119 protein-coding genes, 1 pseudogene and 1 riboswitch (1 of these 121 only partly in view) are annotated in these 108549 nt (G+C 73.1%); of the genes and pseudogenes, 48 read left to right on the top strand and 72 right to left on the bottom strand.

Annotated elements, in window-relative coordinates; translation table 11 throughout:
• Together ACH0A8_RS02355 and ACH0A8_RS02350 are read right to left on the bottom strand one after the other, a co-directional pair.
• Positions 1-145, bottom strand: partial view of a histidine phosphatase family protein gene (locus ACH0A8_RS02355; protein WP_066655287.1) — the start only. It extends 512 nt beyond the left edge of the window; 145 of the gene's 657 nt are visible here — the first part of the coding sequence; the start codon lies at positions 143-145; its stop codon lies off the left edge, out of view.
• A gap of 108 nt (positions 146-253) precedes the next feature.
• A complete protein-coding gene (locus ACH0A8_RS02350; protein WP_066655289.1) occupies positions 254-1744 on the bottom strand; it encodes a SulP family inorganic anion transporter in 1491 nt (496 codons plus the stop codon).
• Positions 1745-1880: 136 nt separating this feature from the next.
• Here ACH0A8_RS02350 and ACH0A8_RS02345 point away from each other — a divergent pair, with 136 nt between their 5' ends.
• Positions 1881-2255: a MerR family transcriptional regulator gene (locus ACH0A8_RS02345; protein ID WP_235426653.1), complete on the top strand. Its 375-nt coding sequence runs from the start codon at positions 1881-1883 to the stop codon at positions 2253-2255.
• Positions 2256-2294: 39 nt separating this feature from the next.
• Here the strand turns inward: ACH0A8_RS02345 and ACH0A8_RS02340 are convergent, their stop codons facing one another.
• Together ACH0A8_RS02340 and ACH0A8_RS02335 are read right to left on the bottom strand one after the other, a co-directional pair.
• Positions 2295-2507 carry a hypothetical protein gene (locus ACH0A8_RS02340; RefSeq protein WP_251154607.1) on the bottom strand — a complete coding sequence of 71 codons (213 nt, stop codon included), beginning with the start codon at positions 2505-2507 and terminating at the stop codon, positions 2295-2297.
• Complete coding sequence (locus ACH0A8_RS02335; RefSeq protein ID WP_271825239.1) at positions 2461-2841, bottom strand: hypothetical protein; 381 nt, start codon at positions 2839-2841, stop codon at positions 2461-2463. The genes ACH0A8_RS02340 and ACH0A8_RS02335 overlap by 47 nt, the downstream gene beginning before the upstream one ends.
• Positions 2842-2982: 141 nt before the next feature.
• Here ACH0A8_RS02335 and aspS point away from each other — a divergent pair, with 141 nt between their 5' ends.
• Positions 2983-4323, top strand: coding sequence for an aspartate--tRNA(Asn) ligase (aspS, locus tag ACH0A8_RS02330; protein WP_209685038.1), 1341 nt, complete (start codon positions 2983-2985; stop codon positions 4321-4323).
• Positions 4324-4395: 72 nt separating this feature from the next.
• On the opposite strand, the gene ACH0A8_RS02325 is transcribed toward aspS, so the two are convergent.
• From ACH0A8_RS02325 to ACH0A8_RS02305, 5 genes are all read right to left on the bottom strand, one after another.
• Entirely contained in the window at positions 4396-4689 is a 294-nt protein-coding gene (locus tag ACH0A8_RS02325) for a Dabb family protein (RefSeq protein WP_066655295.1), read from the bottom strand.
• The gene (locus tag ACH0A8_RS02320) at positions 4686-4949 is read right to left on the bottom strand and encodes a glutaredoxin family protein (protein WP_066655297.1); all 264 of its coding nucleotides are present in this window, start codon (positions 4947-4949) and stop codon (positions 4686-4688) included. Before ACH0A8_RS02320 ends, ACH0A8_RS02325 begins: the two co-directional genes overlap by 4 nt.
• Before the next feature lie 71 nt (positions 4950-5020).
• A complete protein-coding gene (locus tag ACH0A8_RS02315) occupies positions 5021-5119 on the bottom strand; it encodes a 30S ribosomal protein bS22 (protein ID WP_003792170.1) in 99 nt (32 codons plus the stop codon).
• 125 nt (positions 5120-5244) lie between these two features.
• Positions 5245-5439, bottom strand: coding sequence for a helix-turn-helix domain-containing protein (locus tag ACH0A8_RS02310; RefSeq protein WP_058729786.1), 195 nt, complete (start codon positions 5437-5439; stop codon positions 5245-5247).
• A 146-nt stretch (positions 5440-5585) separates the two neighbouring features.
• A complete protein-coding gene (locus tag ACH0A8_RS02305; protein ID WP_066655298.1) occupies positions 5586-6101 on the bottom strand; it encodes a helix-turn-helix transcriptional regulator in 516 nt (171 codons plus the stop codon).
• A gap of 71 nt (positions 6102-6172) precedes the next feature.
• On the opposite strand from ACH0A8_RS02305, the gene ACH0A8_RS02300 reads away from it, so the two are divergent.
• Complete coding sequence (locus ACH0A8_RS02300; RefSeq protein WP_066655299.1) at positions 6173-7612, top strand: TrkH family potassium uptake protein; 1440 nt, start codon at positions 6173-6175, stop codon at positions 7610-7612.
• A gap of 67 nt (positions 7613-7679) precedes the next feature.
• Positions 7680-8318 (top strand): TrkA family potassium uptake protein, encoded by a 639-nt coding sequence (locus ACH0A8_RS02295; protein WP_066655303.1) that lies wholly within the window; start codon positions 7680-7682, stop codon positions 8316-8318.
• A gap of 95 nt (positions 8319-8413) precedes the next feature.
• On the opposite strand, the gene proC is transcribed toward ACH0A8_RS02295, so the two are convergent.
• Entirely contained in the window at positions 8414-9244 is an 831-nt protein-coding gene (gene proC, locus ACH0A8_RS02290) for a pyrroline-5-carboxylate reductase (RefSeq protein ID WP_251159589.1), read from the bottom strand.
• 95 nt (positions 9245-9339) lie between these two features.
• Here proC and ACH0A8_RS02285 point away from each other — a divergent pair, with 95 nt between their 5' ends.
• Entirely contained in the window at positions 9340-10296 is a 957-nt protein-coding gene (locus tag ACH0A8_RS02285; protein WP_066655306.1) for a cation diffusion facilitator family transporter, read from the top strand.
• A gap of 53 nt (positions 10297-10349) precedes the next feature.
• Here the strand turns inward: ACH0A8_RS02285 and ACH0A8_RS02280 are convergent, their stop codons facing one another.
• Positions 10350-10781, bottom strand: coding sequence for a nucleoside deaminase (locus ACH0A8_RS02280; RefSeq protein ID WP_251159653.1), 432 nt, complete (start codon positions 10779-10781; stop codon positions 10350-10352).
• 75 nt (positions 10782-10856) lie between these two features.
• Here ACH0A8_RS02280 and upp point away from each other — a divergent pair, with 75 nt between their 5' ends.
• The 6 genes from upp (at position 10857) to ACH0A8_RS02250 (ending at position 17241) form a co-directional block, all read left to right on the top strand.
• Entirely contained in the window at positions 10857-11492 is a 636-nt protein-coding gene (gene upp / locus ACH0A8_RS02275) for a uracil phosphoribosyltransferase (protein ID WP_066655308.1), read from the top strand.
• A gap of 709 nt (positions 11493-12201) precedes the next feature.
• Positions 12202-12972: a winged helix-turn-helix domain-containing protein gene (locus ACH0A8_RS02270; RefSeq protein WP_144411342.1), complete on the top strand. Its 771-nt coding sequence runs from the start codon at positions 12202-12204 to the stop codon at positions 12970-12972.
• Positions 12973-13256: 284 nt separating this feature from the next.
• Positions 13257-13745, top strand: coding sequence for a MarR family winged helix-turn-helix transcriptional regulator (locus ACH0A8_RS02265; protein WP_066658477.1), 489 nt, complete (start codon positions 13257-13259; stop codon positions 13743-13745).
• Positions 13742-15091 (top strand): deoxyribodipyrimidine photo-lyase, encoded by a 1350-nt coding sequence (locus ACH0A8_RS02260; protein ID WP_066655310.1) that lies wholly within the window; start codon positions 13742-13744, stop codon positions 15089-15091. The genes ACH0A8_RS02265 and ACH0A8_RS02260 overlap by 4 nt, the downstream gene beginning before the upstream one ends.
• Positions 15088-16578: a serine hydrolase domain-containing protein gene (locus tag ACH0A8_RS02255; RefSeq protein WP_406906358.1), complete on the top strand. Its 1491-nt coding sequence runs from the start codon at positions 15088-15090 to the stop codon at positions 16576-16578. The genes ACH0A8_RS02260 and ACH0A8_RS02255 overlap by 4 nt, the downstream gene beginning before the upstream one ends.
• Before the next feature lie 90 nt (positions 16579-16668).
• Positions 16669-17241 (top strand): hypothetical protein, encoded by a 573-nt coding sequence (locus tag ACH0A8_RS02250; RefSeq protein WP_406906356.1) that lies wholly within the window; start codon positions 16669-16671, stop codon positions 17239-17241.
• Between the two features lie 203 nt (positions 17242-17444).
• Here the strand turns inward: ACH0A8_RS02250 and ACH0A8_RS02245 are convergent, their stop codons facing one another.
• From ACH0A8_RS02245 to ACH0A8_RS02225, 5 genes are all read right to left on the bottom strand, one after another.
• Positions 17445-18059: a superoxide dismutase gene (locus tag ACH0A8_RS02245; RefSeq protein WP_251154599.1), complete on the bottom strand. Its 615-nt coding sequence runs from the start codon at positions 18057-18059 to the stop codon at positions 17445-17447.
• A gap of 44 nt (positions 18060-18103) precedes the next feature.
• Positions 18104-18613, bottom strand: coding sequence for a flavin reductase family protein (locus tag ACH0A8_RS02240; protein ID WP_066655321.1), 510 nt, complete (start codon positions 18611-18613; stop codon positions 18104-18106).
• Positions 18614-18744: 131 nt separating this feature from the next.
• A complete protein-coding gene (locus ACH0A8_RS02235; protein WP_406906353.1) occupies positions 18745-20268 on the bottom strand; it encodes an MFS transporter in 1524 nt (507 codons plus the stop codon).
• 224 nt (positions 20269-20492) lie between these two features.
• On the bottom strand, positions 20493-21515 hold the full coding sequence (locus ACH0A8_RS02230; RefSeq protein ID WP_251159594.1) for a LacI family DNA-binding transcriptional regulator: 1023 nt from the start codon (positions 21513-21515) through the stop codon (positions 20493-20495).
• Positions 21494-23557 (bottom strand): aldo/keto reductase, encoded by a 2064-nt coding sequence (locus ACH0A8_RS02225; protein ID WP_406906351.1) that lies wholly within the window; start codon positions 23555-23557, stop codon positions 21494-21496. Before ACH0A8_RS02225 ends, ACH0A8_RS02230 begins: the two co-directional genes overlap by 22 nt.
• A 136-nt stretch (positions 23558-23693) precedes the next feature.
• On the opposite strand from ACH0A8_RS02225, the gene ACH0A8_RS02220 reads away from it, so the two are divergent.
• Both ACH0A8_RS02220 and ACH0A8_RS02215 read left to right on the top strand, forming a co-directional pair.
• The gene (locus tag ACH0A8_RS02220; RefSeq protein WP_066655324.1) at positions 23694-24248 is read left to right on the top strand and encodes a TetR/AcrR family transcriptional regulator; all 555 of its coding nucleotides are present in this window, start codon (positions 23694-23696) and stop codon (positions 24246-24248) included.
• Between the two features lie 91 nt (positions 24249-24339).
• Complete coding sequence (locus ACH0A8_RS02215; protein WP_153257430.1) at positions 24340-24510, top strand: hypothetical protein; 171 nt, start codon at positions 24340-24342, stop codon at positions 24508-24510.
• Positions 24511-24680: 170 nt separating this feature from the next.
• Here ACH0A8_RS02215 and ribH read toward each other — a convergent pair whose 3' ends face one another.
• From ribH to ACH0A8_RS02180, 7 genes and pseudogenes are all read right to left on the bottom strand, one after another.
• On the bottom strand, positions 24681-25160 hold the full coding sequence (gene ribH / locus ACH0A8_RS02210) for a 6,7-dimethyl-8-ribityllumazine synthase (protein ID WP_066655326.1): 480 nt from the start codon (positions 25158-25160) through the stop codon (positions 24681-24683).
• Positions 25161-25180: 20 nt separating this feature from the next.
• Positions 25181-25804 (bottom strand): annotated as a pseudogene (gene ribB, locus ACH0A8_RS02205) (3,4-dihydroxy-2-butanone-4-phosphate synthase); the annotation flags it as partial.
• Positions 25805-25848: 44 nt separating this feature from the next.
• Positions 25849-26490, bottom strand: a complete 642-nt coding sequence (locus tag ACH0A8_RS02200) for a riboflavin synthase (RefSeq protein ID WP_406906348.1) — start codon at positions 26488-26490, stop codon at positions 25849-25851.
• Positions 26491-26586: 96 nt separating this feature from the next.
• A riboswitch (FMN riboswitch) is annotated at positions 26587-26720 on the bottom strand.
• Between the two features lie 182 nt (positions 26721-26902).
• Entirely contained in the window at positions 26903-29347 is a 2445-nt protein-coding gene (locus ACH0A8_RS02195; RefSeq protein WP_406906346.1) for a bifunctional lysylphosphatidylglycerol flippase/synthetase MprF, read from the bottom strand.
• Positions 29344-30672 carry an alpha/beta hydrolase gene (locus ACH0A8_RS02190; RefSeq protein ID WP_406906344.1) on the bottom strand — a complete coding sequence of 443 codons (1329 nt, stop codon included), beginning with the start codon at positions 30670-30672 and terminating at the stop codon, positions 29344-29346. Before ACH0A8_RS02190 ends, ACH0A8_RS02195 begins: the two co-directional genes overlap by 4 nt.
• Before the next feature lie 171 nt (positions 30673-30843).
• The gene (locus ACH0A8_RS02185) at positions 30844-32619 is read right to left on the bottom strand and encodes a hypothetical protein (protein WP_406906343.1); all 1776 of its coding nucleotides are present in this window, start codon (positions 32617-32619) and stop codon (positions 30844-30846) included.
• Between the two features lie 29 nt (positions 32620-32648).
• Complete coding sequence (locus ACH0A8_RS02180) at positions 32649-34079, bottom strand: hypothetical protein (protein WP_406906341.1); 1431 nt, start codon at positions 34077-34079, stop codon at positions 32649-32651.
• A 111-nt stretch (positions 34080-34190) separates the two neighbouring features.
• Here ACH0A8_RS02180 and ACH0A8_RS02175 point away from each other — a divergent pair, with 111 nt between their 5' ends.
• The gene (locus ACH0A8_RS02175; RefSeq protein ID WP_126892230.1) at positions 34191-34622 is read left to right on the top strand and encodes a GNAT family N-acetyltransferase; all 432 of its coding nucleotides are present in this window, start codon (positions 34191-34193) and stop codon (positions 34620-34622) included.
• An 82-nt stretch (positions 34623-34704) separates the two neighbouring features.
• Here the strand turns inward: ACH0A8_RS02175 and ACH0A8_RS02170 are convergent, their stop codons facing one another.
• Genes ACH0A8_RS02170 through ACH0A8_RS02160 form a run of 3 tightly spaced genes read right to left on the bottom strand, consistent with a single transcriptional unit; the run spans position 34705 to position 36199 of the window.
• Entirely contained in the window at positions 34705-35232 is a 528-nt protein-coding gene (locus ACH0A8_RS02170) for an Lrp/AsnC family transcriptional regulator (RefSeq protein ID WP_066655337.1), read from the bottom strand.
• Between the two features lie 31 nt (positions 35233-35263).
• Positions 35264-35779: a hypothetical protein gene (locus tag ACH0A8_RS02165; RefSeq protein ID WP_406906338.1), complete on the bottom strand. Its 516-nt coding sequence runs from the start codon at positions 35777-35779 to the stop codon at positions 35264-35266.
• Between the two features lie 30 nt (positions 35780-35809).
• Positions 35810-36199, bottom strand: coding sequence for a DUF5997 family protein (locus ACH0A8_RS02160; RefSeq protein ID WP_066655342.1), 390 nt, complete (start codon positions 36197-36199; stop codon positions 35810-35812).
• Positions 36200-36232: 33 nt separating this feature from the next.
• On the opposite strand from ACH0A8_RS02160, the gene ACH0A8_RS02155 reads away from it, so the two are divergent.
• Together ACH0A8_RS02155 and ACH0A8_RS02150 are read left to right on the top strand one after the other, a co-directional pair.
• Complete coding sequence (locus ACH0A8_RS02155; RefSeq protein WP_209685023.1) at positions 36233-37015, top strand: LysR family transcriptional regulator substrate-binding protein; 783 nt, start codon at positions 36233-36235, stop codon at positions 37013-37015.
• The gene (locus tag ACH0A8_RS02150) at positions 37012-37482 is read left to right on the top strand and encodes an N-acetyltransferase (protein WP_066655347.1); all 471 of its coding nucleotides are present in this window, start codon (positions 37012-37014) and stop codon (positions 37480-37482) included. Before ACH0A8_RS02155 ends, ACH0A8_RS02150 begins: the two co-directional genes overlap by 4 nt.
• A gap of 10 nt (positions 37483-37492) precedes the next feature.
• Here ACH0A8_RS02150 and ACH0A8_RS02145 read toward each other — a convergent pair whose 3' ends face one another.
• The 4 genes from ACH0A8_RS02145 to ACH0A8_RS02130 all read right to left on the bottom strand — a co-directional run bounded on the left by ACH0A8_RS02145 (position 37493) and on the right by ACH0A8_RS02130 (position 40799).
• A complete protein-coding gene (locus tag ACH0A8_RS02145) occupies positions 37493-38089 on the bottom strand; it encodes a DNA-3-methyladenine glycosylase I (protein WP_406906516.1) in 597 nt (198 codons plus the stop codon).
• 55 nt (positions 38090-38144) lie between these two features.
• Entirely contained in the window at positions 38145-38552 is a 408-nt protein-coding gene (locus ACH0A8_RS02140) for a VOC family protein (protein WP_245172227.1), read from the bottom strand.
• A 225-nt stretch (positions 38553-38777) separates the two neighbouring features.
• Positions 38778-39104 carry a hypothetical protein gene (locus ACH0A8_RS02135; protein WP_194074877.1) on the bottom strand — a complete coding sequence of 109 codons (327 nt, stop codon included), beginning with the start codon at positions 39102-39104 and terminating at the stop codon, positions 38778-38780.
• Between the two features lie 24 nt (positions 39105-39128).
• Positions 39129-40799 carry a sodium:solute symporter family protein gene (locus ACH0A8_RS02130; protein ID WP_251159601.1) on the bottom strand — a complete coding sequence of 557 codons (1671 nt, stop codon included), beginning with the start codon at positions 40797-40799 and terminating at the stop codon, positions 39129-39131.
• A 136-nt stretch (positions 40800-40935) separates the two neighbouring features.
• Here ACH0A8_RS02130 and aroQ point away from each other — a divergent pair, with 136 nt between their 5' ends.
• Entirely contained in the window at positions 40936-41415 is a 480-nt protein-coding gene (aroQ, locus tag ACH0A8_RS02125) for a type II 3-dehydroquinate dehydratase (RefSeq protein ID WP_400430010.1), read from the top strand.
• A gap of 261 nt (positions 41416-41676) precedes the next feature.
• On the opposite strand, the gene ACH0A8_RS02120 is transcribed toward aroQ, so the two are convergent.
• Positions 41677-42273: an NAD(P)H-dependent oxidoreductase gene (locus tag ACH0A8_RS02120; RefSeq protein WP_209685020.1), complete on the bottom strand. Its 597-nt coding sequence runs from the start codon at positions 42271-42273 to the stop codon at positions 41677-41679.
• A gap of 87 nt (positions 42274-42360) precedes the next feature.
• Here ACH0A8_RS02120 and ACH0A8_RS02115 point away from each other — a divergent pair, with 87 nt between their 5' ends.
• Entirely contained in the window at positions 42361-42822 is a 462-nt protein-coding gene (locus ACH0A8_RS02115) for an MSMEG_6728 family protein (protein WP_209685019.1), read from the top strand.
• Positions 42823-43115: 293 nt separating this feature from the next.
• Here ACH0A8_RS02115 and ACH0A8_RS02110 read toward each other — a convergent pair whose 3' ends face one another.
• The 6 genes from ACH0A8_RS02110 to ACH0A8_RS02085 all read right to left on the bottom strand — a co-directional run bounded on the left by ACH0A8_RS02110 (position 43116) and on the right by ACH0A8_RS02085 (position 49324).
• Positions 43116-43382, bottom strand: coding sequence for a hypothetical protein (locus tag ACH0A8_RS02110; RefSeq protein WP_066655361.1), 267 nt, complete (start codon positions 43380-43382; stop codon positions 43116-43118).
• Positions 43383-43461: 79 nt separating this feature from the next.
• Positions 43462-44646 carry a cysteine desulfurase family protein gene (locus tag ACH0A8_RS02105; RefSeq protein WP_209685018.1) on the bottom strand — a complete coding sequence of 395 codons (1185 nt, stop codon included), beginning with the start codon at positions 44644-44646 and terminating at the stop codon, positions 43462-43464.
• 4 nt (positions 44647-44650) lie between these two features.
• Positions 44651-45538, bottom strand: coding sequence for a carboxylating nicotinate-nucleotide diphosphorylase (gene nadC / locus ACH0A8_RS02100; RefSeq protein WP_406906332.1), 888 nt, complete (start codon positions 45536-45538; stop codon positions 44651-44653).
• Positions 45535-47292: an L-aspartate oxidase gene (locus ACH0A8_RS02095; protein ID WP_406906330.1), complete on the bottom strand. Its 1758-nt coding sequence runs from the start codon at positions 47290-47292 to the stop codon at positions 45535-45537. Before ACH0A8_RS02095 ends, nadC begins: the two co-directional genes overlap by 4 nt.
• Positions 47293-47324: 32 nt before the next feature.
• On the bottom strand, positions 47325-48596 hold the full coding sequence (gene nadA, locus ACH0A8_RS02090; protein ID WP_066655365.1) for a quinolinate synthase NadA: 1272 nt from the start codon (positions 48594-48596) through the stop codon (positions 47325-47327).
• 8 nt (positions 48597-48604) lie between these two features.
• Complete coding sequence (locus tag ACH0A8_RS02085; protein ID WP_066655366.1) at positions 48605-49324, bottom strand: NrtR DNA-binding winged helix domain-containing protein; 720 nt, start codon at positions 49322-49324, stop codon at positions 48605-48607.
• Positions 49325-49426: 102 nt separating this feature from the next.
• Here ACH0A8_RS02085 and ACH0A8_RS02080 point away from each other — a divergent pair, with 102 nt between their 5' ends.
• The 3 genes from ACH0A8_RS02080 to ACH0A8_RS02070 all read left to right on the top strand — a co-directional run bounded on the left by ACH0A8_RS02080 (position 49427) and on the right by ACH0A8_RS02070 (position 52654).
• Positions 49427-49708: an acylphosphatase gene (locus ACH0A8_RS02080; RefSeq protein ID WP_066655367.1), complete on the top strand. Its 282-nt coding sequence runs from the start codon at positions 49427-49429 to the stop codon at positions 49706-49708.
• A gap of 142 nt (positions 49709-49850) precedes the next feature.
• Entirely contained in the window at positions 49851-51335 is a 1485-nt protein-coding gene (locus tag ACH0A8_RS02075; RefSeq protein WP_406906327.1) for an MDR family MFS transporter, read from the top strand.
• A 71-nt stretch (positions 51336-51406) separates the two neighbouring features.
• Positions 51407-52654, top strand: coding sequence for a D-arabinono-1,4-lactone oxidase (locus tag ACH0A8_RS02070; RefSeq protein ID WP_311206094.1), 1248 nt, complete (start codon positions 51407-51409; stop codon positions 52652-52654).
• 27 nt (positions 52655-52681) lie between these two features.
• On the opposite strand, the gene ACH0A8_RS02065 is transcribed toward ACH0A8_RS02070, so the two are convergent.
• On the bottom strand, positions 52682-53173 hold the full coding sequence (locus ACH0A8_RS02065; protein WP_251159606.1) for a 2'-5' RNA ligase family protein: 492 nt from the start codon (positions 53171-53173) through the stop codon (positions 52682-52684).
• A 237-nt stretch (positions 53174-53410) separates the two neighbouring features.
• Between ACH0A8_RS02065 and ACH0A8_RS02060 the strand changes: the two genes are divergently transcribed.
• From ACH0A8_RS02060 to ACH0A8_RS02050, 3 genes are read left to right on the top strand one after another with little or no spacing between them, the layout of a single operon-like run.
• Positions 53411-54361: a MetQ/NlpA family ABC transporter substrate-binding protein gene (locus tag ACH0A8_RS02060; protein WP_209685011.1), complete on the top strand. Its 951-nt coding sequence runs from the start codon at positions 53411-53413 to the stop codon at positions 54359-54361.
• Entirely contained in the window at positions 54361-55401 is a 1041-nt protein-coding gene (locus tag ACH0A8_RS02055) for a methionine ABC transporter ATP-binding protein (protein WP_209685010.1), read from the top strand. Before ACH0A8_RS02060 ends, ACH0A8_RS02055 begins: the two co-directional genes overlap by 1 nt.
• On the top strand, positions 55398-56072 hold the full coding sequence (locus tag ACH0A8_RS02050) for a methionine ABC transporter permease (RefSeq protein ID WP_406906323.1): 675 nt from the start codon (positions 55398-55400) through the stop codon (positions 56070-56072). The genes ACH0A8_RS02055 and ACH0A8_RS02050 overlap by 4 nt, the downstream gene beginning before the upstream one ends.
• A 249-nt stretch (positions 56073-56321) precedes the next feature.
• Here the strand turns inward: ACH0A8_RS02050 and ACH0A8_RS02045 are convergent, their stop codons facing one another.
• Both ACH0A8_RS02045 and ACH0A8_RS02040 read right to left on the bottom strand, forming a co-directional pair.
• Positions 56322-57101, bottom strand: a complete 780-nt coding sequence (locus ACH0A8_RS02045; RefSeq protein ID WP_209685009.1) for an endonuclease/exonuclease/phosphatase family protein — start codon at positions 57099-57101, stop codon at positions 56322-56324.
• Positions 57102-57322: 221 nt separating this feature from the next.
• A complete protein-coding gene (locus tag ACH0A8_RS02040) occupies positions 57323-58735 on the bottom strand; it encodes an MFS transporter (RefSeq protein ID WP_251154579.1) in 1413 nt (470 codons plus the stop codon).
• Positions 58736-58899: 164 nt separating this feature from the next.
• Between ACH0A8_RS02040 and ACH0A8_RS02035 the strand changes: the two genes are divergently transcribed.
• Genes ACH0A8_RS02035 through ACH0A8_RS02015 form a run of 5 tightly spaced genes read left to right on the top strand, consistent with a single transcriptional unit; the run spans position 58900 to position 64364 of the window.
• Complete coding sequence (locus tag ACH0A8_RS02035; RefSeq protein WP_406906321.1) at positions 58900-60135, top strand: alanine racemase; 1236 nt, start codon at positions 58900-58902, stop codon at positions 60133-60135.
• Positions 60135-60986, top strand: a complete 852-nt coding sequence (locus tag ACH0A8_RS02030; RefSeq protein ID WP_406906515.1) for an IclR family transcriptional regulator — start codon at positions 60135-60137, stop codon at positions 60984-60986. The genes ACH0A8_RS02035 and ACH0A8_RS02030 overlap by 1 nt, the downstream gene beginning before the upstream one ends.
• Entirely contained in the window at positions 60983-62029 is a 1047-nt protein-coding gene (locus ACH0A8_RS02025; protein WP_406906319.1) for a sugar kinase, read from the top strand. The genes ACH0A8_RS02030 and ACH0A8_RS02025 overlap by 4 nt, the downstream gene beginning before the upstream one ends.
• Positions 62030-62085: 56 nt before the next feature.
• The gene (locus ACH0A8_RS02020) at positions 62086-62754 is read left to right on the top strand and encodes a bifunctional 4-hydroxy-2-oxoglutarate aldolase/2-dehydro-3-deoxy-phosphogluconate aldolase (RefSeq protein ID WP_406906317.1); all 669 of its coding nucleotides are present in this window, start codon (positions 62086-62088) and stop codon (positions 62752-62754) included.
• Positions 62751-64364, top strand: coding sequence for an amidohydrolase family protein (locus tag ACH0A8_RS02015; protein WP_406906315.1), 1614 nt, complete (start codon positions 62751-62753; stop codon positions 64362-64364). Before ACH0A8_RS02020 ends, ACH0A8_RS02015 begins: the two co-directional genes overlap by 4 nt.
• A 34-nt stretch (positions 64365-64398) precedes the next feature.
• Here the strand turns inward: ACH0A8_RS02015 and ACH0A8_RS02010 are convergent, their stop codons facing one another.
• Positions 64399-64785, bottom strand: coding sequence for a RidA family protein (locus tag ACH0A8_RS02010; protein ID WP_066655379.1), 387 nt, complete (start codon positions 64783-64785; stop codon positions 64399-64401).
• A gap of 246 nt (positions 64786-65031) precedes the next feature.
• Here ACH0A8_RS02010 and ACH0A8_RS02005 point away from each other — a divergent pair, with 246 nt between their 5' ends.
• Entirely contained in the window at positions 65032-66285 is a 1254-nt protein-coding gene (locus ACH0A8_RS02005; RefSeq protein ID WP_406906313.1) for a hypothetical protein, read from the top strand.
• Between the two features lie 123 nt (positions 66286-66408).
• On the opposite strand, the gene ACH0A8_RS02000 is transcribed toward ACH0A8_RS02005, so the two are convergent.
• From ACH0A8_RS02000 to ACH0A8_RS01990, 3 genes are all read right to left on the bottom strand, one after another.
• Positions 66409-66900, bottom strand: coding sequence for a pyridoxamine 5'-phosphate oxidase family protein (locus ACH0A8_RS02000; protein WP_209685002.1), 492 nt, complete (start codon positions 66898-66900; stop codon positions 66409-66411).
• Positions 66901-67305: 405 nt separating this feature from the next.
• Positions 67306-67932, bottom strand: a complete 627-nt coding sequence (locus tag ACH0A8_RS01995; protein ID WP_406906311.1) for a hypothetical protein — start codon at positions 67930-67932, stop codon at positions 67306-67308.
• 273 nt (positions 67933-68205) lie between these two features.
• Positions 68206-69315, bottom strand: coding sequence for an LLM class flavin-dependent oxidoreductase (locus ACH0A8_RS01990; RefSeq protein WP_235426353.1), 1110 nt, complete (start codon positions 69313-69315; stop codon positions 68206-68208).
• 114 nt (positions 69316-69429) lie between these two features.
• Between ACH0A8_RS01990 and ACH0A8_RS01985 the strand changes: the two genes are divergently transcribed.
• Positions 69430-70359, top strand: coding sequence for an SDR family oxidoreductase (locus tag ACH0A8_RS01985; RefSeq protein WP_066655390.1), 930 nt, complete (start codon positions 69430-69432; stop codon positions 70357-70359).
• A 58-nt stretch (positions 70360-70417) separates the two neighbouring features.
• On the opposite strand, the gene ACH0A8_RS01980 is transcribed toward ACH0A8_RS01985, so the two are convergent.
• Positions 70418-71185, bottom strand: coding sequence for an SGNH/GDSL hydrolase family protein (locus ACH0A8_RS01980; RefSeq protein ID WP_209685000.1), 768 nt, complete (start codon positions 71183-71185; stop codon positions 70418-70420).
• Positions 71186-71272: 87 nt separating this feature from the next.
• The gene (locus ACH0A8_RS01975) at positions 71273-72061 is read right to left on the bottom strand and encodes an NRDE family protein (RefSeq protein WP_406906308.1); all 789 of its coding nucleotides are present in this window, start codon (positions 72059-72061) and stop codon (positions 71273-71275) included.
• A gap of 65 nt (positions 72062-72126) precedes the next feature.
• On the opposite strand from ACH0A8_RS01975, the gene ACH0A8_RS01970 reads away from it, so the two are divergent.
• From ACH0A8_RS01970 to ACH0A8_RS01940, 7 genes are all read left to right on the top strand, one after another.
• Entirely contained in the window at positions 72127-73413 is a 1287-nt protein-coding gene (locus tag ACH0A8_RS01970; RefSeq protein WP_406906513.1) for a bifunctional phosphopantothenoylcysteine decarboxylase/phosphopantothenate synthase, read from the top strand.
• 45 nt (positions 73414-73458) lie between these two features.
• Positions 73459-73857 (top strand): hypothetical protein, encoded by a 399-nt coding sequence (locus tag ACH0A8_RS01965; RefSeq protein WP_066655395.1) that lies wholly within the window; start codon positions 73459-73461, stop codon positions 73855-73857.
• Positions 73854-74651, top strand: a complete 798-nt coding sequence (locus tag ACH0A8_RS01960) for a YqjF family protein (RefSeq protein ID WP_406906306.1) — start codon at positions 73854-73856, stop codon at positions 74649-74651. Before ACH0A8_RS01965 ends, ACH0A8_RS01960 begins: the two co-directional genes overlap by 4 nt.
• Complete coding sequence (locus ACH0A8_RS01955; protein ID WP_066655400.1) at positions 74648-75079, top strand: DUF1810 domain-containing protein; 432 nt, start codon at positions 74648-74650, stop codon at positions 75077-75079. Before ACH0A8_RS01960 ends, ACH0A8_RS01955 begins: the two co-directional genes overlap by 4 nt.
• 107 nt (positions 75080-75186) lie before the next feature.
• Complete coding sequence (locus tag ACH0A8_RS01950) at positions 75187-75849, top strand: GntR family transcriptional regulator (RefSeq protein WP_406906304.1); 663 nt, start codon at positions 75187-75189, stop codon at positions 75847-75849.
• Positions 75850-76015: 166 nt separating this feature from the next.
• On the top strand, positions 76016-76477 hold the full coding sequence (locus ACH0A8_RS01945; protein WP_209684997.1) for a MarR family winged helix-turn-helix transcriptional regulator: 462 nt from the start codon (positions 76016-76018) through the stop codon (positions 76475-76477).
• 295 nt (positions 76478-76772) lie between these two features.
• The gene (locus tag ACH0A8_RS01940) at positions 76773-77654 is read left to right on the top strand and encodes a phospholipase (protein ID WP_406906302.1); all 882 of its coding nucleotides are present in this window, start codon (positions 76773-76775) and stop codon (positions 77652-77654) included.
• Between the two features lie 124 nt (positions 77655-77778).
• Here the strand turns inward: ACH0A8_RS01940 and ACH0A8_RS01935 are convergent, their stop codons facing one another.
• Genes ACH0A8_RS01935 through ACH0A8_RS01925 form a run of 3 tightly spaced genes read right to left on the bottom strand, consistent with a single transcriptional unit; the run spans position 77779 to position 79303 of the window.
• Positions 77779-78087, bottom strand: a complete 309-nt coding sequence (locus tag ACH0A8_RS01935) for a hypothetical protein (protein WP_251159616.1) — start codon at positions 78085-78087, stop codon at positions 77779-77781.
• Positions 78084-78758, bottom strand: a complete 675-nt coding sequence (locus tag ACH0A8_RS01930; protein WP_406906300.1) for a hypothetical protein — start codon at positions 78756-78758, stop codon at positions 78084-78086. The genes ACH0A8_RS01935 and ACH0A8_RS01930 overlap by 4 nt, the downstream gene beginning before the upstream one ends.
• On the bottom strand, positions 78749-79303 hold the full coding sequence (locus ACH0A8_RS01925) for an RNA polymerase sigma factor (RefSeq protein WP_066655417.1): 555 nt from the start codon (positions 79301-79303) through the stop codon (positions 78749-78751). The genes ACH0A8_RS01930 and ACH0A8_RS01925 overlap by 10 nt, the downstream gene beginning before the upstream one ends.
• A gap of 98 nt (positions 79304-79401) precedes the next feature.
• Between ACH0A8_RS01925 and ACH0A8_RS01920 the strand changes: the two genes are divergently transcribed.
• Entirely contained in the window at positions 79402-80037 is a 636-nt protein-coding gene (locus tag ACH0A8_RS01920) for an MOSC domain-containing protein (protein ID WP_251154568.1), read from the top strand.
• Here the strand turns inward: ACH0A8_RS01920 and ACH0A8_RS01915 are convergent.
• The gene (locus ACH0A8_RS01915; RefSeq protein WP_209684992.1) at positions 79939-80421 is read right to left on the bottom strand and encodes an MmcQ/YjbR family DNA-binding protein; all 483 of its coding nucleotides are present in this window, start codon (positions 80419-80421) and stop codon (positions 79939-79941) included. The two genes, ACH0A8_RS01920 and ACH0A8_RS01915, sit on opposite strands and share 99 nt — an antisense overlap.
• 131 nt (positions 80422-80552) lie before the next feature.
• Between ACH0A8_RS01915 and ACH0A8_RS01910 the strand changes: the two genes are divergently transcribed.
• A complete protein-coding gene (locus ACH0A8_RS01910; protein ID WP_251154567.1) occupies positions 80553-80852 on the top strand; it encodes an excalibur calcium-binding domain-containing protein in 300 nt (99 codons plus the stop codon).
• Positions 80853-80953: 101 nt separating this feature from the next.
• Here ACH0A8_RS01910 and epsC read toward each other — a convergent pair whose 3' ends face one another.
• The 3 genes from epsC to ACH0A8_RS01895 form a co-directional block, all read right to left on the bottom strand.
• Positions 80954-81538, bottom strand: coding sequence for a serine O-acetyltransferase EpsC (gene epsC, locus ACH0A8_RS01905; RefSeq protein WP_235426355.1), 585 nt, complete (start codon positions 81536-81538; stop codon positions 80954-80956).
• The gene (cysK, locus tag ACH0A8_RS01900; RefSeq protein WP_066655424.1) at positions 81535-82473 is read right to left on the bottom strand and encodes a cysteine synthase A; all 939 of its coding nucleotides are present in this window, start codon (positions 82471-82473) and stop codon (positions 81535-81537) included. Before cysK ends, epsC begins: the two co-directional genes overlap by 4 nt.
• A 172-nt stretch (positions 82474-82645) precedes the next feature.
• A complete protein-coding gene (locus ACH0A8_RS01895) occupies positions 82646-83680 on the bottom strand; it encodes a dipeptidase (RefSeq protein ID WP_311206080.1) in 1035 nt (344 codons plus the stop codon).
• A gap of 45 nt (positions 83681-83725) precedes the next feature.
• Here ACH0A8_RS01895 and ACH0A8_RS01890 point away from each other — a divergent pair, with 45 nt between their 5' ends.
• Together ACH0A8_RS01890 and ACH0A8_RS01885 are read left to right on the top strand one after the other, a co-directional pair.
• Positions 83726-84298: a GNAT family N-acetyltransferase gene (locus tag ACH0A8_RS01890; RefSeq protein ID WP_066655430.1), complete on the top strand. Its 573-nt coding sequence runs from the start codon at positions 83726-83728 to the stop codon at positions 84296-84298.
• Positions 84295-84789 carry an SRPBCC family protein gene (locus tag ACH0A8_RS01885; RefSeq protein ID WP_406906295.1) on the top strand — a complete coding sequence of 165 codons (495 nt, stop codon included), beginning with the start codon at positions 84295-84297 and terminating at the stop codon, positions 84787-84789. Before ACH0A8_RS01890 ends, ACH0A8_RS01885 begins: the two co-directional genes overlap by 4 nt.
• Here ACH0A8_RS01885 and ACH0A8_RS01880 read toward each other — a convergent pair.
• The 6 genes from ACH0A8_RS01880 to ACH0A8_RS01855 form a co-directional block, all read right to left on the bottom strand.
• The gene (locus ACH0A8_RS01880; RefSeq protein WP_406906293.1) at positions 84756-85586 is read right to left on the bottom strand and encodes a MurR/RpiR family transcriptional regulator; all 831 of its coding nucleotides are present in this window, start codon (positions 85584-85586) and stop codon (positions 84756-84758) included. The genes ACH0A8_RS01885 and ACH0A8_RS01880 overlap by 34 nt on opposite strands.
• Positions 85583-86884, bottom strand: a complete 1302-nt coding sequence (locus ACH0A8_RS01875) for an allantoate amidohydrolase (protein WP_406906291.1) — start codon at positions 86882-86884, stop codon at positions 85583-85585. Before ACH0A8_RS01875 ends, ACH0A8_RS01880 begins: the two co-directional genes overlap by 4 nt.
• Positions 86881-88122 carry a pyridoxal-phosphate-dependent aminotransferase family protein gene (locus ACH0A8_RS01870; RefSeq protein WP_406906289.1) on the bottom strand — a complete coding sequence of 414 codons (1242 nt, stop codon included), beginning with the start codon at positions 88120-88122 and terminating at the stop codon, positions 86881-86883. The genes ACH0A8_RS01875 and ACH0A8_RS01870 overlap by 4 nt, the downstream gene beginning before the upstream one ends.
• A complete protein-coding gene (gene allB / locus ACH0A8_RS01865) occupies positions 88119-89525 on the bottom strand; it encodes an allantoinase AllB (RefSeq protein ID WP_406906287.1) in 1407 nt (468 codons plus the stop codon). The genes ACH0A8_RS01870 and allB overlap by 4 nt, the downstream gene beginning before the upstream one ends.
• Positions 89522-90298, bottom strand: a complete 777-nt coding sequence (locus tag ACH0A8_RS01860; protein ID WP_406906285.1) for an aspartate/glutamate racemase family protein — start codon at positions 90296-90298, stop codon at positions 89522-89524. The genes allB and ACH0A8_RS01860 overlap by 4 nt, the downstream gene beginning before the upstream one ends.
• A gap of 120 nt (positions 90299-90418) precedes the next feature.
• Positions 90419-91981, bottom strand: a complete 1563-nt coding sequence (locus ACH0A8_RS01855; protein WP_081984981.1) for an NCS1 family nucleobase:cation symporter-1 — start codon at positions 91979-91981, stop codon at positions 90419-90421.
• A 215-nt stretch (positions 91982-92196) separates the two neighbouring features.
• Here ACH0A8_RS01855 and ACH0A8_RS01850 point away from each other — a divergent pair, with 215 nt between their 5' ends.
• On the top strand, positions 92197-92751 hold the full coding sequence (locus tag ACH0A8_RS01850; RefSeq protein WP_406906282.1) for a VOC family protein: 555 nt from the start codon (positions 92197-92199) through the stop codon (positions 92749-92751).
• Between the two features lie 97 nt (positions 92752-92848).
• On the opposite strand, the gene ACH0A8_RS01845 is transcribed toward ACH0A8_RS01850, so the two are convergent.
• A complete protein-coding gene (locus ACH0A8_RS01845; RefSeq protein WP_406906280.1) occupies positions 92849-93424 on the bottom strand; it encodes a uridine kinase in 576 nt (191 codons plus the stop codon).
• A 159-nt stretch (positions 93425-93583) separates the two neighbouring features.
• Positions 93584-94000, bottom strand: coding sequence for a SecDF P1 head subdomain-containing protein (locus ACH0A8_RS01840; protein WP_406906278.1), 417 nt, complete (start codon positions 93998-94000; stop codon positions 93584-93586).
• A 171-nt stretch (positions 94001-94171) separates the two neighbouring features.
• Here ACH0A8_RS01840 and ACH0A8_RS01835 point away from each other — a divergent pair, with 171 nt between their 5' ends.
• Together ACH0A8_RS01835 and ACH0A8_RS01830 are read left to right on the top strand one after the other, a co-directional pair.
• On the top strand, positions 94172-94747 hold the full coding sequence (locus tag ACH0A8_RS01835; RefSeq protein WP_406906276.1) for a VanZ family protein: 576 nt from the start codon (positions 94172-94174) through the stop codon (positions 94745-94747).
• Between the two features lie 16 nt (positions 94748-94763).
• Positions 94764-95255 carry a hypothetical protein gene (locus ACH0A8_RS01830; RefSeq protein ID WP_406906274.1) on the top strand — a complete coding sequence of 164 codons (492 nt, stop codon included), beginning with the start codon at positions 94764-94766 and terminating at the stop codon, positions 95253-95255.
• Between the two features lie 23 nt (positions 95256-95278).
• Here the strand turns inward: ACH0A8_RS01830 and ACH0A8_RS01825 are convergent, their stop codons facing one another.
• Together ACH0A8_RS01825 and ACH0A8_RS01820 are read right to left on the bottom strand one after the other, a co-directional pair.
• Entirely contained in the window at positions 95279-95812 is a 534-nt protein-coding gene (locus ACH0A8_RS01825; RefSeq protein WP_271825056.1) for a GNAT family N-acetyltransferase, read from the bottom strand.
• 736 nt (positions 95813-96548) lie between these two features.
• Positions 96549-96695, bottom strand: coding sequence for a hypothetical protein (locus ACH0A8_RS01820; RefSeq protein WP_251159630.1), 147 nt, complete (start codon positions 96693-96695; stop codon positions 96549-96551).
• Between the two features lie 140 nt (positions 96696-96835).
• On the opposite strand from ACH0A8_RS01820, the gene ACH0A8_RS01815 reads away from it, so the two are divergent.
• Positions 96836-97291, top strand: coding sequence for a VOC family protein (locus ACH0A8_RS01815; protein WP_251159631.1), 456 nt, complete (start codon positions 96836-96838; stop codon positions 97289-97291).
• 99 nt (positions 97292-97390) lie between these two features.
• On the opposite strand, the gene ACH0A8_RS01810 is transcribed toward ACH0A8_RS01815, so the two are convergent.
• From ACH0A8_RS01810 to ACH0A8_RS01800, 3 genes are all read right to left on the bottom strand, one after another.
• On the bottom strand, positions 97391-98113 hold the full coding sequence (locus tag ACH0A8_RS01810; RefSeq protein ID WP_406906271.1) for a VIT1/CCC1 transporter family protein: 723 nt from the start codon (positions 98111-98113) through the stop codon (positions 97391-97393).
• Positions 98114-98200: 87 nt separating this feature from the next.
• The gene (locus tag ACH0A8_RS01805; RefSeq protein ID WP_406906269.1) at positions 98201-98695 is read right to left on the bottom strand and encodes a GNAT family N-acetyltransferase; all 495 of its coding nucleotides are present in this window, start codon (positions 98693-98695) and stop codon (positions 98201-98203) included.
• Between the two features lie 61 nt (positions 98696-98756).
• Positions 98757-100157 carry an LLM class flavin-dependent oxidoreductase gene (locus tag ACH0A8_RS01800; RefSeq protein WP_268746752.1) on the bottom strand — a complete coding sequence of 467 codons (1401 nt, stop codon included), beginning with the start codon at positions 100155-100157 and terminating at the stop codon, positions 98757-98759.
• A 113-nt stretch (positions 100158-100270) separates the two neighbouring features.
• On the opposite strand from ACH0A8_RS01800, the gene ACH0A8_RS01795 reads away from it, so the two are divergent.
• Positions 100271-100759 (top strand): SRPBCC family protein, encoded by a 489-nt coding sequence (locus ACH0A8_RS01795; RefSeq protein ID WP_209684973.1) that lies wholly within the window; start codon positions 100271-100273, stop codon positions 100757-100759.
• A 10-nt stretch (positions 100760-100769) separates the two neighbouring features.
• Here the strand turns inward: ACH0A8_RS01795 and sufU are convergent, their stop codons facing one another.
• The 6 genes from sufU to ACH0A8_RS01765 all read right to left on the bottom strand — a co-directional run bounded on the left by sufU (position 100770) and on the right by ACH0A8_RS01765 (position 107645).
• Positions 100770-101216 carry a Fe-S cluster assembly sulfur transfer protein SufU gene (sufU, locus tag ACH0A8_RS01790; protein WP_251159634.1) on the bottom strand — a complete coding sequence of 149 codons (447 nt, stop codon included), beginning with the start codon at positions 101214-101216 and terminating at the stop codon, positions 100770-100772.
• The gene (locus ACH0A8_RS01785) at positions 101213-102508 is read right to left on the bottom strand and encodes an aminotransferase class V-fold PLP-dependent enzyme (protein ID WP_406906511.1); all 1296 of its coding nucleotides are present in this window, start codon (positions 102506-102508) and stop codon (positions 101213-101215) included. Before ACH0A8_RS01785 ends, sufU begins: the two co-directional genes overlap by 4 nt.
• A 98-nt stretch (positions 102509-102606) precedes the next feature.
• Entirely contained in the window at positions 102607-102819 is a 213-nt protein-coding gene (locus tag ACH0A8_RS01780; protein ID WP_066655469.1) for an antitoxin, read from the bottom strand.
• Positions 102820-102987: 168 nt separating this feature from the next.
• Positions 102988-104283, bottom strand: a complete 1296-nt coding sequence (locus tag ACH0A8_RS01775; protein ID WP_406906267.1) for a chloride channel protein — start codon at positions 104281-104283, stop codon at positions 102988-102990.
• Positions 104284-104404: 121 nt separating this feature from the next.
• Complete coding sequence (locus ACH0A8_RS01770; protein WP_326495363.1) at positions 104405-106525, bottom strand: alpha-galactosidase; 2121 nt, start codon at positions 106523-106525, stop codon at positions 104405-104407.
• Positions 106526-106661: 136 nt separating this feature from the next.
• Positions 106662-107645, bottom strand: a complete 984-nt coding sequence (locus tag ACH0A8_RS01765; RefSeq protein WP_066658536.1) for a magnesium and cobalt transport protein CorA — start codon at positions 107643-107645, stop codon at positions 106662-106664.
• 99 nt (positions 107646-107744) lie between these two features.
• Between ACH0A8_RS01765 and ACH0A8_RS01760 the strand changes: the two genes are divergently transcribed.
• Positions 107745-108549: tryptophan-rich sensory protein (locus ACH0A8_RS01760; RefSeq protein WP_406906264.1), on the top strand; the 805-nt coding region annotated here is incomplete at its 3' end.

Genomic DNA, 108549 nt, shown 5'->3' with positions numbered 1-108549 from the left:
CGGCGTCGTGCCAGGCGGTCGCCGATGCACCGGCCATCCGGGCGCCGAGTTCGCTGAGCCCGAAGCCGGGCAACCGGCCGTAGAGCACGCGCCCCGGGTTGTGGACCTCGCCGTGCCGGACGAGGTGGATCCGTGTCGCGGGCATGGGTTCCAGTCTAGGTCGCTCCACCGTCATCACCCGCCCCACAGCGGATTCACCGGATGTGCGACCGTTCAGCCCCTGCGACCGTTCGGCTCTGCCCGGTCGCTGCCGTCAGCCCAGCCGTCCGGTCAGTCGGCCGTGCAGTGCCACCGACCCGGTGTTCAGGTTCACGACCTCGACGGTCGAGCCGTGCCGCGCGTACCGCTGCTCCACGCCGTCGAGTGCCGCGACGGTGCTGGCGTCGAACACGTGCGCGCCCGACATGTCCACGATCACCCGCTCCGGGTCCTCGGCGTAGGAGAACCGCGTCACCAGGTCGTTGGACGACGCGAAGAACAGGGCACCGTGCACGCGGTACCGCACGGTGCGCTCGTCGACCGGCTCGCGCACCACGGACACGACGTGCGCCGCGCGACGGGCGAAGACGAGGGCCGCGACGACCACGCCCACCAGCACACCCGTCGCGAGGTTCTGGGTGACGACGACCACCACGACGGTCACGACCATGACCGCCGTCTCGCCGAGCGGCATCCGCCCGAGCGTGCGGGGCCGGACGCTGTGCCAGTCGAAGGTCGCGACGCAGACCATGAGCATCACGGCCGTCAGGGCCGCCATCGGGATCTGCGCGACGAGGTCGTGCAGCACGATGGTCAGGACGAGCACCGCCGCGCCCGCCGTGAAGGTCGACACCCGGGTCCGGGCGCCGGCGGTCTTCACGTTGATCACGGTCTGGCCGATCATCGCGCAGCCACCCGTGCCGCCGAAGAACGCCGAGGCGATGTTGGCGATGCCCTGGCCCCACGACTCGCGCCAGCCGCTGGACCGGGTCTCGGTCAGGGAGTCGACGAGCTGCGCGGTCAGGAGCGTCTCGATGAGGCCGACGATCGCAACCCCGAACGCGTACGGCGCGATGATCTGCAGGGTCTCGAGCGACAGCGGGACCGTGATGCCGCCGAACCCGGGCAGCGCGGTCGGCAGGGAGCCCTCGTCGCCGACCGTCGGCACCGCGACCCCGAACACGATCGTGATCGCCGTGACCACGACGACCGCGATCAACGGCGCGGGGACGGCCTTGGTCAGGAAGGGGAACGCGACGATGATGCCGATGCCGAGCGCCGTCAGCGGCCAGACCACGAACGGGACGTCGTCGCCGAGGAGGTTGGGCAACTGCGCCGTGAAGATCAGGATCGCCAGCGCGTTGACGAAGGCCACGTTGACGCTGCGCGGGATGAAGCGCATCAGTCGGGCCACCCCGAGGAAGCCGAGCACCAGCTGGACCACACCGCCGAGCACCACCGCGGGGACGAGGTAGGCGACGCCGTGGTCGCGCACGAGCGGAGCGATCACGAGCGCGACCGATCCGGCGGCGGCCGAGATCATCGCGGGTCGCCCGCCGACGATCGAGATGACCACCGCGATGACGACGCTCGAGAAGAGGCCGACGGCCGGGTCGACCCCGGCGACGACCGAGAAGGAGATGGCTTCGGGGATGAGGGCGAGCGCCGTGACCACGCCGGCCAGGACCTCACGGGTGAGGAGCCGGGGCGACCGGAGCGCGGTGAGGACGGTGGGTGCCGCGGGGGCGAGCGGTGCGAGGGACATCGCCAGCGACCATACCCTGACGTGAGGGGAGGGTTGCGCCGGGCAGACGTGCACTCCGAGCGATCTCGCGCGGCGGTCTGCCACCATGGCTCCCGTGCACGCGATCGACTCCCCCGCCCCGACGCCGGGCGACACCATGCACATCGGTGAGCTCGCCGAGCGCGCCGGGATGTCCCTGCGGACGATCCGGCACTACGACGAGGTCGGGCTGCTCGTGCCGAGCGGACGGACCACCGGAGGGTTCCGGGTCTACACGGCGCAGGACCTCGAGCGACTGCTCGTCATCCGTCGGATGAAGCCGCTCGGGTTCTCGCTGGACGAGATGGCGGAGCTCCTGCGCGTCGTCGACGCCCTCGCCGACGCCGGACCCGAGGACCAGCCGGCACTCGCCGCCCGCCTCGACGCGTCGCTCGAGGACGCCCGCGCCCGGCACGCGAAGCTCGTCGAACGGGCCGGCATGGCCGAGGAGTTCATCGGCACGCTCAGCACGCTGCGCGCCACGCTCCCCTGAGCCCCGGACGACACCCGGCAAGCCGGAGACACCGCTCGGTCACCGGTCGACCTGCAGCTCACCGGACTCGATGAGCCGCGCCCGCTCCCGTTGTGCCGCCCGGAGTTCATCGCGCCACCGGAGCAGGTCGTCGTGGACCCGGATGATCCGTCGTGCCTCCCAGGGTCGGAAGCGGTACTGCCGTCGGATCAACTGCCGCCACTCGTCACGATCGCGTTCGATGAGCGCGACCACCGGGTCTTCCACTGCCATCTGCGTTCCCTTCCGTGATGAGGTCGAGCACGATCTTGCCGATCGCGGCGTCATCGGCGCGAAGGATCTGCATTCTGGACATCGCCCGAGCGCTGAACCGACCGACCTCGGCCCGTCCGACGTCGCCGTCGCACACCTGGTCGACCGTCCACACGAACCGCGCCCAGGCCCGGTCGCGTTCCTCGCGCCCGACGTCCCGCCGCCACCGCACCAGCGCCCAGACGCCTCCCACGGCCGCGCCGACCAACGTCAGCACCGACCCGACCGCAGCCGCGACCACCGCCGCCACCGCGACGGGCGGCCAGGCCGCGAGCCCCGCTCCCGTTGCCGTCATCCGGGATCCCCTCTCGACTCGCGACCCGACCACACGGACGACGCTACGGACGTGCCGGGGCCGAACCACGCCTCCCGGCCGACGCTGTGGAGAGAACGGACCGGGACCCCACCTGTGGAGGAGGCCGTAGACTCGACGACCGTGATCGAACGCACCCGCATCGCCGACCTCGCCGCCCTCCCCGACGGCCCCGTTGCCGTCGCCGGCTGGGTGGAGACCGTCCGCGACCAGAAGAAGGTCCAGTTCGTCGTCCTCCGCGACGAGACCGGCGCCGCGCAGCTGGTGAACCCCGCCACGCGCGAGGCCGAGGACGGCGACGACGACGCCCAGGCCCGGCTCACCGTCACGAACGAGGTCTCCGGGCTCGCGCACGGCACCTTCGTGCACGTCCGCGGCACCCTGAAGCACGACGAGCGCGTGAAGCTCGGCGGGCTCGAGGTCAAGGTCGGCTCGCTCGAGGTGGTCAGCGCCGCGAAGCCGGAGACGCCCATCGCGGACGACTCCTCGCTCGACAAGCGTCTCGACTGGCGCTTCCTCGACCTGCGCAACCGCAAGCAGAACCTGATCTTCCGCATCCAGACGACGCTGGAGCACGCGTTCCGCACGTACTGGGTCGAGCGTGACTACATCGAGATCCACACCCCGAAGCTGATGGCGTCGGCGTCCGAGTCGCGCGCCGAGCTCTTCCAGCTCGAGTACTTCGAGACCACCGCCTACCTGGCGCAGTCCCCGCAGAACTTCAAGCAGATGGCGCAGCCCGCCGGCTTCGGCGCGGTGTTCGAGATCGCGGACGCGTTCCGCGCGGACCCGTCCTTCACGAGCCGTCACGCCACCGAGTTCACGAGCGTCGACGCCGAGATCTCGTGGGTCGAGTCGCACGCCGACGTCATGGCGATGCACGAGGAGCTCCTCGTCGCCGGCTTCACCGCCGTCAAGGACAAGTACGGCAAGGAGATCGAGGAGGTCTTCGGCTTCGAGTTCGTCGTCCCGACCGCTCCGTTCCCCCGCGTCACCCTGGCCGAGGCCCGGAAGATCGTCGCCGACAGCGGACACGACGTCGTGCGGGCGGACGGCGACCTGGACCCCGAGGGCGAGCGTCGCGTCAGCGCCTGGGCGAAGGAGACGCACGGCTCGGAGTTCGTGTTCGTCACGGACTACGACGCCTCGATCCGCCCGTACTACCACATGCGTCACGCCGACGACCCGACGCTCACGAACAGCTACGACCTGCTGTTCAACGGCGCCGAGATCTCCACGGGTGCCCAGCGTGAGCACCGCGTCGACGTGCTCGAGGCGCAGGCCGTCGAGAAGGGCCTCGACCCCGAGGAGCTCGGCTGGTACCTCGACTTCTTCCGCTACGGCGTCCCGCCGCACGGCGGCTTCGGCATGGGCCTCGCCCGCGTGCTCATGCTCGCCCTGCACGAGCCGTCCATCCGCGAGGTCACCTACCTGTTCCGCGGACCGACGCGCCTGACCCCGTAGTCACCACCGACGACGACGGCCACCCTCCGACAGGCGGGTGGCCGTCGTCACGTGCGGGCCGGGAGGCGCGGGTCAGCTCTCCCAGTCGATGGCCGCCCGCCCCGTGACGAGCTCGCGGATCTCCGCTGCCGCCGCCTGGTGGTCCGGGTGGAACTGGTACTCGTCGAGACCGGCCAGGTCGTCGAACGTCGCCACGACGGCCAGGTCCTGGTTCTTCCCCGGGTAGGCCACGTTGTCGACGACCTCGAGCGACCGGATCGAGCCGATCGTGCCGACGAGCCCGGTCAGGAGCTCGCGGACGTGCTCGATCGTCGCGGTGCGGTCGAGGTCCTCGCGGACGGTCCAGGAGACGACGTGGTGGATCATGCGCTGGCCTCGGCCTTCTCTGCCTTCTCGAGGGCACCGTGCAGCCGGTCGGCGTCCACGTGCCAGTTGCTGTGGACCCGGCCGTCGACGAGGACGACCGGGATGTCCTCGGCGTACTCCTCGCGCAGCGCGTCGTCGTCGAGGATCGACCGCTCCTCGAGGGTGACACCGGGGTGGGCGGCCACGACCTGCTCCACGACCGGACGGGCGTCGTCGCAGAGGTGGCAGCCGGGCTTCGTCAGGAACGTCACGGCGGGCATGTCCCCCACGATAACGCGCCCGGGAACACGAAAGCCCCGGCGGACCGGGGCTTCGGGTGCAAGTACTGGACTTACTTCTTGTTGCGACGCTGGTGACGCGTCTTGCGAAGGAGCTTGCGGTGCTTCTTCTTCGCCATGCGCTTGCGACGCTTCTTGATGACAGAACCCATAGTGGACCTCGCTCGGAACGATGCAGATGTGTGGACACCGGGCCCGAAGAGACCGCGGAAAATCAACCCGGCCGAGTCTAGCGGAGCGCAGCGGTCCTGTCGAACGGGCGCGCGCCGGGCCGATCTCAGCCGACGTCGGCGATGCCGCCGCGCAGGAGTTCGGCGACCGCCGACTCCGGGACGCGGAAGGACCGGCCGAACCGGATCGCGGGGAGCTCTCCCGCGTGCACCATGCGGTACACCGTCATCTTCGAGACGCGCATCATCTCGGCCACCTCAGCGACGGTGAGGAAGCGCACGTCGTCGAAACTGCCGGTCATGGTCCGCCTTCGGGTACCCGCGGATCGCGCGGGGTCGGTGTGACCAGTGTGGTCAAGGGCGAGTGTAGGGGCGCGTGGGACCACGTGTCCAGGAGACTCCGAGCGGACGCTCGACCGTGCTGCGCGAGGGGTCTCCCACCGGTCGGTCAGTCGTCCTCACCGCGGCGCGTGAAGCGCTTCCGGCTGCGGTCGACGACACGCTCCCAGCCCTGCTGCGCACCCGAGAACGCGGCGGTCGCTCGGTGCGAGGCCTCCGCCATGACGCGACCCAGCTCGGTGCCGACCTCGACGGTGGACCGCGCTGCGGTGCCGGTCCGGCGGAACGAGACCGGCTGCCCGTCGAGCGTCCACGAGGTCGTCGCCGGGGTACCGTCTGCGTCGACCGCTCCCGTGAAGGGGACGACCCACTCCTCGAGCCGGACGAGCGGCTCCGGGTCGAGCCGGTAGAAGCGGTGCTGGCCCTCCTCACGGCTGGAGACGAGACCGTGGTCGCGCAGGACGCGGAGGTGCTTCGACACGGTCGGCTGGCTGACGCCGATCTTCTCGACGAGCTGCCCGACGCTGAGTTCGCCGCCGGTGGCGTCCGAGCCGTACGCCGTCAGCAGCGCCCCGAGCAGCTCGCGCCGGGTCGGGTCCGCCACGACGGTGAAGATGTCGGCCATGCGGCAAGGCTAGCCGGACCCGTACGCATGTACCATGACCGCTGACCTGCCCACGGCTCCGGAGGCACAGGATGCTCGACCGCACCGAGCCGCTCAACCGGCACACGCCGACGAGCGGGGTGAGACGGCGTCTGGACGGTGCCCTCGGCGTCCTCCGGTCGTCGCCGTCGCGGCTCGCGATCCTGGTGTTCGTCGCGCTGATCCTCATCTTCACGACCCTGTTCATGACGCCCTGGGCGGCTGCGGACCGGACCCCGACGCACTTCGCGGACGCGCTGTTCACGGCGGCGTCGGTCGTCTGCGTGACCGGGCTGGCGACGGTCGACATGGCCACGCACTGGTCGGTCTTCGGCAAGGTGCTCATCGTCGTCGGGACCCAGATCGGCGCCGTCGGCGTCCTCACCTTCGCCTCGATCCTCGGCCTGGTCGTGACACGGCGGCTGGGGCTCCGTGCCAAGCTCATCGCCGCCGGCGACTCGAACCCGCTCCGCACGCACTCCGGCGCCGTCCCCGAGGGGCAGGCCGTGCGGCTCGGGGAGGTCGGCACGCTCCTGCTCACCGTGGCGGTGAGCACCCTGACGATCGAGATCGCGATCGGCGTGCTCCTGCTGCCGTCCACGCTCGCCGCCGGCTACCCGTTCTGGACCGCCGTCGGGGACGCCTTCTACTACTCGGCGATGGCCTTCACGAACACGGGCTTCTCGCCGAACGCCGAGGGGCTCACCCCCTTCGCGAACGACTACTGGTTCCTGTCGCTCCTCATGGTCGCGGTCGTGGCGGGCTCGATCGGGTTCCCGGTGATCCGGGCCGTCACCAAGCAGTTCCGCACGCCGCGGCGGTGGCCCATCCACGTGAAGCTCACGCTGGCCACCAGCGCGGTGCTGCTCGTCCTCGGCGCGGTCGTCTACACGGCGCTCGAGGCCTCGAACCCCCGCACGCTGGGGGATGCCGGCGCCGGACACACCGCGTTCCAGGCGCTGTTCTTCTCGACGATGACGCGGTCCGGCGGGTTCGCCACGATCGACGTCGAGCAGATGCACGGCGCCAGCCTGCTCGTCACCGACATGCTCATGTTCATCGGTGGCGGTTCGGCGTCGACGGCCGGCGGCATCAAGGTGACGACGCTGGCGGTGCTCTTCCTGGCCGCGGTCGCCGAGGCCCGCGGGCGCCAGGGCATGGAGGCGTTCGGGCGCCGCATCCCCGGTGACGTCCTGCGCGTCGCCGTCGCGGTCGTGCTCTGGGGGGCGACGATCGTCGCCGTCATGACCGTGGTCCTGCTGCAGATCACCGGCGACTCGCTCGACCGCGTGCTCTTCGAGGTCATCTCCGCCTTCGCGACCTGCGGCCTGAGCTCCGGCATCTCCGCCGAGCTCCCGGAGGCGGGCAAGTACGTCCTCGCCGCCACGATGTTCCTGGGCCGGGTCGGTACAGTGACCATCGCCGCCGCGCTGGCCGCAAGCCAGAGCCGGCAGTTGTTCCGCCGCCCCGAGGAGAGGCCGATCGTTGGCTGACCGCCGTCCCCGCGCCGACCGTCGCGCACCCCACCCCGTCACCGGAGCCGTCAGCCACGACGCCCCCGTGCTCGTCCTCGGCCTCGGCCGCTTCGGCGCCGCCACCGCCGGTCAGCTCGAGCGCCAGCACCGCGAGGTCCTGGTCGTCGACACCGACGCCGGCCTCGTCCAGAAGTGGTCGGACCGCGTCACCCACGCCGTGCAGGCGGACGCGACGGACATCGACGCCCTGCGGCAGATCGGCGCGCAGGACTTCGCGATCGCGGTCGTGGCCGTCGGGTCGCACCTCGAGTCGAGCGTGCTCATCACCTCGAACCTCGTCGACCTCGGCATCCCGCAGATCTGGGCGAAGGCCGTCAGCCGCTCGCACGGCACGATCCTGTCCCGCATCGGGGCGAACCACGTCGTGTACCCGGAGCGCGAGGCCGGCGAACGGACCGCGCACCTGGTGTCCGGTCGGATGCTCGACTTCATCGAGTTCGACGACGACTTCGCGGTCGTCAAGATGTTCCCGCCGCGCGCCGTGCGCGGCAAGGACCTCGCCACGACCGTCATCCGGACCCGGCACGGCCTCACGGTGCTCGGCATCAAGTCGCCGGGCAGGGCGTTCGTGCCGGCAACCCCGGACAGCGTCATCGGCGAGGACGACGTCATCATCGTCTCGGGGACCGAGACCGACCTGGAGCGCTTCGCCGCGCTCGAGTAGCGACCCGACGTCGGACGGGAGGCCCGTGGCGGACACGGCCACGGGCCTCCCGTCCGTCCCGTGGTCACGCCGGACGGACCGACCGGCACCCGCGGTCAGGACGCGGCGATCTCCTCGGCCCGGGCGATCGCGGCGCGCGACGCGCGGGTGAAGGTGCCGGCGAGGTCGGCCTCCTGCAGGACGGCGACCGCGCGCTCGGTGGTGCCCTTCGGACTGGTGACGGCGCGGCGCAGGTCGGCGGGCTCCCGCCCGGACGCGGCGAGGAGTTCGACGGCTCCCCGCACGGTCCCCTGCACCATCGTCGCGGCCTGCTCCGGGGTGAACCCGAGCGCCTCGGCGGCCTGCTGCCACTGCTCGACGAGCAGGAACACGTACGCGGGCCCCGATCCGGAGACGGCGGACAGGGCGTCGAGCTGCGACTCCGGCACCTCGATGACCTGTCCGGACGCGGCGAACACGCTCGAGGCGATCCCGACCGCGTCGTCGTCGGCCGTGGACCCGGCGCTGATACCGGTGACCCCGTGGCCGACGCCGATCGGGGTGTTCGGCAGCGCCCGGACCACACGGACGCCCGCCGGGACACGCGCCTCCATCGAGGCGAGCGTGGTGCCGACCGCGACGCTCACGACCACCGCACCGGGGTGGAGCGACGCGGCGACCTCGTCGAGGACCTCGCCGATCATGTAGGGCTTGACCCCGAGGACGACGAGCCCGGCCCCGCGGACGGCCTGCCGGTTCGCGTCCGGGTCGGTCTCCGTCGCCGACGCCTCGAGCCCACGCTCGCGCCATGCCGCCGCCGACGCTCCGGACCGGGTGGTGAGCGTCACGGTCGCGGGGTCGAGGCCGGCGGCGAGCAGTCCCTCGAGGACGCTGCCGGACATGGAGCCGACGCCGAGCATGGCGGTGCGGGGCAGTTCGATCGTCATGGTCCCGACCCTACCCAGCGCCCACGCCTAGGATCGGTCCGTCAGGGGGCCGCCTGCGGTGCGGGCCCGGTGCACGGCAGGGAGAAGGGACACCCGTGAGCGCTTCGGGAGGCACGAGGGCGATCGTCGCCGCACTCGCCGCGAACGTCGGCATCGCGATCGTGAAGTTCGTCGCGGCCGCGATCAGCGGGTCCGCCGCGATGCTCGCCGAGGGCGTGCACTCCCTCGCCGACTCCGCGAACCAGCTCCTGCTCCTGCTCGGCGGCCGCCGTGCCCGCCGCGCAGCCGACCAGGAGCACCCGTTCGGCCACGGCCGCGAACGGTACGTGTACGCGTTCGTCGTCTCGATCATCCTGTTCACCATCGGCGGCGTGTTCTCGTTGTACGAGGGCATCGAGAAGCTCGCCGACCCGCACCCGATCACGAACTGGTGGCTCCCCGTCGCCGTGCTCGTCGTCGCGATCGGCCTCGAGGGCTTCTCGCTCCGCACCGCCCTGCGCGAGGCCCGTCCGCACAAGGGCTCGCAGTCGTGGGTGCAGTTCGTGCGTCGGGCGAAGGCCCCGGAGCTCCCCGTGGTCATGCTGGAGGACACCGCGGCGCTGACCGGTCTCGTGTTCGCACTGCTCGGCGTCGGGCTCACCGTGCTCACCGGCAACGGGGTGTTCGACGCGATCGGCACGGTCCTCATCGCCCTGCTCCTCATCGCGGTCGCCGTCGTGCTCGGCATCGAGACGAAGAGCCTGCTCGTCGGCGAGGGCGCGAGCGTCGCCGACGTGGAGCGCATCAGGGCCGCCGTGCTCGACGGTCCCGAGGTCGAGTCGATCGTGCACCTCAAGACGCTGTACCTCGGGCCGGACGAGCTCATGGTCGGCATGAAGGTCGCGGTCGACGGGGACCGTCGGCTCGGCGACGTGGCCGCGGGCATCGACACCGTCGAGCAGCGCATCCGCGCCGCGGTGCCGGTCGCCCGCGTGATCTACGTCGAGCCGGACGTCCTCCGGACCGGGCCGCGGCCGCCCACCGAAGCGATCGTCATCCGCGCCGCCGACTGAGCGCAGGCCCGTCGAGGCAGGCCTGTCCGGACAGAGCCGTCCGGGCAGGGCCGTCAGCGGCGCTCGTGGAAGAACGCATCGAGCAGGTCGGCACAGGCCTGCTCGCGCACGCCCGCGACGACCTCGGCACGGTGCGGCAACCGCCGGTCCCGCGCGATGTCGTAGACGCTGCCGCTCGCCCCGGCCTTCGGGTCCCAGGCACCGAACACGATCCTCGGCACGCGCGCGGCCAGTGCGGCACCGGCGCACATCGGGCACGGCTCGAGCGTGACGACCAGGGTGTGCTCGGCGAGGTGCCAGTCCCCCGTCGCCTCGGCCGCCGCCCGCAGCGCGAGCACCTCGGCGTGGGCGGTCGGGTCCTGCCGGGCCTCGCGTTCGTTCCGGCCGACCGCGACGACCTCGCCCGCAGCGTCGAGGACGACGGCACCGACCGGCACGTCCCCGGTCGACAGGCAGGCACGCGCCTCGTCGAGCGCTCGGTCCATCGCCGCGGTGAACGGTCGTCCGGCTGGGTGCTCCACGCGTCGATCCTGCCCCATCGGCACGGTACGCTCGACACCATGCGAGTCCACGTCGCCGACCACCCGCTCATCACCCACAAGCTCTCGGTGCTCCGCGACCGGACCACACCCTCCCCGACCTTCCGTGCGTTGACGGAGGAGCTCGTGACGCTGCTCGCCTACGAGGCCACGCGCAGCGTCCGGGTCACCGCCACGCCGATCGACACCCCCGTCGCGCACACGATGGGTGTCGCGATCGCGAAGCCCCGTCCGCTCGTCGTGCCGATCCTGCGCGCCGGGCTCGGCATGCTCGAGGGCATGGTCAAGCTCGTCCCCACCGCCGAGGTCGGCTTCCTCGGCATGGCCCGCAACGAGGACACGCTCGAGCCGCAGACCTACGCGGAGCGCCTGCCCGACGACCTGTCCGGTCGGCAGTGCTTCGTGCTCGACCCGATGCTGGCGACCGGTGGCACGCTGGCCGCCGCCATCGACTTCCTCTTCGACCGCGGCGCGGAGGAGGTCACGTGCGTCTGCATCCTCGGCGCACCCGAGGGCCTGGCCGCCGTCGAGCAGGCCGTCGGTGACCGCAACGTGAGCATCGTCCTCGGCGCCCTCGACGAGAAGCTCGACGAGAACGGCTACATCGTCCCGGGTCTCGGCGACGCGGGCGACCGCCTGTACGGCCTGGCCGAGTAGCACCCGCTCCCCCGACGCCCCCGTCGACCCGGCTCCGGCCGTGTCGACGGGGGCGTCTCGCGTCTTCGGCGCTCGCGCGGGACGGTGTCGTCGTCGCGAGACGCCGCCGACTCGACGAGACACCGCCGCTTCCGGGTGCGTCTCGCGCGAAGGGCGGCGTCTCGCGCGAGAAGCGGCGTCTCGCGCGCAGACCGCGTCACGCGCACCGCGCCCCGCCCACGCGACGGCGGACGGGAGGCCCGTGGCGTGCCGGCAGCGCGCCTCCCGTCCGGCAGCGGGGTCCGCCCGACCACCGGCTGTCCGCTCTCGTCACCGTCCGTGCGGACGGTTGACAGCGCCTTGGTATACCGCGGATACTCGTCCCATGACTGCAACCGTGTCCTCCCGAGTCCTCTCCGAGGCCCTGGGGAACGCCGGCACCATGATGCCGGCGTCGGCGGTCATGCGTTGTCGAATGTGTGCCTGATCGGTACCCGTTCCAGCCGGATCCCCCGCGACACCACCCCGGTCGCGCGCGTGTGATCCCCGGGCGACAGCACCTCGGCGACGCCCCCACACCGCGTCCCGTCGGAGCGCAGACCACCCGTACCTCCCGGGAGGCCCCGGTCCACCGCAGGACCGCTGGGCGACACGGCGATCAGCCGTACCCGGACCGACGCACTCGACACCGCACGGTGCACCGCACCGCAGCCCCGCCCGGAGAACCGCCATGTCGCTCACGATCCCCCAGCCCCGCACCGCCCTCCGTCCCGCCACCACGGTGCCGACCGACCTCGGCACGGTCACGCCGATCCGTCCGCGTCGCACGCCCGTCGCCCCGCCGGTACCGAGCGGGATCCCGACGAGCCCGGTCGTCGCACCGCAGCGGAACCGGGCGCTCCCCGAGGGCACCGAGGCGCGTGGCTTCGCGCTCTACGTCGGCATCGACGAGGCCGCGGCCGCTGCCGCCGGGACGAGCCTCGCGGCCGTGGTAGAGCAGCTCAAGGCCCTCACCGCCCAGCTCGTCCCGTCGTCGGAGACCTACGCCGCCGTCGCCGTCGCCGCCGAGGGGTCCGGGGGCCGCGACGTGGACGTGGTCCGTCTCGCGCTGCAGGACCGCTCCGCCGTGGCCGCCCGCAAGCAGGCCGAGAAGCCCGAGCCGGAGGAGACCGGTGTCGTCATCGACATCTCCCGGAAGCGCGTGACGCTCGACGGCGAAGCCGCTCCCCTGACCTACAAGGAGTTCGAGCTCCTGCAGTTCCTCGTGCTGCGCGAGGGCCAGACCGTCGACCGTGCCGCGATCATCGAGGGCCTGTGGTCCGACGACGAGGACGAGACCCCGAACGAGCGCACCATCGACGTGCACGTGCGTCGGCTGCGCTCGAAGCTCGGTGCGTTCGAGGAGATCGTGCGGACCGTGCGCGGCGTCGGCTACCGCTTCGACCGGCACGCCGACGTCGCGGTGCGCTACGCCTCGACGCCGTCGCCCGACCTCTTCTGATCTGCTCCGACGACGTTCGGCGAACTCGCAGCGAACGGAGCCCGGACACGCTGGCGCGCCGTTACCTCGCCGTTATACAGTCGGAGTCGCAGGCAGTGTTTGCTGTGGCACCGCCTGCGGAATGTGATTGCAGGACACTCTTGGTGCAAGGGAGAGGGCCGGTCGCTCAGAAGGCGACCGGCCCTCGTCACGTCCCGGCCCGGTCCGCTGTCCCCCGCGACCCGACCGGTGTCACACGCCCCTCGGTAGTGTGGACCGACCGTACGACCGGAGGGACGACGACCGTGGACGACGTACGCCGCAGCGACAAGGCGACCGCCGTCGCGGCCTGGGAAGCCCTGTTCCGGGCACAGGTGACCGTGATGCGCGCACTCAACACCGACTTCCCGGGCGGTGAGATCTCCTTCAACGAGTACGACGTCTGCTTCAACCTGTCGACGCAGCCCGGACGACGCTGCCGGATGCGCGACCTGACCGGTCACCTGCTCCTGACACAGCCGAGCGTGAGCCGCCTGGTCGACCGCCTCGCCTCGCGCGGCATCGTCGAGAAGCAACCCGACCCGTCGGATGCGCGCGGCGTGATCGTCGCCCTCACGGCACACGGCTTCGACGTCTACCGCTCGGTGGCGGTGCAGCACGCGCAGACCATCGCCGACCAGGTCGGAGCCGGACTCGACGACGACGAACTCCGCACCCTCACGGAGCTGTGCACGAAGCTGCGCACCGCAGCCGGCGGTACCGGTCCCCGTCCGTCCGAGGCGGTGTCCGCGTGAGCGGCGCGGTCGTCTGGCTGCGCGAGGATCTCCGGCTCGGCGACAACCCGGCGCTCCGTGCCGCGATCGACCACGGCGGCCCGGTCACCGTCGTGGTCGTGCTCGACGAGGAGTCCGCGGGCATCCGTCCCGTCGGCGCCGCGAGCCGCTGGTGGCTCCACCACTCCCTCGCCGCCCTCGACGCCGAACTGCGGTCCCGGCACTCGCGGCTCGTCCTGCGCCGTGGCAGTGCCGCGCGGGTGATCCCCGAGGTGGTCGCGCAGGCCGGGGCGGACGCCGTCTACTGGAACCGTCGGTACGGCAGGGTCGAGCGCGATCTCGATGCGGGGATCAAGAGCGCCCTGACGGACGACGGCACGGAGGCCCACAGCTTCGCGGCGAACCTGCTCTGGGAGCCGTGGACGGTGCTCACCGGTCAGGGCGAGCCGTTCAAGGTGTTCACCCCGTTCTGGCGAGCGGCACAGGCCATGCCCGAACCGCGGCACCCGCTGCCGAAGCCGCGCGACCTGCCCGCTCCTGCGGACGTGGACTCCGACGACCTCGACGACTGGGCCCTGCTGCCGACGGAGCCGGACTGGGCCGGCGGCCTCCGCGACGCGTGGGAGCCCGGCGAGGCGGGGGCGCACCGCAAGCTCGAGCAGTTCGTTCACGACGCGCTCGAGGACTACGACCAGCGTGACGAGCCCGCGATGGCGGCGACCAGCGACCTGTCGCCGCACCTGCGCTGGGGCGAGGTCAGCCCGTACCAGGTGTGGCACCGCCTGCACGGCGAGCTCGAGCCCGAGCAGCGCCGCCAGGCCCCGGCGTTCCTCCGCCAGCTCGCGTGGCGGGAGTTCAACTGGAACGAGTACTTCCACTGCGACGACATCGCGACCGTGAACGTCCGCCGCGAGTTCGACGCGTTCCCGTGGCGTGACGTCGACGACGACGAGCTCGACCGCTGGCGGTACGGGCGGACGGGCTTCGACCTCGTCGACGCCGGCATGCGGGAACTCTGGCACTCGGGGGCGATGCACAACCGCGTCCGGCTGGCCGCGGCGAGCTTCCTCGTGAAGAACCTGCTCGTCGACTGGCGCATCGGCGAGCAGTGGTTCTGGGACACCCTGGTCGACGCCGACCCGGCGAACAACGCGGGCAACTGGCAGTGGGTCGCGGGCTCGGGCTTCGACGCCGCGCCGTACTTCCGCGTGTTCAACCCCGACCGGCAGATGGAACGCTTCGACCCGCACAAGGAGTACGTGCGGCGCTGGGTCCCCGCGGACGAGGAACGCCCCGAGCCGATGGTGGACCTCAAGGCCTCCCGGCAACGTGCACTGGACGCCTACGACCAGATGCGTCGCGCATGACGGTCCCGCGCGACGTGCTCGCCGAGGCCGACGCCCTGTTCGCCGCGCGGGTCGCCGACCGGGTCGCGCCGAGCAGCGTCTGGGGCGTGTTCGACCGGGAGGGCCTGGTCGCGTCCGGAGGACACGGTGACCGAGGCGACGGGAGCGCGCCCGACGCCGACACCGTCTACCGGATCGCGTCGTGCACCAAGAGCGTGACCGCGGCGACGCTGCTCACCCTGGTCGCCGAGGGGTCCGTCGCCCTCGACGACCCGATCACCACCGCCGTACCCGCGTTCGCCGAGGTCGCCCTCCCGTCGCCGGACGCCCCGGTGCCGACGCTCCGGATGCTCCTGACGATGTCCGGCGGGCTGCCGACCGACGACCCGTGGGCGGACCGGCAGGAGTCGATCGACGACGACGCCCTCGATGCCGTCCTCCGGGCAGGGCTGCTGTTCGACTCCGTCCCGGGCACCCGGTTCGCGTACTCGAACACCGGTTACGCCCTGCTCGGGCGCGCGATCGCCCGAGCAGCCGGCACGCCCTACGCCCGGGCGGTGACGGACCGCGTGCTCCGGCCGCTCGGACTGACCGACACCGTGTTCAGCGCCGCCGAGGCGCGCGGTTTCGTCGTCGTCGGCCAGCGCGACGACGACGGGTCGTGGACCCCGCAGCCGATGACCGGGCCGGGCGCGTTCTCGCCCATCGGCGGACTCTTCTCGACCGTCCGCGACCTGGCGCGGTGGGCCCGGTACCTCGCGTCGGCGTCCACCGCAGCGCCGGAGGACGGGCCGGTCTCCCCCGCGGACCGTCGCGCGATGCAGCAGGCGATGCGGATCGTGCCGTCCTCGGTGGTGCCCGCGGCGAAGCGACCGACGGCGTACGGGTTCGGACTGTTCGTGGAGCAGGACGACCGCGCGGGTGAGATCGTGTCGCACTCCGGCGGCTACCCCGGCTTCTCCGCGCACGTCCGGTGGTCGGTGGAGCACGGCCTCGGCGTGGTCGCGTTCGAGAACGCCACGCAGGCGAAGGTCTCAGCGCCGGCCGAGCGGGCGCTCGACCTGCTGCTCGCCGCGGCGCTCGACGCCGATTCGGCGGCGCCGGCGGCCGCCACCACCACGAGCGGATCAGCAGCCGCGCCGGGCGTCCGTCAGACCACGGAGGCCACGCACACCGCGCGTCGGGCCGTCACCACGCTGCTGCAGGCCTGGGCCGACCCGGCCGTCGACGACGACAGCGCGGCAGACCTGGGCGCCGCCGTCTGCACGCCGAACGTCCCCCTCGACCGCCCGTGGACCGCTCGACGGCGCGCCCTGCTCGAGTCCGCGCACGCCGTCGGTGCAGACCTCGCCGCCGCACCGGTCGACGAGCAGTCCTCGGTGCCGTCGCACCTGCGCTGGTGGCTGCCCGGCAACGCCGGCCGTCTGCGGATCGAGATCCGGCTCGCCCCCCTCGCGGCGGGTCGGGTGCAGAGCCTGACGGTGACGCCGGAGCGTGCCGAGCACTGAACCACGCGGACCGGCCGGTGATCGGCTAACATTTCAGGTGATCGTGTGCGCACGGTCGCCGTCCGATCACTCGACCTCGCGGGAGACGCCATGCCCAGGAGACCCGACCCGACCCTGAAGCCCGCGATCGTCGCGAAGGTCGCACGGCACCTGCAGGACACCAAGCTCGAGGACGCCTCCGTCCGCAGCCTCGGCCGGGTGCTCGGCACGAGCGCCTACCCGATCGTGTACCACTTCGGTTCGCGGGAGTCCCTGATCGACGCCGTGGTCGACCACCTGTCCGTCGACCAGGACCGGGCGCTCGACCCCGCCGCGGAGCCGTGCGCGCTCACCGACCACCTGCTCGCCGTCTTCGGCCGGCTCGACACCCCGGAGCGGCGACTCGCAGCCCGTCTGACGTTCGAGCTCGGCTGCGTCGAGGGCCTCGACGGCCGTGACCGCCAGCAGCGGCTCCACCGACGACGGGTCGACGAGCTCGCGGCCTGGTGCCGTGCGCACGGCCGGTGCGGGACGGACGCCGAGCGGACCGCCCGGGCGGTGGTCGCTGCGGCACGCGGTGCCCAGTGGAGCGCACTCGTCGACCCCGACCGCTCGGACGTGGACGGCGCGCTGCGGGCGATCGCCGAGGAGCTCGCGTCGTCCGTCCGCCTGGCGGCCGCCTGACCGCCGCACGGCACGACGCACGGACCGGCACCGTCGGATCGAGCGGCACCGTCGGACGGACCGGCACCGTCGGACGGACCGGCACCGACGGACCGACCGGCACCGTCGGACGGATCGGCACCGACAGACGGACGGGAGGCGCGGTGCCAGCCGGCACCGCGCCTCCCGTCCGTCAGCCGGTCAGCACGTGACCGGCAGCCGCGTCACAGGGTGATGAACGACTGCGACTTGGCGTTCGCGAAGCGAGCCGCGACGTTCTCCCAGTCGACGATGTTCCACACGGCCTTGACGTAGTCGGCCTTGACGTTGAGGTAGTCGAGGTAGAAGGCGTGCTCCCACATGTCGAGCATGAAGATCGGCACGACGCCCAGCGGCACGTTGGCCTGCTGGTCGAAGAGCTGGAAGGTCACGAGCTTCTGACCGACCTGGTCCCACGCGAGCACCGACCAGCCGGAGCCCTGGATGCCGTTGGCGACGGCGGCGAACTGCGCCTGGAACTGCTCGAACGAGCCGAAGAACTCGTCGATGGCGGCGGCGAGCTCGCCCTCCGGGACCTTCGTGTCCGGGCCGAGGTTGGTCCAGAAGATCGAGTGGTTGACGTGGCCGCCGAGGTGGAACGCGAGGTCCTTCTCGAGCTTGTTGATCGCACCGAAGTTGCCGGACTCGCGCGCCTCGCCGAGCTGCTGCAGCGCGGTGTTCGCACCGGTCACGTAGGCCTGGTGGTGCTTGTCGTGGTGCAGCTGCATGATCTTGCCGCTGATGTGCGGCTCGAGGGCGGCGTAGTCGTACGGCAGCTCGGGCAGGGTGTACTCGGCCATTCGAGGTCCTTTCGATCTGGGGTTGGTGGAGCGGGCTCCGCGGCTCAGGAGAGCCGGGAACGTTCGGAGAGGGAGTGGAACTCCCGGTTGTGGTAGACGAGCGGCTCACCGTGCGCCTGACCCACCACGATGTCGAGCACCTCGGCGACGACGACGGTGGACGAGCCGATCTCGGTCGTCGATCGCGGTCGGCACCGCAGCGCCGTCGCGGCGGCGGGCAGGTACCGGTCCCCGGTCGGCAACGTGCCCCACATCGGGTCGTCCGCTGCGGGGCTACCGGTCGCGGCGAACCGCTTGGCGAGGCCCACGCTGAGCGAGTCCACGAGGTGCACGACGAAGACGTCTGCGCCGAGCACGACGCCGGCCGAGCCGGACTTGGTCGACAGCGAGAAGACGAGCACGGGTGGGTCGACCGCGACGCTCGCGACGCTGGAGGCGGTCAGGCCCGTGGGACCGTCCGGCCCCTCGGCGGTGATGACCGCGACACCGGCGGGGTGTCCGCGGAAGGCGGCCTTGTACGCGTCGGCGGTCGTGGCCGGGGCTTCGTCGGGCATGGCAGTCGTGGTGTTCCTCCGGGTGGGATCGGCCGCGGCTGCGCGGCCACCTCCCAACGTAGGACCTCGACCGGGGTTCCGGTCAACGATTCCCAGCTTCGTCCGATCCCGGGCGCGCCGGACGACCCGGCTCAGTCGCGCTTGAGCATGACCACGGAGGCCGCCGCGGCGACGAGCATGAGCACCGCCGCCACGGCGCCGGTGATCGTCACACCGGAGTCGAACGCCGCACGAGCGCTCTCGAGCAGCGCCTGACCGGCCGAGCCTCCGAGGTCGGCGGCGGCCGACACGGCACCGCCGAGGGTCTCCTGCGCCGCTGTCCGGGCCGAGCCGGCGAGGGCGTCCGGCACCACCACGTGCGACCGGTACGCCGTCGCGAGGATCGTCCCGAGCACGGCCGTGCCGAGCACCGCGCCGATCTCGTACGCGGTCTCGGACACCGCCGACGCGGCACCGGCCTTGTCCGCGGGGGCCGTCGAGATGATGAGGTCGTTCGTGACCGTCTCGGACGCCCCGATGCCGATGCCGAGCAGCACGAAGGCGACTGCCAGCGCGACGATCGACGCGTGGTGTCCGAGGACCGACACCATCGCGTACGCGGCGGCCGAGAACGTCAGGGAGACGGCCACGACCCAGCGGGGGGCCACCCGCGCGACGATCGGCACGACGACGAGTCCGGCGACGATGGTGAGCACCGAACCGGGCACGAGCACCAGACCGGACGCGAAGGGGTCGAGCCCGGCGACGAGCTGCAGGTGCTGCGCGATGAAGAACAGGAAGCCGGTGAGCGAGAACATCGCGGCCATGTTCATGAGCACGCTGCCCGTGAACGCGGTGCTGCGGAACAACCGCAGGTCGAGCATGGGCGCGCGGGAGCGGAGCTGGCGGCGGACGAAGGCGATCCCGCAGAGCACGCCGACGGCGAGCAGCGCGATCGCGAACCCGCGCTCCTCGGGGTGCACGACCGACTTGATCGCCCAGGCGGTCGGGGCGAGGGCGCCGAGCGACAGGAGCATGCTCGGGACGTCGACGGGGCCGGGCTGCGGGTCGCGCGACTCCGGCACGGTGAACGGCACCGCGACGAGCATGACGACGAGGATCGGCACCGCGACGAGGAACACCGCACCCCAGTGGAAGTGCGCGAGCAGGACGCCGCCGACGAGCGGGCCGAGTGCGTTGCCGGCCGCGAACATCGTCGACCAGACGGCGAGCGCCATCCGCCGTTCCCCGGCGTCGACGAAGACGTTGCGGATGATGGAGAGCGTCGCCGGCATGAGCATCGCACCGAAGACCCCCATGACGGCGCGGGCTGCGACGAGCATCCAGGCCTCGGTCGCGAAGGCCGCCGCGACGGACAGCAGTGCGAACCCGGTCGCGCCGATCACGAGGATCCGGCGTCGCCCGATGCGGTCGCCGATGCTGCCCATCACGACGAGCAGGCCGGCGAGCACGAGGGGGTAGGCGTCGACGATCCAGAGCTGGGTCGTCGCGCTCGGGTCGAGGGCGCGCGCGATGGTCGGCAGCGCGAAGCTCAGCACGGTGTTGTCGACGGAGATGAGCAGCACCGGCAGCATCAGGACGGCGAGCGCCGCGAACCGTCGGGCGCGGCTGCCGGTGACGGCGGTGGCGACGGGGCTGGTGAGCAGAGTGGACACGGTGACTCCCTGGGGAACGAGCCGGACCAGGTCGACGGCGGACACTTTCGGTGGGGCAGACGAGACGGGACGCGGAAGTGGTCACGCGCCCCGTCAGGACTCCATGAGTGTACCGTCTGGACGGTTGTGGTTGCAAGTGCAACCAACGGGCGGACGGGAGGCCCGTGGCCGGACCGCCACGAGCCTCCCGTCCGCCTTCCGCTCCCGTCGGCGGCCGTGGGCACTCAGGCGGACTCGCGCACCAGCAACCGGTGGCGGACGGTGCGCTGCACCGCCGCGCCGGAGCGCGGCAGGTCACCGGCGAGCATGCCGATGGCGAGGTCGAGGGCCTCGCGCGCGACCGCGTCGAGGTCGACCGCGAGCGTCGTGAGGGTCGGCGCGACGAGCGTGCCGATCGCCAGGCCGTCGACCCCGACCACCCGCACGTCGCCCGGCACGTCCACCCCGGCCCGGCGGCAGGCACCCAGGACCCCGAGCGCCATGAGGTCGTTGAAGGCCAGCACCGCGTCGACGCGACGGAAGCGCTCGAGCGCCCTGGTCGTCATCGCCGCGCCCAGCTCCGAGGTCGGGGCGTCGGCGATCGCGATCTCGGGCAGGTACCCACGGCGCCGCAGGGCGTCGAGCATGAGCCGGCCACGACCGCTCGGACGGCCGGTGTCCGACGCATCGACGATCACCGGGTGCCGGACCCCCGTGTGCACGAGGTGGTCGGCGAGGTCCTCGACCGCCTCGGCGGGGTCGATGCGGACGGCACCGCGGAGGACCTCGCCGGCAGGGTCGAGCTCCACCACGGGGACGGTGCCCAGACGCTCGATGAGCTCGGGCGCCCGGGCACCGAGGTAGCCGAGCACCACGTCCGTCTGGACCCCGAGCGCCTGGACCGCGCGGTCCGAGTCGCCCGCGAGCCCCGCGTCGGCCAGCATGACGTCCCACCCACGACCCGCAGCGAGGCGGAGCACCGCCGCCGCGAGCTCCGGCGAGTACGGGTTCCGCAGGTCGTCGACGACGAGACCGAGCTGCCGGTCGCCACCCGTGACGAGCCCACGGCCGAAGCGCGACGGGCGGTAGTCGAGCGCCGCCGCCGCCGCGAGCACGCGCTCCTTCGTCGCCGGACTGATGCCGTACAGGCCGTTCACCGCGCGGGTGACCGTCTGGCGCGAGACCCCGGCCGCGGCCGCGACGTCGTGGATCGTGGCGCGCGCCGGGGTCCGGCCGACGGTGCGGCTCAGGCGCGCAGGTCCAGCCACGCGACCTGCTCCGCGCTGAGCTCGACCGACAGCCCCGTCATCGAGGAGCGGGCCTCGGCGATCGTGCGCGGCCCGAACAGCGGGAACGTCGGGAACGGCTGGTGCAGCACGTACGCCAGGGCGATCGCCGTCGCCGGCACGCCGTACTGCTCGCCGAGCTCACGGGCGCGACGGAGCCGCTCGAAGTTGTCGTCCGAGTAGTAGCAGCGCACGAGCTCGGCGTCGCTCGTGTCGTCCGGGGCGGCGCGGCCGGTGAAGAACCCGCGGGCCTGCGACGACCACGGCAGCAGCGGCACCTGGCGCTCCTCGAGCCAGCGCTTCGACGCCGGGTCCGTGGCGTGCTCGCAGCCGTCCCACGGCACGTCGTACGCCTCGGCCAGGCCGAAGTGGTTGCTGAGGACCTCGAAGCCGTGCTTCCCGTTCGCCGCCGCGTAGGCGTTCGCCTCGTCGAAGCGCGCCGGCGTCCAGTTCGATCCGCCGAAGACGCGGATCCGGCCGGCGCGACGGTGCTCGTCGAGGACGTCGACGAACTCCCCCACCGGCACGTCCGGGTTGTCGCGGTGCATCATGTAGATGTCCGCGTGGTCGGTGCCCTGGCGCTCCAGGCTCTCCAGCAGCTGCCGGGTCAACGACTCCGGGTCGCAGTACGGCGTGTGCGCACCCTTCGTGATGACCACGACGTCGTCGCGGATGCCGCGGTTCTGGATCCACTGGCCGAGTCGTCCCTCGAGCACCCCGCCGCCGTAGACGTAGCCGGTGTCGAAGACGTTGCCGCCCTGCTCGACGAACATGTCGAAGATCGCGCTCGCGTGGGCGAGGTCGGGCTGGTTGTCGACACCCATCACCAGGCGGGACATGCGCTTGCCGACGCCGGGGACCTCGCCGTAGCGCATCGGGGCGTCGTCGCGGACGCGCAGCGGACGGCCGCTCACCGTCGGGACGTCGGCGGTCTCGGCCTCGAACGGGTAGCGCAGGCCGATCGCGGCGCGCCAGCGGTCGAGCGTGCGGGCGGTGGCGAGGCTCTCGTCCAGGGTCATCTGCGCCGCCTCGACCGCGTTCGACGCCAGCGCCGCCGTGGTCGCGTCGGCCTCGAGCGCGTAGGGCTGCGCACCGGCGAAGGAGAGCGTGCGGGGCTCCTCGTCGACCGTGTGGACGGTGATCGTCGGGTCGGCGGAGAGCGTCCACGGGTCGGTCAGCACGATGCGGCCGCGCGAGCCGTGCACCGTGACGGCGTTCTCGTCCTGCACGCGGACGCCGGTGCGGACGCTGGCGGTGGTGCCGTCGCGGTAGGTCAGGTGTGCGACCGTCCACTCGTCGACGCCGGTCGGCCCGAGGGTGCCGGTGGCGGTCAGCTCGACGGGCTCGGCGACAGCGACGCCCGTGGCGGCCTGCACGACCGCGGCGGCCATGGTCACCGGGTACCCGCCGACGTCGAGGATCCCGCCGCCGGCCGTGGCGACGTCGAACAGCCGACCGGTGCGCTCCCCGCTGCGGAACGCGAAGGACGCGTCGACGTGCACGACGTCACCCACGACGCCCTCGCGCACGAGGTCGAGCAGTGCGGCGGTCTGCGGGTGGAAGCGGTACATGTACGCCTCGACCAGCGGCAGTCCGGCCTGGCGGGCGGCGTCGGCCAGGGCCATCGCCGTGCCGTGGTTCGGGGCGAGGGGCTTCTCGCAGAGCACGGCCTTGCCGGCGTCGAGGGCGCGGAGCACCAGGTCGGCGTGGCCGGAGTGCACGGTCGAGACGTACACCGCGTCCACGGCGGTGTCGGCGAGCACGGCGTCGTACTCCCCCGCTCGGACGTCGGTGAAGCCGTGGTCGGCCGCCTCGTCCGTGAACGCCTGCGCCCGGTCGGTCGAGGAGCTGCCGGCGGCCACGAGGGTACCGGTGCTCGCGGGCAGCTGGGAGAGGAAGCGGCGGGCGATGCCACCCGGACCGAGGACGGCCCAGCCCGCTCTGGTCGGGGCCGGGGTCGCCGAGCCGTCCGTCCCGGGGCCGTCGGCGGGCGTGCTGGAGGGGGTCGCGGTCTGCGCTGACATGCGGATCCTGTTCGTGTCGTGAACCTTCACGGTCACGGCGACGCTAGCCGCGCAGATGCTGCGGGACAACCCGTTCGTGAACGTTCACGGAACCCGGCGGTCGTCACGGTCCGGACGGTTCCCTAGACTCGTCCGCATGGCAAGTGCCCGAGACCGTGTCCTGGACAGCTTCGTCGCCATCGTGTGCGAGGAGGGCGAGCGTCCGGCGACCCTCGACGCCGTCGCCGCGCGGGCCGGTGTCTCGAAGGGCGGGCTGCTCTACCACTTCGGGTCGAAGGCAGCGCTGGTCGAGGGGCTGTGCGAGCGCCTGTCCGACCTGTCCGCCATCGACGTCGACCGCATGCGCGACGCCGAGGACGGCGCTGCGCGGTACTTCGTGCGCAACTGCCTCTTCGTGGGCAGCGAGCTCGACCTCGCCCTGCTCGCGGCCAGCCGGCTGCAGCAGGCCGGGTACGAGGAGGCCGGGCGCACCCTCGACGAGACCGAGAACGCGTGGCTGGAGACCCTGGTCGACGCACTCGGGGACGTCCCCACGGCGCAGGCGGTCAAGTTGCTCGGCGACGGGCTCTACCACCAGGCGTCCCTCGGCGCCGCGATCGCGACCGACGTCCGCCCGAACCGCGGCACCGTCGACATGGACGCCCTGCTCGCGGTCGTCGACCGGCTCATCGCGACCCGGCCGGCAGCCTGACGTCGGCGTCTCCCGGACGTCCGTGAACCGGTCCGCTCCTTCCTGGGGATAGACTGGTCCCGATCCACCCGCTCGAACCGGAGGTACCACCGTGGGCCGCGTCATCGCCGCTTTCTTCTCGATCCTGCTGCTGCTGGTGTCGATGTACCTGTTCGGGTTCGCGTTCCAGGTGCAGTCGGGGCAGGCCTTCGTCTTCATGGGCGGCCTCGTCCTCATGAGCCTCTCGTTCTTCCTGCCGATCCACGTCTTCGGCAAGAAGTAACCACAGCCGTACCGCGACGGCCCCGCACCTCTCCGGAGGGTGCGGGGCCGTCGTCGTCCGTGCGGGGTGCCACCGTCACGGTGTCTCCGTCGAACTGTGTCGAACCACGAATCCGACATCGAACCACGCGCCTCGGCTGGTTCGATTTCGGATCCGTGGTTCGTCGCGGGTCAGGCCATCTGGCGCAGGCTCCGCAACGAGAGGGCCGTGGCGATCGCCGCGTGCGCGGCCTCGGCGCCCTTGTCCTCCTTCGACCCGGGCAGACCGGCGCGGTCGATGCCCTGCTGCTCGTCGTCCAGCGTCAGCACGCCGAAGCCGACGGGCTTGCCGGTCTGCAGCGCGACGCTCGTCAGACCGTCCGTCGCCGCACTCGACACGTACTCGAAGTGCGGGGTGCCCCCGCGGATGATCACCCCGAGGGCGACGACCGCGTCGAACCCGCTCTCGAGCGCCGCCTTCGCGACGACCGGCAGCTCGAAGCTCCCCGGCACCGGGACGACCTGTGCGGTTGCGCCGAGGCGCTGCACCTCGCGCTGGGCTCCGGCGAGGAGGCCCCCGGCGATCGTCTCGTGCCACTGCCCGGTCACGATCGCCACCCGGACGCCCGTGCCGTCGACGTGGTCGCGCTCCGCCGCTCCTGCTCCGCTCATCGTGTCGTTCCCTCCTGGGGTGCGGACTCCGCCGCCGCCCGGTCTGCCGCCTCGAGCCACTCGACGAGTGCGGCGATGGTGATGACGGGCACGCCCTCGCGCGCCCCGAGTTCGACGAGGCCCGGCAGACGCATCATCTCGCCGTCCTCGCCGACGATCTCGCAGATCGCCGCCGCGGGCCGGAGCCCGGCTGCGGTGACCAGTTCGATCGCGGCTTCGGTGTGCCCGGCGCGTTCACGGACGCCGCCGGGTCGGGCCCGCAGCGGGACGACGTGTCCCGGGCGGTGCAGGTCGTCCCGGACCGAGGTCGGGTCGGCGAGCACCCGCAGCGTCCGTGCCCGGTCGTGCGCGCTGATGCCGGTCGTCACACCGACCGCAGCGTCGACCGTCACCGTGTACGCGGTGCCGCGGACGTCCTCGTTGTGCGCGACCATCGGGGGCAGGTCGAGCGCATCGGCGATCTCGGCGCTGACCGGGGCGCAGATGAAGCCCGACGAGTGCGCGACCGTCCACGCGATCCACTCCGGCGAGGCCGTCTCGGCGGCGAGGATCACGTCGCCCTCGTTCTCACGGTGCTCGTCGTCGGCCACGATCACCGGACGCCCGGCGGCGATCGCCGCGACCGCGTCGGCGATGCTCGACAGGTGCGGCCCGGCCGCCTGCTCGGCGTGCGGGGCGTCGACGGCGCTCACCGTGTCTCCGGGACGAGAGCCGTGGCGGCGTCGAGCCGGAGCATGCGGCGGACGTGTCGCGCGAGGACGTCGGTCTCGATGTTGACCCGGTCGCCGGGCACGCGGGTACCGAGCGTCGTGGCCTCGAGTGTCTCCGGGATGAGGCTGACCTCGAACCAGGCATCGGTCGGCGGGACGTCCTCGGCGGAGACGGCGCTGACCGTGAGCGAGACGCCGTCGATCGCGACCGACCCCTTGTCGACGACGAGCGGGCTGAGGTCGGGGGCGAGCGAGAAGCGGACGCGCCGCCAGCCGTCACCGTCGGCGGTCTCGAGCACCGTGGCGGTGCCGTCGACGTGCCCCTGGACGATGTGGCCGCCCAGTCGGTCGCCGACCGAGGCCGCTCGCTCCAGGTTGAGTCGATCACCCACGTCGAGCGCGCCGTGCGCGCTCATGTCGAGCGTCTGCTTCATGACGAAGGCGGTGAAGGTCTCGTCCGTCTGCTCGACCACGGTCAGGCAGACGCCGCTCGTGGCGATGGAGTCGCCGTGCCGCGCGTCGGCGACGACCTTCGGGCCGCGGACGGTGAGCGCGACGGAGTCGCCGTGCTGCTCGACGGCGGTGACGGTGCCGAGTTCCTCGATGATGCCGGTGAACACTGGTGTCCTCTCAACGGGACTCCGGGGGTGCTCGACGATCGTCGGCATGGACGGACGGGTCGTGGCACCCCGGGTACGAGGGCACGTCCTGTCCGCCTGCGCTTCCTCCCGTCCGGACTCTCACCGTCGGTCCCGGAGTTCCGCCGGGTCAACATCGGCGGGGTTCGCACCCTGCGTCAGCTCGTGGACTGTCACCACCGGTTCGGAATTGCACCGACCCCGGAGCGCTTGCGTGACTGAAATGATACCCCACACACCGGGCGCCCGTCCGGGGCCGTTGCCCCGTGTGACGTGGAGACACCTGCCGGGCACGGGACGGACGGGAGGCGCGGGGCGGCGCCGCCACGGGCCTCCCGTCCGTCCCGTGGTGCGTGCGGGACGCCGGCGTCGGTCCGGCACGGCCGGACCGGTCTCAGCTCCGCCCGCGGACCAGCGCCACCGCCTGCCGCAGGGACAGGTCCGGCAGGTAGGCCCGCACGACGGCGACACCGATCGCCGGGAGCGCCACCGGGTCCGGGTAGGCGAGCACCAGCGGGTGCAGCTCCGGCCCGAACTTCGCCTTGAAGCGCAGCAGCGAGCGGAACCCGTAGACCGGTTCGAGCACGCCGCCCACCAGGTCGAGCAGGTCCTGCACGCCCTCGCCCGCGGGGGAACCCTCCGCGGACTGCGCGAGCGGTGCGGCGGACAGGCTGAGCCGCTCGACGCCGTCCTCGCGCATCCGCTGCGCCGCACTCGCGACGAGGAACTCCATCACTCCGTTCGGGGCCGCGCCCGTGCGCCGCATCACGTCGAGCGTCCACCCCACGACCCTGCCGGCTCGGTGGCTCGGCAGCCAGCTCGTGACGGCGAGGACGGTGCCCTCGGGGTCGAGCGCGACGAGCGTGCGCACCGCCGGGTCCCGCATCTCGTCGACGCCACCGAGCGTGAAGCCCATCTCGGGCAGCTCGCGCTCCGAGACCCACTCCTCGGAGATCGCCTCGATCTGCCGGACCGTCGCCGGGGGCAGGTCCTGCCACGAGGACCACAGGGCGGTGATGCCCTCGCGGTCCGCCTTGTTCACGGCGGTGCGGACGTCCTGCTTCTTCTTGCCGCTCGTGGTCCACGTGCGGGGGTCGAGGTCGGCGTCCTCCGCGACCGGCAGCGTCTCCCACCCCTGCGCGGTGAGGGTCCCGGCGGCCTCGGTCCCGATGCCGTAGAAGACGGCGGTCCAGCCGTTGTCGTCACACCACCGCGCGAACGCGACCATCGCCGCGTCGCGGGCGTCCGGCCACCCGAAGGGACCGCCGACCGTCACCGCGACCCGCCCGTTGCGGCGGAACGCGACACCGGCGCGGCCGTCCTCGCTGAACCAGTACGCGTTGCCCTGCCAGGTGGTCATCCACCCGAAGGTGTCGCCGCCGGCGGCCTCGAGCAGCGTGCGGGCGCGGAGTCGGCTCTCGCGGAGTCCGTCGACGTCGGCGTCCGGCTCGACGGCGCCCGTGGGACGGACGGCGGCACCGGCCACGACCAGCCAGAGCACCGGGCCAGCGGCGCCGAGCACGAAGCGCAGCGCCGGGTCGAGGGACGCCAGCCGGTCCCAGAACACCACGGGCGACAGTGGGCCGAGCGCAGCGACGACGAGCCGCAGCGGGTCCGCGACCGTCTCGCGCGTGGACGCCGCGGTGACGAGCACGACGGTCGTCACCACGCCGAGTGCGACGAGGACGACCACGGCGAAGGTCACGACGCGTCGCCGTGCGGGCAGCACCGTGAACGAACGGCGGAGCAGCACGAGCACGAGCGCGGTGGCGAGCGGCACGACGACGGAGGCGGTCACCGAGACGGTGACCACGAACCGGTTCTCGGCCCCGTGCAGCTCCGCCGCCCCGGCGGGCAGGAGCCCGTAGGTCACGGCGGCCGCGACGGCGAGCACGACGTCGACGACCACGGCGAGCCAGACCGCGAAGCGACTCCCCCGGAACAGCCCGAGGCCGGCGACGAGGAGCACGACGAGCGGTGCGACCGCGAGCACGAGCGTCCACGGGTCGGTGGCCCGGTACGCCAGCAGCCCCCGCAGGCACTCGCCCGACGCGCTGTCCGCGTGGCAGCCGTGGACGGGGGTGACCGGCCCGGTGCCGACGACGGCCGCGAGCGGGGCCAGGAGCCCGACGCGGGCACGGGAGAGGAGCGCGATGACCGGACCCACGGCCGACACGAGGACCACGGTGCCGAGCAGGACCCGGGTCTCGCGGTGCGAACTCCTGGTCCAGCCGATCCGGGCGGGGCCCCGGCGGAGCAGGTCGCCGAGCAGCCACCCGGCCGCCGCCGCGAGCGATGCGTAGAGGTCCGAGGCGTGTCCGGCGTACAGCAGCAGCGCGGCGACGACGGCGACGACGTTGACCCGGATCCGTCGGCGCCACAGCGGACCGGCGAACGCGCTCGCGGTGACGATCGTCCCGACGATGGCCGTCCACGGGTCGAAGCTCGTCGCGCGTCCGAGCAGCAGCGCGCCGGCCGCGCGGCCGTCCTGGTCGACGAGGGCCGTGAGGGCGCCGAGCCCCGTGCCGACGACGGTGGTCACGACGAACGCAAGGGCCGTCCGCCTGCTGCCCATCAGTCGCTCCGACGCCCCGACGAGCGCCACCACACCAACGAGGGTGAGGGCGAGCGCCAGCGCCCCGGTGGTGACGGCGAAGACCCGGAAGGGTCCGAAGTGCACGGTGTCCAGGGAGCCGGTGTGCCCGACGACGCGGACGACGAGGCCCGCGATCGAGGTGAGGAGCACGAGGACGACGACGACCGCCGTGACCGGGTGCCGCCGGGTCGACCTGACGATCCGCGACCCGAGGGCGGCCGCTCCTGACGTGGTCCTGCTCACAGCGCACCGTCCTCCTGCGGGAGACCGAGGTGTGCCAGGACGACCGGCAGTCCGTGGGCCAGCACGTACCGCACGGTGTTCCAGTCGTGCGCCGAACCCGGCGACACGATGACCTGCGTCTGCATGCCCGCACGGACCGCTGCGGCGTGCAGGGTCTCGGTCGACGCCCGGTAGGGGGCGTCGTCCTGACCGTAGCCGAAGACGGTGAGGTGGTCGTGGTACGGCCCGTGCGCCGCCATGATCGCGACGGGCGCCGCGGCACGGTAGGCGGCAGCCGAACCACCGAACGCCAACGCGGTGCTCCGCTGCGCGTCGCCGGTCACCGGGGCGAGCTCGCTCGAGATCGCCAGGGCCGCACCGAAGACGTCGGGGTGCTCGGTGGAGAACTGCATCGTGCACGTCGCGCCCTGCGAGAACCCGAGGATGCCCCAGGCTCCTGCTCCGCTGGCGACCGGCAGGTGCCGCTCGATCCAGTGCACCGTGTCGGTCATCACGTAGGTGGCGCTCCTGCCGAGGCGCCGGGAGTCCACGCACATCGGGTTCCGGTTCGGCGCCGCGAGCTGGTCCGGCGACACGACGATCGGGGCGAGACCGTGGTGCGCGGCGGCGTAGCGGTCGAGGAAGCTGCCGAGGTCGCCGGTCTGGAACATGTCGGCCGGTTGCCCGGGCTGCCCGGAGAGCGCGACGAGGACGGGCAGCCGCGGCGGGTGGGCCACCTGTGCGGCCGGCGGGAGCCAGACCACTGCCTTGCGCGCCCGGAAGTGCGACACCGTCCCCGGGATCGTCACGCTGACGGTCTCGCCCTTCGACGGCATGCCGGCCGGCGCGTGCCAGTCCGCCGCGTCGACCTCGAGGTGCGACCCCGGGTCCGACAGCGGCGGCAGGTCCCGGCTCCGGTAGGGGTTGGTCGCGACGGCCTGCTCGATGTTCTTGTAGAACCCGAAGTCCACGTTGACACCGAGGCCCGCCGACAGCACGAGCGCACCGGCCGCGGCGACGGCGAGGACCCGTGCGAGCCACCCGCCCTGCACCGCCACGACGAGCAGGAGCGCCACGCCCGCGAACGCGAACGCCACCCACATCCGCGTGACCGGGGTGAACTGCACGCCGAAGTCGTCCTGCACGTCGCCGGTCCACCACACGGCGACGAGGCCGATCGCCGCTCCGACCGCCGCTCCCCCGACCCGGACCGCGGCACGACGCAGCCGGTGCCGCTCGTGCACCGGACCGACCAGGACCCACCCGGCGAGGAGGGCTGCGAGGACGTACACCGGGACGAGCAGGCGGCTGCCGGTGATCGGGACGCGGAGGAGTTCGTGGAGCACGGGTTCATCGTGGCCCCGCACCGCTGCCGCACAGCCTCGGAAGCGCTTCCACTGCGCACAGGTTGGGCACTGATCGCTCCCAGGGATGCTCCAGGCGCTCCACAGCGGCATCCGGTTCGCGGACACGGGTCGGAGGGGCGCCGCGGACGACGCCCCTCCGACTCCCTGGTGTCAGGCGATGCGCCTGCGGAGCACGAGCACGCCGGCTCCGAGGAGCAGGAGCAGGAACGCGATGCCCGCCGGGACCGTCTGCGAGCCGGCTCCGGTGTACGCGAGCTCCGGCTGCGCCGCCGGCGCAGCAGCGGCGGTCGTCCCCGTCGAGGACGCCACGGTCGACCGGGAGGCGCTGGTCGCCGTGACCGCGCCGGCCGCGGTGACCTCCGTGCTCGCGACCGGGACGGTGGTCGCCTCCGGCACCGAGGTGCCGGGGGTCGTCCCGCCCGTCGTGTCACCGGGCGTCACGCCCGGGTCCGTGCCGGGGTCGGTCCCCGGGACCGTGCCGGGGTCGGTCCCCGGGTCCGTACCGGGGTCGGTCCCCGGGTCCGTACCGGGGTCGGTCCCCGGGTCCGTGCCGGGGTCGGTGCCCGGGTCCGTACCGGGGTCGGTGCCCGGGTCCGTACCCGGGTCGGTGCCCGGGGTCGTGGTGCTGGTGCCGTCACCGACGATGCCGATGCCGTTCCCGCCGACGGTGATCGGCACGCTGATCACGGGGATCACCTGCGTCCCGCCGAGCAGACCGCCGTCACCGGAGGTCGTGCCACCCGCGACCGGGGTCGAACCCGAACCCGAGCCGGTGCCGGTCGTGCCGGTGCCGGTGCTGGTGCCGTCACCGACGACGCCGATGCCGTTCCCACCGACGGTCACCGGGATCGCGACCACCGGGGCGACCTGCGTCCCGGAGCCCACGCCGTCGTCACCCGACGTCGTGCCACCCGCGACCGGGGTCGAACCCGAACCCCCGCCGGTGCCGGTCGTGCCGGTGCCGGTGCTGGTGCCGTCACCGACGACGCCGATGCCGTTCCCGCCGATCGTGATCGGCAGGTCGACGATCGGTGACACCTGCGTGCCACCGAGCACAGCGTCGTCACCGGACGTCGTGCCACCCGCGGTCGGAGTCGAACCCGAACCCGAACCCGAACCCGGGGCAGCGGTCGGCGCCGTCCCCGTCGCGGAGCCGTCACCGAGCACCCCGATGCCGTTGCCGCCGACGGTCACGGGGACGGACACGACCGGGGCGACCTGCGTCCCGGACGCGATGCCGTCCGAACCGGACGTCACCGGCTCGGCTGCCGGTTCCGGGACCGCCGGGCTGCTCGTCGCCGCGGCCGGAGCGGACGCCGGAGCGGCTTCCGCGTCATCCGCGACACCGACGGCGTTGCCGGTGACCGACACCGGAGCGGTGACGTCACCGACGACCTGCGTCCCCGACGCGACAGCGTCCGAGCCGGTCGTCGTCGGAGCAGGAGCAGGAGCCGGGGCGGGCGCCGGAGCCGAAGCGGGCGCCGGAGCGGTCGCCACGGCGTCGCCCGCCACGGCGACCGCGTTGCCGGTCGCCTGCACCGGTGCCGTCACGACGGGCGCGACCTGGGTACCGGACGCGATGCCGTCGTCACCCGAGGTGGCCGGGGCAGGGGCAGGAGCCGGAGCCGGAGCAGCCGGAGCGGGAGCCGGAGCCGAGCCGGTCGTGGACACGGCGTCGCCGAGCACCCCGAGGGCGTTCCCGGAGACGGACACCGGGGCACTGATCGACGGTGCCACCTGGGTGCCGGACAGGAGGCCGTCGTCACCGGAGGTCGTGGCGGCGTTCGCCACCGCGGTCCCCCCGAGCGTCAGGCCGCCGACGAAGAGGGTGAACCAGAGCCCTCTCGAGACGTACTTGTTCATGGTCGTTCGTTCCTCACTGATCGAGATCTGTCCTCCGACCGCGATCGCGGTCGGGTGGTGCATGCCTGCCGTGCTGGACAGGCGCACCGATCTCAGTCAGGAGCGACGTCGTGGTCGCCGACGACGGACGCGGGGACCACGTCGTCGGCGAGGCTGCCGCGTGACCCCACGGCGAGGGAGAACCGGACACCGGAGGTGCCGTCGAGCCCGACGGGCGCGGCGCCCGCGGAGCCGGAGGTGGCACCGCCCGCGGCACCGGAGACGCCCGGGCCGGACGGGAGGCCGTCGTGGCCGTCGCCGTCCGCCGGGACGAGCAGCGCCGCCCCGCCGACGGTCGCCGCGGCCGGCACCGGAGCGGCCGGGGCGGCAGCACCGACGACGGTGGCGACCGCCACGTGCTCGGTGGCCGGAGCGCCGTCGCGTGCGACGTCACCCGGTACTGCCGGGACACCGGCCACCGTCAGTGGGCCGCTGGCGCCGTCCACGGCGACGACGGAGGCCGGGGTGGGCGCGTCGTGCCGGACGCGCACCGGCTGCTCGTCCGTGCCGCCCACCGGGGTCGGCGCGGTCCCGGGGACGGGCGCCGTGCCTCCCGGCAGGAGGGGCGGCAGCGGGGCCGGCGTGACGGGGAGCGGCAGGACCGGCGTCACCGGGAGCGGCAGGACCGGGAGCGCGTCCTCGACGGGCGGGAGGACCTGCTCGACCGTGCCGGGCAACGATCCGACGGTCGTCCCGACACGGTCGACCACGTCGTCGACCGCTCCGGTGACCGGCGCGGTGACGGTGCCGACGGTGTCGTCACCGAGCAGGTCGCGGGTCACCGGGAGGGCGCCGACCACGCTGTCGACCGTGTCGACGACGCCCGTGACGGGCCGTGCTCCCGTGACCGTCTGCACCGTCTCGGTGACGGGGCGGAGGGCGCCGGTGAGGGTGTCGGTGAGCGGCCGGGAGGCACTGCTCGCCACGTCCTCACCACCGGCGGTCGTCGGCGTGGCCGGGATTGCGGCGGTGCCGGTCGGCGGAGTCGGCGACGCCTGCGGCGTGGTCGGGGCCTGCTGGGCCGCCGGCGTCTGCTGTGCGGTCGTCGTCTGCTGGGTGGTCGGCGTCTGCGTGCTGGTCGCTGGGACGGCCGGTGCGGCGTGCTGCACGACCGGCGGTGCCGGCGGTGCGGGACGCGCCGGGGCGGGAGCCGCGGCGGCAGGAGCCGGAGCGGCAGCGACGGGAGCCGGAGCAGCGGGGGCGGGAGCCGGAGCCGCTGGCACCGGGGCAGCGGCGGGCGGTGCGACGGCCTGCCGCACGGGGGCGACCGCACTGTCGACGGCCTGCGTCGCTCCCTGCACGGTGTCGCCGACGTCCTGGACCAGCCCGCTGACCAGCCCGCGCTGCTGCGGAGCCCCCTCGGCTGCTGCGGCCGGACGGGCACCGAGGAGCAGCGAGAGCAGCACGAGCGCAGCGGCGACCCCGACGCCCACGAGGGCGGTCCGGAGCAGCGCGCGCCAGGGGTCGCGCAACGGCTGGTCCATGCGCTCACCTCCTGATCTCGGCTGCGCACGTAGAGTGGTTGACCGGCACTGTACGCCGATCGATCCCGGACCGGAACCGGTCACGGAAGAAATTCTCAGGAAAGGCCGCACGTGGTCTCGATCTTCTCCGCCCCGACGCGCAACCTCGACATCGTGACGCTGCACGAGATCCTGCGGCTCCGACAGGACGTGTTCGTCGTCGAGCAGGAGTGCGCCTACCCGGACATCGACGGCCGCGACCTCGAGCCGGGCACGGTGCAGTTCTGGGCAGGGCAGGGCTCGGTGGACGCCACGCTCCGGCTGCTCCGCGAGGACGACGGCACCGAGCGCATCGGCCGCGTCGCCACCGCCCGGCACGCGCGGTCGCAGGGGCTCGGGGCGCAGCTCATGGAGGCGGCGATCGCCGAGTCCCGCTCGTCGTCGATCGCGATCAACGCGCAGGCGCACCTCGAGCAGTGGTACGGCCGGTTCGGTTTCGTGCGGTCCGGCGACGACTTCCTCGAGGACGCGATCCCGCACGTCCCGATGACGCGCACCCGCTGAGCGCACTGTCGTCCGCGTCCCGGGTCGGTGCGAGGTCGTCGGCCCGGGTCAGGCTCGCCGGCGCCGCAGCTCGTCGCCCGGGTCAGGCGCGCCAGCGGCGGAGCTCGTCGAACGACCGCCCCTGGTGCGCGCGGTCCGCGACGAGCCGCTCGAACACGATGTTCGTCTGCGTCGTCGCGACGGCGGGGTCCCCGCTCAGCTCGTCGGCGACGAAGTCCCGCAGCTGCTCCGTCGACGTGCAGGCGATGTGCACGAGGAAGTCCTTGTCGCCGGCGAGGAACGCCACGTCCTGCACGACGGGCACCCGGAGCAGGCGCTTCGCGAAGTCGCGCAGTTCGTGCCGGGCCGCGGCGTGCACCCGGACGGACACCATCGCCTCGATCGCGAACCCGAGCTTCGCGACGTCGACGTCGGCCCGGTAGCCGCGGATCACCCCGGCGTCCTCGAGCGCGCGCACCCGCGTCAGGCACGTGGACGGCGCGACCCCGACCGCGGCGGCCAGCCGGTTGTTCGGCATCCGGGCGTCGCCGGCCAGGGTCCAGAGGATGCGCTCGTCGACCTCGTCGAGGCGCGGTGCGGGATCGGGGCGACGGACGGTTCGGTCGGACACGCCCCGACGTTACCGCTGGTCGACCCCCGCGCTACATCGCCAGCGTCATCCCGACCACGGCGACCGTCATCGCGAAGACCTCACCGCTGCGGACGGCTCGACGGTCCTCGCGCGCCCACTCGTACCGGAGCAGCCACCCGCTGAACGCGCAGTAGCCGATCACACCGGCTCCGAGGACCGCGGAGAGCGCGATCCCGTGTCCGGCGTGCCCGTCGGACAGCCCGGTCGCGTGCCCCATCAGGAGCATGCCGGCCATCACGACCGACGACAGTGCCCGGTGCACGTCCATCGGCTCCGCCCGACGCCCGTCCGGCCGACGGCGCCGCAGCACGGGCAGCGGCGCGAGGAGCAGCAGCGTCGCCGCGGCCAGCAGCGTCCACGAGGCGCCCGCCTGCACGACGGGGAGCACCATCGCCACGAGCATCACCGCGGCGGGGACGATCACACCCGGTCGGGGCCGGTAGCGGTCCCCCACGATGCAGCAGACCGACGCGAACTGCGGCACGACGAGCATCGCGTCGGCGATGGTCTCGTGCACGGCGGTCACGGCGAGCGGCGTCCGGGTCGGTCCGGTCGGTCAGTCCTGGGCGCGCGCAGCGGCCTTGTCGGCACGCTCCTGCTTCACGCGGGCGTTCTCGGCGTGCACCTCGGCCTGCGTCGCACGCTCACGCACGAGCCACTCGGGCATCTCCTGCAGGAGGGCCTTGACCTCGGCGGTGGTCAGGGGCTCCTCGACCCCGGCACGCACGAGGCCGGAGATCGACACGCCGAGCTTCTGCGCGACGACCGGACGCGGGTGCGGCCCTTCGCGACGGAGTTCCTCGAGCCACGCCGGCGGCTGCGTGCGGAGCTCGTCGAAGGCGGTCCGGGTGACCGGCTCCGCGCGGAACGACTCCGGGGCTGCCGCCAGCAGGATGCCGAGCTTCTTCGCAGCCGTCTCGGGCTTCATCGTCTGTTCCTGCGCCATGCGTACCAGGGTACGGCCCCTACACTCGGTTGCATGACCGCGGCCCTCACCATCGCCTTCGTCCCGGGGGTCTCCCCCGCGAAGTGGGTCCGGGTCTGGCGGGAACGCTTCCCGGACGCCGAGCTCGGCCTGCTGCCGATCGGACCGACCGAGGTCGACGACGCGCTCACCGGCGAGGCCGACATGGCCTTCGCCCGGATGCCCGTCGGCGCCCACCTCAACGCCATCCCGCTCTGGACCGAGACGGCCGTCGTCGCGATGCCGAAGGACGCGTCCCTCGCCTCCTCCGACGTGGTGACCGAGGCCGACCTGGCCGACGTGCACGTCGTCGACGCCGGGCCCGTGCCGGAGGACGTGTCCGCCGCCCTCGACCTGGTCGAGGCGAACGTCGGGGTCGTCGTGCTCCCCCAGTCCCTCTTCCGCGCGGCCAGCCGCAAGGACCTGGTGGCGAAGCCCCTCGACGGCGCAGCGGGCACCCGGATCGCCCTCGTCTGGCGCGACGCGGACGCCTCCGACACCACCGAGGAGTTCATCGGTGTCGTGCGCGGTCGCACCGCCAACAGCTCGCGGAACGCCGCCGACCGACCGGGAGGCACGACGAACGCCGACGACGCCGGCTCGCGCGGCACGCGGGACGGCTCCGGAGCCGGTCGCGGCAGCACCGCCCGCGCCGGTGGTGGCAAGGCCACCGCGAAGCAGGCCGCCGGCGGCAAGGCGGGCGGCAAGGGCGCGCGCAAGCCGCGCGGGACCGGACGACCGGGCACCCAGCGGCTCGGGAACGGCAAGCCGAAACGCGGGTCCAAGGGCAACCGGTGACGGACACGCGGCTCGTCCCGATGCCGGCCACGCGCCTCCCGGCCTGGCTGGACCGCACGATGGCGGAGTACGTCGGATCGCGCATGCGGGCCGGTGAGACCCGCGAGCAGGCCGAGGCGAACAAGCAGCGGTCGCTCGACCAGTGGTTCCCGGACGGGGCACCCCTGCCCGACCACTTCGTCTGGGACCTGGTCGACGACGCCGACGCCGTCGTGGGGTACCTCTGGATCGGACCGTTCTCGTCGGGCAGCACCGAGTGGTGGGTGTTCGACGTCGAGGTCGACGAGCCGTTCCGTCGCCGCGGTCACGCCCGACGGGCGCTCGAGGCCGGGCAGCGGGTCGCCCGTGAGCACGGCGCCACGAGCATCGGGCTCAACGTGTTCGGGTACAACACGGGCGCGCAGGACCTGTACGCCGCGCTCGGCTACCGCGTCACCGCGACGCAGATGCAGCTCCCGCTCGACTGATCGCGGCCTGTCAGGCCCAGACGCCGGACGTGCCGCGTCGGTGACTGCCGACCAGGTGCGTGTCGACGATGCCGAGTGCCTCCATCAGGGCGTGCATCGTCGTGGGCCCGACGAACGCGAACCCGCGCTTCCGCAGGGCCATCGACAGCGCCACGGACGCCTCGCTCGTCGTCGGGACCTCGGCGATCGTCCGCGGCGCCGGTGTCGCGTCCGGCCGGAAGGACCACACGAGGTCGGCGAGCCCACCGTCGGCGCGCAGGGCGATCGTCGCGTTCGCGTTCGTGATCGTCGCGCGGATCTTCGCCCGGTTCCGGACGATGCCGGCGTCCGCAATCAGGCGCTCGACGTCGTCGTCCCCGAAGACCGCGACCACGTCCGGGTCGAAGTCCGCGAAGGCCGCGCGGAACGCGGGGCGCTTGGCCAGGATCGTGCGCCAGGACAGCCCGGACTGGAACGCCTCGAGCGACAACCGCTCGAACACCCCGCGCTCGTCGCGGACCGGCATGCCCCACTCGGTGTCGTAGTACTCGCGGAGCATCGGGTCGGTCGCGGCCCAGACCGGGCGCGCGAGGCCGTCCTCTCCGGTCACCAGGCCGTCGGGGATCATCGTCGGGTCGTCGCTCACGCGTCCATCCTGGCCGACCGCACCGACGACCCCGGGGTCACCGGTCGGTGCCGTCGCCCGTCATCGCGGCCTGGTCCATCCAGACGTACTCCCACCGGTGGCCGTCCGGGTCGGTGAAGCTGCGCTGGTACATGAAGCCGAGGTCGGTCTCCGGGCGGTCCTCGTTCCCGCCGCTCATGACGGCGGCGTCGACGATGCGGTGCACCTCGTCCTTCGAGGCTGCGCTCAGCGAGTTGATCACCTCGACCGTCCCGGGGGCGGCGATCGTCCCGTCGGTGAACTCCTGGAACTTCGCATGCGTGAGGAGCATCACGTACACGGTGCTGCTCACGACGATGCACGCGGCGGTCTCGTCGGTGAACTCCGGGTTCACCGTGTAGCCGAGCGCCTCGTAGAAGCCGACTGCCCGGTCCAGGTCGGTGACCGGCAGGTTGATGAACACCATCTGCTCCACGGTGGTTCCCTTCGTCGAGCACCAACCTGGCGCAGCCGCCCGTCGAGCGCAACCGTCCCGTCCCGGGGCCGACCGCGTCCCGGCCGCCCGTTCCTTCCCAGAACGCCCGAGATGGAATGTGAGAACGGGCGTACCTGGTCGGATGATCCGACCCGGTACGCCCGTTCTCACCAGGTACGCCCGTTCTCGCCGAGCGGGCGCAGCGGCGCAGCGGGGTCAGACCCGCTCGCGCCCCTCGCCTGCGGCGCGCTGGTCGGCCTCGGCCTCGGCCTGCCCGACGATGTCCTCGGCGGGCACCGGGTTCAGCCGGTCCCACAGGAAGAAGAGCAGCCCGCCGACGAGCAGCGACAGCCCGACCCACAGGTTGATGTGGATGCCGCCGGTCTTCTCGGGGTCGGTGTCCCAGTGGACGATGCCGACGATGGTGGTGATCACGCCGTAGAGCACGAACAGGCCGCCGAGGATGCGGCGCAGGTCGAGTCGGCGGGTGGAGCGGACGAGCGCCGCCTGCTCCTCGGTGAGCTTCGTGGTGTCCTCACGCATGGGAGTACTCCTTCGGGTCCGGGCCTAGAGGAACGGCAGGTAGAGGGCGACGCACAGCACGAGCGCGACGGTGCCGAGCAGCGCGGGCGAGCGGTACCAGGCGGTGTCCGTCGCGACGGCTCCGGCGGTCATGTCGATCTTGCCGACGCCGTACACCAGGCCGCCGAGCTCCGACACGTCCTTCGGCTTCGTGGCGAGCGAGACGAGCACGCCGACGACGAGCACCGTGACGAACGAGATGATCGCGCCGTACATCGTCTCGGCGGTCGCCGTCGAGAACAGCGACGGGTTCACGAGGTACGCGATCCAGGTGATCGTCGGCGTCACGATGCCGAGCACGTAGCCCCAGAGCGCGCCCTGGGTGGTCATCCGCTTCCACAGGAGTCCGAGGATGAAGACGCCGAAGAGCGGTGCGTTGAAGAACGAGAACAGCGTCTGCATGTAGGTCATGATGTTGCCGGCCTGCGCGGCGAGGAACGCCGTGCCGATGCCGACGACCACGCCGACGACCGTGACCCAGCGACCGGTCTTCAGGTAGTGCAGGTCGGGCATGTTCGGCTTGATGTACCGCTGCCAGATGTCGTACGTGAAGACGGTGTTGAAGGACGAGACGTTCGCCGCCATGCCCGCCATGAACGAGGCGAGCAGACCCGTCACCGCGATGCCGAGCACGCCGGTCGGCAGGTACATCTGGATGAGCTTCGGGATCGCGTCGTTGTAGGTCAGCTCCCCCGAGGCGAACTGGTTGCCCACGACGGCCGCGGCGATGAGCCCCGGCACGACGACGATGAACGGGATGAAGAGCTTCGGGATCGCCGCGATGAGCGGGGTCCGGCGGGCTGCCGACATGTTCTTCGCCGAGAACGCGCGCTGCACCTCGGTGAAGTTCGTCGTCCAGTAGCCGAAGGAGAGCACGAAGCCGAGGCCGAGCACGATGGCGAGCCAGTTCGCCCCGATCGGGTTCGTGACGTCGCCGATGCCGGTGCCCGTCCAGGCCTGCAGGTGCTGCACGCCCTGCGTCTCCTTGATCGCCTCGGTGAGGCCGCCCCAGCCGCCGACGCGGTGCAGGCCGACGATCGTCAGCGGCACGAGGCCCGCGATGATCACGAAGAACTGCATGACCTCGTTGTAGATCGCGCTCGAGAGCCCGCCGAGGGTGATGTAGGCGAGCACGAACGCGGCGGACACCAGGATCGCGAGCCACTCCGGCCAGCCGAGCATCGCCTCGATGACGATCGCCATGGCGTAGAGGTTGATGCCGGCGATGAGCACGTTCGACACGGCGAACGCGATCGAGTTCACCAGGTGCGGCGCCTTGCCGAAGCGGCGGAGCATGAACTCCGGCACCGACCGGACCTTGGACCCGTAGTAGAAGGGCATCATCACGAGCCCGAGGAACACCATCGCGGGCACGGCACCGATGAGGTAGTAGTGCAGCGTCGCCATGCCGATCTGTGCGCCGTTCGCGGCCATGCCGAGGATCTCGGTCGCGCCGAGGTTCGCGGACACGAAGGCGAGGCCCGTGATCCAGGCCGGCATCGAGCGACCGGACAGGAAGAAGTCCATGCTCGTCCGCACCTGCTTGCGGGCGGTGAACCCGATGCCGATGACCACCGCGAAGTACACGATGATCATCAAGTAGTCGACCCAGCCCAGTTCGAGCCGGATCCCGTTGGTCGCCGCAGCGAGAACCATGCGATCTCCACATCAGTGTGTTGCAGTCGGCAACTGCGCCGACCCGAGCGGGAACGTTACACCGCGATGTGACCGTTCACATAGCTCGCGCATCCGTCGCCGTCGCTGCAGCCCCGCCGCTCGGTAGGCTCTCCCCATGAGCGAGCCGGTCACCGACACCACGACACGCCCCCGGCGGATCCTCGTCCTGAACGGGCCGAACCTCGACATCCTCGGGCGTCGCGACCCGGCACAGTACGGCACCGTGACGCTCGCCGAGCTCGAGGCGATCGTGCACACCGAGGCGGCGGTCCACGAGCTCGAGGCGGACTTCCGGCAGACCAACCGCGAGGGCGAGCTCGTCGAGTGGCTGCACGAGGCGCTCGACGACTTCGTCGCGGTGGTCATCAACCCCGCCGCCTACGCGCACACCTCGGTCGCGCTGCACGACGCAGTCGAGGCACTGAGCATCCCGGTCGTCGAGGTGCACCTCTCGAACACATGGAAGCGCGAGCCGTTCCGGCACGTCGACCACGTCGCGACGGCGGCGACCGCGGTCATCGCCGGTGCGGGCGCCGACGGCTACCGCCTGGCGGTCGCCCACGTCGCGTCACTGGTGGCCGACCCGACCGACTGACGGCCTGGAGGCGCGGCACCCGCCCGCCACGCGCCTCCCGTCCGCCCCGCGTCCAGACGTCCCGTCCGTCCCGTCCGTCCCGTCCCGTCCCGTCCCGTCCCGTCCCGTCCCGGTGAGGTTCCGAGCGGGCGATGTACGTCACGGTCGCGCTCGACCGTGACGTACGTCGCCCCCTCGGCGGACGACGCGCGGCGTGTCGTGCCCGTTCGGCGGCGCAACCGGCGGCGCGTCGTGCGAGGGCGAGCGGCGGGCGGGCGGCGGCTAGAAGTCGGCGGGACGGCGGACGTCGTCGGCGCCGACGGCGGCGAACCCTCCGCGGACGATCGGCAGCGCGCGCCGGACCGCCTGGTCGATGCGCAGCTCGAGGTCGACGCTGGCGATGTCGTACCCGCCCTCGCGCTTGGTGAAGTCGCGCTCGTTCCCGAACACGCCGAGCGGCAGGGTCGTCGACTGGAAGAAGCCGAACAGCGGCCGCATCTGGTGCTCGACGAGCAGTGCGTGCCGGTCACTGCCGCCCGTGGCGGTCAGGAGCACCGGGGTGTCGACGAGGTCGTACTGCCCCACCCAGTCGAAGAAGAGCTTGAAGGCACCGGAGTAGGCGGCCCGGAACGCCGGGCTGCCGACGACGAGCACGTCCGCTGCCTCGACGGTCTCGAGCGCTCGCCGGGTGCGGTCCGACATCGCCTCGCGGGAGGGCGCGGCACCGAGGTCCGCGAGCAGCGGTCCGATCTCGACCTGTGCGGTCCGGGCGTCCGGCAGGTCCTCCGCCATGCGCGCCACGGTCGCCCCGACCAGGGTCGAGGTGCGCGAGGGGTCCGATGGGCTGCCGCTGACGCCGACGACGAGTGCTCCGTCCATGCGATCGATGCTCACACGTCGTCCGAGGGCCCGTCCGGGTGTGACGACTTGTGTCGCCCACCAGCACGCGCGGGTACCGTCCGGGTGATGCAGACGTTCCTGCCGTACGCCGACTTCCGCGCCTCGGCCGAGGTCCTCGACGACAAGCGACTCGGCAAGCAGCGCGTCGAGACCCTGCAGGTGATGCGGGCGTTGACCCTGCCGGACTACGGCTGGCAGCACCACCCCGTCGTCGCCATGTGGCGCGGGTACCGCCCGGCGCTGATGGCCTACCAGGACGCGACGTGCCGGGTGTGGCTCGAGCGCGGGCACGCCGACACCTGCCTGGAGAAGACCCTGGCCGACCTCGGGCTGGTCCCCGAGGACCTGGTCGCGTACGAGCGCGGCGACTTCGCGGTGCCCGCGTGGAACACCGACCCGGCGGTGCACGCCTCGCACCGGTCGAAGCTCGTGCAGAAGGCGCCGGAGCACTACCGACCGTTGTTCCCCGACGTGCCCGACGACCTGGACTACGTCTGGCCGGGCGTCCCCGAGCCGCCGGCACGCTGACACGCTGACACGCTCACCCCCGGGCACGACGACCGGGCGGCCGCCGCTCGACGGCGGGACGGCCGCTGCGCGGCCGTTCGACGCCACCGCGACCCGTCGTGGACTGACAGGGGGTGCGGCGCCGGTCAGGGTCCGGCGCCGCGTCCACGACGGGCGCAGCGGCCGCTCGGGCACGACGACAGGGGATGTCGTGTCCGGCGCCGGACGCGGTCAGGGGTGCTGCGTCCGGTCATGAGCACCGCGGGCCCCGGGGTGACGGGACCGCGCGGTGCTGGCCTCGGGTGGTGGGTTCCTCAGAGGTGTTCGGTGTCTCCTCGGTACCGGTCCGTCTCGCTGGGGGCGGGCATGGCCCGACGGAGTGCCGCGGTGCCGACCGTCGGGAGCAGGGCACTCACGACGGTGGCGAGTGCCCCCACGGTCGCGATGGCGCCGAGCGGGGCGGTGCCGAGGTCGTGCTGCGCGGCGAGTGCGATGGCGACCACGGTCGCGGGTGCCGGCAGGAGCTGGACCGCACGGAAGGGGACCTCCTGTCGGTCCCGGGTGGTGATCGCGTTCGCCATGGCTCCATCGTGACGGACGATCGCTGTCCACAGAAGGGGGGACATCACCCCCAACTATGGAGTAGAACGTCTAGTACACTCAGCTCAGGCGCCGGACCGCGGCGACCGACTCCGCGACCACCCGCACCACGACGGCCACGTCCTCGTCCGTGAGCCCGTCGTCGAACGTCAGTCGCAGGGCCGTGCGCGCGGTGTCCTCCGACAGCCCGAGGGCGGTGAGGACGTGTGAGGCCTCGGTGCTCCCCGCGGCACAGGCGCTCCCGGAGGAGGTCACGACGTCGCGCTCCTCGAGTTCGAGCAGCACGGTCTCGCCGTTGACCGCCGGCGGACCACCCGGCACCGCCGGGAAGCAGAACGACGCGTGCCCCGGGAGCCGACCCGCCCCGCCCAGCGCCGACCCGACCGGCGCCGCCCCGGTCAGCACGGCACCGGGCACCGACGCCAGCACGCCCTCGACCACGGCGTCCCGGGTCACGGTCGCACGGGCGGCAGCGGCGCCCCGGGCCCCCTCGACGAGCGACACCGCGGTGGCGAGGGCGACCGCTCCGGCGACGTCCTCGGTCCCCGACCGTCTCCCCCGCTCCTGTCCCCCGCCGTGCAGCAGCGGCTCGAGCGGTACCCCACCCCGGACCGCGAGTGCGCCGGTGCCCTTCGGTGCGCCGAGCTTGTGCCCGGAGAACGACAGCGCGTCGACGCCGAGCCGGTCGAGCCCGAGGGGCAGCCACGGAGCGCTCTGCACGGCGTCGGTGTGGAACCGGGCCCCGACGCGGTGCGCGACCGCCGCGAGGGCCGGGAGGTCCTGCACGGTGCCGACCTCGTTGTCGGCGTGTGCCACCGAGACGAGCGTGGTGTCCGGACGGACGACCCGCGCGAGCGCCTCGGGCGTCACGGTCCCGTCGCGTTCGACCGGCACGAGCGTGACGGTGAACCCGTGGTGGCGCTCCAGGTACCGGCAGCTCTCGAGCACCGCCTCGTGCTCGATCGCGCTCGTGACGACGTGCCGGCCGCGGGGTGCCGCGAGCGCGATGCCCTTGACCGCGGTGTTCGCACCCTCGGTGCCGCCGGTGGTGAGGACGACCTCGCCCGGACGGCACCCGAGGAACCGGGCGATCGTCGCCCGGGCGTCGGCGAGTCCCCGGGCGGCCGCCTCACCCACCCCGTGCGTGGACGACGGGTTGCCGAAGACGCCGGTGAGGTACGGCCACATCGCCTCGAGCACCTCGCGGCGGACCGGGGTGGTCGCGGCGCGGTCGAGGTAGAACACCGGGTCAGCCGCCGGTCACGTCGACGTCGAGCCCGAGGTCGAGCGCCCGCGCCGAGTGGGTGAGTGCGCCGACGGAGACGACGTCGACCCCGGTGCGCGCGATGGCGCCCACCGTGTCGAGCGAGACCCCGCCGGAGGCCTCGACGAGCGCACGGCCCGCGACCAGCCGCACGCCCTCGACGAGCTGCTCCGGCGTGAAGTTGTCGAGCATGATCGTGTCGACACCGGCCGCGACCACGGGTTCGACCTGGTCGAGCCGGTCGACCTCGACCTCCAGGTGGACCGTGTGCCCGAGCCGACCACGGGCTCCGCGGACGGCGTCGCCGATCGCGGTGCCGCCGGCGAGCAGCACGGCCAGGTGGTTGTCCTTGGCGAGGACGGCGTCGGACAGCGAGTTCCGGTGGTTGTGGCCACCGCCGCAGCGCACGGCGTACCGCTCGACGGCCCGGAGGCCCGGAGTGGTCTTGCGGGTGTCGACGATCCGTGCGCCCGTCCCCGAGACGGCCGCGACGTACCGCGCGGTGACGGTCGCGATGCCGGACATCCGCTGCACCAGGTTGAGCCCGACCCGCTCGGCGCGCAGGACCGAGCGCGCAGGGCCGTGCACCGTGGCGAGGACCTGTCCGGCGTCGAAGGGCTCGCCGTCGGCCAGGTGCAGCTCCGTGCGCACCGTGGGGTCGACGGCGTGCATCACGGCGGCGAACACCGCGCCGCCCGACAGCACGCCGGGTTCGCGGGCGGCCATGGTCGCGGTCGCGCGGGCGTCGACGGGGATGAGCGTCTCGCTCGTGACGTCACCCCACGGAGCGTCCTCCTCGAGCGCCGTCTCGATCACGCGACGCAGGGCGTGCGGCGGGATCGTCCCGGGGTCGACTGCGGTGGTGGTGGTCATGCGGGGACTCCCTGCTGGACGGGCGCGGTGCTGCTGGACTGCGCGGTGCTGCTGGACTGCGCTGTGCTGCTGGACTGGACGGAGGCCGGGGCGCTGCCGCGCCGGACGGCGCGGACCCACCCGGTCGACACCGGCGCGGAGGGATCGGTCTCCGGGTGATCGGTGCGCGCGTGCGCCCCGCGCGACTCGGTCCGGGAAGCCGCCGCGAGCGCGGTGACCCGCGCCAGGTCGAGCAGGGCGCGGTCCTCGTGGTCCCGCACGGTGCGCGCCACCGGCGACCGGAGCGCAGCGAGCGCGCGACGTGCGGCGGCGAGTCCGTCCGCGTCCCGGAGCAGGCCGACCCGCTCCGTCATCTCGGTCTGGACCGCCTGCCGGAGGTCGGTGGCACGGTCCGGGTGGGCGGCGCCTCCAGGCCGTCCGCTGCGGTCCGTCCCGTAGGGCGTCGATCCCGGCACCCCTCCGTCCGGCCGGGAGGCACGGTGCGGCTCCGCCTCCGTGCCCACCTGGTCGTCGGGGACGGTGCGCACGGGCAGGGCCGCGTCGCCGCGCAGGCGCAGCTGCGCGGGTCGTGGGGCACCGATCGCGTCGGCGGTCCGCACGCCGAAGACGAGCCCCTCGAGCAGGGAGTTCGACGCGAGTCGGTTCGCGCCGTGGACGCCGGTGCAGGCGGCCTCGCCGACGGCGAGCAGTCCGGGGAGGCTGGTGCGCCCCTCGCTGTCGGTGGCGATCCCGCCCATCGCGTAGTGCGCCGCCGGGGCGACCGGCACGCCCTCCCGCGTCCAGTCGAAGCCGGCCGCGCGGGTCGCGCGGGTGAGGCCGGGGAAGCGTGCGACGAGCCGGTCCGCGCCGAGCCCCGTGGCGTCGAGGAGCACGGGGGCGCCGCCCTGGTCGCGGACGGCGGCCGCGATGCCGCGGGCGACCACGTCGCGCGGCGCCAGCTCGGCGTCCGGGTGCACGGCGCTCAAGAAGCGTCGTCCGGCGGCGTCGCGCAGGACGGCACCCTCGCCGCGGACCGCCTCGGAGACGAGCCCACCGTCGGGTACGGCCAGCCGGGTCGGGTGGAACTGGACGAACTCCAGGTCGGCGAGGACGGCCCCCGCCCGCCAGGCCGCTGCGACGCCGTCGCCGGTCGCGACCAGCGGGTTGGTCGTCTCGCGGTACAGGTGGCCGGCGCCCCCGGAGGCGAGCACGACCGTGTCCGCCTCGATGCGTCGGGGCTCGCCGAGCAGGTCGAGCACGTCCACACCGACCACCGCTCCGTCCCGGACGACCAGGTCGGTGAGGCAGGTGCGCTCCAGGACCGTGACGTGCTGCCGGTGCAGGGCGGCGACGAGCGTGCGCTCGACCGCTGCGCCCGTGGCGTCGCCGTCGGCGTGCAGGACGCGCCAGCGACCGTGCGCGGCCTCGCGCCCGCGCGCCAGGTCGTCGCCGTGGCGGTCGAGGGACGCGGGGTCCGACGTCCGGTCGAACGGGACGCCCAGCGCGAGCAGGTCCCGCGCCCGGGCGGGCCCGTCGGCGCAGAGCAGCGCGACGGCGCGCGCATCGGCCCCACCGACGGCCGCGACGTGGGTGTCGTGCTCGTGCAGCGCGACGGTGTCGTCGGCGCCGAGCGCGACGGCGATCCCGCCCTGGGCAGCGGCGGTGGCGCCGTCGGCGAGCCCGCCCTTCGTCACCAGGGTGACGTCGTGGCGGGCGCTGGCGCGGATCGCGGCGGTGAGCCCGGCGATGCCGGACCCGACGATGACGACGTGCACGGTGCGGTCCCCGGTGTCCTCGCGCGGGGCCGTCAGCCGCGGGGCTTCGCGGCGAGCATGCGCTCGAGCGCGACCCGGGCGTCGGCCTGCACGTCGGCGGGCACCGTGATCTCGTTGAGGACCTCGCCGCGGACGAGTGCCTCGAGCACCCAGGCGAGGTAGCCCGGGTGGATCCGGTACATCGTCGAGCAGGGGCAGACGACGGGGTCGAGGCAGGTGATCCGGTGCTGCGGGTACTCGGCCGCGAGCCGGTTCACCATGTTGATCTCGGTCCCGATCGCGAACGAGGTCGGTTCGGTGGCGGCGGCGACGGTCCGGCGGATGAGGTCGGTGCTGCCCGCAGCGTCCGCGGCGTCCACGACGGCCATCGGACACTCGGGGTGCACGATGACCTGCACACCGGGGTCCTCCCGGCGGGCCTGGTCGATCTGCTCGACCGTGAACCGGCGGTGCACCGAGCAGAACCCGTGCCAGAGGACCACCTGCGCGTCGAGCAGGGTCTGTGCGTCGTTGCCGCCGAGCGCCTTCCGCGGGTTCCACATGGGCATGCGGTCGGTGCTGATCCCCATGGCCTTCGCGGTGTTCCGACCGAGGTGCTGGTCGGGGAAGAACAGCACGCGCTGCCCCCGCTCGAACGCCCACTCGAGCACGGTCGCCGCGTTCGACGACGTGCAGACGATCCCACCGTTCCGGCCGCAGAACGCCTTGAGGTCGGCGGCGGAGTTCATGTACGTGACGGGGATCACCGGCACGCGGCCGTCGGCGTCGGGCTCGGTGCCGTACACGGCGGCGAGCTCGGCCCAGGCCGCCTCGACGCTGTCGATGTCGGCCATGTCCGCCATCGAGCACCCGGCGGCGAGGTTCGGCAGGACCACACGCTGGTCGTCACGGGCGAGGATGTCCGCCGTCTCCGCCATGAAGTGGACGCCGCAGAACACGATGGCCTCGGCGTCGGGCCGGGTCAGGGCGGCGTTCGCGAGCTGGAACGAGTCGCCGAGGAAGTCCGCGTGCCGGACGACCTCGTCGCGCTGGTAGAAGTGGCCGAGCACGACGACCCGGTCCCCCAGCGTCGCCTTCGCCCGCTCGATGCGCTCGTGGAGTTCCGCGTCGCTCGCGGTCCGGTACTCGTCGGGGAGCTGCCCCTGCCGCGGTGCGGAGGTCGGGATGACGTCGGACATCGACGAGCCGGGGCCGTAGCCCGGGCGGCTGTCGAAGTCCCAGGTCGGCGCGGCGAGGTCGGGGGTGCAGGTGCTGCCGTCGGCCTTGCCGTTGGAGATGAGCTCGATCGTGGTGGCGATGGACACTGTGGTTCCTATCGGTTCTGCGGGTGGTGCTGCCGGGGGTGGGCGGGCTGCAGCGGGCCGTTGTCCGCGTAGGCCAGGTCGGGGTTCGAGCGGTACAGCCGAGCCGGGCGGTGCCGGTCACCGCTCGTGGTCTCGTCCGTCGCGATGACGGCGTCGGACTGCGCGACCTGTCGACGGAAGTTCGCGGGGTCGAGCGTCCGCCCGAGCACGGCCTCGTACACCCCGCGCAGCTCGGCGAGGGTGAACCGGTCCCCGAGGAACGCCTGCGCGATCCGCGAGTACGACACCTTGTTGCGGAGCCGCCAGAGGGCGTAGGCGACGATGTGGTCGTGGTCGAACGCGAGTGCGGGGTGCTCGTCGGCCAGGAACCAGCGGACGTTCCAGTCGTCGGGGACGGACTCGGCCTCGTCGGGGTGGACGAGCGCCCAGTAGACGATCGACACCACGCGGCTCGGCGAACGGTCGACGTCGCCGAACGCGTACAGCTGCTCGAGGTACCGCGGCTGCACGTTCGTCGTCTCGCGCAGGCGCGCCGCGGCGGAGTCCTCGAGCCCCTCGTCCGGGCCGACCCAGCCACCGGGCAGCGCCCACGACCCCTCGAACGGATCGGCGACACGGCGCACGAGCGGCATCCACAGCGCCGGGGCACCGGTGTCGGGGTGCGGGCGCAGGGCGACGATCACGGTGGAGACCGCGACGCGGATGCTGGTGGGATGTGTTTGTGTCATGATGACTCGAAGTGTTCGGGTTGTGATGACACTATCAGTCGGTTCACGGAACCGGAACAGCGCCGTAACGTGCAGGGTCCCCGACGTGCCTACATTGGCGCCATGACGACGGTGACGAGGGTGCACGCCGTGGTGTCCGGCTCGGTGCAGGGGGTCGGCTTCCGGTACTGGACCGCACGCAAGGCAGACGGGCTCGAACTCGACGGGTACGCCAGGAACCTGTTCGACGGGACCGTCGAGGTCGAGGCCGAGGGGCCGTCCGAGGCGGTCGAGGCGCTCATGGCGTTCCTCCGCACCGGTCCGCCGACCGCCACGGTCACCGACGTCGCCCGACGCAGCGTGGTCCCGCACGGCGACGGCGACGGGTTCGCGATCCTGCGCTGACCGCGCTCGGGGTGGACCTGTCCACGAGGACGACACACGGAAGCGGAATACTCGGATCCGTTCAGGCGGTTGCCCTGTCTGCGCGGTCCGCGCGCCCTCGTCCTCTCCGCCGTACTCCCCCGTCACTCCCCAGGAGCCCCGCATGACCCAGGCAGTCGATTCCGCCCCGCGCACCGGGAGCGTCTCGCAGCCCTCCGCCGGCGAGACCAGACTCGTGATCGGGCTGTTGCTCGTCTCCGCGTTCGTCGTCATCCTCAACGAGACGATCATGGGTGTCGCGCTCCCCCGGCTCATGGAGGACCTCGACATCTCGGCGGCCACCGGGCAGTGGCTCACCACGGGCTTCCTGCTCACCATGGCGGTGGTGATCCCGATCACCGGGTTCCTGCTCCAGCGCTTCAGCACGCGCCAGGTCTTCATCGCGGCGATGGCGCTGTTCAGCCTCGGTACGCTCGTCGCCCTCGCGGCACCCGGCTTCCCCGTGCTGCTCGTCGGCCGCATCGTGCAGGCCAGCGGCACCGCGATCATGATGCCGCTGCTCATGACGACCGTCCTCAACCTGGTCGAGCCCGCGCACCGCGGCCGCATCATGGGCAACATCTCGATCGTCATCTCGGTGGCGCCCGCCGTCGGCCCGACCATCTCGGGCCTGATCCTCAACGCGTTCTCGTGGCGCTGGCTCTTCGGGTTCGTGCTGCCGATCGCCGTCGCCGCGCTCGTGCTCGGCGTGCTCAAGGTCCGCAACGTGACCACGCCCCGCCGCGCGCCGCTCGACGTCCTGTCGGTCGTGGTCTCCGCCGTGGCGTTCGGCGGGATCGTCTTCGGGCTGTCCAGCTTCGGCGAGGCCGGGTCGACCGGGCCGCTCGTCCCCGTCCTCGCCCTGGTCGTCGGCTTCGCGGCACTGGCGTTCTTCGTCGTCCGGCAGACCCGCCTGCAGCGCACCGACAGCGCCCTGCTCGATCTCCGGACCTTCCGCACGAAGGGCTTCACGGTCCCGATCGTCGCGATGGGCATCAGCTTCATGGCGATGTTCGGCACGCTGATCCTGCTGCCGATCTACCTCGAGCGCGTCCTCGGGCTCGAGGTGCTGACCGTCGGGCTCCTGCTCCTGCCCGGCGGCCTGATCATGGGGCTGCTCTCCCCCGTCGTCGGCCGCATCTACGACCGCCGCGGCCCCCGCGTGCTCCTCGTGCCCGGGTCGATCATCATCAGTGCCGTCCTCGGGGCGCTCTCCACGGTCGGGGTCGACACCAGCGTGTGGTTCGTCCTCGGCGCCCACGTCGTGCTGAGCATCGGCCTCGCGCTCACCTTCACCCCGCTCTTCACCGCCGCGCTCGGTGGCCTGCCGCCGAAGCTGTACTCGCACGGCAGCGCGGTGCTCGGGACGACGCAGCAGCTCGCAGGTGCCGCGGGGACAGCGCTCTTCGTCACGCTCCTGACGATCGGTGCGGCCTCGGCGGGGGCCGACGCGGACGCCGCCGGGGTCGCCGCCGCGACCGCCTCGGGCGTGCAGACCGCGTTCCTGGTGGGCGGCGTCATCTCCCTCGTCGGCATCCTCACCTCGGCGTTCGTCCGCCGCCCGGCGACGCCCGAGGGCGCACCCGCCGGCGCCCCCGCGATGCGCTGACCCGGAACACCACCGGACCGGGCCGGCGGTCCCCGGTGCCACGTCGACGACGGCGTGGCATCGTGGGCGGCATGCGGTCGACGGCGCGCGAGGTCAACTGGTCCGGTACGGTCACCTACTCGGCCGAACGGGTCGAACGGCCGCGCACCCTGGAGGAGGCCGCCGAGGTCGTCGCCCGGTCGCAGCGGGTGCACGGGCTCGGCACCCGCCACTCGTTCAACGACGTGGCGGACACCCACGGGGTGCTGCTCGACCTGACGGGGCTCCCCGAGGACCTCGTCGTCGACGCCGCCGCCGGCACGGCCTCGATGGGTGCCGGTACCCGCTACGGGGTGGTGGCGCCGGAACTCGACGCCGCGGGGGTCGCCCTGCACAACACCGGCTCGCTGCCGCACATCTCGATCGGCGGTGCGATCGCCACCGCGACGCACGGGTCGGGCACGACGCTCGGGTCGCTGAGCACCGCCGTGCGGTCGTTCGAGCTCCTCGGGCCGGACGGTGCCGTGCGGACGGTCCGTCGCGGCGAGGACGACTTCGACGGGGCCGTGCTGCACCTCGGGCTGCTCGGCATCGTGACGCGCGTCGAGGTGGACGTCGAACCGTCCTACCGGATGCGCCAGGACGCGTACGGGCCCGTCCCGTGGGACCGGTTCGTCGCGCACGTGGCCGACGTGCACGCCGCGGCCTACTCGGTGTGCTCCTACACGGTGTTCGGGGACGAGGTCGGCGAGGTGCTGCTGAAGTCCCGCGTGCCGGACGGCGCCGACGACGTCGACGTCCCGGAGGCCCTGCTCGGCGCACCGCGGCTGCCGGGACGCCCGGCCGACGGACACGTCACCGCTCGCGACGGCACCGTGGGCCCGTGGTGGGACCGGCTGCCGCACTTCCCGATCGACGCGGTGCCGAGCGTCGGGTCCGAGGTGCAGAGCGAGCACTTCGTCCCGCTGCGGCACGCTGCCGCCGCACTGGAGGCCCTCCGCGGGCTCGCCGACCGGATCCAGCCACACCTGCACGTCTGCGAGCTCCGCACGATGGCCGCCGACCCGTCCTGGCTCAGCCCGACGCAGGGCGAGGACGTCCTCTGCATCGCGTTCACCTGGCGGAAGCACCCCGAGGCGGTCGCGGCGCTGCTGCCGGACCTCGAAGCACGGCTCGCGCCGTTCGACGGCCGGCCGCACTGGGGCAAGACGAGCTCGCTCGACGCCGACGCGGTCGAGGCCCTCTGGCCGCGCCTGCCGGACTTCCGCAGGCTGGTGGCGGCGGCCGATCCGGAGCGGCGGTTCGCGTCCGTGTTCGGTGAGCGGGTGCTGCGGACCTGAGCCGCGCCTCCCGACCGGGGCCACCCCTCACGCGACGGGGGTGACCGTCTTCGTCTCGCCGTCCCAGTGGCGGACCCCGCCGACGGTCAGGGTCTCCGGCAGCGGGGTCGCCCGGAGCGCCGCGACCGCGGCGGGCAGGTCCTCGTCGCGCACCCGACGGGCGAAGGTGACGTGCGGCGACCAGCCGCCGGGCAGCGAGGTCTCCACGGCGTCGGGTGCCCGCCGGTGCACCGCCGCGTGGAAGGCCGCGAGGACCGGGTCCACGACGACGGCACGGACGAGCACGGACCGCCCGGCGCCGGCGGGGAACAGCAGGAGGCCACCGAGCCGGAGCGTCGTCGGCACCGCGGCGTCGAACCCCTCCGGGACCGGCAGCGCGTCGCCGGCCGCGAGGGTGACGTGCGGGTCGTTCGTCCCCGACCGGCCGAGGCTCGGCAGGTCGGCTGCCGTCAGGGCGTCCCACGCGGCGCGCACGGCGGCGTCGGAGTCGGGGTCGAGGACGAGTTCGAGGCTGCGCACGCTCCGAGTCAACCAAGCCCCGCAGCGCCCGGTGCTCGCCGTGCGGCACCTGTGGAGAACGGCACGGATGTAACACGGCGGAACGGATCGTGCGTGTCGCGCCGCGGGCAGCCACACTCGGAACCTGGCCGCGGCATCCCGCGGCTCCCCACGCACCGCCCGTGCACGCCGCCGTCCGGGCTCGCCCCGCCCGGCCCCGCCCCACCCGTCCGGGCACGTCCCCCACGAGGAGCACCCATGTCCGCAGCACCCGTCCTGCCCCAGAAGCCGAAGGGCAGGCGCCCCGTCGGCTGGATCATCGCCGCCGCGGTCGTCGTGGTCGCGATCGTCGTCGCCGTCGTCGTGGCGGCCGTCCGCTCCGGCGGGTCCGAGGGCGCTGCCTCCGGTGACGGCGCCGGGAAGACCGTGACGATCGGCGTCGCCGACAAGTCGCTCGGCTACTGGAGCACGTACACGAAGCTCGCGAAGGACGAGCTCGGCGTGACGGTGGAGCTCACCAACTTCTCGGACTACTCGCTGCCGAACCCCGCGCTCAAGGACGGCCAGCTGGACATCAACCAGTTCCAGCACATCCAGTACCTGGCGGACTACAACGTCACCTCGGACGACGACCTGCAGCCGATCGGCTCCACCGCCGTGTACCCGCTGCCGCTGTACGCCACGCAGTACTCGAAGCCGAGCGAGCTGCCCGAGGGTGCGAAGGTCGCGATCCCGAACGACTCGATCAACCAGGCGCGCGCGCTCCTCATCCTGCAGTCCGCGAAGCTCCTCGAGCTCGAGGACGGCGGCTCGGCCTTCTCGACCACGACCGACATCGAGTCGTCGAAGGTCGACGTCCAGCCCCTCGACGCCTCGCAGACCGCGAACGCGCTCCAGCAGGGCTCCGTCGCCGCCGCGGTCGTGAACAACAACTTCGCCACCGCCGCGAAGCTCCCGACCAGCGACATCGTCTTCCAGGACGACCCGGCCAGTGCGAGCGCCGCCCCCTACGTGAACGTCTTCGCGGTGCGCGACGCCGACAAGGACAACAAGACCTACCTCGACCTGGCGAAGCTGTTCCAGGACCCGGCGGTGCAGAAGGCCTTCGCCAAGGACCTGCCCGAGGCCGTCGCCCGCGACGAGAGCGCCACGAAGCTCCAGGCCGAGCTCGCGACGGTCGAGCAGGACGCGAAGGCGGCCAAGCAGTAGTGCCCGCCCTCGTCGAACTCCGCGGCGTCTCGAAGCACTACCGCCGCGCCGACACCGGCGAGACCGTGGTGGCCGTCGAGGACGTCTCCCTGGACGTGCACCAGGGAGAGGTCCTCGGCGTCATCGGGTACTCCGGTGCCGGCAAGTCCACCCTCGTCCGCCTCGTGAACGCCCTCGAGCTCCCCTCGTCCGGCACGGTCACCGTCGGTGGCAGGGAACTCACCGCGATCCCGGAGAAGGAACGCCGCCTGGCCCGCCGGAAGATCGGCATGATCTTCCAGCAGTTCAACCTGTTCCGCTCGCGGACCATCGCCGGCAACGTCGCGTACCCGCTCAAGGTCGCGGGTGTCGCGAAGGCCGAGCGGGACCGCCGTGTGGCCGAACTCCTCGACTTCGTCGGGCTGCTCGAGCGCGCGCACGCGTACCCCGAGCAGCTGTCCGGCGGGCAGAAGCAGCGCGTCGGCATCGCCCGCGCGCTCGCCTCGAACCCCGAGCTGCTCCTCGCCGACGAGGCCACGAGCGCCCTCGACCCGGACACCACCTCCGAGGTGCTCGCGCTCCTCCGTCGCGTGAACCGCGAGCTCGGTGTCACCATCGTCGTCATCACGCACGAGATGGACGCGGTCCGCCGGATCGCCGACCGGGTCGCCGTGATGGAGAACGGCCGCGTGGTCGAGGTCGGCGACGTCTACGACGTGTTCGCCTCGCCGCAGACCGGTGCGGCGCAGCGCTTCGTGCGCACCGCCCTGCACGACCGCCCCTCGGCGGAGCAGCTGGCGCGGCTGCGGGAACACCACCGCGGCCGCCTGGTCACGGTGCAGATCACCGACGAGGTCGGCCTGCAGAACCGGATCGACGCGGCCTTCCGCACCGCCGGGGTGTCGGCCGAGCTCGTGTTCGGCGGCGTCGGCGAGATCCGCGAACGCCGCATCGGGTCGCTGACCTACGAGTTGACCGCGGACGACCCCGCCGCCGTCGACCGCGCGATCGGGGCACTGCGCGACGGACACGTCACCGTCGACGAGGAGGTCGCAGCATGAACGGCAACGGCTTCCAGAGCGTGATCGACACGTCCGACGTGTTCCTCGCCGCGATCCGCGACACCCTCGTGATGACGCTGGTCTCCCTCGTCTTCGCGGGCGTGATCGGCCTCGCGCTCGGACTGGTCCTCTACGCCACCCGTCCGGGCAACCTGCTCGTTAACCGGGCGGTGTACACGGTCGTCAACGTGCTCGTGAACATCGTGCGCCCGATCCCGTTCGTGATCTTCCTGGCCGCGATCGCACCGCTGTCGCGCGTCGCCGTGCAGACCACGATCGGCGTCCCCGCGGTGACGTTCGCGATCTCGCTCGCGGCGTCCTTCGCGGTGTCCCGGATCGTCGAGCAGAACCTGCTCGCCGTCGACCCGGGCGTGGTCGAGGCAGCGCGGGCGTCCGGGGCCCACCCCGTGTCGATCCTGCTGACGGTGCTCATCCCCGAGGGCGTCGGACCGCTCATCCTCGGCTACACGTTCATCTTCGTGGGCATCGTCGACATGACCGCGCAGGGAGCCCTGATCGGTGGCGGTGGCCTGGGCGAGTACGCGATCGTGTACGGCTCGCAGCGGTACGACTGGTGGATCGTCTACGTGTCCGTGGCGGCGATCGTGGTGATCGTCCAGCTCGGGCAGTTCATCGGCAACCGGCTCGCGCGAGCGACGCTGCGTCGCTGAGGCGCGGACCGGTCGCCCCGGCGATCGACGACGGACGGAAGGCACGGTGCCAGCTGGCACCGTGCCTCCCGTCCGTCGGCGGTGGCGTCCCGCCGCGGGGGTCGCGCCGAGCGGGCACGATCCGTCACGCCCGGCGCTGCTGGCAGCCGAACGTGCCCGCTCGACGGACGGACACGGCATGTCACGCCCGTTCGGCGGGACGGTGCCGGAACGCGGGCGAGGGACAGCGAGCACCCGGCCGTGGCGGCCTCAGGCGGCGGGGGTCTCCGGCACCTCGACGGCGGCGGTCGCCACGCCGGGGTGCTCGTAGTGCGCGCGGACCAGGATCGGCCGGTGGTCGGAGATGCCCGCGGGCAGGGTCTCGACGCCGGCGATGTGCAGCCCGACACTCGTCGCGAAGTCGAAGTGGCCGGTGAACTTGCGGTAACGCAGGTAGGTCGGCTGGTCGGACAGCGACAGCGCGAAGCCGTGCTCCTCGATCTTCCGGCGCAGGTTCGTCTGGAACCACGGGTAGTTGAAGTCGCCGACCATGATCGCCGGAGCCTCGTCGGACAGCTCACGGACGAACTGGTGGGCCGCCTCGATCTGCTTGCGTCGCAGGGAGTTCGTGGCCGTCAGCGGCGAGGCGTGGAACGAGGCCACGATGACCTCCGTCTCGGCCTCGGTGTCGCGGAGCCGCATCGCGATGAGCCGTTCGTGCGCGGGGGCGAGCACCCGGTCGTGCAGCGACTTCTGCAGCGAGTGGATGCTGAAGTCCTGCACCTCGAAGCGGTCGTCGCGCTTGTAGATCGCGAGACCGAGTCGGTTGGCCTTCGTGGAGGCGGCGAGCGACAGCCCGGCGACCTCCGGCGCGAGGTCGTTGCTGTCGCACTCCTGCACGCAGATCACGTCCGCCTGCGACGCTTCCGCCAGGGCGGCGAGCTCGCTGTTGGCGGTGTGCTCGCGGAGGTTGTAGCTGACGACGCGCAGCTCGGTCGGCTGCACGGCGGTGCCGTCGGCGATCGTCCCCTGCTGCTGTGGCCCGGCCATGCTGCCTTCCGTCCTGGGTGTCTCGGTCACCCTGCCGCGGCAACCGTACTCGGCTGTCGCGGACAGTTGCTGTGACCGTAGCGCACCCGGGGTCCCGATCGTGTGACCGTGTCGCGAACGGACAGCGGACAGCCGACAACCCCGCCGGACAGCGGACGGATGACAGCCCCGCCGGGCAGCGGGACGGCTGACAGCCCCGCCGGACAGCGGGACAGCGCCCGTCAGCGCGCCGCGGCTCGCACCCGGCGCGCCGGTCGCACCGTGTCCCCCGCGGTCCGGCTCATCAGGACACCCTCGACACAGGCCACCACGAGGAGCACGGCGATCACCCAGAAGGCCACGTCGTAGGGCCCGGTCCCGCCGAGCCCGGCCGCAGCCCGGATGGCCACGGCGGCGACGGCGACCCCGAAGCCCGCTGCGACCTGCTGCAGTGTCGACGAGAGTGTGTTCGCCGGCGTCATGTCCGCCTGCTCGACGTCGGCGAAGGCGATCGTGTTGTACGCCGTGAAGCCGACCGACCGCGCGGCGCCGCTCACCACGAGCAGCACGGCGAGCAGCCAGAACGGGGTGTCCTCGGTCAGGAACACCATCGCGACGACGCTCAGCGCTGCGATCGCGCTCGACACGACGATCACCGGCCGGTAGCCGAACCAGCGGAGGAACGGCGTGGTCATCGGCTTGATCCCGAGGTTGCCGACGAAGACCCACAGCACCGCGGACCCGGCGAGCACCGCGCTCCAGCCCCAGGCGTCCTGGAAGAGCAGCGGCAGCACGAACGGCACGGCCGACACAGCGAGCCGGAACAGGCTGCCCCCGGCGTGCGAGACGCGGAAGGTCTCGAGCCGGAACGACCCGAGGCCCATGATCGGGTGCGGGGCCCGACGGAAGTGCCGCACGGCGAGCCAGCAGCAGACGCCCCCGACCACGCCCGACACGACGACCGCGACCAGGGGGATCTCGTCGAGTGCGAGCAGGGACGCCATCACCACGAGCGAGCCGAGTCCGAGGCAGGCGAGCAGCGACCCACGCCAGTCGAACGGGACGCGTTCCGGAGCGCGCTCCTGCGGCACGAGGACCAGTGCGGCGACGAAGGCGATCACCCCGAGCGGGATGTTGACGAGGAAGATCCAGTGCCAGCTGAGGGTGTCGACGAGCACGCCGCCGACGAACGGGGCGATGATCGGTGCCGCGAGTGCGGGCCAGGTGAGGATCGCGATGGCGGTGACGAGCTGTTCGCGTCCGGCACTCCGCAGGACGACGAGCCGTCCGACGGGCACCATGAGTGCTCCGCCGAGCCCCTGCAGGATCCGCCAGAGCGTCAGCTCGACGAGCCCCTCCGACGCCGCGCACAGGGCGGAGGCCACCGTGAAGAGCGCGATCGCGCCGGCGAAGACCGTGCGGGAGCCGACCCGGTCGGTGAGCCAGCCGCTGACCGGGATGAACACCGCGAGCGTGACGAGGTAGGCGGTGATCGCGACACCGATCGCGGCGGAGTCGACGCCGAGGTCGCGGCCCATCGCCGGGGCTGCGGTCGCGAGGATCGTGCCGTCCAGGAGCTCCATGAAGAAGGTGCCCGCGACGAGCACGGCCACCGCCGTGCTCCCCCGTCGTCGTGTCGTCGTCATCGTCGTCATCACGTCGAATGCTATGCCCGCTCGGTTTCTGCCCGACGCAGCCGGCAGGCGCCGGGGCGTACCACCGTTCTGCACCGCAGAATGGGCGGGACGAGGACGTTGCCCGGTGGACCCGGCACCGGGAGCGTTGCCCCAGGAGCACACCGCACGACGCAGGAGGACCGATGACGACCACCCCCGCAGCAGCAGGGCACCCCGTCCGCCCGCCCGGCACCGTCACGACGAAGGGCGCAGCCGACCCCGCCGCCCCCGTCCTCGGCCGGCACGTCCTCGACCACGCGCACCTCCCGGTGATGACGCTCCGCGAGTCCGCTCTCGCCCACAACACCGCCGTCATGCAGTCGTACGTCGACCGCCACGGGCTGCTGCTCGCCCCGCACATGAAGACGCACATGGCCCCGGCCCTCGCCGACCGCCAGGTCCGTGCCGGCGCCTGGGGCGTCACGGTCGCCTCCGTCCAGCAGGCCATGGTCGCGTGGGCACACAGCGCGCACCGGATCCTCGTCGCCAACGAGGTCCTCGACCCCGCCGGCCTCGCCTGGCTCGCCTCCCGCCGGAGCGTCGACCCCGACGCAGACGTGCTCTGCAACGTCGACTCCGTCGCCGGTGTCACCGCGGCGGCGAGCGCCGCCCGCTCCGTCGGCGGCACCGTCCACGTGCTGGTCGAGGTCGGGTTCCCCGGCGGCCGGACGGGCGTCCGCTCGGCCGAGCAGGCGCGCGAGGTCGCCGTCGCGGCGCACGACGCGGGTCTCGTCCTCCGCGGGGTGACCGGGTACGAGGGCGGCCTGCCCGACGTCGACACCGCACGCGCCTGGGTCGCCGAGGTCCTCGCGATCGCCAGCGACGTGCGTCGTCTCGTCGCCGGCCGCACCCTGCTCAGCATGGGCGGCAGCGCCTGGTTCGACGGGGTGGTCGACGCCGTGCAGGGCCGCCCGGACGACGTCGACGTGCTCCTGCGCTCGGGCGCCTACCTCACGCACGACGACGGCTTCTACGCCGAGCGCACGCCGTTCGGCCGCCGCCCGGAGGAGGGCTCGCTCCGCCCGGCGATCGAGGTGTGGGGCCGCGTCACGTCCTGCCCGGAGCCGGGCCGCGCGCTGGTCGCGGTCGGCAAGCGCGACGTCTCGTTCGACGAGGGCCTGCCGGTGGTGCGCGGCGTCCGGCCGGGAGGCACGGCACACGACCCGCAGGTCGTCCCACCACCCGGGGCGGTCACCGTCACCCGCCTCGACGACCAGCACTGCTACCTCGCCCTGGGTGACGGGGCGCCCGGGCTGACGCCCGGCGACGTCGTCGTGCTCGGGGTCTCCCACCCGTGCACGGTCTTCGACAAGTGGCGGCAGGTGCAGGTGCTCGCGGACGACGACACGGTCACCGAGACGATCGCGACGTGGTTCTGATGCCCGACGACGAGCAGTCGCCGCCGTCGCCCGTGCCCGCGCGGAACGCCGCACTGTCGCTCCGCCGGGGCCTGACGGTCCTCGACCACGTGGCCGACCGCACCCGGAACGGCGCCGCCTCGGTGTCGCTCGGCGAGCTCGCGACGACCCTGGGCACCGCGAAGTCGACCGTGCTGCGCCTGACCGCGCCGATGGTCGAGACCGACCTGCTCCGCCGCACCCCGGACGCCGGCTTCACCCTCGGGCTCGGCGCACTGCTGCTCGGCCAGAGCTACCTCGAGGGCATCGACCTGCGCGCCGCAGCGGCGCCGTTCATGCGGCGCACCGCGGAGTCGACCGGCCTGACCTGTCACCTGGTGGTGCCGGACGGCACGGACATCGTCTACGTCGACAAGGTCGAGACCCGCGGAACGGTCCGGATGGGGTCACGCATCGGCCACCGCCTGCCGATGCGGAACACCGCCTCCGGCAAGGCGATCGTGGCGTTCGGCGACCCCGGGCTCCTCGGCGCGGTGCTCGCCGTGCCCGCGACCGCGATGACCGACCAGTCGATCACCGACGACGGACGCTGGCGGCAGGAGGTCGACCGCACCCGGGCGCGCGGGTACGGGATCGACGACCGCGAGAACGAGCCGGGCATCCGCTGCGTGGCCGCGCCCGTGCTCGACCACGCGAACCAGGTCGTCGGCGCGATGAGCATCTCGGGGCTGGCGTCCCGCTTCCCGGCGGCGGCGGTCCGCGAGCTCGGCGACGGTGTCGTGCGGACCGCGCTCGAGATCTCGGTCGCGCTCGGGTCCTCGTCGGCACAGCTCGCCCTGCATCGCACGGCACCGGGTGGGGTGACCCGGTGAGCGCGGGCACGGGGGTCCTCACCCTCGGCGAGACGATGCTCCTGCTGGCCGGCCCCGGTGTCGGCGAGGTGTGCGACCTCGACCACATGCGCGTCGACACCGGCGGGGCGGAGAGCAACGTCGCGATCGGGCTGGTCCGTGCGGGTGTCCCGGCCACGTGGGTCGGACGCGTGGGGGCGGACCCCGCCGGTGACCGGGTCCTGCGGGACGTCGGGCAGGCCGGGGTCGAGGTCGCCGCGGTCGTCGACCCGGACCGTTCGACCGGGCTCATGATGAAGGAACGACTGCGGGACGGCCGGACCCGCGTGACCTACCACCGTCGACACTCCGCGGGCTCGGCACTCGCACCGGAGGACGTCCCCGCCGGGCTCGTCGAGCGGTCGGCGCTCGTCCACGTCAGCGGCATCACGCTCGCGCTCTCGGAGTCCGCCCGGCGGACCGTCACCACCGTGCTCGACCGCGCCGAGGCCGCCGGGGTCCCGGTGTCCTTCGACGTGAACCACCGGCAGAAGCTGCTCGACGCCGCGGTCGCCCGGGAGCACTACCGCGCCGTCGCCGCCCGTGCCGCGGTGGTCTTCGCCGGCGACGACGAGGCCCGCATCCTGCTCGGTGCCCCGGACGGTGCCGGGGACGACGGGGCGACCCCGCTGCAGTCCGACGAGGACCTCGCCCGTGGGCTCGCCGACCTGGCCCGGGGTCGTGCCGTGGTGAAGCTCGGCTCCCGCGGTGCCGTCTCGGTCGTGGACGGGCGGACGACCCGCCGCGCGGCGACACCGGTGTGCGTCGTCGACCCGGTCGGTGCCGGCGACGCGTTCGTGGCGGCCTGGCTCGCGGCGACACTCACGGGGGCCGACGCGGACACCGCGCTCGACCGGGCCGCCGACGCCGGAGCGCTCGCCTGCACCGTCCCGGGCGACTGGCGGTTGCCCGGCCCCGGCACGACCCCCGACACGCTCCCCGCCGACGCGTCGGACCCGTCGGACCCGTCCGACCCCCGAGCAGCCGCGACCGACACCGCGGTGCACGACCGCGTCGACCGCTGACCGCGACCACCACCCGTCCGGCACGAACCCGCCCGACCGATCCGAGGAGCCACACCGTGAGCACCCACCACACGTCCACCGGCGACAGCCCGTCGGTGCCGGACCACGGCACCCGGCACGGCGCGGGTCCGGCCGTCGCGATCCTCCGCGGCGGCACGGGCGAGCACGTCGAGGCGGTCGTCGACACCCTGGTGGGCGCCGGCGTCCGCGCGGTCGAACTCACCACGAACACCCCGCGCTGGCGCGAGGGCACCGCCTGGACCGCGCGACGGTTCGGCGACGGCGTCTCCGTCGGGGTGGGCACGGTCCTCGACCCGGAACAGGTCGACGACGCCGCCGACCTGGGGGCGTCCTTCGTCGTCAGCCCGCACCTCGACCCCGCGATCGGCGAGCGTGCCCACGAGCGGGGCATCGGCTGGTACCCGGGGGCAGCGACGCCGACCGAGATCGTGCGGGCGTGGCGGCTCGGCGCCCGGGCGGTGAAGCTGTTCCCGGCGGCGCAGCTCGGCGGCCCCGCGTACCTGCGGCAGGTGCTCGCCCCGCTCGACTTCGTCGACGTGGTCCCGACCGGCGGCATCGGGATCGACGATGCCGCCGACTACCTGGCAGCCGGTGCGGTGGCGGTCGGACTCGGCTCCCCCCTGGTCGGTGACGCCCTGGGCACCGGGGACACGGTCGCGCTGCGGTCCCGCGCGGAGCGGCTCGTCGCGGGGCTCGCCCGGTGACCACCACCGCGGAGACCGGTGCGCCGCTCGTGCTCCGCGGCGGGTCCGTCGTCGACCGGGACGGCCCCACCCGCGCGGACGTGCTCGTGGAACGCGGTCGGATCACGGCGGTCGGTGCGACGCTCCCCGTGCCGGACGACGCCAGCACGATCGACTGCGGTGGCCGCACGGTCCTCCCCGGGGCCGTCGACGCGCACTCGCACGCCGGGTCCCGGGTCTTCGACGAGGACGTCCAGCTCGCGCTGCTCCGTCAGGGCGTCACGTCGATCGTCACCGGCCAGGACGGCGTCGGCCCGGCCCCCGGCGACGGCAGGTGGGCGGGCCGGTACTTCGCGGCGATCGACGGCCCGCACCCCCGGTACCGCGGCGGCGGCACCGCCGGCCTGCTGGCGACGTACGACGGCACCACGCCGCTGAACGTCGCGACCCTGGTGCCCGCCGGGACGATCCGGCACGAGGTGCTGGGCGACGAGGACCGACCCGCGACCGCCGAGGAGACCACGGCGATGCGCGCGCTCGTCCGCCGCGGGCTCGCCGAGGGAGCGCTCGGGCTCGCCACCGGGCTCGACTACGTGCCGGGGCTGTACGCCGACACCGCCGAGCTCGCGGCGCTCTGCGCGGAGGTCGCCGCCGTCGACGGCGTCTACGTGTCGCACGTCCGCGGCGGGTACGAGGCGAACCTCCGCGTCGGGCTCGAGGAGGTCGCCGAGATCGTCCGGTCGAGCGGGGTCCGTGCGCACGTGTCGCACCTGCACGCTCCGGTCGACACGGCCATCGGCGTGCTCGAGGACCTGGCGGCCGCGGGGGTACGGCTGACCTTCGACGCGTACCCGTACTCCCGCGGGTGCACGATCCTGTCGATGCTGCTGCTCCCCGCTGCACTCGCGCGCCCCGGCACCGACGACCTCGCCCGCGCGGTCGCCGACGACGCCGGACGCCGCCGGGTCCGCACCGCCGTGCTCGACCGGGTCACCGCACGCCCGGACCTCGGACCGGGCTGGGCGGACCAGGTCACGCTCTCCCACGTGCCCTCACCGGCGCACCACGACCTGCAGGGCCGCACCCTGACCGACGCCGCCGCCGCGCGGCGCACCGACCCCGTGGACCTGGCGATCGACCTGCTCGTCGCCTCCGACCTGCAGGTGACCGCGATCATGCGGGTCCCGCACCCGCGCTCCCCCGCCGACCTCGCGCCGCTCGTCCGGCACCCCGGGCACGCCGCGGGGTCGGACGGCATCCACGTCGGCACGCACCCGCACCCGCGGGCCACCGGCACCGTGGCGCGGTACCTCGGCGACTTCGTGCGTGCCGGGCTACTGTCGTGGCCGGAGGCCCAGCGGCACCTGTCGACCACCGCCGTCGAGCACCTGCGGCTGGGCGACCGCGGGGTCGTGCGTGCGGGGGCGGTCGCCGACCTCGCGGTGGTCGACCCCGAGCGGGTGGCGGCGCGGTCGACCTACGACGACCCGACGGCCACGGCTGTGGGGACGGACGACGTCCTGGTGGCGGGCGTGCCGGTGCTCGCTGCCGGACGTCTGACGGGCACCACCCCGGGCGCCGGGATCCGGCGTGCGGGCGCGACGGCACCGAGGGGCACCGGAGGTCGGTGAGGTTCCGCTCAGGGAGCGGGACGGCGGGTGACGATCAGGAGGCGCTGGGCAGCACCGCGACGACGTCGATCTCCACGAGGATCCCGGCCAGGTGCGACTGCACGGTCGTGCGGACCGGGTACGGCTCCGAGAAGTGCTTCGCGTACTCCTCGTTGAAGGCGGCGAAGTCCCGGTCCGAGTGCTCGAGGTGGACGGTCGACTTCACGACGTCGTCGAGGGTCGCGCCGTGCTCGGCGAGGACGGCGGCGACGTTGGCCAGCACCTGGGCGGTCTGTCCGGCGACGTCGTCGGCCATCGCCCCCGTCGCCGGGTCCTGCGGCCCGAAGCCCGCGGTGTACAGGAACCCGCCGGCCACGATGCCCTGGCTGTACGGGCCGGCGGGTGCCGGGGCGTTCGCGGTGACGATGGCGGTCTTCGGCACGGGGACTCCTCTGGTCGTCGGACGCGGTCCGTCCGGGTGGGCCTCCAGGCTAGGGCCGGCCCCGCTGCGCGGACCGACCACCCGCCGGAGCCGTTGCGGTGTGCAGAACGCGGGACGGGCCTCCCGGCCGACCACCGACGACCGGTCCGTCCGCGACCGGCCACCGGCGTGCCGGAGGGTGCCAGGCGACGGTCGGTACGCTCGGTCCGTGCCCACCGAGAGCCCTGCGCCCGCCGGAGCGGGCCGGTGAGCCGCACCGACGGCGCCGTCACCGGGACGCTCGCGAACGGTCGACGTCGCATCGTCGACCTGGCGACGAGCCTGCCCGTCTGGGCCGCGGTGCTGCTGGTGTGGGGCGGCGGCCGTCTCGTCTCCACGGTCTGGCTGGCGCTCGCCTACCCGTTGATGGCCCGGCAGATGCCGGACAACGCCATCTGGGGCAACGAGCACGGGTTCGGGTCGTTCCTCACCGCGTGGGACGGCCAGTACTACGAGCAGATCTCGGTGCACGGCTACCCGACGACGTTGCCGCTCGATGCCGCCGGGCACGTCGCCCAGAACGCGTGGGCCTTCCTCCCGGCGTTCCCCTTCGCCATCCGCATGCTGACGGCCTCGACCGGGGTGCCGTTCGCCGTGGGGGCACCCCTCGTCGCGCTGGCCGCCGGGCTCGTGGCGACGTTCCTGCTGCACCGGCTGGTGAGCGACCGTGCCGGCAACGCCGCGGGCATGTGGGCGGTCTTCTTCTTCACGTGCGGTCCGCTGTCGTTCCTGCTGCAGGTCGGCTACGCGGAGAGCACGTTCCTGGCACTGACGTTCGGCGCCCTGCTGGCGCTCGAACGACGGCGCTACGGCCTGCTGACGGTGCTCGGCGTGGTCGCGGCGTTCACCCGTCCCGGGGCGCTCGCGCTGCCGCTCCTGCTCGGGGTCGTCGCGCTCGTCCGCTGGGTGCGTGCACGACGAGCCGCCGCGGGCGCCGGTGTGCGGTCCCTCGAGGCCTTCCCGGTGGCGGAACGCGTCCGGGTCGTGGCCGCCGGCGTGGTGATGGCTGCGGCGGGTCTGGCGTGGCCGGTCATCGCGGCGCACGTCACCGGGCGGTCGGACGCCTACCTGGAGACCGAGATGTCCTGGTGGGTGAACTTCATCGGGCGGGTCGACTTCACGCCGATGACGCCCTGGTTCCTGATCGCCGGGCGGTGGCTCGGGGTCGGTGGGGTCCTGATCGTGGTCGTCCTGCTCATGGCGTACCCCGTCTGGCTGCTGCGGCGCTCGACCCGGGCGCTCGGCTCGACGACCGTGCTGTACTCGGCCGCCTACGCGCTCTACATCTTCGCGGTGTCCCTGCCGATGGCGTCCACCCCGCGGCTCCTCATGCCGCTCGCGCCGTTGTTCGGCTCCCCCGAGCTCGTCGCCCGGCCCTGGATGCGCTGGACGTTCGTGAGCTGTGCGCTCCTCGGGCAGCCGGTGCTCGTCGCGGTGCTCTGGCTGCTCGGCCCGCCCTGACCCCAGCGGTACGCTCGGCGGAAGGCTCGCGGCACGCTCGCGGGACGCAACGTCGGCGGTTCCTCGCAGGGCTGTACCGCTGCGAGGGACCGCCGACGTTGCGTGGTGCGGAAGGGGGACGGGCTAGAGCTCGACGGTGCCGTGGTGGCCGGTGTCGGGCTGGCTCTGCTTGCCGATCGCGGCCTTCAGGGTCTGCACGAGGCTGCCGACCGGGCCGGTGTCCTGCGTCCAGTACTCGACCGAGTCGCCCTCGACGGTGAGGAGTCGGATGGTCGGGTCCTGTCGGCCGTCCGGGAACCACGCCTCGGCGAACGGGGACCAGAGTTCGTCGATGACGGACTCGTCGCGGGTGACCGTCGCCGTGCCCGCGATCGACAGGTACCCGCCCTGCGACTCGATGGCGACGTTGACGTGCGGGTTGCGCGCGATGTCCTCCACCTTCTCGCTGCCGTCCTGCACCAGGAAGCGGAGGGTCCCGTTGAACGCCTTGTCCTGCACGGCCAGCGGACGGGCGTGCAGCTGGCCGTCGTCGCTGACGGTGGTGAGCAGGGCGGTTCGAGCGCCGTGGACGATGTCCGAGATGGCTGCGCGGTGGTCTGCCTGCGTGTCGGTCATGATGCTCCTGTTCGTCGTGCGCCCCGTTGTGCTCGACGTCCGGCCGGGCACTGCCCGGGCGCGTTCCGTTCCCGCCAGTGTGCCCCTCGTCGCTGGGACCTGCCCGCCCGGGTTCCGGCCCCCGCACGAGTGGCTGCGGCGCGGACGCGTGCCGCGCGGGACCGGGCGTGCAGGGCGGGAACGGGCGCACCTGGCGAGAACGGCGCACCTGGCGAGAACGGCGCACCTGGCGAGAACGCGCGTCCCTGGCGAGGACGGGCGTACCTGGCCGTCCGAGAACAGCAGGTACGCCCGGAACGATCAGGTATCGCGGTCGTCGTGGGAAGGAACGGGTACGAACGGGCACCCACAGGCTCCGACCCAGCGACCCCACGCCGCACCGCCCGCGGGGCCGAGGGCGACGCGTCAGACGGCGGGCTCGCGGATCGTCGTCTCGACGTCGACGACCTGCGGGACGCGCGGCATCGAGGCGAAGCCGAACGCCACGGGCGGGTCGAGCGGGGCCAGGGACCCCAGCGGTTCCCCCGCCCAGGACCCCGAGACGGCGGTCACGTCGTGCGCCCCGGTCACGCCGTAGTACTCGCGGCGGCCACCTCCCGCGGTGCCGGCCGTGCCCGCGCCGGGAGCGACCAGTCGTGCGACCGGGTCGATCACGCTGAGCCACCGCGGATCACGCGCGATCGGCTTCGGCACGATGCGGAGCACCCGCCCGAGCGGTGAGATGGATCCGACGTCGATCGAGGCGCGGAGCGGGCCGGCGTCGAGCTCGAGACCACGAGCGGTGCGGCGGGCGTCGATGTCGACCACCGACACCGTGTCGAAGCGGTAGGTCCCGGAGACGTACGCGGCGACGATCTCGTCCGGCGCGAGGAGCACGCTCGATCCGTCCGGCTGCTCCACGAAGACGTCCGTGAAGGCTCCGAACGGCGACCGGTCCCACATGCCGACGACGAACCGCACACCGGACGTCGTGCCGACGCCCATGATGCGACCACGGAACCGACGCTCGACGATGTTGGGGCGGGGCGACATGCGGTGGACGGTACCCGGCGCTGCCGTGAGTCGGCGTGGCGGCGGTGGGGCGCGCCTCCCGGCCGACGGGATGCTGCCGGACCCGGCACAACGGGAAGCACCCCGCGCCACGGAATCCCGTGGTGCGGGGTGCTCCTCGTTGTGCACGAGCAGGCCGCACCGGCCCGCCCCGAGCAGCACCGGCCCGCCCCGAGCAGCACCGGCCCGCCCCGAGCAGCACCGAGCCGCCCCGAGCCGCACCGGCCCGCCGGCCCACCCCGAGGAGGCGTCCGCCTACGGCACCGGCACCGGCTCGGCGAGCAGCTCGCGCACCCGCGGTGCGACCCGCGTGCCGTAGAGCTCGATCGACCGCATCATGTCCTCGTGCGGCAGGCGACCCGTCGCGTACCGCATGTCGAAGCGCGAGACGCCGAGGATCCGCATGTTCCGGGCGATCTTCCGCGCCACCGTCTCCGGCGACCCGACGTACAGCGACCCGCCGGCGGACAGTCCCGCCTGGTACTGCGCGGCGTCGAGGGGCGGCCAGCCGCGCTCGCGGCCCAGCCGGTCGGTGACGGCCTTGTGGTACGGCCAGTAGCGCTCGGCTGCCTCGGCGTCGGTCTCGGCGACGAAGCCCGGCGAGTGCATCGCGATGGGCTGCTGCGGGAGCTCGAGCTGCGTGAGCGCCTGGCGGTACAGCCGCGAGAACGGGGCGAACTGCGCCGGCTGCCCGCCGATGATCGCGAGGAACAGCGGCAGGCCGTAGGACGCCGCACGGATGACGGACTGCGGCGAGCCGCCGACGCCGATCCAGGTCGGGATCGGGCCGTGCTCGAGCTTGGGGAAGACGTCCTGGTCGACGAGCGCCGCGCGCTTCGTGCCGGACCACGTCACCGCGTCCCCACCGCGCAGGGCGTTCCAGAGCTGCAGCTTCTCCTCGAACAGGACCTCGTAGTCGGCCAGGTCGTAGCCGAACAGCGGGAAGGACTCCGTGAACGAGCCGCGGCCGAGGATCACCTCGGCGCGCCCGTCCGACAGGGCGTCCACGGTGGCGAAGCGCTCGTACACGCGCACCGGGTCGTCCGAGGACAGGACGGTGACGGCGGAGCCCATGCGGATCGACGAGGTGCGGGCGGCGATGGCGGCGAGGACGACCTCGGGGGCGCTGACCACGAAGTCCTCGCGGTGGTGCTCCCCGACGCCGATGAAGTCGATCCCGACCTGGTCCGCGAGGACGGCCTGGTCGACGACGTCGCGGATGCTCTGCGCGTCCGAGCGGAGCGACCCGTCGGCACGCTCGGTGACGTCTCCGAAGGTGTCGAGGCCGAGCTGGACCGGCCCGATGCGCTCGGGTGCGGGCGGCGGGACGTCCGACGGGCGGTCGGTGCCGAATGCGTTGCTCATGTGCGCCTCCTGATCGATGCGTTTGCATGAACTGTAGCACCGCGGGAGCCGGACGTACAGCCCCGACGGCGCGCGCCCGGCGGGTCACCAGACCGCCGGCGTACCGTGCCGCGCATGGCGAACATCCCCGACCAGACCGGCCGTCGCATCGTCGTGACCGGCGCGAACAGCGGCACGGGCAAGGAGACCGCGAAGCGGCTCGCCGGTGCCGGCGCGAGCGTCGTGCTCGCCGTCCGCACCACCGCGAAGGGCGAGGACGCCGCGACCGAGATCCGCCGGGAGCACCCGGGCGCCGACCTCGAGGTGCGCGAGCTCGACCTCGCCGACCTCGCCAGCGTCCGCCGGTTCGCCGCGGGCATCGCCGACGACGGCCGTCCCCTCCACGTCCTGGTGAACAACGCCGGCGTGATGGCCCCGCCCGAGCGCTTCGAGACCGCGGACGGCTTCGAGCTGCAGTTCGGCACGAACTTCCTGGGACACCTGGCGCTCACGAACCTGCTGCTGCCGACGTTGCTCGGCACGGCCGCGGGCAGCGACGACGCCCGGCCCCCGCGCGTCGCGACGATGTCGAGCCTCGCCGCCATCCCCGGCAGCATCCGCTTCACCGACCCGCAGTGGGAGCGCGGCTACAACGGCTGGCGGGCCTACTCGCAGTCCAAGCTGGCCGACCTGCTCCTCGCGCTGCACCTGCACCGGCTGTCCGTCGAGCGGGACTGGCCACTCGTCAGCACGGCGGCCCACCCCGGCTACACGCGCACGAACCTGCAGTCCACGGGCCGCTCGCTCGGCCGGTCGCGTCCGGTCCGCGCGAGCGACCGCGCGCTCCCCTTCACGCAGGCGGTGGAGCAGGGCGCGGAGCCGCTGCTGTACGCCGCCGTCGGTCCGGCCGCGGTCGGCGGGGCCTACTACGGGCCGTCCGGGTTCGGGGGCCTGACCGGACCGACCACGACGGTCTCGGTGCCGCGCTCGGCGCGCAGTGCGGACCTCGCCCGGTCGCTCTGGGCGGTCGCCGAGGACCTCACCGACACGCACGCGCCCGCCTGACCGCTGGCTCGGCACCCGCACCGGCCGGGAGGCACGACCCGACCGCGTCCCGTCGGCGTCAGAACCGCAGGTGGTCGCGTGCGAACGCGTCGATCACCCCCGCCTCGAGGGCACGCTGTCCGCGGGCGGTCGGGTGCACGTCGTCGGACTGCATCCACTCCGGGTGGCCGGACAGCGGCTGCCCGACGTCGACGTAGGTGCCGCCGTCGCGCCGGGTCGCCCGCTGCAGGGCGTGCGAGATCGTCGCCAGCTGCGCCGGCGGGGCCTGCTCGTTCCACACGGCGCTCAGCCCCACCACCCGGGCTCCGGGCAGGTCGCGGTGGACGAGGGCCACGAGCTGGTCGGTGGCGCTCGTCACCTGTGCGTCGTCCTCGCCCAGGTCGTTCGAGCTCGCCTGCACGAAGACGACCCGGGGGCGCAGGTCGACCGCACGCTTGACGAGCCCCGGGTAGGCACTGGCGCACGCGTCCGGGTCCCCCGTGGCGACGACGCCGGCCCCGTCGCAGGACAGGTTCGTCAGCTGCCACCGTTCGGTCCGGGCGAGGAGCGCGGGCCAGGCCTGCTCCGGCGTCAGGCCGTGGCCGCCGCTCACCGAGTCGCCGATGACGACGATCCGCTCCCCCGGGGCGTGGTCCCAGGCGCGGCCGGTCGGGCTCGGCGAGGAGGCCGCGGCCACCGAGGAGTCCTCGCTGCAGCCGACGAGGGCGAGCGCGGTGAGGGCGGCGAGCGTCGTCGCGAGGACGGCTCGACCGCGGGGACGGCGCCGCGGAGCAGGGTCACCGATGCCCGCGACGGTGCGCGGGGACGGCCGTGTGGTCGGGGTCACGACGGGGACCGTACGCCGCCGGACCACGGCGGGACCGGCCGGTGCGCTGCTGCTCCTCACAGCATCGGGGACGTCCGGGCGGGACGATCACGCCCGGTGCAGCTCCACCGAGCCGTCGAGGCGTCCCGGGTGGGCGAGCCGCGCGTGCTGCAGCACCGTCCGACCGGGCCCGACCGCGGCGGCGACGACGGACAGCGTCGCGACGTGGCCGTCCGGCTCGACCGCGTCGCGCAGGATCGCGTCCGGGTGGTCCGGGGGCAGGGCCGCGGAGTCGGCGAGCACGCCGAACCAGCCGCTCCAGCCGTCGCCCGCGTCGTCGCCGAGGTCGGCGGTGCGGAGTTCGTCGAACGGGCCGAGCGCCGGCGGTCCGGCCGGCGCCGGGGCCGCGCGGAAGGCCTCGAGCCACCGGCCGACCCGCGGCGCGGCGGGGTCGTCCGGGGCTCCGTGGGTCACCATGTGCACGCCGGCCTCGAGCAGGGTCCTCCGCACCGCCCTGCCGTCCCAGGTGTCGACGGCGGCGCCCTCGGCCGTGGCCCGTACCAGGTTGAACGCACGCGTGGTCGGGAGCGAGCCGCCCGCGCCCGGCGCCGCGCCGGTCAGCGCGTCGAGCGGCAGCACGCCGCGGGTGGTCCAGGTGCCGTCGTCGCTCGGCACCGGTTCGGCACGGTTCAGCACGACGGCGAGCCCCGCGGCGTCGGACGCGGCGAGCCACGCTCCGCCGGCCGACCGGTCGCGCACACCCCGGACGGCGGGGTCGAGCTCGGGCCACCAGGCGGCGGGCGGGTCCCAGGGACGGTCGGGCGACTCGTCACGGAGCGCCAGCACGGTGACGGGCCACGCGGCGCCGGGGTCGACGCGGACGACGACGGTGCACATGGGCTCGATCCTCGCACGGCCGTCCGGGTAGCGTGACCGACGTGGATGCTGCAGCAGGTCGCCGTCTGTCCGTCGTCGTCGGGATCACCGGGGGCATCGCCGCCTACAAGGCCGTGGGTGTCGTCCGCGACCTCGTCAAGCGCGGCCACGACGTGCACGTCGTCCCGACCGAGGGTGCACTCCGCTTCGTCGGACTGCCGACGCTCGAGGCGCTGAGCCGGAACCCGGTCACGACGAGCGTCTGGGACGACGTGGCCGAGGTGCGGCACGTGGCGCTCGGACGCCGGGCGGACCTGGTCGTCGTCGCGCCCGCGACCGCCGACTCCCTGGCGCGGATGGCCCACGGACTCGCCGGGGACCTGCTCGGGACGACGCTGCTCGCGACCGAGGCGCCCGTGGTCGTCGCCCCCGCGATGCACCCGCAGATGTGGGAGCACCCCGCGACCCGGACGAACGTCCGGACCCTGCGCGACCGCGGGGTGCACTTCGTCGGGCCGGTGGTCGGCGCGCTGACGGGTGACGACGCCGGGATCGGCCGGATGGCGGAACCCGAGGACATCGCGGCCGCGGCGCTGGCGGTGCTCGACCGACCGACCGAAGCGGGCCGACGGGACCAGGGCGGCGCGGGCCTCCCGGCCGGTGCCGCAGCGGGGTCGGGGACGGGGGCGCGAGGTGACCAGGGTGACCTCGCCGGGGTGCGTGTCGTCGTGAGCGCCGGAGGGACGCGCGAGCCGTTCGACCCGGTGCGCTTCGTCGGCAACCGGTCGAGCGGTCGTCAGGGCGTGGCGATCGCCGCGGACGCCGTCCGACGCGGCGCGACCGTGACGCTCGTCGCCGCGAACGTGGACGCCGGGCTCACCGCGGAGCTCGGTGCGACCGTGGTGCCCGTCGGGTCCGCCGAGGAACTCGCCGACGCGGTGCACGCCGCGGCGGTCGACGCCGACGTGGTGGTGATGACCGCCGCGGTCGCGGACTACCGACCGGCCGAGGTCCGCCCCGACAAGCTGAAGAAGGACGACCAGGGCGACACCATGACCCTCGAGCTCGTCCGCAACCCCGACGTGCTGGCCGACCTCGTCCGAGCACGCCGCACGGGTCAGGTCATCGTCGGGTTCGCGGCGGAGACCGAGCCCGACCGCGAGGCCCGGATCGCCCTCGGACGCGCCAAGATCGCCCGGAAGCCGGCCGACCTGCTCGTCGTGAACCACGTCGGGTGGGACGCGGGCTTCGAACGCGAGGAGAACGCGATCGAGGTGCTCGTGCCCGGCGGCGACGTCGTCCGGGAGACCTCCGGCAGCAAGGCGGACGTCGCCACGGCGGTGCTCGACCTCGTCGCGACCGCCCTGACCTGAGCGACGCCCGACACCCGCTCGGGCGAGGGCGTGCACGATGGGCGCATGCGACGACGCGAGCGCGCCCGACGTGCCACCCGGACCGCCACCATGCTCGCCGTGCTCCTCGGCGGAGCCGGCGTCACCCACTTCCTGCGCCCGCGGGGCTACGACCGGATCGTGCCGGAGGGCCTCCCCCCGCGCCTGACCACGGTGGCCTCCGGCGTGGCCGAGCTCGGCATCGCCGCCGGACTCGCCGTGCCGGCCACGCGTCGCGCGTCCGGCTGGGCGGCAGCGGCACTGTTCCTGGCGGTCTTCCCCGCGAACGTCAAGATGGCCGCCGACCTCCTCGACAGCCCACGCGCAGGGCGCGCCGCACGGCTGGTCGGCGTCGCGCGGCTCCCGCTGCAGGCGCCGCTCGTGGCCTGGGCCGTGCGCGTCGGACGACACGCGCCACGACGGTGACCGACGCGGTCCGCCAGCGGGCGGCGGTCCCGCTCGTGCACCGGCCCGTCGCCGTGCACGCGTGGGAGGACATCGTGTTCGCGCACTGGCGGCGGGACCCGGCCTCGCTCGCCCGGCTCGTGCCACGCGGCACCCGGCCCGACGTGGTCGACGGCAGCGCGTGGGTGGGTCTGACCGCCTTCGTGTTCCGCGAGACGGCCCTCCCGCCGCTCCCGCCCTCACGACGACTCGGTTCGATGACCGAGGTCACGATCGAGATCGCGACCGTCGACACCAGGGGTCGCCACGGCATCGTCTACCGCACCGTCGACACCGGCCACGTCCCCGCCATCGTCGCCGCGAACACGCTGCTCGGCGTGCCGTACACGTTCTCCCACGTCCGGGCGACGCGTCGCGGGGACACCCTCGACCACCGGTCGGTCCGGCACCCGGCCCGGGCGACGCACCCGGTCCGCTGGGCGCGGGCGCTCGTGCACGCGGGGAACGCACGCCCGCCGCGACCCCGCCCGCGGCACGACGTCCTCGTCCGGGTCACCGCGGGCGACGTCGTGGACACGCCGCTCGCCGCCGCGCTCACCACGCGCGCCGGCATCCACGCGCGGCACCTGGCGCAGACGCTCTTCTGGCAGCGGCAGCACGCGCCGCTGACCGTCCGCAGCGCCCGGCTCGAGCGGCTCGAGGGCGACCTACCGGACGCCGTCGGGCTGCCCGGGCTCCTCGACCGCGACCCCGACTCACTGCTCGTCGTGGACGCGACGACCGTGCGCTACGCGTGGGGCGAGGTGGTCCGGTGAGCGACGACCCGTTCGACCTCGACCGGTTCGTGCGTGCGCAGGAGGGCGTCCACGAGCAGGCACTCGCGGAGCTGGCGGCCGGCCGGAAGCGGTCGCACTGGATGTGGTTCGTGTTCCCGCAGCTCGCCGGCCTCGGGCGCAGTGCGACGGCGCAGCGGTACGCGATCGAGGGGCTCGCCGAGGCGCGGGCGTTCCTGGCACACCCCGTGCTCGGTCCGCGCCTGCTCGAGGCTGCCCGCACCGTCGTCGACGCACCGGCCCGGAGCGCGGACGACCTGTTCGGTGGGATCGACGCGCTGAAGGCGCGGTCGTCGGCGACCCTGTTCGCCAGGGCCGCCGAGGACCCGGCTCCGTTCCGTGCCCTGCTGGACCGGTGGTTCGACGGGACCGAGGACCCGGTGACGGTCCGGCTGCTCGACGCCACCTGAGGCACGGCGGCCGACGGACGACCGTTCACATATCAGGTACGGTGATCAGGCGTCGACACCGACCGGTCCGGCGCTCCCGACCGTCCACCGAGAACGAGGACACCCGCATGCCGGTCCCCAGCAGCGCCCCCACCGAGCACCAGCTGCTCCGCGACACCGTCCGCCACAAGATCCACGCCGCGATCATGGACGGCACGCTCGAGCCCGGTGAACGCCTCAACGACGACGAGCTCATCGCCTGGCTCGGCGTCTCCCGCACCCCGATCCGCGAGGCCCTCAGCCAGCTCGCCCGCGCCGGTCTCATCGAGATGGCACCGAACCGGTACACCCGGGTCACCACCCCGAAGGCCGAGGAGGTGGTCGAGGCGATGCAGACCCTCGGCGTGCTGTTCGGCGGGGTCGTCCGGCTGGCCGTCCCCCGGCTCACGGCACCGACGCGGAAGAAGATCCTGGCGCAGCTCGACCGCACGATCACCGAGCTCGAGGCGCACGACGTCCCCGCCGTCAACCACGACGCGCTCTCGGTCTTCGGGCTGTACGTCGACGCCTGCGGCAACGAGAACCTGCAGCGGGTGTGCCGCGACACGACGGACGGTCTCGCGTTCCGCCTGCGCCTGCCGAACCTCGACGAGCTCATCGACTGGGACCAGCTGACCGCGGACTTCCGCCGGCTGCGCGACGCGACCGAGAGCGGTGACAACATCGCCGCCGAGCTCGCGACCGAGGCGATCCACCTGCTCCCGGGCGAGAAGCGGTACCGCTCGAGCTGAGCACACCTGTCACGTCGTACAGGAACGCCCGTCCCGGACCTCGGGACGGGCGATCACGCACGCGGCGTCAGCACCCCGCACGGCACTCGGTCACACGCCCGTGGGGACCGGTAGCATCGCTCCGACCCGCTCGAACAGCCTCGACCCGACGACCCGGGAGCACCGCATGAGCCACCGCCAGCCGGACCGCACCGAGATCGCCGCGCGCCTCGCCGCCGCCGTCGGACGCATCAACCGCCGTGCACGCACCGACTCGGCCGCGCTGGGCTACGGGCTCGTCTCCGCACTCGCGACGATCCAGGCCGAGGGACCCCTGCGCCCCGGCGACCTGTCGCGGATCGAGGTCGTCACGAAGCCCACGATGACGCGCATCCTCACCGAGCTCGAGCAGCGCGGCTTCATCGAACGCGAGGCCGACCCGCGGGACGGCCGGGCGTTCATGGTGTCGGCCACCCCCGCTGGCATCGCTGCCGTCGAACGGGCCCGCTCCGACCGCACCGGCATCGTCGCCGGGCTCATCGCGGACCTGCCCGACGACGACGTCGACTCCATCGCCGCCGCCCTCTCCGCCCTCGAACGGATCGGCCAGGGCGAGCGCTCCCAGGAAGCACACACCTCCGGGCGCTGATCCGGCGGCGTCAGCACCGTTACCCAACCGTTACCAAGGGGTGGACGGACGGTTCTGCCAGGGCTTCCGGACGGGCTGTCCAGGCTGACACGTCATCGTGACGGCTTCGCCCGAGCAGGCGGCCACCCGGTCGCCCAGCGGCGGACGGACGGGCCCCACACCACCGTCCGGTCCTCCCCCGGCTCGCGGCTCCCCCACGACGGCCGTCCCGACGGTCGTGCACGCTCCCCCACACCCGCGTGCCCGATCCGGCGTGCCCGGGAGTCGCCCTCCAGCCGGCCGACCACCGGAACCGATGACGCGAACCACCCCCGAAGCCCCCATCACCGCGACCACCCGACGCCAGGCGCTCGACACCCCGAGCCGCCGTGTCCGCCGTGCGCTCCGCAGTCGCGCCGCCCTCGTCGTCGGGGGCGTTGCCGCCGTCGCCCTCGTCGGCGGACTCGCCACCGTCGGCACACAGCCGGCCATCGGCGAGGCCATCGGCGTCCCCTCCGCGAGCGCCTCGGCCACCCCCGCGCTGCACGGCGCGGACCTCGACCGCGCCCAGGCCGCCGCGACCATCGCGACCGCCCGAACGGTGCTCGCCGACGCGAACGACAAGACCGACACGCGCGCCCTCGAACGCCAGGTCGCAGCCCTGTCGGACTACCGCGGCATGTCCGGCTCCGCGATCACCACCCGCATCGCCTCGACCGTCGACGCCACGACGCAGGTCGCCGACGAGAGCGCGTCCCAGGACAGGGCGGACGCCGACGCGGCGGCAGCGGCAGCAGCGCAGGCGAAGGCCGACGCCGAGGCGAAGGCCGCAGCCGAGCGTGCGGCAGCGGAGGCCGCGGCAGCAGCCGAGCGCCTCGCCGCTGCGAACACCGTCGCCGGCGCCAAGGCCACGGCGTCCTCGATGGCGTCTTCGCAGTACGGCTGGGGCTCCGCGCAGTTCCAGTGCCTCGACAACCTGTGGACCAAGGAGTCCGGCTGGGACTACCGGGCCGTCAACCCGAACGGTGGCGCGACGGGCATCCCGCAGGCGCTCCCCGGCTCGAAGATGGCCACGGTCGCGGCCGACTGGCAGACCAACGCCACCACCCAGATCACCTGGGGGCTGCGGTACATCAGCGCGGCCTACGGCACGCCCTGTGCCGCGTGGGCCCACTCGCAGGCGAACAACTTCTACTGAGCCGCGAGCGGGTGACGGGCGTCACCGGATGACGGACGGGAGGCACGGTGCCGGCGGGCGCCGTGCCTCCCGTCCGTCCCGTGGTCCGTCGTCGCCCTGCCGCCGTGCGAGCGAGCCCGTCCGGTCAGCCGACGCGCGCGATGCGCACGTCCACGCGGCCGAGCGCGAGCCCGCGCTCGCCTGCGACGCGGAGCGCGGCGTCGTGCGCCGCACGCGCCGCAGCCCGCGCGGGAGCCGATCCGTCGGTGCCGATGACGACGCGGAGGACGTCGTCGTCGAGCACCACCCGGGACACCGGCGCACGCGAGGCGAGCCGCCGGGCGGACTCGACCGCGCTGCCGAGGGTCGGCCGCGCGCGGTACAGGTCGGCGACGCCGGGCGCCGCGAGGACCGCGGCCTCGATCGCCGCGGCCGTCTCGTCGTCGATGCTCATGCGAGGCCCTCCTCGTCGGTCGCTCCGGGCGCTGCCTGGTCCCCGTCGTGCGCGGGCGGGAGCGGGGGCAGGAGGTCACGGACGTGCACGTCGACCGCCTCGACACGGAGATCGGTCTGCTCGGCGAGGATCTCACCGACGGCCTGGCGGACGTGCTCGGCGGTGGCGTGGATCGGTGCCCCCGACCGGATCGCCAGCTCGACCAGGACCCGGACGGGTGCATCGAGCAGCGTGACGTCGCCCTGCAGCGCGCAGCGGGCGATCACGACACCGGGGACGACGTCCCCGGCGGTCCGGACCAGGGACCGGATGGCTCCCTCGGTCATCACGGGACGCTCGGTCGGGACGGACGGGCGCAGCGGGACGTCGCGACCGGCGCGGGCCTCGAGCGAGATGTTCGCCAGGACACCGCCGATCCACGACTCGTCCGCGGGTGCCTCCTGCTCAGCGGCGGTGTCGAGCGAGCCGAGGGACGACTGTCGGAGCCGGACGAGTGCGGCGAGCGCGTTCTGGCACGCCGCGGAGTCGTCGATGCTCGGGTCGGCCGGTTGCAACCCGGCGTCCAGGTAGTCCGCGAGCTCGTCGATGGTGTGGCCGTCGAGGTCCTCGGGTTCGAGCGCGTCGAGCGGTACTTCGTCGGGGCGCGTGCGGTCGGGTCCGGTCATCGCCATGCCTCCATGAGACGGATCATGTTCTTCCTCGCACGCGAGAGCAGGCCACGCACGGTCGACACCGGCAGGTCGAGCTCCTCGGCGATGTCCTCGTAGCGGTACTCGAGCATCTCCTTCATCACCCAGCACCGTCGCTGCGCCTCGGGGAGCTCGGCGAGGGCGGTCTCGACCGCCTCCTCGCGGGACCGGGCCTCGGCGACCCGCTCGGGAGCGTCGTCCCGCGGTGCCGCGACCTCGAGCTCGGTGACGTCGAGGTGCTCGCGCCGCGCCCGGATGCGGTCGATGCACTTGCGACTGAGGATCCGCATGAGCCACGACTTGACCTTGGCGCCGTCGTCGAGCGCGTCGAGCCGGTTCCACGCGGTGATGAAGGTCTCCTGCACGACGTCGTCGAGCTCGTCGGTCGATCCGAGGGTCCGCCGGGCGTAGGCCCGGAGCAGGGGTGTGTACCGCCGGATCAGGACCTCGAACGCCCGGACGTCGCCGTCGGACGAGCGGCCCGCGAGGACGGCGTCGTCGAGGTCGGCGAGGGGCTGGTACGGCACACCACCCTTCTACCGGTCAGTGGTGGAGGAAGTCTGGGCGGGTGGCCGCGCACGACGGTGGGCTCGGCTCCGTGACCCCGGTGCGCCAGGATGTGGGCATGAGCCACGTCACCGCCGTCTGCCGCGTCGACCAGCTGCTCCGCGACTCCGGCACGATCGGCATCACCGCCATCGACAAGCGCCCGGTCGTGGGGCCCGTCCGTGTCCGCCCGCTCGGGCTCCACGCCGACGTGCAGGCGGACCGCAAGCACCACGGCGGCGAGGACCAGGCGGTGTACGCCTACGCCGACGAGGACGCCGCGTACTTCGCCGAGGCCCTGGGGCGCGACGTCCCACCCGGGCTGTTCGGCGAGAATCTCCGCACGAGCGGGGTCGACGTCACGGGTGCCGTCACGGGCGAGCGGTGGCGCATCGGCGAGACGCTCGAACTCGAGGTGACCATCCCACGGGTGCCGTGCGGGACCTTCGCCCGCCGGATGGGGATCCCCGGCTGGGTGAAGCGGTTCGCCGCGGAGAACCGGCCGGGTGCCTACCTCCGGGTCCTGCACAGCGGACCGGTGGCAGCCGGCGACCCGGTGGTCGTCACACACCGCCCGGAGCACGGCGTCACGATCGGCGAGATCTCGGCCGGCCCGTCACCCGAGCGGGCCCGCGCGGTGCTGGACTCCGGCGACCGACTCGCCCCGACGGTCGTCCGTGACCTCGCGAAGGTCCTCGCGCGCGGCCGGGTCTGACCCTTCCGCCCGACGGCCCGCTGCCGGGTCGAGGGGGCGCCGGTTCCGCGGGAGACCGGCGACGACCAGGTCGTACGAGTTCGCCACGAGGTCCTCGACCATGGTCTCGTCGAGACCGTCCCCCGGTGACAGCGTGATCCAGTGACGCTTGTCCATGTGCCACCCCGGGCTGATCTCGGCGTGGTCTCGGACGAGTGCCGCCCCGTGCGGCGGCGCGCACTTCAGGTTGACGATGGGCACTCCGCGCAACGTCGTGGCGAGCACGAACATCCGGCCGACCACCTTGTGGACGACGGACTGCTCGCCGAAGGGCTGCGTCTCCTCGACCGCGGGCAGGGCCAGTGCCGTCCGGAAGGTCACCTCGTGCAGTGCTGCGCCGTCCATCGCACCAGCATGCCGCACACGCCTCGTTCGGGGGGATCAAGGAATGAGTGCTGCTCGGGTACGCTCGGTCCGCCGTGCACCCGACGCGGCGGCCGCGCGAGCGGTCACGACCCGTCCCATGGGAAGAACCCGTGCGCATCATCCACAGCCTCGGCGTCGCCGCCGTCACCACCGCTCTCGCCGCGTCCGTCGTGCTCGGCGGCGCGACCACCGCCTCCGCCGCGCCGAAGACCTACGCGAACTGCACCGCCGTCCACAAGGTGTACTCCGGTGGCATCGCGAAGAAGTCGGTGACGAAGAACCGGGTGACCTCCGGCGGGAAGACCACCTACCGCGCACTCAAGGGCACCGTCAAGAAGGACGACGCGCTCTACGAGGCCAACAAGAAGATGGATCGCGACGGCGACGGGATCGCCTGCGAGAAGAGCTGACGTCCGCCGGACCGAGCGTTCGGCCAGGCGGGCGACGGACCGCTCGGTCGACCGGGGCGCTCGATCGCCCGGCGCTCGCGGCCGCCCGCGGCCGCCCGCGGTCAGAGCGTCGGGACGCCCTCGTGCCCCGACCTCGGCCGGGCCGTACCGGCGACGCCGGTGACGACGGAGCCCGCGGGGACGTCCTTCGTCACGACCGTGTTCGCGCCGACCACGGAGTCCGCGCCGATCGTGATCGCGCCGATCAGCGACGACCCGGCACCGAGCACCACGCGGTCACCCACGGTCGGGTGCCGCCGCCGCCCCGGACCGTGCTCGCCCCCGCGCCCGCCGAGCGTGACGCCGTGGAACACCAGCACGTCGTCACCGATGACCGCCGTCTCCCCGATCACGACGCCGAGGCCGTGGTCGATGAAGAAGCGCCGGCCGATGCGGGCGCCGGGGTGGATCTCGATGCCCGTGATCGATCGAGCGACCTGCGCGACCACCCGGGCCGCGAACCGGGATCCAGGGAGACCACGCGCGAGCCACAACCGGTGCGTGAACCGGTAGGTCCAGATCGCGTGCAGCCCCGAGTAGACCACCGCGTTCTCCAGGTCACCCCGGGCAGCGGGGTCACCGCGGCGTGCCGCAGCGAGATCCTCGCGGACCCGCCACAGCACGCCGCGTCGGACGGCACGCGTCACGCAGTGAGTCCCTCGAACAGCGGCGTGGACAGGTAGCGCTCGCCGGTGTCGCACACGATCGCGACCACGCGCTTGCCGGCGTTCTCCGGACGGGCGGCGATCTCGACGGCGGCGTGGATGATCGCGCCCGACGAGATGCCGGCCAGGATGCCCTCCTCGGTCCCGAGCGCGCGGGCGACCCGGAGTGCGTCGTCGAGCTCGACGTCGAACACCTCGTCGATGACCTCACGGTCGAGGACCTCGGGGACGAAGTTGGCGCCGATCCCCTGGATCTTGTGCGGCCCCGCCTTGCCCTCGGTCAGCAGCGGGGAGTCCTTCGGCTCGACGGCGACGATCTGCACGCCCGGCACGCGCTCCTTGAGCACCTGACCGACACCCGTGATCGTCCCGCCGGTCCCGACACCGGCGACGAAGACGTCGACGTGGCCCTCGGTGTCGCGGAGGATCTCCTCCGCCGTGGTCCTGCGGTGGATCGCGGCGTTCGCGGCCGTCTCGAACTGGTGGGCCAGGATCGCGCCGGGGGTCTCGTCGACGATCTGGCCTGCGCGCGCCACGGCGCCCTTCATGCCCTCGGAACCCGGGGTCAGGACGATCTCGGCGCCGAAGGCACGGATCAGGGCACGCCGCTCGACGCTCATCGTCTCGGGCATCGTGATGACGACGCGGTAGCCGCGGGCGGCGCCGACCAGCGCCAGGGCGATGCCGGTGTTGCCGGACGAGCCCTCGACGACGGTGCCGCCGGGGCGCAGCTCGCCGGACTCCTCGGCCGCGTCGATGATCGCGACACCGAGGCGGTCCTTGACGCTCGAGCCCGGGTTGTAGAACTCGAGCTTCGCGAGGACCTCGGCGCCGTCGGCCTTCGGCAGGCGGTTGAGCCGGACGAGCGGGGTGTTGCCGAACGCCTGCGAGATGTTGTCGTAGATGGTGCCGGTCATCCGTTGTCGTCCTCCGGGTCGAGTTCTCACGCCGTCGGTGGCGGCGCTGCGGTCCGCTCGCGATCCTAGCGACGGCGCCCGGTGTTCCCCTGTCGATGACGCCCCTTGACACGGCGGGCGCACACCGCGTCTCCCGGCCGCCCCTGCCCCACCGCGCTCGCGCCCGCGCGGCTCAGCGCAGCGCGCTCCGCGCGAACCGCTCGTCCGTCGCCTCGAGGACCCGTAGCACGTTCCCCCCGGCGAGCGCCCGCAGGTCGTCGTCACCCCAGCCGCGTCGCCGCAGCTCCTCCGCGAGCACCGGGTACCGCGACACGTCCCGCAGGTCCGGCGGCAGCACGGGCGTGCCGTCGTAGTCGCCACCGAGGCCCAGGTGGGCCGCGCCCGCGACCTCACGGGCGTGGTCGACGTGGTCGGCGACGTCCGCCACCGTGACGAGCGGCGGTTCCCCCTCGGACCCCGCTTCCTCCCAGTCGGCCCACGCGCGGGAGACGAACTTCGGCACGAAGGTGATCATCACGACGCCCCCGTTGTCGGCGAGCCGGGCGAGCACGTCGTCGGGCACGTTCCGCGGGTGGTCGTCGACGGCGACGGTGGACGAGTGGCTGAACACGACCGGTTGCGTCGCGACGTCGAGGGTGTCGCGCATCGTCGCCGGCGCGGTGTGCGACAGGTCGACGAGCATGCCGATCCGCTCCATCTCGGCGACGACCTCGCGTCCGCGGTCGGTCAGGCCGCCGTGTGCCCGGGCACCGGTGGCCGAGTCGGCCCAGGTCGTGTCGTCGTTGTGCGTCAGCGTCATGTAGCGGACGCCGAGCCGGGCGAAGGACCGGAGCACCGCGAGGTCGTCGCCGATGGAGTGCCCGCCCTCGGCGCCGAGCAGCGACGCGATCCGTCCGGCGTCGACGGCGGTGCGCAGTTCGGCAGCGGTGCGGACGAAGGTCAGGTCGTCGGGGTACCGCGCGATGATCCGGTGCGCGGTGTCGATCTGCTGCAGGGTGGTGCGCACCGGGTCCGGGTCGTCCGACGGCACGAACACCGACCAGAACTGGCCCACGACGCCGCCGGCCCGGAGCTTCGGCAGGTCGGTGTGCAGCGTGCCCTGTTCGCGGTCGATGCCCTCGACGCCGGAGTGGTGCGACTCGCGACGTTCCCAGGGGAGGTCGTTGTGTCCGTCGATGACCGGGAAGGCGAGGGTGTCGAACGTCATGTCGCCGACGCTACCGCGTGGTCGCGCCGTCGCTAGGCTCGCGGTGTGCTCCCCGTGACGCTCCGGACCGACCGGCTCGTGCTCTCCGCGCCGGGTCCCGCCGATGCGGAGGCCGTCATCGCGTACGCGAACGACCCGGACGTCATCGCGTTCACCCCGGTCCCCGTGCCGTACGGGCACGCCGAGGCCCGTCAGTGGCTCGACCTGGTCGAGGTCGGGTGGCGTGACGACACCCGGTACGACTTCGGGATCCGCCGTGCGGAGGACCCCCGGCTGCTCGGTACCGTCGGCGTCTTCGGCTTCGTGGACGGCGCCGGCGAGATCGGCTGGGCGCTGCACCCCGACGGCCGCGGGCAGGGCCTGATGGCCGAGGCCGCCGATCGTGTGCTGGCGTGGGCGTTCGCCGCACCGCCGGACGGGCTCGGCCTGGTGCGGGTGCAGTGGCGCGCACTCGGGACGAACGCCGCGTCGTCCGCGACGGCCCGGCGGATCGGCATGCGCTTCGAGGGTCGGTCCCGATCGGCCGTCGTGCACCGGGGCGCCCGCCACGACCAGCTGCTCGCCGCGGTGCTGCGCGACGACGACCGCACGGTGCCGCAGGTCTGGCCGGACGCGTGACCGTCGCCTTCCGGGTGGTCACCGAGATCGCCGCTCCGGTGGAGCGCGTCTTCGCGCTGTCGCTCGACATCGGCGCGCACGAACGCTCGATGGCCGACACCGACGAACGCGCCGTGGCCGGGACGACGTCCGGCACGATCGGGCTCGGCGAGAGCGTCACGTGGCGCGCGCGGCACTTCGGGATCGTCTGGTCGATGACGAGCAGGGTCACCGCCATGGAGGCTCCGGGTCGCTTCGTCGACGAGCAGGTGCGTGGTCCGTTCGCCCGGTTCCGGCACGAGCACCGGTTCGAGCCGTCGGCCGACGGCACGCGGATGGTCGACGAGGTCGTCTTCCGGGCGCCCCTCGGCCCGCTCGGCTGGCTGGCCGAGCGGGTAGCGCTCGCCCGCTACCTGCCGCGGTTGATCGCCGCGCGCGGCGCATCGCTGCGCGACGAGCTCGAGCGGGACGGGGACGGTCAGCGGGGGGCGAGCTCCCCGAGCGCGTCGTAGGACGCCGCCACGGCGTCGACCCGGGCACGCCCTGCCGGCCCGGAAGCCTCGTACACGTCGTTCGCGATCGCCGCGACGACCGCGAAGAGCGCCGCCATCGAGTCGAACGCCGACGGCGAGTCCACCGGGCAGAGCACCGCGGTCGCCGCGGGCGCCGCGATCACGGCTGCGGTCGGGTCGCCGAGCACGACCACGTCGGCGCCGGTCGCGACGCAGTGCCGCACGAGCCGTTCGGCACCCGCCGCGTGCCGCCTGACCGTGACGAGCACGACGAGGTCGCGGCGGTCGAGGTCGGCGACCTCCTCGCCCAGGCGCTGCCCCGGTGCCGGACCGATCCGGACGTCCGGTCGCACCTGGGCCAGCTGCGACCGGAGCTGCATGGCGACGGGGTGCGCGCCGCGTTCCCCGAAGACGAGCACCCGCCGGGCACGGACGATCCGGCGGGCGAGCCGGACGCGGTCGGCCCGGGCGAGCGAGGCGAACGCGGCGTCGAGGTTGCGTGCCTCGACGGCCCGCTGGTCGACGTGCGCCGCGTCCTCGGCAGCCCACGGCAGGCCGCTCCCCCGCGCGGACATGAGCTCCTGGCGGACCTCGGCGGCGTCCTGGAACCCCAGGGACCGGACGAGCCGCGAGACGGTGGCCTTCGACGTGCCCGACTCGGCCGCGAGCTCGGCGGAGGTGCCGACGAGCAGCAGCTCCGGATCGTGCCGGACCATCGCGGCGACCCGGCGTTCCGCGGGCGACAGGCGGTCCCAGACGGCGTCCACCCGGGCACGGACGTCGGGCGCGGCGCTCACCGGGTCTCCGCACGGTCGTCGGCGATGCGCTCGACGGCGACGGCCAGCGCGTCGAGGCCGAGCGCGACGTCGTCCTCGGAGACGAACTCGTCCGGGTGGTGGCTGATGCCGTCGGGGTTGCGCAGGAACAGCATCGCGACGTCGGTGACCAGCCCGAGGGACATCGCGTCGTGCCCGGCGCGCGAGAAGAGCTCCGCTGGTGTGGCCTCCCCGGTCGCGGCGATCCCCGTACGGACGGCGTCCATCAACACCGGGGCACAGAACACCGCCGGGGCACGGTGCACCTCGGTCGGCGACACGGTCACGCCACGACGGGCTCCGATCTCGTCGAAGACCGCCGTGATCGACTCCCAGACGCGGTCACGTCCCTCGTCGAACTCCCCCCGCAGGTCGACGCTGAACCGGGCCAGGCCGGGGACGACGTTGACCGCCCCGGGCTCGACGGACATCGTGCCGACGGTGCCGACGTGCTGCTCGGCGCGACAGATCCGCTCGACGGCGAGCGCCGCCTCGGCCGCGGCGAGCAGCGCGTCGTGACGCCGCTCGTACGGGGTGCCGCCGGCGTGCCGTGCCTCGCCGACGGCCTCGACGGTGAACCGCCGGGCGCTCGCGATGCTCGTGACGACACCGAGCGCCTGCCCCGCCTGCTCGAGGTGGGGGCCCTGCTCGATGTGCGCCTCGAGGTAGCCGACGAGCCGCTCCGGGGGCAGTGCCGCCTCGCCGACGCGTTCCGGATCGAGCCCGAAGTCGGTGAAGGCCCGGCGGAGCGTGACACCGTCGCCGTCCTCGAGGTCCCACCACGCGTCGTCCCAGACCCCCGCCACGGCCGACGAGCCCAACAGTGCCTTGCCGAAGCGCGTCCCTTCCTCGTCGGAGAACGCGATCACCTGCAGCGCGAAGGGCAGCGGGCCGGAGGCCGTGAGCCGCGCCACCGTGCGGATCGCCATGAGCACGCCGACCACTCCGTCGTACCGGCCGGCGTCCACCACGGTGTCGAGGTGTGAGCCGAGCAGCAGCACGGGTGCGTCCGGCGTCGCACCGTCGACGATGCCGTGCAGGTTGCCCGCGGCGTCCTGCCAGGTGCGGAGTCCGGCGTCGCGCATCCACTCCGCGACCACGGCGTTCACCCGGGCGTGCTCCGGCGACAGGTAGACGCGGGTGGTGCGTCCGTCGTCCTGCGAGATCCCGGCGAGCGCGTCGCACCACCGGACGATCGTCGCGGCGTCGGCGATCGCCCGGGCGCTCGCGGTCGGCGCCGCGGGGACCTCGGCCGTCGCGGGTCCGGTCGTCGTCGTCACAGGGCTGCCCCGACCGGCGCGACGCGGCCGGCGTGGACGTCGAGCGCGGCGTCGACCCCGGCACCCTGCGGGACGGCGTGCCCGGCCCGGCGCAGGCAGTGTTCGAGGGCGGCCAGCGTGCGCACGACGGTGTCCTTGCGGGCGTTGTAGCCCATCGTGCCGATGCGCCAGACCCGCCCGTGCAGCGGCCCGAACGAGGTCCCGATCTCGATGCCGTGGTCCTCGAGCATCGCGCCCCGTACCTCGTCGCCGACGACGCCGTCCGGGATCTCCACGGCGACCACGTTGTGCATCTTGTGCGCGACGTCACCGAACACCTGCAGTCCGAGCGCCTCGACCCCGGCGAGCATCGCGCGACCGGCGATCGCGTGGCGCTCGACCACGGCGTCCCGCCCCTCCTCGAGCAGGATGCGGGCGCACTCGTTCGCGGCGTAGAGCATCGACGCGGCCTCGGTGTGGTGGTTGAGGCGCCGCGGGCCCCAGTAGTCGAGGATCATCGCGAGGTCGAGGTAGTTCGAGCGGATCGGGTCGTCGGACACGACGTCGTCGGCCTCGCGGATGCCGGCCTCGATGCTGCGGCGGCCGTCGAGCACCGCCACAGCACGCGGCGACAGGGTGATCGGTGCACTGCCGGAGGGGCCGCCCAGGCACTTCTGCAGGCCGGCGCTCACGACGTCGATGCCCCAAGCGTCGGTCTCGAGCGGGTTGCCGCCGATGCTCGCCGTCGCGTCGGTGTAGAGGAGGGCGCCGTGCCGGTCACAGATCGCCCCGAGCTCGTCGAGCGGCTGGTTCATCGTCGTCGAGGTGTCGCCCTGCACGATCGCCAGGACCTTCGGTCGGACCCGGCGCACCGCGTCCTCGATCACGGACGGCGGGAAGACCTGCCCCCACTTGGTCTCGATGGTGTGCACCTCGGCGCCGGCACGGGTCGCGATCTCGGCGAGCAGGTGCCCGAAGCGTCCGAAGACCGGCACGAGCACCCGGTCCCCCGGGGCGAGCAGTGACACCAGGGCCGCTTCGATGCCCGCGCGGGACGTGCCGTCGACGAGCACGGTGGCGTCGTTCCGCGTCCCGAAGACCTGGCGGTAGAGCTCCTGCGTCGCGGTCATCGTCGTCGTCATCCACGGGTCGTACTGCCCGACGAGCGGGGTCGACAGCGCGCGGAGCACGCGGGGGTCGGCGTCGATCGGCCCCGGTCCCATCAGGAGTCGGGCGGGTGGGTTGACTGGCTGCGTCATGATGCCTCCGTTCCGGGAACGAGCGTAGCGAAACGTCCGTTTCGTGCGTGTTGCGGCGCCGCGGGGCGGTCGAGCAGGACCCCCTCGACGGCGGTGACCCCGTGGCCGACCGTCGCCACGAGCCGCCCGCGGACCCAGGTCTCGGTGACGACCCCGAGCGTGTGCAGGCCGGCGTACGCGGACACCGGATTGCGGTGGGCCAGGGCCGACACCTCGACGACGCCCTCGGCCGCCGGGTCGAGGACGGCGAGGTGCGCGACCGCACCCGGCGCGATCCGACCGCGGTCGTGGAAGCCGACGAGCGCCGCGGGGCCGGTCGTGAACCAGGGCAGGACGGCCTCGAGCGGGAGCCCCCGGCGCACGGCCTCGGTCCAGACCGCCCGGAAGCCCACCTGGAGTCCGGCGATGCCGCCCCACGCCGACCCCCAGTCGTCGGTCTTCAGGTCGGCTGTGGACGGCGAGTGGTCCGACACGACGCAGTCGATCGTGCCGTCGAGCAGCCCCGCCCAGAGCGCGTCGCGGTTCGCGTCGTCGCGGATCGGCGGGCAGCACTTGAACTCGGTCGCGCCGTCCGGGATCGACCCGGCCTCGAACGCCAGGTAGTGCGGACACGTCTCGACGGTCACCCGGACCCCGTCGGCCTTCGCGGCGCGGATCATCGGGAGGACCCCGGCGTCGGACAGGTGCAGCACGTGCACGCGGGCACCCGTCGACCGCGCTCCGTCGAGGACCCGCGCGACGGCGGACTGCTCGGCACGGCCCGGACGGGTGGCGAGGAAGTCGGCGTACCGTCCGCCGAGCGTCTCGTGCGGCACGAGGTGGTCCGGGTCCTCGGCGTGCACGATGAGCAGGGCGTCGAGCTCGGCGACCTCCTCGATCGCCGCTCGGAGCTGTACCGGGTCGAGGTGCGGGAACTCGTCCACACCGCTCGGCGCGGTGAAGCACTTGAAGCCGAAGACTCCGGCGTCGTGCAGCGGACGGCGCTCCCCCGCGTTGGCCGGGACCGCACCGCCCCAGAACCCGACGTCCACCGCGACCCGGCCCGCGGCGCTCGCCCGCTTCGCCGCGAGGGCGTCGACGTCGACCGTCGCCGGGATCGAGTTGAGCGGCATGTCGACGATCGTGGTCACCCCACCGAGTGCGGCCGCTCGCGTGGCCGAGGCGAAGCCTTCCCACTCGGTGCGACCGGGTTCGTTGACGTGCACGTGCGTGTCGACGAGCCCGGGCAGGAGCACGTGCTCGTCGGGCACGGTGCGGTCGAGCGAAGCCACGACCGCGGCACCGAACGGCAGGACCGCGTCGACCACGCCGTCGCGGACCACCACCGCGGCCTGGCGGAGGACGCCGTCGACCCACGCCCGCCGAGCGCGGAGCACCAGGTCGGCGCCCACCGCGGCGCTCATGCCGAGGCCCCCGCGAGCACGATCGGCGCGGCGACGTCGGACCTCTGCAGCGTGAAGCCGGACAGCAGCCCGGTCACCGGCTTCGGCGGCGGAGGGGCGTACTCGCCGGTCTTGCCCGTGCGCAGCCCGAGCCGGACGAGCGACTCCGCGAGCACCGTCGCCGCGGCCACCCCGTCGACCACCGGCGCACCGATCTCGCGCGAGACCTCGGCACAGAACGCCGCCATGCCCGCGCAGCCGAGCACCACCGCGTCGGCGCCGCCGGCGAGCACGGCGCGGCACTCCTCGACGACGAGCTCCCGGGCGCCCGACGTCGGATCGTCGAGCTGCAGCACCGGCACCTCGCACGCACGGACCTCGGTCACCAGGGACGCGAACCCGTAGCGCTCCGCGAGCTCCCACGCCCGTCCGGTCGTGCGCGCCAGCGTCGTGACGACCCCGAACCGGCGCCCCAGCATCGCAGCGGCGTGGAAGCCGGCCTCGGCGATCCCGAGCACCGGCCCGGCGGCCAGCTCGCGCGCGGCGTCGAGACCCGGGTCGCCGAAGCACGCGACGACGTACGCGTCGACACCCTCTTGCTCGCCGAGCGCGATCTGCTCCAGGAGCCCGGGGACCGCCAGGGCCTCCTCGTAGTGACTCTCGATCGAGGCGGGTCCGGTGGTGGGCGTCACCGCCTCGACGACGGTGCCGGGTCCGGCGACCGCGGCCGCGGCGCGGCCGATCGAGGCCGTCATCGACGGGGTGGTGTTGGGGTTGACGACGCGGATGCGCAAGCGGGGCCTCTCAGGCGGGGGTGGGGACGAGGAGGAGGTGGTGGACCCGGGCGGCGACGGTCCGGCCGGGAGGCGTGTCGCGCCTCCCGGCCGGGGTCGGTGCAGGGGTGTGGCGGACGGTCAGTCGCGTCCTGCAGCCGCGCCGTCGTCGACCGTCGGGTCCTCCGATGCCAGCACCGGCATCCGCGGCGACCGACGCTCGAGCGCCCAGAAGACGACCAGCCCGAGCCCGCAGCCGATGAACCAGCTGTAGTTGCTCAACCACGGCAGGACACCCGTCGCGGGCGGCAGCACCGCGCTGGCGACCGACACCGCGCCGGCGAGCAGCAGGGTCCACATCGCGTTCGGGTTCCAGCCCGCGCGGTACCAGTACCGGGCGGTGGGCTCCTTCGTGTACATGTCGTCGACCGCCACCCGCTGCTTCGCGACCAGGTAGTAGCCGGCGATCAGGATCCCGAACAGCGGGCCGATCAGCGCGCCGAGGATGCCGAGCGTGTAGAGGATCGCCTGGTCGTTGCCGTACCAGTTCCACGGCGTCAGCAGCACGGAGCCGACCGCGGCGATCATGCCGCCCGTCCGCCAGCTGATCCTCCGCGGGGCGACGTTCGAGAAGTCGAACGCGGGGCTGATGAAGTTCGCGACGATGTTGATGCCGACCGTCGCGGTGACGAACGTCAGGCCGCCGAGCAGGATCGCGAACGGTGCGTCGATCGCCTGGACCGTCTCGATCGGGTCGGTGATGAGCTTGCCGAACACCGGGACCGTCGCGCTCGCGCAGAGCACGGTGAGCACCGAGAAGAACAGGAAGTTGATCGGCAGGCCCCAGAGGTTGCCGCGCTTGACGGCTCGGAACGAGCGACCGTAGCGCGAGAAGTCACCGAAGTTCAGCATCGGACCGGAGAAGTAGCTGACGACGATCGCCACGGCCGAGAGCATGACCGGGATCGAGGCACCGAACGACATGGGCGCGCCCGTGTGCAGCGTCAGCGAGATGTTGCCGATGCCGGCCCGGGCGACGAGGTAGACGGCGAGCGCGATCATCACGACGTAGACGGCCGGACCGGCGAAGTCGATGAAGCGGCGGATCGCCTCCATGCCCATCGAGAAGAGCGCGGCCTGCGCGACCCAGAGGATGCCGTACGAGATCCACCCCAGCGCGGAGAGCCCGAGGAACGAGTGGTCGAGCAGCGCCGCTGTGCCCGGGACGAACTTCAGGAACACGATGTTGAGCGACTGCGCGGCGAGGAAGGTCTGCACGCCGTACCAGGCCGTCGCGATCAGGCCGCGGATGACGGCGGGGACGTTCGCCCCGATGACGCCGAACACCGCGCGGTTGATGACCGGGTACGGCACCCCGGTGCGCTGGGACGGCTTCGCGACGAGGTTCGCGAACACCTGCACGATGAGGATGCCGACGACCAGGGCGACGAGCACCTGCCAGCTCGCGATGCCGAGCGCGAAGAGCGACCCGGCGGTGACGTACCCGCCGACCGAGTGCACGTCGGACATCCAGAAGGCGAAGATGTTGTAGCTCGTCCATCGCTGCTCGCGCAGCGGGGCGAGGTCCTCGTTGGTGAGCGCCGGGTCGTACCCGGGCTTGACGATGCCGGCGCCGGCGGCTGCCGACGACGTCGTCCGGGGGGCGTGGGGCGCGGCGACCGGGGTCGCGATCTCTGTGACCAAGGCGTCCTCCGTGGGAGTGTGCGGCGGGGGTCCCCGCTCGAGGACGACGCTACGAAGGCACTTCGCGTCGCCCGTTTCCCTCGTGTAACGGTCGTGTGACACGGACGGCCCGCTGGAACGCTCGTTCCGGGCGGCGGCTGCGGGATGCCGCAGGGAACGCCGCAGGTCCTGCCCCAAGCCCGTCCAGGCCGCCCGACCGGCTCCATCATCGAGGGATGACCACGGGCATCCGGATCGACCACGTCGGCGTCACCGTGCCGGACGTGGAGGCCGCCACGGCGTTCTTCGCGAACGCCTTCGACGCCGTCGTGCTGTACGACGTGCGCCGGACCAACGACGAGCCGAACGGCACACCGGAGGCCCACCGCTACCTCGGCATCCCGTCGTCGATGGCGCAGGGCGCGATCCGCATGCTCGCGCTGCCCGAGGGACCCGGACTCGAGCTCTTCGAGTACCGCGGGCCCGACCAGCGCGCCGCCGCGCACCCGTCGGACCTCGGGTGGCAGCACCTGGCGCTGTACGTCGACGACCTCGACGCAGCCCTCGCCCGCGCGGAGTCCGCCGGTGCCGTCCGCAACTCGGACCCGCGGCCGCTGCGTGGCGAGGAGGCCGGGGAGGGCAACCGGTTCGTCTACACGCGCACCCCGTGGGGGTCGACGCTCGAGTTGGTCACCTACCCGACGCCGCAGCCGTACCTGCTGCACGCGCCGCGGGCGAAGTGGGCGCCGTGGCCGGACGTCGCCCAGCTCCGGCAACTGGACCGGGCCTGACCGCATCCGGCTCGTGACCGGTCTGGAGGCACGGCTCGCGGCCGCCCCGCCGGTCACGGCGGGCGCCGGGTCGCGTCCACGTCGAGAGGCGGACGGGTCAGCGGGACGGCTCGACGAGCAGGTCGGCAGCGTCGCGGGGCGCGAAGCGCTGCGCGAAGTCCCGGTCGTTCGGGATCCAGACGTCGCGCCAGAGCGCGTCGTGACTGCGGCCGAGTGCCCGGTCGCGGGCCGTACCGCGGCGAGCTGCGGTGTCGAGGTCGACGTCGCACCAGACGGTCGCGTCGAGCGCGGGCAACGCCTCGGGGTGGAAGAGTCCGATGAGGTCCAGGACGAGGATCCTCGCCTGCGGGAGCGGTTCCTCGGGACCGAGGGCCCGCCGTGCCCAGTCGTACCGCTGGAAGTGCCCGGGCCGTCCTCCTCGGAACGGTTCCAGTACCGTCGAGACCAGGCGGTCGCGCTCCACTCCGTCCCAGTCCGAGGAACGGCGGTGCGATCGAGCGGGGTCCAGGAAGTCGTCGCCGCGGAGCCGCACGGCATCGGGCAGTGCTGCGACGAGGCTGCGTGCGAGCGTCGACTTGCCGGAGCCGCAGAAGCCGGAGATGCCGACGACCAGCGGGTGCCCCACGACCCGCGATCGCTCGGCGATGTGCTCGAGGACGGTGTCCTGGTCCATCCGGCGAGTGTACGAGGAGCGGTCACTCCCGACGTCGACCCGGTGCGCCTCCACTCACTGACCGGGACGGAACTGCACCTGGTCGGAGGTCGATGACGAGCAGCGCAGTGGCGGTGGGCATGCCCGATCCTCTCACCGGGCGGTTCCGGGAGGGACCGGCTACCGGGAGTCCTCGGACGTCGTCGCGCGGAGGCGGTCGTCGACCTCGCGAGCTTCGGCGGACGACCCGAACGCGAGGGTGACCTCACCGCCGGTGAGGGGTTCCATGACCTGGGGCGCCGAGATCACCCTGCCGTCGAGGAGGATCGCCATGCGCTCGTCGATCCTCTCGCGGGTGGCCGAGGCCAGGACATCGCTGTCGGTCCTGTCGAACTGCAACACGATCGACCCGCCCGCACCCTCACCGTCGGAGCGGTGCGCGGAGGTCGGCGTGATCGACCCGAGCGACTTCGCCAACCGGTAGGTGGTCGCGCCGTCCTGGTCACACGCCGATGCTGCGACGTCAGTGGTGACCGGCGGCGCAGTGCACACCTCCTCGACCTCCGACACGACGGCTCGGAGCTGCAGCGACTTCATCGCCGGACCGTCAGCAGGCGGCGCCTGGGTCGCGCAACCGGTGAGGACCGCGACCAGGCCAGCGGCGGCCGCGAGGCGAGTGACCCGTGAACCCTGCATCGCACCAGGGTAGGACTCGACGGGAACGCACGACAGTCCCCCGCCCGCCGGCTACCCCGTAGTGTCGTGCTGATGTCCGACAACCCGTACGGCGAAGTCCCCGCCCTGCCCGTTGCATCCGTCTTCGGCATCATCGTCTTCGTCGTGCACCTGGTGCTCCTGCGCCGTCACGCACGGTTCACCTGGCAGCGCGCGACCGTCGCTGGGGTGATCGCTGTCTACGCCGCGGGCATCCTCGCGAACACCGTCTTCCCCGTGTTCCTCGATCCGCTCCCCGACGCTGAGCCGTGGACGCCAGCGCTGGCGCTGATCCCGTTCTCCGACTACGAAGCTGCGGACGCGGTGACCAACGTGGTCGTGTTCGCCCCGCTGGGCGTCCTGATCCCGCTCCTGATGCGCCGCCCGTCCTGGTGGAAGGTCCTCCTCGCCGCCGCGGCGGTGAGCCTGGCGATCGAACTGCTGCAGCTTGCTGCGCAGCGGCTCTTCTCCGGTGGCCACGTCGCCGACGTCAACGACTTCATCTGGAACACCGTCGGTGGGGTCCTCGGCTACGCGGTCTTCGTCCTGGCGTCACGGACGCCGGGCCTGTCCCGTCTCCTCGACGTCTTCCGCTGGCACCCGGCACCGAGGGAAGAACACGTCGCCTGAGATCGTACGATGCGGCATGGTTGCTGCTGTGGAACCGTGGACCTGGGCGACGACCTACAAGCTCGTCCTGACGAGCTACATCTGGCTCGCTGGAGCTGTCGCTCCGACCGGTGCGGTCATCACCTGCATCGTCATCGCCATCCGGGGCGGTGTCTCGCTCGACGGAGCCGCCAGCGCCCTCCTGTTCGTCGTCGTCTTCGTCGTCGTCTTCGTCGTCGTCTTCGCCGTGATCGCCGCCGTCGGCGCTGCCGTGGCGCTGCCGTTCACCCAGCTCCTCGGCCGCGCGCTCCGACGCACTCGGAGCCGTGCCGTCCGTGTGAGCGCACATGCCGTCCTCGGCGGAACACTCGCCGCGATCGGCATGCAGGTGCTCCTGCTGGCCTTCGAGGACGACCACCTCACTTGGCAGTACCCACTGGCCGTCTCGGTCCCCGCAGGGATCGCGGCTGCCATCGGCCGCTGGCGACTCGACGAAGCGGAACGCCGCCGGTCGTTGCTGTCCGAGTAGCCGATCGGGTACCGAGTCCCGCGTCAGCACTCATCGCTTGCTGGTGGTCGCTCCCGCCAGAGGACCTCGCCGTCGCAACGGGTGCTCGTCGGGTGCATCCCGATCCGCAGGGCGACACGTGCTGAGGCTCCGTGCTCCGGGTGGATCCGCGCCCTGAGCTCCCGCACGTCGACCGAGCGCAGCCACGTCGCTGCGCGCTCCGCGGATTCGGTCGCGAACCCGTGCCCTTGCGCGCTCGGCGTGACGAGCCAGGCGAGGTCCGCCGTCGTGACCTGGGCGGTCCGGTGCAGGGTCGCCTGCACGAACCCGATCGGCGCGCGGCCCTGGCGGGGGCGGATGATCCAGTTCAGCCACCCTGCGGTGCCGTCCTGGGACCGACCCCGGACCTGACGGGTGTAGCGCGCACGGAGTTCCTCCAGGCTCGGCGGTCCGCCGCCGGTGAAGTGGTACAGCTCCACCGGCGCGAGCACGTCCACCATCACGTCGGCGTGTTCGACGGTCAGGGGTTCGAGGCAGAGACGGTCTGCGCTGAGCGGGACGGCGCGCGGCCACGGCATGCTCGCATCCTTCCAGCTGTTCAATCGGTCACCGGACGTCCGCCGAGACCAGCAGTCACGGGCCGGAGGCGTTTCCCAGCACCGAGCGTCACCTCCTGCTGCACGGAGGTGCGCACCGTGACGGCGGTGTCCGCGACGTGACGCGTGCTGGTCGGGAACCACGCGCGGCCGGGGGTGACCAGGATGAGGAGACCGTCGACGTCTCCGACGGCAGCGAACTCGCTGGTGGCTCGTTCCCGTAGGGCTGGAGGTCTGCTGCTCGCAGGGTCGCGACCGCGGCGAGGACGTCCGGGACTGCCACGCCGATCTCGCTCACGCACACGAGATCGGCAGCGGCGAAGGACTCCACCTCTCAGGGCTCGACGTTCGATGAGTTCCAGTACCTGGTCATCAGGGCCGTCGAAGTACATCGACCGCGAGTCCCACGACGGGGGTCCTCCGAACTCCGTCCGATCGTCGACCGACAGGAGCAGCACGCGCTGTCCGAGCCACCGGCGGGCCAGGTCGAACGACCCGGTCGGGATGGTGAACGCGAGGTGGTGAGCGCCCTCGAAGTCGCTCTCCACGAAGCGCAGCCGGCTCAGGCCGATGGCCACGGTCACGCTCGGACCGTCCCGCTCGACCTCACACCCGAGTCGGTCGAAGAACCCGGCAACGACCGACGCGGACCGTGTGGGCAACAGGGCTTCTCCGATCTGCATGCGTCCACCTCACACCCGTGGCCCTGGACCATCGATCACCAGACGCGCACCATGAGCTCGGACGGGTCAGCCGACGGTGCGAAGCCGAACTGCGCGGAGAGACCGTGCGCGTCTCGGGTCGACGGGAGCGTGCGCTCCAGGCCGGGCGGTCCGAGGTCCTCGACCACGGCAGCGAGGAGCATCCCGCCCTCTCCTCGACCACGTACTCCCGGTGCGACGAACGTCGTCGTTCCGCGCCCCTCGGCTCCGGTAGCTCGCTCGGCGTGATCGCGACGACAGTGCCCGTGGGCCGAGCTGTCCGGTGGAGCGCGATACTGATCGGATGACAGCACCACTCGTCTCGGACGTCGCGCACGCCGGGCTCACCGTGGACGACCTCGACGACGCGCTGGTGCTGTGGTGCTCCGGTCTCGGCTTCGCGCTCGAACGGACCTTCACGCTCGACACGCGGACCACGACTGCGACCACCGGTGTCCAGGGATCCACCATCCGTGCAGCCACGGTCACGCTCGGGGACCAACGGATCGAACTGCTGCAGTACGACGCTCCCCGCTCGGGTCGAGCATCCGACTCCCCCGCGCGCACCGGCACGGTCCACATCGCGCTGACCGTGTCGGACCTCGACCGCGTGCTCGACCTCTGCGCAGCACACGGCTGGCGGCCCGTCGGGGAACCGCACGAGATGACCAGTGGCGTCCGGACCGGCACACGGATCATTTACCTCGAGGGTGCGCTCGGGGGCTTCCTCGAACTGATCGCCCCACCGCAGCTTCCCTGACGCCACGAGCGGGGACGGCCTCGGGTCGGTCCCGGGAGCGCATCGCCCTGACGCGAGTGGTCGCTGATCGCGATCGCAGACGCGACCGTCCCCGTCCGGTCAGAGCGCGTGCGTCCCGAGCAGCGCCCCGGCCACGTAGGTCGCCGCGAGCGCGAGCGCCCCGCCGACGACCACCCGCAGCGCAGCGCGACCCCGACGGGCACCGCCGAGCACCGCACCGGTCGTGCCGGTCAGGGCGAGCGCGACGAGCGAGGCGGTCACGGTGACCGGCACGCGGAGGGGTTCCGGCGCGAGCAGCATCGCGAGGAACGGCAGCAGTGCGCCGACCGTGAAGGTCGCCGCCGACACCCAGGCGGCACGCCAGGGGCTGACGATCTCGTCCTCGGCGTCGTGCAGGGCCGCTTCGGCGCGGCGACGACGGACCTCGGGCCGCGTCAGCTCCCGCGCGACGGCATCCGCGACGTCCTCCTCGACCCCGAGCGACCGGTAGTGCGCCGCGAGCGCCGGGGCGTCCTCGGCGTCGGCCTCGAGCTTCGCCTGCTCGGCGGCCTGCCCGGTGCGCTGCGCGTCGCGGGCACCGCTCACCGAGATGTACTCGCCGAGGGCCATCGAGATCGCCCCGCCGACGAGCGCCGCGGTGCCGGCGGCGACGATCGGTCCCGTGCCCGCGCCGGCTCCGGCGACCCCGACGAGCACGGCCGCGACGGACACGATGCCGTCGTTCGCGCCGAGCAGCCCGGCCCGGAGCCAGTTGAGCCGCGCGGCGCTGGTGGCGTCGTCGTGCTCGGAGGTGGGGAGCGAGAGGTCCGATGCGGTCGACATGACGGCCATCGAACCACTCCGGAGCGGTTCGCGCCAGCAAGGTGAGGCAAGCCTGATCAGGGCTTTCGTGGTGAGGTGAGCCTCACCTCACCGAACGGAGGCCGCCTGCCAGACCCGGGTCGGACGGCCGTTCAGCGCGTGCGGGAACGGGCCACCGACCGGTCGGAAGCCCGCGCTCGTGTAGAGCGCGAGGGCGGGTGCGTTGTCGTCCAGCGCGTGCAGCTCGCACCGGTCGTGCCCGGCGGCTGCGGCGGCGTCCACCGCGGCGGTGAGCAGTCGACGGCCGAGTCCGTGACCCTGTGCCGCCGGCGCGACCGCGAGGAGGCTGAGGTACGCGCCGTCGCTCGGCGCGCCGCCGGTGCCGGGTGCGGTGACGAGGGCGAACCCGAACGGGGCGCCGCCGTCGTCGGCGGCCACCAGGGCCACCCGCTCCGCGGCGAACTTCTCGTGCGCACGTGCGCGCACGGCGTCGGAGGCCGGCACCCCGTCCCGGTCCGCGACGGCGGCGACCCAGAGCGCGATGCACGCGGCCGCGGTCGCTTCGTCGTCCGCGGTGCGCACGACGAAGGACGACCCGATCACCCGACCACCATACGTCGCACGCCTCGACCGGCGGTCAGGTCGGAGCCCGCCGCGCGATCGGTCAGACGGTCGCCCGCGAGCCGACCCGGTACCGGGCTCCGCGGTGCTCCTCCGGCAGCCGGTCGCCGCGGCCGTGCAGCTTGTGACGGAGCGACCCCTCGACGTACTCGTCCGGGTAGGCACCGCGCGCGCGGAGCTCGGGCACGACGAACTCGATGACGTCCTCCCACGTGCCGGGGGTCACCGCGTACGCCAGGTTGAACCCGTCCACGTCGGTCTGCTCCTGGATGTCGATCAACTGCTGGGCGATCGTCGCCCCGGAGCCGACGGCGACCGGACCGAGGCCGCCGATCGCCGTGTGCTCCGCGATGTCCCGGACCGTCCAGTTCGACCCGTCCTCCCCCGTCGCCGCGGACAGGTTCGCCGCTGCCGACTGGATGGCGTTCGACTCGATGTTGCCGAGCGGCTCGTCCAGGTCGTACTGCGACAGGTCGACGCCCATCCAGCCGGAGTTGAGCACGAGCGCGCCCTCGGCCGACGCGTACGACCGGTAGTCGCGGTACTTGGCCTGGGCTGCCTCGTCGGTCTCGTCGGTGATGACGGTGAGCAGCGTGTAGACGCGGGCGGCGTAGCGGTCGCGACCAGCGGCCTCCAGTGCGTCACGGATCCTGCCGACGGTCGCGGCGAGCTGCGGGATGGTCGGCGCGCCGACGAAGACCGCCTCGGCGTTCTCGGCGGCGAAGCGGATGCCGCGGGGCGAGGCGCCCGCCTGGTAGACCACGGGGCTCCGCTGGACCGAGGGCTCGGTCAGGTGGATGCCGGGCACGTCGAAGTGCGTGCCGTGGTGCTCGATCGGGTGCACCTTCGACGGGTCGGTGAAGACACCGGTCTCGCGGTCCTCGACGACGGCGTCGTCCTCCCACGAGCCCTCCCACAGCTTGTAGAGCACCTCGAGGTACTCGTCGGCGACGTCGTAGCGGTCGTCGTGGGAGAGCTGGTCGGTCTGCCCCATGTTGCGCGCGGCGCTCGGCAGGTACCCGGTGACGACGTTCCAGCCGATGCGGCCCTTCGTCAGGTGGTCGAGCGTCGAGATGCGCCGCGCGAACGGGTACGGGTGCTCGTAGGCGGTGCCCGCGGTGATCCCGAAGCCCAGGTGCTCCGTCACGGCGGCCATCGCGGAGACGAGCAGGATCGGGTCGTTCACCGGCACCTGCGAACCGGTGCGGAGCGCGGCCTCGTTCGTCCCGCCGTACACGTCGTAGGTGCCGAGGACGTCGGCGATGAAGATGCCGTCGAAGCGCCCGCGCTCGAGCAGCTGCGCCAGGTCCGTCCAGTACGACAGGTCGTTGTAGTGCCGCGAACGGTCGCGGGGATGGCGCCACAGCCCCGAGGACTGGTGCGCGACGCAGTTCATGTCGAACGCGTTGAAGCGGATCTGCCGGGTCTCGTTCGTCGAGGTCACGCGGCGAAGCTACGTCCAGCAGCCCGACGCGTCACGTGAGGTGACGCCGTGTGACGCCCGCCCGACGCACGGCGCCGCAGACCTGAGTCGATCTCGCGTGGCAGCATGGCGGCGTGCCCGTCGTCGAGTCCCGCTGCGTCGTCCCCGTCCCCGTCGAGGTCGCCTTCGCCGTGTCGCAGGTGCAGGGACCGGTCCGGAAGCGCTGGGACCCCTTCATCCGTCGACAGCACCTCATCGGCGCCGATGCGCCGGCGAAGGGCGTCCGGACCTTCACGGTGCAGCGCTCGGGCCTGCGGATGGAGAGCGAGTACGTCTCGTACAACCCGCCCTCGAACGTCGGCATGAAGATGACGAAGGGCTCGTGGTTCTTCGAGAAGATGGGCGGTGGGTGGCGCTTCACGCCGGTGGAGGGCGAGCCGGGCCGCACGCTGGCGGTGTGGCGCTACAACTTCACGTGCCGACCCGCCTGGCTCGCACCGCTGGCCGAGCGCATCGGCGCGTTCGTCCTGCAACGCGACATCGACCGACGGATCGCCGGGTTCGCCCGGGGGTGCAGCGACCCGGTCGTGCTCGCACACGTCGGTGCCGCTCCTGGGAGCTGACCGGACCGGTTCAGACCGCGGTGGCCTCGCGGACGGCAGCCTCGGCAGCCACCCAGGCGAGCATCCCGCACTTCACCCGCATGACGAACTTCGAGACGCCGTGGAAGGCGACGAGGTCCTCGAGGACGTCCTCGTCGGGCTCCCCGGCCCCGCGCGACCGCATCATCGTGCGGAAGGAATCGGTGAGCTCGAGCAGCTCCGGGACGGTCCGGCCGACGGCCATGTCGGACAGCACCGACGCCGAGGCCATCGAGATCGAGCACCCGTCGCCCTGCCAGCCGATGGCCGCGATGCGGTCCGACCCGGGCTCGAGCCGCACGCTGACGGTGATCTCGTCGCCGCAGGTGGGGTTCCGTTCGAAGTGCGACGCGTCGGCGCCGTCGAGCACGCCGTCGCCGTGCCGCGCTTTCGCGTGGTCGAGGATGACCTGCTGGTAGAGGGAGTCGAGGCCGTTCACGAGGCCGCTCCGAAGTACCCGCGGACCTCGCCGACGGCGGTCAGGAAGCGATCGACGTCCTGCTCGGTCGTGTACACGTAGGTGCTCGCCCGGCTGGTCGCGACGAGTCCGAGCCGACGGTGCAGCGGCTGGGCACAGTGGTGCCCGGACCGGACCGCGATGCCCTGCGCGTCGAGGTACTGCGAGACGTCGTGGGCGTGCACCCCGTCGACGTCGAAGGACACGAGTCCGGAGCGCGGCACCCCGGCGGGCGGGCCGACGACCCGGATGCCCGGCACCGCCGCCAGACCGTCGAGCATCCGGCGGGCGAGGTGCTCCTCGTGGGCGCGGACGCGTTCCATGCCGATGCCCTGCAGGTAGCGGACCGCCTCGGCGAGTGCGACGGCCTGGGACACCGGCTGCGTCCCGGCCTCGAAGCGCTCGGGCGCCGGCATGAACTCCGACGACTCCATCGTCACGGTCGTGATCATCGATCCACCGGTGCGGAACGGCGGTAGGGCGTCGAGGAGTTCCCCGCGACCCCACAGGACGCCGATGCCGTTCGGCCCGAGCATCTTGTGCCCGGAGAACGCGGCGAAGTCGACGCCGAGCTCCTGCACGTCGAGGGGCCGGTGCGGCGCGGACTGGCACGCGTCGAGGACGACGAGGGCGCCGTGCGCGCGGGCCGCTGCCACCACCGCGGCGACGGGCGCGACCATGCCGGTGACGTTCGAGACGTGCGCGAACGCCACGATCCTCGTGTGCTCGGTGATCCGGGAGACCGCGTCCTCGGCGGTCCAGGTGCCGTCGTCGGCCACCGGGACCCAGCGCAGGGTCGCACCGGTGAGCGCGGCGAGCTCCTGCCACGGCACGAGGTTGGCGTGGTGCTCGGCCTCGGTGACCAGGACCTCGTCGCCGGGGCCGATGCGGAAGCGCTCCGCCGCCGCTCCCCCGCGTCCGCGGCTGGCGTTGGCGATGCCGTACGCCACGAGGTTCAGCGCGTCGGTGGCGTTCGCCGTCCAGACGACCTCGGACGGCGACGACGCCCCGACGAAGCCGGCAACCGTGGCCCGTGCGTCCTCGTAGGCGTCGGTGCTCAGGGCCGCGAGCGTGTGCGCACCGCGGTGGACGGCCGCGTTGTCGTGCTCCAGGAACCGTCGCTCGGCGTCGAGCACCTGCCGCGGCCGCTCCGCCGTCGCACCGGAGTCGAGGTACGCGAGCGGCTGCCCGTTCACCTCCTGCTGGAGGATCGGGAAGTCCCGCTTGATCGCGGCGACCTCGGACTCGGTCAGCGGCTGGTTCGGGGCGAGCACGGTCACGCGGTCAATCGTGGTCGGTCCCGCCCCGTGCGTCCAATCGCCTGCAGCGGACAAGGAGCAGGAACGGCGGCGGGACGCAGGCAGGCCGGCCGCTACTCGTTGCCGATGCGCTTGTCGGCCTGCTCGCGTGCGGCGTCGATCTTGTCGTCGTACTTGCCGCCCGTGGCCTTCTTCACCGCGTCGGCCACACCGCCCAGGACCTTGTCGCTGACGTCCTCGGCCTTCTCGCTCTTCAGGGCGTCCTGGACCTTGCCGTCCTTCAGGAGCTCCTGAGCCTTCTTCGTGATGTCGTCGAACCCCGCCATGGACGGCTCCTCACCTCGTGCGGGGCCCGTCGCCCCGACCTGCCGCCGATGGTAGGCGCGGCCCCGGCGCCTGTCCGGGTGACCGGCCCGGTGTCGCGGCTCCGGCGCCTGTCCGGGTCGCGGCCGGCCCGGTGTCGCGGCCGGCCCGACCCGGTCCCGACGGACGACTCAGACCATCTGCGCGCTGCGTCGCCGCGCGAGCAGGTAGGAGACCGCGACCGAGCCCGTGATCGCCAGGAGCGACGGGATGAGGATGTCCGTGCCCTCCTGCGTGAACTCGACGACGAGCACGAGCGCGGTGAACGGCGCCCGCATCGTGGTCGCCAGCAGGGCCGCCGCGCCGACGAACGCGAACGCCGCCAGGCTCGACCCGTCAGCGGGCCAGAGCAGCACCCACAGGCCGCCGAGCGCGGCGCCCACCGCGGAGCCGACGGCGATCGAGGGCGTCAGCGTGCCACCGACCGCACCGGCTCCGATGGTCGCCGAGGTCGTGATCGTGCGGATGATGCCGAGGAGGAGCAGGAACACGATCGGCGACAGCCCGGCGAACGTCGGCGCCTCGGTCGTGGCGTTCATCGCGACGAGGCCGAGCGCGCGCCCGTTGCCGAGGATCTCCGGGAACGGCACGGCGATGAGCCCGACCATCGCGAAGACGACGGGCAGCACGACGAGCAGGTGCCACCCCTTCGGCGCCATGCCCTGCAGCCGGTTCGTGAGCTTCACGAAGCCGACGCCCGCGAACCCGAGCAGCGGCCCGACGACGACCGCCCAGACCAGCAGCGACGGCGACAGGTGCATCGCGGGCACGTCGTAGAGCACCTCGTCCGGGATCACGAGCCGTGCGGTGAACGCGGCGATCGCGCTCGTCGCGAAGGCCGGCAGTGCGGTCGCGAACGTGAGTTCACCGAGCAGCACCTCGACCGCGAAGAGCGCGCCTCCGAGCGGCACGTCGTACACCGCCGCCAGGCCGGCAGCAGCACCGCAGGCGACGAGGATGCGCGTCTCGCGCCCCGTCAGGCCGGCACGAGCGGTGACGAGCTGGGACAGCCAGGCACCGATCTCGCGGGGCGCGACCTCCTTGCCGATGGAGGCGCCGAGCCCGACGGCCAGGATCTGCACCGCGGCGTTCGCGACCGTGGCGAGCGCCGGCATCCGGTTGCCGTCGACCGCGCCGGTCACCGACACCACGGGCTTCGCCCACCGCCGGAGCGCCCACCACGCGACGCCCGTGAGCACGCCGGCCGCGGCGAGCGCGAGGAAGCGGTTGAGCCCGGAGGGCGCATCGGCCGCTTCGCGGTGCCCGCCGAACGGGTACCCGAAGGCGACGAACTGGATGGCCTGCAGGGCGAGCCACACCGAGATGCCCGCGACGCCGCCGGCGATGCCGACGAGCCCGGTGATCACGGCGAGCTTGAGGGCCCAGACCGGCGTGGTCGTGCGTGTCGCGTTCCCGGTCTGCGGCATGACCGGAAGCCTAGCGGCGATCGGGACCGGCCCACGGACGGCCGACGGCACCCGTGGACGGACGGGAGGCCCGTGGCGGGGCCGCCACGGGCCTCCCGTCCGGCTGCTGGTCGCGTCGCGGTCAGACGGCCGTCACGCGGAAGGGGACCACCCGGTCGGCCGGCAGGAGCGGCGGCTGCAGGCCGACCTGCTCGAGCACGCGGCCGCTGAAGACGCGGTCGCCGGCCCACCAGTCGGGCGCCCGGACCTCGTGGTCCTCACCGACCAGGACCGGGTCGACGCGGTACCGCGTGTCCGGGTCGAGGTCACGGAGGACCACGCGCCCGATGCCCGACACCTCGGACCGGCCCGTGCTCGCGACGAAGAACACGGCCTGGCGGCGGTCCTCGGCGACCACGCCGTAGACCAGGCGCGTGGGGTCGACCTCGTCGACGCGGACGAGCAGGCCGCCGTGCAGGAGTGCGCGCCACTCCTTGTGCAGCGCGATCCACGACGCGAGGGTGCGCTCCTCGTCCGCGGTGGCCTGCGCGAGGTCCCACTCGATGCCGAAGTGCCCGATCAGCGCGGTGCCCGCACGGAAGGACACGTCGTGGAAGCGGCCCGTCGTGTGGTTCACCCCGCTGGCGACGTGCGCGCCGAGGAGCTCCGGCGGCAGCAGCTGCTGCGTCCAGCGGTGCATCTGCTGACGCTCGAAGGGGTCGATGTCGTCGGACACCCACACGCGGTCGGTGTGCTCGATCACCGCGAGGTCGACACGCGCACCGCCGGACGAGCACGACTCGATCTCGAGCCCCGGGAAGCGTTCCTTGAGCGTCGCCATCAGGCGGTAGGTGGCGAGGGTCTGCTCGTGCACGGCTGCCCCGCCGCCCGGGTGCCCGGCCTCGACCAGGTCGCGGTTGTGGTCCCACTTGACGTAGTCGACGCCGTACTCGCCGATGATCGCGGTCATCCGCTCGAGCACGTACGCGTACGCCTCCGGGATCGCGAGGTTGAGCACCTGCTGGTCGCGCGAGCGGACGGGCAACCGGCCGTCCGCCTGCATGATCCACTCCGGGTGCGCCCGGGCGAGGTCGCTGTCCTCGTTCACCATCTCGGGCTCGAACCACAGCCCGAACTCCATGCCGAGGGCACGGACACGGTCGACGATCGGACCGAGACCGTCCGGCCAGACGTCCTCGTCGACGTACCAGTCACCGAGTCCGGCGTGGTCGTCACGGCGACCGCGGAACCAGCCGTCGTCGAGCACGTACCGCTCGACGCCGAGCCGGGCGGCCCGCTCGGCGAGGTCGGTGAGGCGGGCGAGGTCGTGGTCGAAGTAGACCGCCTCCCAGACGTTGATCGTCACCGGCCGAGGGGTCGACGGGTGCTGCGGGCGGCTGCGGAGCCAGTGGTGGAACCGGCGGGCCTGGTCGTCGAGGCCGTCACCCCACGCGCCGTACACCCAGGGGCCCTCGTAGGTCTCGCCGGTGTCCAACCGGACCTCCCCGGGGAGCAGGAGCTCGCCGCCACCGGCCACCTGGCGCCCGGTCGCGAGCCGCTCGGCGAAGTGACGGTGGTTCCCGCTCCACGCGGTGTGCACGCCCCAGACCTCACCGCGGGCGAACCCGAACCCGGGCTCCCCCACGCTGAGCACGGTCGCGGCGTCCGCTCCGGTGCGACCCTTGCGGCTGTCGCGCTCGTGCGTGCCGACGACGAGCTCGCGACGCTGCGGGGTGCGCTCCTTGCCCCAGCGGCCGGCGAAGTCGAGGACCTCGCGGGCGCGGGAGGGCACGGGCAGCGCCACGGTCAGGTCGTCCACCGTGTAGGTGCCGACGGCGGTGTTCGTGACGGCGGCGCGGGCGCGCACCAGGCCGGACACGAGCAGCTCGAGCGTCACGCGGACGGCGAGGCCCGCGGTGGTGTCCTCGGCCTCGGCGGTCACGTGGGTGTCGTCGACGTCGATCGCCGTGACGGTGAAGGCCGGTGACCAGTCGCGACCACCACGGTGGCCGGAGAGCCCGGGGCGACCGGTCCACCCGCGGTGGGGCTCCGGCAGCAGTGCGAGGCGGACGGGCACGTCGGCCTCGTTGTTCGCGACCGGGGCCACGTCGGCGTCCGCGAGGGCGACGAGCTCGTCGTGGGCGAGCGGCCCGAGGGCAGCGCCCCAGTGCACGACGGCGGGCAGCGCGCCGTCGCGGCAGTCGAGCACGACGGACACCCCACCGGCGGTCAGGTGGACGAGGTCGTTCGTGGTGGTGGGCATCGTTGCTCCGGTCGGCGTCGTCGACGCCTGTGCGTCGTGGGCACGACGAGCCTGGCTGGCGCGGCGTGTGCTGCGCAACACGACGCGCGAGGGTCCGCGGAACCGGCGGGGCCGGGCCGCCCGGGACGGTGGGTCGTCAGAACCAGCGCTTCACCTTGAAGACGACGAACAGGATCGCGGCGAAGGCGATCATCGCGACGATGGACAGCGGGTACCCCCACGTCCACGACAGTTCGGGCATGTGCGTGAAGTTCATCCCGTAGATCGCCGCGATGAGCGTCGGCGCGAACAGGATCGCCGCCCAGCCCGAGATGCGCTTCGTGTCGTCGTTCTGCTTCTGCGCTGCGAGGGTCGAGTCGACCGTCAGCGCGTTCTGCAGCAGCTGTCGGAAGGTGTCGAGTCGCTCGACCGTGCGGATGACGTGGTCCAGCACGTCGCGGAAGCGGCGCTGCAGCTCCACCGGCAGGTGGTACTTCTCCGCGCCGCGGTGCAGGTTCTCGATGATGCCGATGAGCGGACGGGCCGCGCGTTGGAAGTCGACGACCTCGCCGAACAGCTCGTAGATGCGCCTCGACACCCCCGCCACCCCGGAGAACAGCTGGTCCTCGATCTGGTTGATGTCCTCCTCCAGGCCGTCGATCACCGGCGCGTAGCCGTCGACGATCGAGTCCATGAGCGCCCAGAGCTGCGCCTGCGGTCCCGCCGTCACGAGGGCCGGTTTGCCGCTGAGCCGTCGGAGCGCGTGCGGGACGGCCTGCGCGCCACGTGGGTCCGCCGGGACGACCGCCAGGAAGAAGTCCTGTCCGACGAAGGCGTGCACCTCGCCGAACTCCACCTCCTCCGGGCCGTCGTGGTAGACCGCCGGCTTCAGCACCGTGAAGAGCGTCGAGCCGTAGCGTTCGAGCTTCGGGCGCTGGTGCCCCTCGGCGGCGTCCTCGACCGCGAGCTCGTGCAGCCCGAGGGCGACCGCGACGTCCCCGAGCTCCTCGGCGTCGGGGCGGTGCAGCACGATGCACGCGCTGGCGCCCTGCTCGCCGATCATCCGGAAGGTGTCGTCGAGCGACGGGCAGGCGATGGGGGCGATGCGGTCGACGTAGACGGTGTTGAGCTCGACGGTCACGATGCCACCGTACGCACCGCCCGTCGGCCCGTCCCCCGGCCACCTGGACGTCGGCTGCGTCCGACGCGACGGCACGGGCCTACCGTACGGGTCATCAGCATGCTGACGAACGGAGCGGACATGAAGAAGATCTGGAAGCGCATCGCGGTCGCCGTGAGCGCTGTGGTGGCAGTGGTCGGCGCCTTCGTCGGCTCGGGCGCAGCGGGCGGGACCCCCATCGCCGAAGCGGCCGGCGGTGCACTCTCGGCGTCGTCGACCGCGATCGCACCGGCCGGCCCCGCGTTCTCGATCTGGAGCGTCGTCTACGTCGGGTTGATCGCCTACACGGTGCGGCAGTTCTTCCGCACCGCCGACGACGAGCGCCACGAGCGCCTGTTCGTCCCCGCGGTGCTGTCGCTGCTGCTCAACGCGGCGTGGATCCTGTCCGTGCAGTTCGGGTTCCTGTGGGCGAGCGAGCCGATCATCGTCGCGCTGCTCGGCGTCCTGGTCTGGGCGTTCGCGGTGCTGCGGCGGACGCGTCCCTCGGGTGCCGTCGAGGCGATCGTGACCGACGGGACGTTCGGGCTCTACCTCGGGTGGGTCTGCGTCGCGACCGCAGCCAACACCGCAGCGGTGCTGACGGCCGCGGGCTTCCGGGGCTTCGGACTCGGGCAGGACGCCTGGGGCGTGCTCGTCGCCGCGGTCGCCGGGCTCGTCGGGGTGCTCCTGGCGATCTGGGGCGGCGGACGACTCGCACCGACCGCGGCGCTGTCCTGGGGTCTCGCGTGGGTCGCGGTCGGGCGGCTCGACGGGCCGCTCGTGTCCGTGCCGACGGCGGTCACGGCCGTCGTGGGGATCGCCGCCGCGGTCGTCGTCACCCTCGTGGTGCGCGCCCGGGTCGGCTGGGCCGCGCGCTCGCGCGGGG

Source organism: Curtobacterium sp. 179-B 9B NHS (genome assembly GCF_045370965.1).
Lineage (GTDB): Bacteria > Actinomycetota > Actinomycetes > Actinomycetales > Microbacteriaceae > Curtobacterium.
The sequence above is the reverse complement of the archived record's forward strand: the minus strand, read 5'-3'. Positions and strand labels throughout refer to the sequence as shown.

Bases quoted from the DNA above. Each gene is read 5' to 3' on its own strand.
- ACH0A8_RS02185 (WP_406906343.1), bottom strand. From the start codon at position 32,619: ATGCACCACCCGACCGCGATCGCGGTCGGAGGACAGATCTCGATCAGT.
- ACH0A8_RS01770 (WP_326495363.1), bottom strand. From the start codon at position 106,525: ATGCCCACCACCACGAACGACCTCGTCCACCTGACCGCCGGTGGGGTG.
- ACH0A8_RS02145 (WP_406906516.1), bottom strand. From the start codon at position 38,089: ATGATCCCCGACGGCCTGGTGACCGGAGAGGACGGCCTCGCGCGCCCG.
- ACH0A8_RS02085 (WP_066655366.1), bottom strand. From the start codon at position 49,324: ATGACACAAACACATCCCACCAGCATCCGCGTCGCGGTCTCCACCGTG.
- ACH0A8_RS01990 (WP_235426353.1), bottom strand. From the start codon at position 69,315: ATGAGCAACGCATTCGGCACCGACCGCCCGTCGGACGTCCCGCCGCCC.
- ACH0A8_RS02035 (WP_406906321.1), top strand. From the start codon at position 58,900: ATGACGACCACCCCCGCAGCAGCAGGGCACCCCGTCCGCCCGCCCGGC.
- ACH0A8_RS02310 (WP_058729786.1), bottom strand. From the start codon at position 5,439: ATGACCGGCAGTTTCGACGACGTGCGCTTCCTCACCGTCGCTGAGGTG.
- nadC (WP_406906332.1), bottom strand. From the start codon at position 45,538: ATGACCACCACCACCGCAGTCGACCCCGGGACGATCCCGCCGCACGCC.
- ACH0A8_RS02255 (WP_406906358.1), top strand. From the start codon at position 15,088: ATGACGGTCCCGCGCGACGTGCTCGCCGAGGCCGACGCCCTGTTCGCC.
- ACH0A8_RS02345 (WP_235426653.1), top strand. From the start codon at position 1,881: ATGCACATCGGTGAGCTCGCCGAGCGCGCCGGGATGTCCCTGCGGACG.
- ACH0A8_RS01840 (WP_406906278.1), bottom strand. From the start codon at position 94,000: ATGAAGTCGCTGCAGCTCCGAGCCGTCGTGTCGGAGGTCGAGGAGGTG.
- ACH0A8_RS02300 (WP_066655299.1), top strand. From the start codon at position 6,173: ATGCTCGACCGCACCGAGCCGCTCAACCGGCACACGCCGACGAGCGGG.
- ACH0A8_RS01940 (WP_406906302.1), top strand. From the start codon at position 76,773: ATGACGCGAACCACCCCCGAAGCCCCCATCACCGCGACCACCCGACGC.
- allB (WP_406906287.1), bottom strand. From the start codon at position 89,525: ATGAGCGCCGCGGTGGGCGCCGACCTGGTGCTCCGCGCTCGGCGGGCG.
- cysK (WP_066655424.1), bottom strand. From the start codon at position 82,473: ATGACCGGCACCATCTACGACAACATCTCGCAGGCGTTCGGCAACACC.
- ACH0A8_RS02120 (WP_209685020.1), bottom strand. From the start codon at position 42,273: ATGGACGGAGCACTCGTCGTCGGCGTCAGCGGCAGCCCATCGGACCCC.
- ACH0A8_RS01775 (WP_406906267.1), bottom strand. From the start codon at position 104,283: ATGCCGCAGACCGGGAACGCGACACGCACGACCACGCCGGTCTGGGCC.
- ACH0A8_RS01845 (WP_406906280.1), bottom strand. From the start codon at position 93,424: ATGGACCAGGACACCGTCCTCGAGCACATCGCCGAGCGATCGCGGGTC.
- ACH0A8_RS02110 (WP_066655361.1), bottom strand. From the start codon at position 43,382: ATGGCGAACGCGATCACCACCCGGGACCGACAGGAGGTCCCCTTCCGT.
- proC (WP_251159589.1), bottom strand. From the start codon at position 9,244: ATGACGATCGAACTGCCCCGCACCGCCATGCTCGGCGTCGGCTCCATG.
- ACH0A8_RS02050 (WP_406906323.1), top strand. From the start codon at position 55,398: ATGAACGGCAACGGCTTCCAGAGCGTGATCGACACGTCCGACGTGTTC.
- ACH0A8_RS02155 (WP_209685023.1), top strand. From the start codon at position 36,233: ATGACCGCGGCCCTCACCATCGCCTTCGTCCCGGGGGTCTCCCCCGCG.
- ACH0A8_RS01815 (WP_251159631.1), top strand. From the start codon at position 96,836: ATGACAGCACCACTCGTCTCGGACGTCGCGCACGCCGGGCTCACCGTG.
- ACH0A8_RS01895 (WP_311206080.1), bottom strand. From the start codon at position 83,680: ATGACGTTCGACACCCTCGCCTTCCCGGTCATCGACGGACACAACGAC.
- ACH0A8_RS02070 (WP_311206094.1), top strand. From the start codon at position 51,407: ATGCGGTCGACGGCGCGCGAGGTCAACTGGTCCGGTACGGTCACCTAC.
- ACH0A8_RS02030 (WP_406906515.1), top strand. From the start codon at position 60,135: ATGCCCGACGACGAGCAGTCGCCGCCGTCGCCCGTGCCCGCGCGGAAC.
- ACH0A8_RS02040 (WP_251154579.1), bottom strand. From the start codon at position 58,735: ATGACGACGATGACGACGACACGACGACGGGGGAGCACGGCGGTGGCC.
- ACH0A8_RS02240 (WP_066655321.1), bottom strand. From the start codon at position 18,613: ATGCCCGACGAAGCCCCGGCCACGACCGCCGACGCGTACAAGGCCGCC.
- ACH0A8_RS01870 (WP_406906289.1), bottom strand. From the start codon at position 88,122: ATGACGCAGCCAGTCAACCCACCCGCCCGACTCCTGATGGGACCGGGG.
- ACH0A8_RS01835 (WP_406906276.1), top strand. From the start codon at position 94,172: ATGTCCGACAACCCGTACGGCGAAGTCCCCGCCCTGCCCGTTGCATCC.
- ACH0A8_RS01985 (WP_066655390.1), top strand. From the start codon at position 69,430: ATGGCGAACATCCCCGACCAGACCGGCCGTCGCATCGTCGTGACCGGC.
- ACH0A8_RS01995 (WP_406906311.1), bottom strand. From the start codon at position 67,932: ATGTCGCCCCGCCCCAACATCGTCGAGCGTCGGTTCCGTGGTCGCATC.
- ACH0A8_RS02270 (WP_144411342.1), top strand. From the start codon at position 12,202: ATGTCGCTCACGATCCCCCAGCCCCGCACCGCCCTCCGTCCCGCCACC.
- ACH0A8_RS02075 (WP_406906327.1), top strand. From the start codon at position 49,851: ATGACCCAGGCAGTCGATTCCGCCCCGCGCACCGGGAGCGTCTCGCAG.
- ACH0A8_RS01965 (WP_066655395.1), top strand. From the start codon at position 73,459: ATGCGACGACGCGAGCGCGCCCGACGTGCCACCCGGACCGCCACCATG.
- ACH0A8_RS01830 (WP_406906274.1), top strand. From the start codon at position 94,764: ATGGTTGCTGCTGTGGAACCGTGGACCTGGGCGACGACCTACAAGCTC.
- ACH0A8_RS02350 (WP_066655289.1), bottom strand. From the start codon at position 1,744: ATGTCCCTCGCACCGCTCGCCCCCGCGGCACCCACCGTCCTCACCGCG.
- ACH0A8_RS02140 (WP_245172227.1), bottom strand. From the start codon at position 38,552: ATGGTGTTCATCAACCTGCCGGTCACCGACCTGGACCGGGCAGTCGGC.
- ACH0A8_RS02130 (WP_251159601.1), bottom strand. From the start codon at position 40,799: ATGGTTCTCGCTGCGGCGACCAACGGGATCCGGCTCGAACTGGGCTGG.
- ACH0A8_RS02180 (WP_406906341.1), bottom strand. From the start codon at position 34,079: ATGGACCAGCCGTTGCGCGACCCCTGGCGCGCGCTGCTCCGGACCGCC.
- ACH0A8_RS02250 (WP_406906356.1), top strand. From the start codon at position 16,669: ATGCCCAGGAGACCCGACCCGACCCTGAAGCCCGCGATCGTCGCGAAG.
- ACH0A8_RS02340 (WP_251154607.1), bottom strand. From the start codon at position 2,507: ATGGCAGTGGAAGACCCGGTGGTCGCGCTCATCGAACGCGATCGTGAC.
- ACH0A8_RS02325 (WP_066655295.1), bottom strand. From the start codon at position 4,689: ATGATCCACCACGTCGTCTCCTGGACCGTCCGCGAGGACCTCGACCGC.
- ACH0A8_RS01825 (WP_271825056.1), bottom strand. From the start codon at position 95,812: ATGCCGTGGCCGCGCGCCGTCCCGCTCAGCGCAGACCGTCTCTGCCTC.
- ACH0A8_RS02315 (WP_003792170.1), bottom strand. From the start codon at position 5,119: ATGGGTTCTGTCATCAAGAAGCGTCGCAAGCGCATGGCGAAGAAGAAG.
- ACH0A8_RS02335 (WP_271825239.1), bottom strand. From the start codon at position 2,841: ATGACGGCAACGGGAGCGGGGCTCGCGGCCTGGCCGCCCGTCGCGGTG.
- aroQ (WP_400430010.1), top strand. From the start codon at position 40,936: ATGAGCGAGCCGGTCACCGACACCACGACACGCCCCCGGCGGATCCTC.
- ACH0A8_RS01780 (WP_066655469.1), bottom strand. From the start codon at position 102,819: ATGGCGGGGTTCGACGACATCACGAAGAAGGCTCAGGAGCTCCTGAAG.
- ACH0A8_RS01920 (WP_251154568.1), top strand. From the start codon at position 79,402: ATGAGCCACGTCACCGCCGTCTGCCGCGTCGACCAGCTGCTCCGCGAC.
- ACH0A8_RS01915 (WP_209684992.1), bottom strand. From the start codon at position 80,421: ATGGACGGCGCAGCACTGCACGAGGTGACCTTCCGGACGGCACTGGCC.
- ACH0A8_RS02060 (WP_209685011.1), top strand. From the start codon at position 53,411: ATGTCCGCAGCACCCGTCCTGCCCCAGAAGCCGAAGGGCAGGCGCCCC.
- ACH0A8_RS02115 (WP_209685019.1), top strand. From the start codon at position 42,361: ATGCAGACGTTCCTGCCGTACGCCGACTTCCGCGCCTCGGCCGAGGTC.
- ACH0A8_RS01975 (WP_406906308.1), bottom strand. From the start codon at position 72,061: ATGTGCACCGTCGTCGTCCGCGTCGACCCCGGCGCCGCGTGGCCCGTC.
- ACH0A8_RS02280 (WP_251159653.1), bottom strand. From the start codon at position 10,781: ATGGACCGAGCGCTCGACGAGGCGCGTGCCTGCCTGTCGACCGGGGAC.
- ACH0A8_RS02245 (WP_251154599.1), bottom strand. From the start codon at position 18,059: ATGGCCGAGTACACCCTGCCCGAGCTGCCGTACGACTACGCCGCCCTC.
- ACH0A8_RS01850 (WP_406906282.1), top strand. From the start codon at position 92,197: ATGACCACGGGCATCCGGATCGACCACGTCGGCGTCACCGTGCCGGAC.
- ACH0A8_RS02000 (WP_209685002.1), bottom strand. From the start codon at position 66,900: ATGACCGACACGCAGGCAGACCACCGCGCAGCCATCTCGGACATCGTC.
- ACH0A8_RS01935 (WP_251159616.1), bottom strand. From the start codon at position 78,087: ATGAGCATCGACGACGAGACGGCCGCGGCGATCGAGGCCGCGGTCCTC.
- upp (WP_066655308.1), top strand. From the start codon at position 10,857: ATGCGAGTCCACGTCGCCGACCACCCGCTCATCACCCACAAGCTCTCG.
- ACH0A8_RS02080 (WP_066655367.1), top strand. From the start codon at position 49,427: ATGACGACGGTGACGAGGGTGCACGCCGTGGTGTCCGGCTCGGTGCAG.
- ACH0A8_RS02160 (WP_066655342.1), bottom strand. From the start codon at position 36,199: ATGGCGCAGGAACAGACGATGAAGCCCGAGACGGCTGCGAAGAAGCTC.
- ACH0A8_RS01945 (WP_209684997.1), top strand. From the start codon at position 76,016: ATGAGCCACCGCCAGCCGGACCGCACCGAGATCGCCGCGCGCCTCGCC.
- ACH0A8_RS01810 (WP_406906271.1), bottom strand. From the start codon at position 98,113: ATGTCGACCGCATCGGACCTCTCGCTCCCCACCTCCGAGCACGACGAC.
- ACH0A8_RS01950 (WP_406906304.1), top strand. From the start codon at position 75,187: ATGCCGGTCCCCAGCAGCGCCCCCACCGAGCACCAGCTGCTCCGCGAC.
- ACH0A8_RS02135 (WP_194074877.1), bottom strand. From the start codon at position 39,104: ATGCGTGAGGACACCACGAAGCTCACCGAGGAGCAGGCGGCGCTCGTC.
- ACH0A8_RS02225 (WP_406906351.1), bottom strand. From the start codon at position 23,557: ATGTCAGCGCAGACCGCGACCCCCTCCAGCACGCCCGCCGACGGCCCC.
- ACH0A8_RS02320 (WP_066655297.1), bottom strand. From the start codon at position 4,949: ATGCCCGCCGTGACGTTCCTGACGAAGCCCGGCTGCCACCTCTGCGAC.
- ACH0A8_RS01930 (WP_406906300.1), bottom strand. From the start codon at position 78,758: ATGGCGATGACCGGACCCGACCGCACGCGCCCCGACGAAGTACCGCTC.
- ACH0A8_RS02045 (WP_209685009.1), bottom strand. From the start codon at position 57,101: ATGGCCGGGCCACAGCAGCAGGGGACGATCGCCGACGGCACCGCCGTG.
- ACH0A8_RS02305 (WP_066655298.1), bottom strand. From the start codon at position 6,101: ATGGCCGACATCTTCACCGTCGTGGCGGACCCGACCCGGCGCGAGCTG.
- ACH0A8_RS02220 (WP_066655324.1), top strand. From the start codon at position 23,694: ATGGCAAGTGCCCGAGACCGTGTCCTGGACAGCTTCGTCGCCATCGTG.
- ribH (WP_066655326.1), bottom strand. From the start codon at position 25,160: ATGAGCGGAGCAGGAGCGGCGGAGCGCGACCACGTCGACGGCACGGGC.
- ACH0A8_RS01820 (WP_251159630.1), bottom strand. From the start codon at position 96,695: ATGCTCCTCGCTGCCGTGGTCGAGGACCTCGGACCGCCCGGCCTGGAG.